We start from the raw sequence: 114,537 nt of genomic DNA, 5'->3' as shown, positions 1-114,537 counted from the left end.
GTACGTGCTCTACAACGACGTCAGCTGGCAACTGCTGCCGCTGGAGCTCGGGTTCGGCTCCGGACAGACCTGCTGGCGCCGGCTGGGCCGATGGCAGAAGGCCGGCGTCTTCGAGAAACTGCACCAGATCCTGCTCGCCGAGCTGCACGCGGCCGACGCCCTGGACTGGACCCGGGCCTGTGTGGATGCTTCCCACATCCGAGCGAAAAAGGGGGCGAGGCCACCGGCCCGTCACCGGTCGACCGCGGGAAGACGGGCAGTAAACACCACCTGATCTGCGACGGCAACGGCACCCCGTTCAAGGTCATCACCACCGCGGCCAACGTCAACGACGTCACCCCGACCCTGGCCCTGGTCGACGGCATCCCGCCCGTCGCGGGTAAGCCGGGCCGTCCGCGCCGGCGCCCCGATGCCCTTCTGGCCGACAAGGGCTACGACAGCAACCCCAACCGTGGCGAGTTGCGCAGGCGCCGCATCCTGCCGGTGATCTCCCGCAAGGGCGCCCCGAACATCAAGGGCCTGGGCAAGCTCCGCTACGTCGTCGAGCAGACCTTCTCGCTCCTGCATCACTTCAAGCGCCTGGCCGTCCGATGGGAAAGACGCCTCGACCTGCATGACGCCCTCGTCTCACTTGCCTGCGGCCTCATCTGCTGGAGACGCCTTAAGAAGGTAACGTGACCATTCTTCGACTCAGACGGGAGGGGGAGTCGTTGCCAGAACATATGGTGCGGGCGAGCGCGCTGTTGACCGAGCACGAGGTCGAACTACTTCGGCGTTCCCTCCTTGAATGGGGCGGGCCTGCCCGGTGCAGTGACCCCCTCGCCGTCGGCATGGGGTTCGCGGACGCTCAGGATCTACTCGACCAGTGCCGCGTGCTGAATCGTGCACTCGGTGAAGATGCCCCGCTCAAGGCAGTGGACTGGGCACGGACTCTCCTGGCAACAGAGATTGTCTTTGTCAGCGATCTTGCTGGCTCAGGCGTCGAATGGTCAACGACCACGGGGTTCACCGACGAGGCCACGATCAGGACGCTGCGGTCAATCCAGCGCAAGCTTGCCGTGAGGCCCTACTACGGACGACGTCCGAGCCCTCCGCGCTGACCTCCCACCAACGGATGGATCGCCTAGACCGCCGCGCAAACAAGATCCTGTTACGAGCTCTAAGGTGAACGGTCTTTCCTGGGAATCTCGGATTCGTGGCCGATCGGCCGCCGACTGGCCATCCGCGGTGAGATTCGGCCACGAAATCTCAGACTCGACATGGGATAACGGCGGCCAAGTTCGCCGGGGGCAGACAGGAAAGATCCCGAAGGGAATGGTGGTCCGGGGGCAGGGCATGTCAACGTAAAACACCCTGCTGGAAAGCCCATCCCCGAGCCCACGGAGGCGCCCCTGCACCCGGACCACCCCAGCGGCCTATCTCATCCCGACTCTCCAGACCCGGTGTACTGGGTCACTCCGCGGCACCTGGCCGGTGACGACGGCGTACTCGCCGAGCGGATCGGCGACACCCTTGCCAGCCTCGGCTGGAGCATGTGGCCGACAGCGCGCCACACCCTGCTGTATGTGAGCCCGGACGGGCTGCGTGGCGCCGAATGGGATCCTCGCCAGCTACCCATTCGAGCTGGGTGGCCTGCCCGTTGCCTGGCAGCTGAGCGCCCGCCCGCACGGGGCTTCCGCAATGGTGGAGTGGAACGCGTACTTCACTGCCGGCGTTCCGTACGAGGCGCTCGCCGACCTTCTTGTCGCTCTCGACGCCCGTGACGCGCCAGACGCTAGCTTCGCGGGCCCCGACACGGTGCTCCACGCGCTGAGTGACCGGGGCTGGATCCGCGACGTGGACCGCCCCCGCACGACTGCCATGGACCCCGGATGTGCCTCCTGCGTCTCCCTGGAGATGTTGCCGCCGTTCATCCAGGACGCCGATCCGCGCCCTGATCTGGTGGGATGGCAGGCGTGGGCGGAGCCTGTGCTGGGCGCCCCGTATCTGTGGTGTGCCAGCTTCAGCGCCAGTGTCCCGCATGATCTGGTCGCCGCGTTCGCTGGCCTCGCCTGCCCCGGTGTCCCGTCGCACCCTTCCCCAGAGCGCCGAGAGGCGGCTCAACATCGTCCGCCGCAGCTGACGCTGCGCCCAGTTGCGGACTGCTGTGCTGGGCATCGGGGTTTCCCTGCGTTTTGGCAGTTCAGATGGGTGAGGCACGAATTCTGTGCCCGCCGCACGACAGTGAGGAAGTGTCCTTGTTCTTTCGCCGTGCCCGAGCGGACCGCGCGTTTCGTGAAGCCCAGCGCGCGGGTTACGCGCTCCTACAGCAGATGCACGCTGAGTGGCCTTGCCGGACCACATCGCGGGTGCGGTGGCACCGGCCGCATCGCAGGCGCCTGACGTCCTTCCGTCAGACTTGCGGGCTCCCTCGCGCCAGGAGCTGGCCGGGCTGATGATGCGCTGGGAGCAGCCGCTTGTCATCTAGGGCGAGATCCGTGCCTGCCACGAGTGCGGCGTGTACCGGGACTGGATCGTGTTCTGCATGCGCGACGCCTCGGTGTGGCTGCGCTGCAGGGCCGGTCACCAGGTGCGAGAGCCCCGTTTGGACGCTGCTTGGTACAACCGCAATTCCGGTCCGGTAGACCAGTGGCACCCGACCCTTGAGGACGGGCTGCGTCACCTCGGCCACTGACCTCGAAACCCCACGCCTCTGCCCCTGGATATCGCCGGCGCCGGAGGGCCGGCCTGGTCAGACCGTCAGCTCCGCAGCCAATTAGGGGTTCCGCATGCGCCTTCACACCACGACCGCCCTCATCCTGAGCGCCCTCACCGTCCTGGCCATGGCGGGCTGCTCCACCGGCAGCACGTCTACCGAGGGTCCGGTCTTCTCCGCCTCCGCGTCCAAACAGCAGGAGGGCAAGCACGCTCCGGCGCCCGCGCCTCTGTCGTCGGTTGAGCTGCGAAAGCGCCTCCTGGACGAGCGAGACCTCGGCGAGGGCTATGTCCGCAAGCCGCAGCAGCACCAGGGGAATGACGACGTCACAGTGTCCGGTTGCCCGGCCCTGGACGAGCTCGGCGGCGAGGCCGTTGTCGGTGGCGGCCTCGACTTCCCGCGCAGGGCGAAGACGTCCTTCACCTATGCGCCCGTCAGCAACTCGGAGGTGGCCGAGGAGTTGTACAGCGACACGGAGGAGAGGCTCTCGAATGGCGTGGGACGGATCTCCGAAGCGATGACCTCCTGCCCCACGTACCAGGTCTTCTTCGGCAGCACCCCCGTCAAGGTGTCGACTCAGAAGGTGACCGCGGCCCGGCTGGGCGATGAGCGGTGGAGCCAACTGCTCACCTTCACCGCCAGTGGACGCAGCCACCTCGTCAAGCAGACAGCCGTCCGCACCGGGACGGTGGTCGTCGTGGTCTCCGGCAGCCCCGGCCTTGTTGATGCCCACTTGGCGAAGGCGGTCGACAAGGCTCACAGCGCGGGCTGAGCCCACCACCCCTGGAACTACAGAGTGCCTTCGGCGCACGCGGCGACTGCCTTCTGCAGGCCAGTGAAGTCGCTCTCCAGCGGGTTGAGGCGCTTGAGACTGGATGGCCTGATGCTCTTCTGGCCAGGACATCGCTCGTCCAGGACCCGGGTGGGCAGGACGTAGAAGGTCCACTGGTCGAGGTCCAGGGGATCGAGGGTCTGTTTGTCCTGGTGATGCAGCAGGCAGAAGACGTACACGTCCGAGCGGCGCAGTACTTCAGCCGAGGTGGTGCCAGTCCTCGCGTCCCAGCCGGCAGCCGGCACGATGCCGAACTGGACGTTCGACGCCCCGGACTGCGCCCACGACTGGAGGTAGGCCGTCGACTTCACCTCGACGCGCCACCCTTCGGGCGTGCGGATGTCGACGGTGTCCCATTCGGTGCGGGTACCTGCGGCCGCGCCCAGGGCCGTGGCCACGAGATACTCGGCCAGGACACCCCGCATAGTGTTGTTGGCCAGGTCGGAGCAGGCCCAGCTCCAGAACTCGCCGAGTCTGCCTACTGCTTCGCCGTTGGCCCGTATCGGCTCGCTGCCGCTGCGGCGCGTGATGACCAGCGGGCCAAGATCGGCGTTGCTCATGCTTTCCTCCTGACGACGGCCTGCGGCGAATGGTGCTAAGCCTGACAGCAGTCACTGACAACGGAGTTGGGTCCTTCCCGCAGCGGGGGCCTCAGCCGCCGGAAGCCGTTGAGCGACGACAACTGACGGGCCCGACCAGGCGTGGTCGGGCCCGTCAGTCGTTTGCCGACCTGGAACCGGTTCCTCCGATCGACGTGTCAGGGTCTCCACTAGTCAATGCAGAAGACTCTGCTTGTCTGGCCGGGTGATCACCGTGACCGGTGCGGACGGGACGTCAGCGGTGTGACCGCAGGATGGGTCTGCTCAGCGTCCTTCGGGGCGGATCGGGCGCGGGCAGTGGCGCTGCGGGCTTGCGCGGCCCGAGCGCGGGGGCTGGATGCGTGGCGTTCACCGAGGCGCTGGACGCGCCAGGTGAGGACTTCCGCCGCCGAGCAGGCATCGTCCAGCGGGCGTTGCCCGGCTGCTTGTTGGAGCAAAGTGGCGGGGTCGTGGCCCGCGCGTTCGGCGTCCGCGAGCACGGCCGCCAGTGCGTCCCAGGCGGTCTCGTCGAGGACCTGTTCGGCGTAGGCGGGCACGGCCTTGCGCAGGTGTTCGGCGTATTGGCGCGTGACGTCGGCCGGCGGCTTTCGTTCGGCGAGCCGTCACAGCGGGGCCGGTGCGGCTTGCCCGTACGCGGCTTGGAGGTGGTGCAGGGTCTGCTGGGCTGCGGCTACCTGCTGGTCGTGGTGGAGCAGGGCGCTTCTGCGGCGCAAGGCGATGACCGTGAGGATGGCGGCGTCCACGAGCATGGCCACGAGGCCGTCGTCGGCGGGGTGCGAGCCCATGGTCTTCAGGGCGCCGCGCATTGCGCGGGCATGCTGATGGTTCACACGGGCGCGGGTGTTGACCGCGTACTCGAACGCGAAGGCCGCTTGGCGCAGCTCGGAGCGGAGGCGGGCGGGGGCAAGGGCGGGAAGGGCGTAGAGGATCTCCCCGAACGCCACCAGATGCGCCGAGACAGCGGCCGGGTTGTCGTGGGCGAGGTGGTGAGGGATGCGAGCGATTGTGGCGGTGGCCTGGTGCCACGGGTTCGGCCGAGGTCGGCCTGTTGGCTGTGGGGCGGCGGGTTCGGTGGCGGCGAGGCGTTCTTGGATCTTTGGCAGGGATAGATCGGTGGCGAGACTGGAGCCGGAGTACCAGATGGGCTCGAAGTCGGTGTTGGTGTCGTCGGGCAGGGCGACCTTGTAGCCCTTGAGGTCGCCGGAGGGCAGGGTGCGGGTTTCGACCTGCAGGCCCGCATCGGCGAGCAGGTTGAGGAACTCCTCCACGCTGTGGGCGTGCGAGAGCGTGGTGCGCACCATGACGCGCAGCTGCTCGCGCACGGCCCGGTCGCGTCCGTTGCGGGCGGCCTTCTCGTTCTCCGCCCGGGTCGGGCGCTTGGCGGCGGGCCAGGTGTCTTTGTCGCGGTTGACCTGATGGAGTCCGAAGTCGGTCTCGATCCGGGTGAGTTCTGTCATGGCGCGGTGGTAGTCGTTCCAGTTGCGCGGCGGGCGCAGGTCCCCGCGCATCTTGGTGGCGACGATGTGGATGTGGTCGTCCGCGTGGCGCACGGCGATCCAGCGGCAGCCGTCCGGATCACCGTCCGGGGCGATGCCGGTGGCGTGCAGGACACGGCGGGCGATGGTGGCCCACTCGGTGTCGGTCAGGGTGCGGTCCTCTGGCGCGGCACGCAGCGAGCAGTGCCACACGTGTCCCTCCGGGGCCTGGCCGCCGGCCTGCTTGACCCGCAGGTCGAGGGCCTTGGCGAGCTGGTCCATCCGCTCCCTGTGGCCAGGGCTGTCTTCGGGGCCCGGGTCCGGGGCGAAACCGTCCCAGGAGGCAACGATGTGCTGGTCGATGTGCACGGTCGCCGTGCCCGGCCCGAAGAGGTAGATCAGCACGCCCCGGGTCTTGCTGCCTGGCTTGACGATGTTCGCGATCATGCCCGGTCCGCCTTCTGCCCGGCGGCCCGGAAGGCAGCCTCGTCCACAGCCCTCACCGCGTCCCGGGCGGTAGCCAGGACGCGTTCGGCCCGCTCCAGAACGGCGGCGTCGACAGGATGCGGATCGCCGCTGGAGTTGAGGCGGCGGGCGATCTGGTTGACGTTCGTACCGATACGGGCGATCTGGGTGCGCAGGGCGGCGAACTCATCGATCACGTCGTCGTAGACCGTGCGCTGGTCGGGCAGGTGCGCCTCGCCGTTGACGAAGGCCACGACGGCCGCCCCGACCAGGTGCGCGCCAGTGATCTCCAACGCTCTGGCCTTAGCGAGGATCCTCGCTTTCTCATCGACGCTGTAGCGGGCATCAACACGCTCCTTGCGCTGCCCGTCGCCGCTGGCTTCGCGGCGACGGGCGACACGGTAGAGCGCGGCTTCGTCGGCAGCGCGCACAACAGCGGGCTGCTGCTCGGCGATGACGTCTTCGCCCACCCCCTCCTGCTCCGGCACGCCCTCGTGCTGGAGCTCCCCCTCCGCCGCCCCCGGGGCGGAGGGGTTAGCGATGTACCGGCCCATGGACGGTCCATCGCCATTGCTTGCTCCGCCTGGGGCAGGGGTACTCGTCAGTGCAGTCCCGTGGATGGCGGGGTCTTCGTGGTGCGGTTCGTGCACCGGGTCTCCGTTTCAGAGGATGGTCGAGGGAGTGCCGTGCTCCGTCGGGCGAGTCGTGGGGTTCGCCGCTCATGACCTGGAGGGGTGGCCTACTGCGCGGAGGGCTTGTTCCATGCCGGCGCAGGTGACGCCATAGCCGTTCGGGCTGACGGTCACTTTCGGCTGGTTGGCTGAGGGCGAGTGGGCGTACCCGAATTGATTCCGGTACGCCCACTGGGCGTTGGTGCCCGTGCCGTTACCCGCCGTTGGTGTCGCCGAGGTCTGGTGCGCCGCGATTGCGCTCGGCCTCCAGGGCGTCGAGTGCCTGCGTGATCCGTTTGTTGGAGGCTTTGCGGTCGAGCTTGTCGAGCTCGGTGCGCATGGCCGTGTGGGGTGCGGATCCGGTGCGGGCTTCGAGTTCGCGGGCGATGGTGATCAGCTCGTCGATGGAGGTGTCGGGTGGGCGACCTGTACGGCGAGGCCGGGGGTTCGGCGTGCCGCGTTCCGGAACAGGGTGAGGTGGCTCCGGCTCCTCTGGGGGTTCCCGCTTCGTTTGCGGTGTGTCCCTCTTCCGCCGGCGCTTGGGTGTGGGGACTTCCGGTACCCGCTCGCGCGCGGGGTGCGGGCGGTCATGGGGACGCAGAGCAATACCGGAAGTGGAGTCACCGGAAGTCGGCACCCCCGATGGCACAGTTGCGGCATGTCGGCGGGTGCCCGGCTCCCAGGAGAAAGCCAGGTCGGCATCGAGCAGTTCCGCGGCATTCCGGCGGGCCGCGAACCGGGCCAGGAGGCGCTCGCGCTGTTGCGGATCGGTGGCCACCTGGGCCCGGTCCAGCGCATCGGACAGGCGGCGCATGGCGAGCTGACCTCGCCGGGTCGTGCGGTATGCCGTGGGTTTCGCGTGCAGGCGCGCGGCCAGAGCGGCGGCCTTGGTACAGGCGCGTTCGCGGGCGATCTCCTGGGCGCCGCGGCTGCGGTCGGCGATGCCGAGACGAGACAGGAGGCGCTCGCGGACCTCGCGCCCGATGCGGGCGGCCAGGCTGTCGGAGGCGGCCTTGGCAATACGCTGGCGCAGCTCGATGCCCAAGGCGAGGTGCCACAGTACGGCGGCCAGGACCGGACCGAGGACGGCCCTCACCGTGCCGCCGAGCAGACCCGATTCGGCGTACGCCGGGAGGATCTGAACGGCTGTGATGGCCCAGACTATGACCCCGGGCATACCGGGTGCCCGCTTGTCGCTGTGGAGGTTCGCCCTCGCCATTAGGGCGGTGGAGAGCAGTGCGAGCTCGCCGGCGGCGAACATCACGATCCGCTCCGCCGTGCCGTACATGCCGAGGTGGTGGGCGGCGAACCGCCAGCTGGTGTCAGCGCTGTAGATGGTGCACACGGTCGCGGCGACGGCGGCGAACCGGAGCGCGAATGCTCCTCGCTGCTCTTGCCAACGGCCGCTGCTGCCGTTCCGGCCGCGCAGGGCCAGATATGTGGCCAGTGCCCCGGTGGCGACGAGGGCCAGGGCGGTGAGTATTAGGGGAGCGGTCTCCCAGGTAGGCCAGGGCACTGTCAGGCGTCACCGCCCCGATCCCGTTCCTGGCATGAGTTCGTTCCCCGACGCGGGGCCATGGTTGTGGCGCGTTCGCAGGCCAGGACGTAGAGGTGGACGGCGCCCAAGGGGAGGAGGGGCGCGACGGCCGACATGGCCAGGACGGTGATGTCAGCCAGAGTCCAGCCGCCACCCGGGGCCTGCCGATCGGCGAGGGAGTCGAGTACCGCGACCGTGACGGCGCGGGCAGCCATCGCGGCGCCTGCGACGTTCCACGCGTACTTCTCGGTGTAGGGACCAGCCGAGCGCAGCCGGACTATGGCGGCGATCGTCAGGGCGATGAACCCGTCGAGCACGCCGAGGAACACGTAGGGCAGCGGCGCGGAGGTGTACGTCGTGGCGGAGAGTTGATACACGAGGTCGAGGGCGAGCAGGAAGGCCACTGAGGCCAGTACGACAGTGGCGATGCACGCCCTCGTAGCGGCCCAGGGAGCAGAGGAGGGACGCGTCGGGTCAGGGGGAACTGCAGTAGCGGGAAAAGCCGGGGTGGGTTACGCGGAGGCGAGCTCAGCTGCGGCGAGGTCCAAGCGGGTCGGGTGAGGCGTCGCGCGGGGCGCGTTGCCCCGGGCACGACCGTCGAGGCCGACACGGCGAATGCGGCAGGGCTCTCCCTGGGCGGCGTGGCACCACCGGCAGGGGACGCTGAGGGCGTCGGGTTGTCCTGCGGCGACGGCGGCTTCACGTGCGGCTCGGGCCGGCCGGTAGGGGGCGAGCTCGACGCGGACGGCCGCTGGGATGCACGACCCGATGGCGGCGAGGCGGGCCTCCACGGCGGGATGCGGGCCACCAGCGGTGATCTGCCGGTGTGTCGAGGGCTCAGCCATACCTGCTGCGACCGCGTGCCGGGTGGCGAGGAGTTCGGCACGCCACGCACCTGGGTCGTCCGGGTCGGCGGACGGGGTGGGGTCGGTGTGCCTGTCCAGGCGGTCGCGGCAGTAGCCACGCCACGTGCGGGCGACGTCCACAGTCAGGATCGGGTACGGGGAGGCGAGCACATGTGCCCGTATCGCCTCGCGGGCATCCCAGCCGTGACCAGTGGTCAGGGGCACGTCGCGCAGCAGCTCGTACCACTGGGCGATTTGGTCACGGGCCTCGCCCGCGTCCGTGCGGATGGTGCGGGGGTCGAGGCGGTCGATGTAGGCGAGGATGGCGGCAACTTCACGGCGATCCAAGGGCAGTTACTCCGTTTCGGTCGGTTCTTCGAGGGCGGCGAGCAGGGCTGCCATGTGTGCGTCGGCGCGGGTCATGCCCGCCTGCGGCGCGGGGTCGCCGCGGGGGAGGGCGTGGAGGTTCGGACGCTGGGGTGTGGGGCTCCGCTCGCGGGCGATCCAGGATCGCCAGTCGTCAGCCCAGGTCGAGGCGGGGCGAGCGCTCCAGGTGCCACGGTGTTGGCGCCACTTCGTGTCGGCGGCCTGCAGGCGGTGCTCGCCGAGGCGGTCGAGATGGCCCTGCTGCTGGGCCCAGGACAGGCTCGCGTCGTCGACCTGCCAGTCCGCGGCGGAGGTGAGGTCGGCAGCACCACTGCTGCTGTACCTACGGTTCACCTTCGGTTCACTACGGTTCTGGGGGTCAGAATCAGACCCGGGCAGGGGTCGGAATCTGACCCGGGGAGGGGTCAGGTTCTGACGAGGGGGTGCAGATTCTGACCCGGTCAGATTCTGGCGGTGGGCGTCGGATTCCGAACCGGTCTTGGGCCAGAGGCCGTGCATGCGCAGCTGCTCGACCTCCAGCTCGGGCACCGGATCGGCCTCGACCAGGGACTCGACGTACGCCTCGGGGTCGTCCTTCCGCGCCGCCGCCATCTTGGCCAGCCACGCAGCGGCGCGCGGCAGCCGGTAGACCGTGGCGTGCTGCGGGCCGTCGAGGTCGTCGAGCACCTCCAGTTCGCCGCTGTCGGCCAGTGCGACCAAGGCGCCGCGCACAAAAGGTGTTCCGGCGCCTGGACAAGGCAGCCACATCAATGCCGCGCAAGTCCAGCATTCCGCCGATGAAGCAAATCCGCCTTCTGCTCAACGCCCGAACTCCACTCCAGTCCCGGACACCGCCCCCCGCAGTGCGCCAGGCGTTTCTGAGCGTTAAACAAGCCGCCGAGTACCTCGGTCTCTCGCCGCATACTCTCTATGTCTGGCGGCATCGCCGAAACGGTCCGCCCAGTTTCCGGATGGGACCGCGTGGCCGAGTCACGTACCGGCTTGAGGCCCTGGACGCGTGGATTCACGAGCAGGAGCAAGCCGACTCGCGCTCCAACACGACCCTGAGTCCGTTGGGCGCGGCACCACAGAGCCGCTCGGATTACGCCGCGAGCGCCTGACTCCCTGTTGCTCCCGCTTTCGCCCCATGCCCGCTGCCATTGAAGGAAGTATTTGGCCGGCTACATAGAAGACCGCTGGATCAAGAAGAAGAAGGACCCCGCCACCGGCAAACGGGAACGCACCGCCCGCTACGGCAAGGGCTCCCGGTACCGCGTTGCAGGTATCCCAGGTGTCCGGGACAAGTCGTTCGACAAGCTCGAAGACGCCAAGGCGTGGCTGCGCAGGGCCGGCACCGACAGTGAACGAGGCGAGTTCGTCGACCCCCGCGACGGCTCCATCACGCTGGACGACTACGTGACACGCTTCTGGCAGACGGGAGTTCGCGGAGCGCCCGGCACGATCAAGCGCATCGACGAACGCGTCCGTCTCCACATCCGGCCTCAGCTGGGCACCATCGCCCTGCGGGACATCAGTCCGGCGGTGCTGCGCGGCTACATCGCTGCACTGGAGAAGGAGTGCTCGCCGCGTTACGCCCGGCAGATCCTCACCTCGCTCTCGAACATCTTCGAGACCGCTATCGACGACAAGCGGCTGGCACGCAACCCAATGCGAGCCAAATCCGTGCGCTGGCCGAAGGTGCCGGAGGACCAGCGGGAAGCCTGGCCGCTGGAGACCGCGCAGCGCGTGCGGGATGCGATTAACGCGCGCTACCGCATTGCGGTGGTCGTCGCGCTGGGCTGCGGACTGCGGCAGGGCGAAGTGTTCGGTCTGTCCCCGGAGGACGTCGACTTCGCGCGCGGAGTTCTGCGCATCCGCCGGCAGGTGCAACTCCTCCACGGTCGCTTGTACTTCACCCTGCCGAAGGGCGGCAAGACGCGCGTCGTCGACATGCCTCCGTCGGTCGCAGCGGCCCTGGCCCAGTACTTCATGGAATACCCCGCAGTCGAGGTCGAGCTGCCGTGGGGCGGCCCTGACCCCGACCTGGAGACGAAGAAGGTCCCGCTCGATATCACCACGACGTACGGCAACGCCATTCGCGCGAACATCTTCAACGTCGAGGTGTGGAAGCCGGCCCTGGCCGCCGCCGGTGTCATCCCCATGCGGAAGAAGGACGAGCGGTGGAAGGCATCTCGCAAGGACGGCTTCCACGTGCTCCGACACACGTACGCCTCGGTCATCCTCGAAGCGGGTGAGTCCGTCGTCACCCTGGCCCGCTGGCTCGGCCATTCCAGCCCGACCATCACCCTGGACTACTACGCTCACTTCATGCCCGAGGCTGGCGGGAAGGGGCGAGGGGCCATCGACGCCTTGCTCGGCCAGACTGGCGCCGTCGCCACGGCCGCGTAGAGGGACGCCCTCCACAACCCACGAAACGGATGGGCACAGCACCTCGCTGTGCCCATCCGTTCGGCGTTTTCAGCCCCGAAGGCAATCACGCTCCGTGATCGTCGGCGCTCCCAGGGGCCATCGCAGCAGCGAGGCTCTCACATGCCAACGGCCACGATCGTAGGAGATCGCCCCGAACGGAGCGCGGCTCATTCTCCCCAGATTCTCCCCAGCGGCCTCAACCGCGTCTTCCACGCCTGCGATCGGAGCGGCACAAGCCCCGGACGGCAGTCCTCCACGGTGATTACTCAGAGCCAGTCCCGCCGCTTGAAGATGACGTACAAACTGGTACAAACAATCCCCATTAGGGCGATAGCGAAGGGGTATCCGAGCACCCAGTGCAACTCCGGCATGTGCTTGAAGTTCATCCCATAGATCGTCCCGACCAGCGTCGGAGCAAACAAAATGGCCGCCCACGACGAGATCTTCTTGATCTCCTCGTTCTGCTCGAACCCCGCCTCCGCCAACGCCCGCATCTCCGCGTTCTGCTGCTGTGTGACCAGCGTCGTGTTCACGGTGAGGATCTCGGTGAGGGCCTGGCGGAAGCCGTCGACGCGCTCGCTGGTGTGGGTGACGTGGTCGGCCACGTCGCGCAGGTAGCGCTGGAGTTCCTCGTCCGTGCCGTATTTGGAGAAGCCGGCCATCAGGCCGTGCAGCATGCCGACCAGTGGGCGGGTGGCGCGCTGGAACTCGACCATTTCGCGGGAGAGTTCGTAGATCCTGCGGGAGACCTCGGGGTCGCCCCGGAAGACTTCGGTCTCGATCTCGTCGATGTCGTTCTGAACGCCTACCACCACCGGCTCGTAGCCGTCGACCACCGCGTCCAGGATCGCGTAGAGCACCGCCTCCGGACCGAGTTTGAGCAGCTCAGGGGTCTCCTCCATGCGGTGGCGCACCGCGGAGAGGTCGGGGGCCGCGCCATGGCGGACCGTGATCACGAAGTCGGGGCCGACGAAGACATGCAGTTCGCCGAAGTCGACCTCCTCGGGTGCGTCCAGGTAGCGGGCCGCACGAAGGACCACGAAGAGCGTCTCGCCGTAGCGTTCCAGCTTGGGGCGCTGGTGCGCCTCCAAGGCGTCCTCGACGGCGAGCGGATGCAGGTCGAACTCGGCGGCCAGGGAGAGCAGTTCGGCCTCCGTGGGGCGAGCCAGGCCGATCCAGGCCATGCCGGAGGGCTGGTCGCGCAGCTCGCGGTAGGTCTCGGCGAGCGTGGCGGGAGCGGACACCCGCACACCGTCCCGGTAGAGCACCGCCTGCACGACGCTCGCCACCTCGGAGGAGTCGGAGGCCGTGGTGCCCGCCGCGGGCGCCGGCTCCGGTGGCTCCGGTTGCGGCGGGGGAGTGACGGCTCGGCGCCAGGCGGACTTCACGGGGTTCTTCGAGGCGGGGCGTGCGCGTCGCTCGGACATCGCGGCTGCCTCCCGGTCTGGACGACGACTCGGTGATCTCCGATGCAGGATATACGGGGTGAATGGCGTGGGAGGGGTGAGGCGATCCGGGATTCCGTGAGAGTTGCGGACCGAAGGTGTCCGCAAGCGTCGCTAGCGTGCGGAGCATGACGAAGCGCAGCACCAAGAAGACGACGGCCGCGGCCGGCCCCGTGCTCAGTACCCGCGCCCTCAACCGCGCGACCCTCGACCGGCAGCTGCTGCTGCGTCGCTCGCCGCTGTCGGCCCTGGCGGCCGTGGAGCATCTGGTCGGCCTCCAGGCCCAGGAGGTCAAGCCGCCCTACTACGCGCTCGCCGCCCGCCTCGACGGCTTCACGCCCGGTGAACTGTCCGGCCTGCTGGACGACCGTGCCGCCGTGCGGATCGTCACCATGCGCTCGACGATCCACCTGCACACCGCCGACGACAGTCTCACCCTGCGACCGCTGGTCCAGCCCGCCAGGGACCGCGAGATCAACTACTTCCGCAAGGGCCTCGTCGGCGTCGATCTGGACCGGCTCGCGGCGCTCGCCCGCGACCTCGTCGAAACCGAGCCCCGCACCATGAAGCAGCTGCGCGAAGCCCTGATCGTCGAGTGGCCGGACGCCGACCCGCAGTCCCTGGCCGTCGCCGCCCGCTGCAAGCTCCCCCTCGTCCAGGTCACCCCGCGCGGACTGTGGGGCCGCAGTGGCCAGGTCACTCTCACCACCGCGGAGAACTGGCTGGACCGTCCCGCTGAGCCCGCAGCCTCACCCGATGCGACGGTGCTGCGCTATCTGGCCGCCTTCGGGCCCGCCTCCGTGAAGGACATGCAGACCTGGTGCGGCCTGACCCGGATGCGCGACGCCTTCGAACGGCTCCGCCCCGACCTGCTCGCCTTCCGCGACGAGAACGGCGTCGAGCTCTTCGACCTCCCCGAGGCCCCGCGCCCCGATCCGGACACCCCGGCCCCGCCCCGCTTCCTGCCCGAGTTCGACAATCTCCTCCTCTCCCATGCCGACCGCACCCGTGTGATCCCGCCCGCGAACCGTGGCCGTACCTGGCAGGTGAACACGGTCTACTGCCCGCTCCTCGTCGACGGCTTCCTCGTGGGCGTGTGGCGGATCCTCGGCGACGAGCTCGTCATCGAGGAGTTCACCGAGCTGACCAAGGCTCAGCGTGCGGAGGTGACGGAGGAAGGGGAGCGCATGCTGAAGGTGATGCACCCGGACGCGTCGTACGACATCCGCTTCGGGACCGTGATCCCCTAGTCGGCACCATGCCGGCGCCGTGCGGGTGTCACTCCGCCCGTCCCGTCACCGCAACCGTCACCCCGAGCCCGATCATCGTGCACCCGCCGGCCCCGCCTATCAGGGACAGCCGGCGGTCGGAGCGGGCGAACCAGCTGCGGGCCGCCGACGCGGTCAGGCCCCACAGCGTGTCCGTGACCAGGCCGATGGTGATCGGGACCAGGCCCAGCAGGAGCATCTGCAGCGGGACATGGCCTGCCGAGTGGTCCACGAACTGGGGGAGCACAGCGGCGAAGAACACCACGCCCTTGGGGTTGGTGACGCCGACGAGGGCGCCGTCGAGGACCGTACGGAGGTCACCTCGCGCCGGTTCCGTCGGCTGCCGCGTCCGTATCGCCGAGGCCGTCAGCTCGCCTCGGTGCCGGAACGCCTGCACGCCCAGGTAGACCAGATAGGCAGCGCCGACCAGCTTCACCGTCAGATAGATCGTCACGGACCGCTCGACCAGCGAGCCGATGCCCACCGCGACGGCGACCACCAGCAGGTACGAGCCGAATACATTGCCCAGCGCGGTCGCCACGGCGGTGCGGCGGCCGTGCGCCAGGGCGCGGCCGATGACGAACAGGACACTCGGCCCCGGAATCACGATCACCAGCAGCGACATCGCCGCGAAGGCCAGCACACGATCTGTGGACACCATGCCCACCACCCCCATCCGGAGCCCATTCAAACAGGCACCACTGACAACGCGACAGGACCGTGGACATGGATGTGGAGAGGGCCCCAGAGGTGGAGGCGGACATGGATAGGGAGCGTTGCGGGCCGCTCGTGGAGGCCCGCAACGCCCCCTGGTCTTTCACCTGAGGTGTGCTCAGGAGACCTGTTCGGTGACCTCGTCCGAGAACGTGGTCAGCCGGGTGTAGATGCCCGGGTACTTGGCTTGGGCACAGCCCTCGCCCCAGGAAGTGATGCCTGCCAGGACGCCCCCGATGAGCAGGGGACCGCCGCTGTCGCCCTGGCAGGTGTCGACGCCGCCGGAGGTGTATCCGGCGCAGACCATGTCGGACGAGATGAAGTCCGAGCCGTAGGAGCTCGCGCAGCTGGAGTTGGACACGATCGGCACGGTCGCCGTGCGCAGCTGGTTGGAGGAGCTGCCGCCCGAGGAGGTGGTGCCCCAGCCGATGATGCGGGCGGTGGCGCCGGTCGCGTACACGCCGGTGTCCGAGGAGTCGACGTACGAGGCCGGCGTGTACGGCATCGACGTGGACAGGGTCAGCACGGCCACGTCGTTGCCCTCGGTGACGTCCGAGTAGTCCGGGTGGATCCAGATGTCGCTGACCTGGCTGACGGTGCCGTTCGTGCCGTTGAGATAGGTGCGCCCGCCGACGACGCGGACGCTGCTGTTGCTCTCGCCGACCATGCAGTGGGCCGCGGTGACCACCTTGGTCGCGGAGACGAGCGTGCCGCCGCAGAACTGGTTCTGCGAGGCGTCGGTGATCTGCATCATGAAGGGGTACGAGGTCGTCGTGGTCGTCGTACCGCCCACGATGCGGGAGGACGCCGCCTCAGCGGTGGGGGCGCTGAGCAGTGCGGCCGCGGCGGCGGCAGCGGTCGCCGCGACGGCGGCGGTCTTTCTGGCACGGGTGAGCCCGAACATGAGACTCCTCATTGGGTGTTGCCGGTGGGGGGTCGCGCGGGTGTGGGGGGTGTGCACGGGAGTCGAGGGACCGGCCCCCGTGTGCCCGAGCGAGCGGCACGAACTCAAGGTAGGTCCCGGCAGTTTCCCTTCCCAATGAGGGAACCCCCTAAGGGAGTTGGGCAGGGAAAACCCTCGGTCCGCCTCGATAAACCCACGCGGACCGACAAAGACGGGTGAACTCACCTCGTACGGCGCCCGGATCTCACGTAGTACGGCGCCCCGACCTCAGGTCTTGCGGCGCCCCGCCGCCAGTCTGACGATGTCGACCCGCGATCGGATCCCCAGCTTGCGATAGACGCGGGTGAGCGTCGCTTCGACCGTTTTGACGCTGATGAAAAGGCGCGCGGCGATCTCGCGGTTGGTGGCGCCCTCCATGACGAGCGCGGCGACCTGACGCTCCATCGAAGCGAGCCCGTCCAGGCCGTCGAGCCCGTCCGGGGCGGCGGCGGGGGCAGGGGCCGCCTCCGCGGGCCGCGCTGCTGCGGCCACCTCGACCTGCCGCAGCCAGGGCAGGGCCCGGCACCGGCGAAACAGCCGGGCCGCCTCGTCGTACGACGTCGGGCCGGTGGTGTCGGAGCGCAGCTGGGCCAGGGCGAAGGCGGCCCGGGCCTCCTCCAGGCTGTAGCCCAGCTTGCCCAGCCGGTCCTGGGCCGACGTCAACTGGGCCGTGGCGGCGTCGTGTTCGCCCCGCACCGCGCGGATCAGCGCCTCGGCCCGGTCCAGTACGGCCAGTACGCTCTCGCGGTCCAGCCGCAAGGCGACCTCGCGCGTGCCGTCGATGACGTCCTGCGCCTCCGCGATCTCACCGCTGCGCACCAGGGCCTCGGCCAGGTCGCCGTGCCACCGGCCGCGCGCCGGGTCGGTGATGCCGAGGCCCTGCTCCACCTCCCGCACCCGGCGCAGCGACCGCACCGCCGCCGCCACGTCCCCGGCCACCAACTGGGCGTGCCCCAGGGCGGCCAGGGCACGCGACACGTACATCTGGTCGCCGTCCTCCTCGGCGTGCGCCACCGCTTCGCGCGCCAGCTCCAGCGCCCGGTCCACCTCCCCGCCCGCGGCCTCCGCGAGCGAGGTCAGCACGGCGGAGGCCACCTCGCCGATCCCGGTGTCCCGGGCCATGCGCAGGCTCTCGCGGGCCAGGTCGAGGGCGCGTGAGCAGTGCCCGGAGTGCAGTTCGGTCTCGGCCACCCCGCGCAGGAAGTGCACCTCGCTCTCGACCGAACCGCGCCGCCGCACCTCCCGCAGCAGGGCGGTGACGGTGGCCCGCGCCTCGGCCAGTTGGTCGCTCATGATCAGCCAGCGGAAGCGGGAGTAGCCGGCGCCGTTGTGATGGCACGCCACCCTCGGGTCCTGGGGCTCCTCGAGCGCCCGCCTGATGGTGGCGGGGGCGTCCGGGTTGCCCATGAGGGTCTCGATCTGGGCCTGGAAGGCGAGCGCCATCAGCTCGGTGTACCGGTCGCCGGCCCGTGCGGCCAGCTCCGCCGCGTACGCCGCCTCGCCGCGGGCCTCGTCGAAGTCGCCCTCCACGAGCAGGGCGCGCCAGGTGAGCTGGTAGTGGACCAGGGCGAGCAGCCGCGGGTCGTCGCCGGCGTCGGCCAGGGCCTGCGGGAAGATCGCGTCGACCTCCGTCATGGCGTGGCCCGCCGTGTCGATCACGATGATCCAGGCCCGCACGCGGTCCTCGGGCACGGTCGTGCGGCTGAGCACCTCTCGGGCGATGTCCCGGGCGAGGTCGAGTTCCCCGGCGGTGATCGCGTCCTCGGCGGCGGCCAGGCGCATCAGTTCCGGGCTCGGTGCGCCGTCCGCCGGGGTGTGCCGGGCGGCGAGCAGCCCCAACTGCGCGGCCACCGAGGGCGCTCCGCGGTCCCGGGCCAGGGCGGCGGCCTCGGCGAGCCGGGCGGCGACCTCCGGGTCGGTGCCATGGGTCGCCAGGGCAAGGTGCCGCGCACGCTCGATGGGGTCGGACGCGGCCGTGGACAGCGCGGCGTGCGCGGCCCGGCGGTCCTGCGCGGGCGCCTCCGCGTACAGCGCGGCGGAGATCATCGGGTGCGCGAACCGTACGGCGGGACCCTCGGGTTCGGTGGCCAGCAGCCCTAGTTCGGCGGCCTGGGCGGTCTCGGCCTCGGCGTTGTCACGGCCGGCCGCGTGCAGCAGCGCCAGCGTGGGGCGGGCGCCGGCGCTCGCCACGAGCAGGGTGCGGCGGGCTTCCTCCGACAGCATCTCCAGGCGGTTCAGCACCAGGGCGCGCAGCGAGGTGGGCACCGGCAGGGGCTCGCCGGGGCGCGGCGGCGTGGGGTTCTCGGCCAGGGCGCGGCCCAGTTCGAGGGCGAACAGGGCGTTGCCGCCGCTGGTGCGGTGGATGTCGCGGACGGTGGAGCGGGGCAGGCCGGTATAACCGCGGTGGTCCAGCAGGGCGGACAGCTGGGCCCGGGAGAGCGGGCCCAGCCGGACGGCAAGGGTGTCCGGCGGAGACGCGCGTAGGTGGCGGTCGTACTCCTCACCCTCGGTCCGCACCGCGCACAGCATTCGCACCGGGGTGTCGCCGAGGCGCCGGGCTGCGAAACCGAGGAGTTCGGCGCTGGCCGGGTCGAGCCACTGGAGGTCGTCGGCGACGACGAGGACGGGCCCGGTGTCGGCGAGGGCGCGCAGGGCGGACAGCACGGCCAGGCGCAGCGCGAGGCCGTCCCGCTGGAGGGTGGACTCGCCGCGGCCGGTGAGGGCCGACTCCAGGGCGGTGCGCTGCGCGGCGGGCAGCCGCTCGGACACCTCGTCCAGGACCAGGCCCAGGAGGTCGGCCAGGGCGAGGAAGGGAAGATGGGATTCCGACTCCGTGGGCGAGCAGCGCAACACGGTGCGTGCCGCGCCGCCGTATTCCCCGGCCAAAGCCCTCAGGACCGTCGACTTCCCAATTCCGGCAGGTCCGTGAAGCAGCACGCTGCCGCCCCGCGCGAGCTGCTCACGCGCCGCCGTGAACAGTTCCTCCCTGCCGATGACCTGGTCGGGGCGGCAGCCGGCAGGCTCCTTGAAGTCCCGTGGCACGGTCACCGCTCCCCTCCGTGTGTCGTGTCCGGGCCAATATTAGGCAACAGGTCTTTGAATTTCGGACCGACGACATGGTGAGGCAAATAACAGCGACGGGCATAGGGAAATTCAAAGCGTGGATGAATGAATGGAGGGTCGTCGGGGTGGGCCGGCCCACGAAGGGCAACTCGCGGCCCATGTCAGGCAACCGCGGGCCCACGACAGGCAGCCCGCGGGCCTACGGCAGCAACCCCGCCCGGCGTGCCGCGACCACCGCCTCCCCGCGTGTGTGGGTGCCCAGCTTCCGCATGGCCGACCGCAGATAGCTCCTGACCGTCTCCACCCGCAGTCCCAGCCGCTCGCCGGCCACCGCGTTCGTCGAGCCGGCGGCCACGCACGCCAGCACGTCCAACTCGCGCGGGGCCAGCCGCACGCCGCTCGGCGGGTGCGCCGGGCCCTCCGCCAGCAGGCCGCAGGCGTCCAGCAGTTCCGCGCGCAGGGCGGCGTCGCCGATGCGCGGGGCCAGAGCCCGCAGCGCCGCGTGGGCATCGCGGACCCGCTCCCAGTCGGCGCCCCGGTCCGACGGCGGCGTCTCCACCGGCGGCGTCTCCACCCGCGCCGCCTTCAGCAGCCCCCGCACCTCGTCGCGCACCACCAGCGCCTGCTCGACGTCCCGTGCAGCCTCCACCGCCGCCGTCAGCGTGCGGTCGCCCAGGGGCTGGGCCGTACGCAGAGCGCCGTACAGGACACCACGCACCCGGCGTCGTACGACGACCGGGACCGCCAGCACCGAACGCAGTCCCTCCACGGCTACGGCGGCGTCGTACTCGTGGGTGATCTGCCGTGAGGCGGAGTAGTCCGTGACCGCGCACGGGCGGGCGAGGGCCACCGCCTTGCCGCCCAGGCCGTTGCCGGCGGTCACCGCGAGCCTGCTCAGGGACCCGGTGGCGGTGCCGTTCAGTTCGCTGATGCGCACGCGCGCACGCCCGGGCTCCACCAGGCCGCCGAAGGCGACCGGCAGCCCTGTCGAGCGTCGCAGGCGCAGCAGCGCGCCCCTTATCTCCACCGATGCGGCCGCGTCCACTGCCACCTGCTCGCCCTTTCCTGCGGCTTTCCCGAGCGCACACCCCCGTTCGGGGGTAGTGAGACCCACGTCACGGATTACACGATGGCAGAGGGCCGCCCGGCAAGGTTCCGGTAACCAGGAGGACAGATGACGACGGGGACGGAGGAGTTCCGCAGAGCGCGGGACTTCCTGCTCGAGCACCGCGAGGACTACACGACCGCCTACGAGGGCTTCACCTGGCCCCGGCCCGAGCGGTTCAACTGGGCGCTCGACTGGTTCGACGTCATCGCGGACGGGAACGACCGCACCGCGCTGCACATCGTCGAGGAGGACGGCAGTGAGGTCCGCCTGTCCTTCGCCGAGATGGCCGAGCGCTCCGACCGCGTCGCGGGATGGCTGCGGGCGCGCGGCGTCCGTGCCGAGGACCGCGTCCTGGTGATGCTCGGCAATCAGGCCGAGCTGTGGGAGACCGCCCTCGCCGCCATGAAGCTGCGCGCCGTCGTCATCCCGGCCACGCCGCTGCTCGGCCCCGCCGACCTGCGCGACCGGGTGGAGCGCGGACGTGTGCGGCATGTGCTCGTGCGGGCCGAGGACACCGGCAAGTTCGACGAGGTGCCCGGCCGCTACACGCGCATCAGCGTCGGCGGCGCACGCGAGGGCTGGCAGACGTACGAGGACGCGTACGCCTTCTCCGCCGACTTCACCCCCGACGGGCCGACGGCGGCCGACGATCCGCTGATGCTCTACTTCACCTCCGGCACCACCGCCCGCCCCAAGCTGGTCGAGCACACCCACACCTCGTATCCGATCGGGCACCTGGCCACCATGTACTGGATCGGCCTCGAGCCCGGCGACGTGCACCTGAACATCTCCTCGCCCGGCTGGGCCAAGCACGCCTGGTCCAACCTCTTCGCGCCGTGGAACGCGGAGGCGACCGTCTTCATCCACAACTACACACGCTTCGACCCGGCCCGCCTGATGGCCGAGATGGACCGCGCCGGCGTCACCACCTTCTGCGCCCCGCCGACCGTCTGGCGCATGCTCATCCAGGCCGACCTGAGCGTCCTGCGCAGCCGCCCGCGCGAGGTCGTCGCCGCTGGTGAGCCGCTCAACCCCGAGGTCATCGAGCGGGTCCGCGAGGCATGGGGCGTGACCATCCGGGACGGGTTCGGGCAGACCGAGACCGCGGTCCAGGTCTCCAACAGCCCCGGCCAGCCCCTGAAGACCGGTTCCATGGGCCGCCCCAGCCCCGGCTTCCGCGTGGAACTCCTCGACCCGGTCTCCGGCGCGCCCGGCGCCGACGAGGGCGAGATCGCCCTCGACCTGTCCGCCCGCCCCGTCGGCGTGATGACCGGCTACCACGGCGACGCGGACCGCACCTCGGAGGCGATGGCCGGCGGCTACTACCGCACCGGCGACATCGGCTCCCGGGACGCCGACGGCTACATCACCTACGTCGGCCGCGCGGACGACGTCTTCAAGGCGTCCGACTACAAGATCTCCCCGTTCGAGCTGGAGAGCGCCCTGCTGGAGCACGAGGCGGTGGCCGAGGCGGCCGTCGTGCCCGCGCCGGACGAGCTGCGGCTCGCGGTGCCGAAGGCGTACGTCGTCCTGGCGGAGGGCTGGGAGCCCGGCTCCGAAACGGCCAAGGTGCTCTTCGAGCACTCACGGGAGGTGCTGGCGCCGTACAAGCGCATCCGCCGCCTGGAGTTCGCGCCCCTGCCCAAAACCGTCTCCGGCAAGATCCGCCGCATCGAGCTGCGCGAGGCCACGGCAGCCGGTTCGGACGCCGAGTACCGCGAGGAGGACTTCCGGTGAGCTCAGAGCTGTCCTACACCCACGGGACGAGCCACACCGTCCTGCTGGGGGACACGATCGGGGCCAACCTGGACCGGGCCGTCGCCGCATGGCCCGACCGGGAGGCGCTGGTCGACGTGGAGTCCGGACGGCGCTGGACGTACGCCCGGTTCGCCGCCGACGTCGACGAGTTGGCGTACGCGCTGCTTGCGAGCGGTATCGCCAAGGGCGACCGGGTGGGCATCTGGGCGATCAACTGCCCCGAATGGATTCTGGTCCAGTACGCCACGGCCCGCATCGGCGCGATCATGGTGAACATCAACCCCGCCTACCGCACCCACGAGGTCGAGTACGTCCTCAACCAGGCGGGCATCTCGCTCCTCTTCGCCTCCCTGAGTCACAAGACGAGCGACTACCGGGCGATGGTCGAGCAGGTGCGCGGAAAGTGCCCGCAGCTGCGGGAGACCGTCTACATCGGGGACCCGAGCTGGGAGGCGCTGATCGCGCGGGCCACGCCCGCCCCGTTCGAGGAGCTGTCCTGCGACGACCCGATCAACATCCAGTACACGTCGGGCACGACGGGCTTCCCCAAGGGGGCCACCCTCTCCCACCACAACATCCTCAACAACGGCTACTTCGTGGGGGAGCTGATCGCGTACACGGAGCAGGACCGGGTCTGCATCCCGGTGCCCTTCTACCACTGCTTCGGCATGGTCATGGGCAACCTGGCGGCCACGTCGCACGGCGCCTGCATGGTGATCCCGGCCGCGTCCTTCGACCCGAAGGCCACGCTGGAGGCCGTCCAGCAGGAGCGCTGCACGTCCCTGTACGGCGTCCCGACCATGTTCATCGCGGAGCTGAACCTCCCCGACTTCGCGTCGTACGACCTCTCCTCCCTGCGCACCGGCATCATGGCGGGCTCGCCCTGCCCGGTGGAGGTGATGAAGCGGGTCGTCGCCGAGATGCACATGGAGGAGGTCTCCATCTGCTACGGCATGACCGAGACGTCCCCGGTGTCCCTGCAGACGCGGCGGGACGACGACCTCGAACACCGCACGTCCACGGTCGGCCGCGTCCTGCCGCACATCGAGGTGAAGATCGTCGACCCGGCGACCGGTGTGACCCAGCCGCGCGGCACGGCGGGCGAGCTGTGCACCCGCGGCTACAGCGTGATGCTCGGCTACTGGAACGAGCCCGAGAAGACCGCCGAGACCGTCGACGCGGGCCGCTGGATGCACACCGGTGACCTCGCGACGATGCGCGAGAACGGCTACGTCGAGATCGTCGGCCGCATCAAGGACATGATCATCAGGGGCGGCGAGAACATCTATCCGCGCGAGATCGAGGAGTTCCTCTACGGCCACCCCAAGATCGCCGACGTCCAGGTCGTCGGAGTGCCCCATGAACGGTACGGCGAGGAGGTACTGGCCTGCGTCATCCCGCGCGACCCGGCCGCCCCGCTGACCCTGGAGGAGCTGCGGGACTTCTGCGACGGCCAACTGGCGCACTACAAGGTTCCGAGCCGGTTGCAGATCCTCGACGCCTTTCCGATGACCGTGTCCGGGAAGGTGCGCAAGGTGGAGCTGCGCGAGAGGTTCGCGCCCGGTTAGGTCCGGCGCATGCACACGCGCGACCACCGCTCGAGGCCGAGTTCCGCCTCATGGGCACGGATCTTCCGCAGCCCTGGGGTGAGCTCGGCCTCGTCCAGGACGCGGAAGCCGAGGCGTTCGTAGTACGGCGCGTTCCACGGGACCTCGGTGAAGGTGGTCAGGGTGAGACCGGACAGGCCATCCTCGCGGGCGATACGGGCGGCGTAGGCGAGCAGGGCCCGGCCGATGCCCCTGCGAGCCGCGTCAGGGTGAACCGAGACCTGCTCGATGTGCAGGGAGCCGTCGACGGGCTCGCAGATCAGATAGCCGACCGGGGCGTCCCCCGCGCCGCAGGCGACCCAGGCGCGGCCCGCGCTGCGGTAGTGCTCCAGGACGTCCAGGGCGGGCGGCTCGTCGTCGGCGATCGCCGCCATGCCGAGGTCGCGGAAGGCGGCTCCTGCGGCGCGTTCGATGTCCTGGAGGACGGGGAGGTCGTCGGACGTCGCGGGTCGGATGCGCATGGGCCGAGTGTCCGTCGTCGTCGGCGCCGGACGCGAGCGGATTACCGGGCGCCCGTCGCGTCCAGTTCGTCGGCGAGGCTGTTGACCGGCTGGGGCGTCCCCGTCAGGTCGAGGACGAACAGGGGGGCGCCCAGGCCGTCGGCGCGGACGCGGGCGGCGGGGGCGTACCCGGCGAGAGAGAAGTAGACGCAGGCCGTGGACTCGGACATGGCGGTCAGCCACAGGCACTCCACGTCCCGCAGCGAAGCCGGAGTGACCGTCGGATCGACCTGCGCGAGGAGCCCCTGGGCGGCGATGCCGACCCCGGACGTGGGCCGCTGGTCGGCGCGGCGGATGTCCCGGTAGCCGAGCCACCGCAGATAGACGGCGGCGGCGGTGACCGCGTCACGGGCGGTGCGGATCGTGACGGGCTGGAAGGCCCGGCGGGCCGTGGGCGGCACCTCCCGCCGCGTCGCCCCCGTGTCGGCTCCCGCCTGCGCCACCGGCACCCGCACCGTCGTCCCGCAGGGGCACCCCACCTCCGGACGGGGCCAATGGCTCTCCCGGCCGCACGCCGCGCAGAGCACGCCGATCCATTCGTCGTCCCAGGCCCGGTGGGCGACGGCCGTCGCGGTCCCGTGCGGATCGAGCTCCGGGGCGACGGGCGCCCCGCACGCGCACGGATAGGCGGGTGCCTCGTAGAGATGCTCGCGCCGGCAGGCCGGGCAGCGCACCGACACGCTCTCGGACATGGCCCACTCCTGGACGACCTCGCATCGGGACAGCGCTCCCATCGTCCTCCACGTGGTGCCCGGTTGTCCGCCCGTTGACCGTCTTCGCCTCTTGACGCTCCTCAGCTACCCACTTACATTGCTTCCAGATAGTAGAAAACAGTTTCCGCAATGTGGAAAACGCAGCGCGGAACGACATCGTCACGGAATTGCTCACCGCGGGGCGCGACGGGAGTGCGAATCCGACAGCCGAAGCAGGAGTACTCAATGGCTCGTATGACCGCTGCCCGAGCGGCAGTCGAGATCCTCAAGCGCGAGGGCGTCAGCAACGCGTTCGGCGTGCCGGGCGCGGCGATCAACCCCTTCTACGCGGCGCTCAAGGCCTCCGGCGGGATCAATCACACCCTTGCCCGCCATGTGGAGGGCGCCTCGCACATGGCGGAGGGCTACACCCGCACGCACGCCGGCAACATCGGCGTCTGCATCGGCACGTCCGGCCCCGCCGGCACCGACATGATCACCGGCCTGTACTCCGCGATCGGTGACTCCATCCCGATCCTGTGCATCACGGGCCAGGCGCCGACCGCTGTGATCCACAAAGAGGACTTCCAGGCCGTCGACATCGCCTCGATCGCCAAGCCGGTCACGAAAATGTCGGTGACCGTCCTGGAGGCCGCCCAGGTCCCCGGCGTCTTCCAGCAGGCCTTCCACCTGATGCGCTCCGGCCGTCCCGGCCCGGTCCTCATCGACCTGCCGATCGACGTCCAGCTGACGGAGATCGAGTTCGACCCGGAGACCTACGAGCCCCTCCCGGTCTACAAGCCGGCCGCGACCCGTGCCCAGATCGAGAAGGCGATCGGGATGCTGAACGCGTCCGAGCGGCCGCTGATCGTCGCGGGCGGCGGTGTCATCAACGCCGACGCCGCCGAACTCCTCGTCGAGTTCGCCGAGCTGACCGGTATCCCGGTCGTCCCGACCCTGATGGGCTGGGGCCTGCTGCCCGACGACCACGAGCTGAACGCCGGCATGGTGGGCCTGCAGACCTCGCACCGCTACGGCAACGCGACCTTCCTGGAGTCCGACTTCGTCCTCGGCATCGGCAACCGCTGGGCCAACCGCCACACCGGCAAACTGGACGTCTACACGGCCGGACGCAAGTTCGTCCACGTCGACGTCGAGCCCACCCAGATCGGCAAGATCTTCGCGCCGGACTACGGCATCGCGTCGGACGCGAAGGCCGCGCTGGAGCTGTTCGTCGAGGTGGCCAAGGAGTTGAAGGCCGCAGGCAAGCTGCCGGACCGCTCCGACTGGGCCGCGTCCGCGCAGGAGAAGAAGGCGACCCTCCAGCGCCGTACGCACTTCGACAACATCCCGATCAAGCCGCAGCGCGTCTACGAGGAGATGAACAAGGCCTTCGGCCCGGAGACCCGGTACGTCTCCACCATCGGCCTCTCGCAGATCGCGGGCGCCCAGATGCTGCACGTGTTCAAGCCGCGGCACTGGATCAACTGCGGCCAGGCGGGCCCGCTGGGCTGGACGATCCCGGCGGCGCTGGGCGTGGCGAAGGCCGACCCCGAGGCGCAGGTCGTCGCCCTGTCCGGCGACTACGACTTCCAGTTCATGATCGAGGAGCTGGCGGTCGGGGCGCAGCACAAGATCCCGTATGTCCACGTCCTGGTGAACAACTCCTACCTGGGCCTGATCCGCCAGGCGCAGCGGGCGTTCGAGATCGACTTCCAGGTCAACCTGGAGTTCGAGAACATCAACTCGCCCGAGCTCGGCGTCTACGGCGTCGACCACGTCAAGGTCGCCGAGGGCCTCGGCTGCAAGGCGATCCGCGTGACCGACCCGAGCGAACTGGGCGCCGCTCTCGAGCAGGCCAAGAAGCTCGCGCAGGAGCACCAGGTCCCGGTGGTCGTCGAGGCGATCCTGGAACGCGTCACCAACATCTCCATGTCGACCACGAACGACATCAGCAACGTCGTCGAGTTCGAGGAGATCGCGACGGAGCCGGGTCACTCGCCGACGTCGATCAGGACGCTGAAGGTCTGACGCGTCCGGTACGCCCAGGGGCGGTCCAACCGAAGGGTTGGGCCGCCCCTTTTCGCGTTCCCCCGTCCGGGGCCCACCGCCCCCGTGCCGGCGGGCCCCGTGTGAGAGGAATGTGCCCGCGACAGCGGGCGGTTGAAGCCTCCCGGAGCTTGTTCAGAGGTTGATCTGAGGGTTTCGTAGCCGGCGTACGTCCGATGGCGTACGGGACCGTCTACGGCTCGTGGTGTTCCGACAGCCCGGGCCAGTCGTCGGGGCCGCCGCCCTGCCAGTCGATGAAGTCGCTCTGCGAGATGTCCGTGACATAGAGGTCGGCGAGCCGCAGGATCTCGCTGACGTCGTCCACGTGCGTGGCGATGCCCAGCGTCTCGTCGCCCTCGGTGACCCGCCGGGAGCCGTCCAGGGCCGGCGGATGGACCACGACGTGCGGATGTTCGGTCGGGTGTGCTGCCATGCCTTCAGACTCCTGCGGCCGGGCCGGATCCGCACCCCGGAATGCGCCGGGGAACGCAGAGGAGCGCCGGGCACGGGACCGTCCGTGCCCGGCGCTCTTCGGCCGGTGAGATATCCGGTTGTGGCCGTCCGACGGTGCGAGGCTGGGCGCGACAGGACGTTCGCGCCGCCGGACGGGGTCTGGAGGGGGTTCGGGACCGCGGCGGTTGCGACGGAACCGGGTGCTCCTCCCCTCAGGTCGAAGAAGGAGACCGGAACCTTTACCACCGCACTGGCTCGCACGCCGCCGCGGTCCTCGTGTTGCCCGCGCCGCGCCGAGCGACCACCCCTCATCCGGGTCGCTCGGCGTCGATGCGGGCGTTGCGTCCGTCTCATGACCTCCCGTCAGGAGACGGACGCAGCCTTGGGGTTCAGTCCTCGCGCAGGGCGCGGACCGCCTCCTCCACGCGCTTGCCGTACTCCGGGTCGGCGGCGTGGAAGTGGGCCAGGTTCTTCTCGATCACATCGTCGCGGGAGACCTGGGACAGGCCACCGGCGATGTTCGCGATCAGGCGGGACTTCTCCTCGGCGGACATCAGGCGGTACAGCTCGCCGGCCTGGAAGAAGTGGTCGTCCTTGGTGTGCAGAGGCGCCTCGTGGGTGCCCGTGTGGCCGGTCACCGCGAGCGGGGCCGACAGCGGGCGGCCGGTCTCGACCGGGCCGTCGTACGAGTTCGGCTCGTAGTTCTTCGCCCCGCGGCCCTGGGAGTTGGTCGCCATGAGGCCGTCGCGGCCGTAGTTCTGCGCGGTGGTCGCCTTCGGGGCGTTCACGGCCAGCAGGGTGTGGTTGACGCCCAGGCGGTAGCGGTGGGCGTCCGCGTAGGCGAACAGGCGGCCCTGGAGCATCTTGTCGGGGGAGGGGCCGATGCCCGGGACGAAGTTGTTCGGGGAGAACGCGGCCTGCTCGACCTCGGCGAAGACGTTGTCCGGGTTGCGGTCCAGGACCAGCCGGCCCACGCGCTGCAGCGGGTAGTCCTTGTGCGGCCACACCTTGGTGAGGTCGAACGGGTTGAAACGGTAGTCGGCCGCCTCGGCCGCCGGCATGAGCTGGACGTAGAGCGTCCACGAGGGGTGCACGCCCCGCTCGATGGCCTGGAGCAGGTCCGTCTGGTGGGAGTTGGCGTCCTTGCCGGCAAGCTCGGCGCCCTGCTCGGCGCTCAGGCAGCGGATGCCCTGGTTGGTCTTGAAGTGGTACTTGACGAAGAAGGCCTCGCCCTCGGCGTTCGTCCACTGGTAGGTGTGCGAGCCGTAGCCGTTCATGTGGCGGTACGACGCCGGGATGCCGCGGTCGCCCATCAGCCAGGTCACCTGGTGCGTGGCCTCGGGGGCGTGCGCCCAGAAGTCCCAGACGTTGTCCGGCTCCTGGCGGCCGGTGAACGGGTCGCGCTTCTGCGAGTGGATGAAGTCGGGGAACTTGATCGGGTCCTTGATGAAGAACACCGGGGTGTTGTTCCCGACGAGGTCGTAATTGCCCTCGGCCGTGTAGAACTTGACCGCGAAACCGCGCGGGTCGCGCACCGCGTCCGCCCCGCCGAGGCTGTCGGCCACGGTCGAGAAGCGCAGGAACACCTCGGTCCGCTTGCCCACCGCGCTCAGGAAGTCGGCGTGGGTGAAGCCGGTGACGTCGTCGGTCACCTCGAAGTGGCCGTAGGCGCCGGAGCCACGGGCGTGCACCACGCGCTCCGGAATGCGCTCGCGGTTGAAGCGCGCCAGCTTCTCCAGCAGGTGCTGGTCCTGGAGCAGGAGCGGGCCGCCGACGCCGGCGGAGGCTGAGTTCTGGTTGTCGGCGACCGGGGCGCCGGACTCGGTGGTGAGCACGCGCTTCGACATCGTGGACCTTCCGTGCGGGTGTCAGCGGAAACCTGTTTCCGCTTTGTGGAGCCTAGAAGTGGGGCGAACGGGCGTCAACAGTTTGTTGAATAGAATCAACGGTTTGTTGAAGGCGATTCCGGGCCGCGGCGACGCCTGGGCGCGACAGGACAGGTGTCAGCGGCGCCGCGGCCCGGAAGTATGGGGGTGGCCCGGGATCAGACCTGGGCGCCGGACAGGCGCTCCACGGCCCGCAGGAGGGCCGAGTGGTCCAGCCCACCGTCGCCCTGCGCACGCAGGGACGCGACCAGCTGGGCGACCATGCCGCCGACCGGCAGGGCGGCGCCGACGTTGCGGGCGGCGTCCGTCACGATGCCCATGTCCTTGTGGTGCAGGTCGATACGGAAGCCGGGCTTGAAGTCCCGGTTCAGGAAGTTGTCCTTCTTCCGCGTCAGCACGGTCGAGCCCGCGAGACCGCCGTTGAGGACGTCCAGCGCCGCCTGCAGGTCCACGCCGGACTTCTCCAGGAAGACCACGGCCTCGGCGCACGCCTGGATGTTCACGGCGACGATCAGCTGGTTGGCCGCCTTCACGGTCTGACCGGAGCCGTGCGGACCGCACAGCACGATGGTCTTGCCGAGGGCGTCGAAGATCGGCTTCGCCTGGTCGAAGTCGGCCTGCTCGCCACCGACCATGATGGACAGCACGGCCTCGATGGCGCCGGCCTCGCCGCCGGACACGGGGGCGTCCAGAACGCGGATGCCCTTGTCCTTGGCGGCCTTCGCCAGGTCCACCGAGGTCTGCGGGGTGATCGAGGACATGTCGATCAGCAGCGCGCCGGACTTCGCGTTCTCCAGGATGCCTGCGGGGCCGTAGGAGATGGCCTCGACCTGCGGGGAGGCCGGCACCATCGTGATGACGACGTCGGCGTCCTTCACGGCCTCGGCGATCGAACCGGCGGCGGTGCCGCCCGCGGCGGTGAGCCGGTCCAGCTTGTCCTGCTCCAGGGTGAAGCCGGTGACCTGGTAACCCGCCTTGATCAGGTTCTCGGACATGGGGGAGCCCATGATGCCGAGGCCGATCCAGGCGATCTTGGGGAGGTTGCTCATGATGGGGTGCCTCTCGAATACGGGGGTGTGTTCAGCGGGCGGCGCGCGCCTCGCGGGGCAGCCAGCCGAAGGCCTCCGCGCTGGGGCGGTCGCCCGGCTTGTACTCCAGGCCGACCCAGCCCTCGTAGCCGGCCTTCTTCAGCTGGTCGAGCAGCTCCTCCAGCGGGAGCGTGCCCGTGCCCGGGGCGCCGCGGCCCGGGTTGTCGGCGATCTGTACGTGGCCGGTCTTGTCGGCGTACCGGGCGATCACCTGCGGCAGGTCCTCGCCGTTCATGGACAGGTGGTAGAGGTCCATGAGGAACTTCGCGTTGCCCAGGCCCGTCGCCTCGTTGACCCGGTCCACGATCCCGACCGCGGCCGGCGCGCTGACCAACGGGTACAGCGGCGACTCCGGCTGGTTCAGCGCCTCGATCAGCAGGATCGCGCCGATCCGGTCGGCCGCCCGCGCCGCGAGGGTCAGGTTCTCCAGCGCGAGCGCGTCCTGCTCGGCCGGGTCCACGCCCTCGACGCGGTTGCCGTACAGGGCGTTGAGCGCCCGGCAGCCGAGGGAGGCCGCGAAGTCCGCCGCCACGTCGATGTTCGCGCGGAACCTCTCCGACTCCTCGCCCGGGATCGACAGGGCGCCACGGTCGGGGCCGGGCAGCTGGCCGGCGTAGAAGTTCAGCCCGGTGAGCTGGACGCCAGCGTCCTCGATCGCCTTCTTCAGGGCGTCGAGCTCGGACTGCTCGGGGGTGGGGGAGTCGACCCAGGGCCACCACAGCTCGACCGCGGTGAAGCCGGCCGCCGCGGCGGCCGCGGGGCGCTCCAGGAGCGGGAGTTCCGTGAAGAGGATCGACAGGTTGACGTTGAAGCGCTGCTCTGCGGCCGTGTCCGATGCAAAACCTGGCATGTCGCCGGCGCTCCCTTCCGTTCTCGAGATTCCGTATTGCGGAAGATGTTTTCTGCTTACTGGAAGATTGCCGTCGTGTGTCGAAGCTTGTCAAGAGGGGTCGGCGGAAAGCGTCACCGCGCGTTAGGTTGACCGCGTGCGATTGAGAGTGGAGTTCACGACCGAGCCCTTCGACCTCGACGAGGCGCCCGCGCATGCGCTGGCGGCCCGCGAGGTCATCGAGGCGGCCGAGCTCGACGAGGTGGACGTCGGCCCGTTCGGGAACACGGCGGAGGGCGGTGCGGACGCCGTGCTCACCGCCGTGGACGCCCTGCTGCGCAAGAGCCTGGAGGCCGGCGCGACCCGGATCTCGCTCCAGGTCAATGTGGTCGGGGAGGGTGACGCGTGACCGGCACCGGGGACGAGCCCTTCATCGCGGCCGTGAAGCCGCTGGTCGACGCCATGGGCGGCGAGATTCTCCCGCCCGACGAGGCGGGCCCCGAGGATGTCGTGCTCTCCTGGGAGGGCGCCGACGTCGTCGCCGTACGCCTGCCTCAGCTGGCCGACTCGCTGGATCACATCCTGGTCGCCATGGAGCGCAGGAAGGGCAAGCCGCTGGCCGACCTGGACCGCAAGGCCAAGCAGGAGGTCGTACGGATACTCGAGGCGCGCGGCGCCTTCTCCGTGCGGCATGGAGTGGAGACCGTGGCGAGTGCGCTCGGGGTGAGCCGCTTCACGGTCTACAACTACCTGAACCGGGAGAAGAACCCCTGAGCGGCCCGAATCGGGAGAAGTGCCCCTGAGGTCACTCGCTCGGTTTCGTTACCGCGAATTTTCAACAAAGTGTTGACGTCTCGTCGTCGTAGGGCGTTAGCTAACGGCACGCCCGTTCAGTACGAAGGCCCTTCGCGGCCACGGAGGCTCCCGTGACGTCGAATTCCACGCCCCCGGGCCTGGCCCGGTTCAACGCCCTGGAGGAGCACGCGGCCCACGCCGCTCTCCACGAGGCGTGCGCCTCCACGGCCTGGGCGAACCGGCTGCTGGGCGCCCGTCCCTACGCCACCGCCGACGATCTCTACGCTGCCAGTGACGCCGCCATGGCCGAGCTGAGTGCGCAGGACCTGGCCGAGGCGATGGCCGGGCACCCGCCCATCGGCCGCCCCAAGCCCGGCGACCCGACCTCGTCCCGGGAACAGCGCGGCATGGCCGGCGCCTCCGAGGAACTCAAGGCGGAGATGCTGGAACTGAACCTCGCCTACCAGGAGAAGTTCGGCCACGTCTTCCTGATCTGCGCCACCGGCCGGACCGGCGAGCAGATGCGCGACGCGGTCAAGGAACGGATCGGCAACTCGCCGGAGCAGGAGCGGGAGATCGTCCGCACCGAGCTGGGCAAGATCAACCGTATCCGGCTCGCCCGGCTCGTCGACGAAGACTGATCTTCGAGGAAGACCGAAGAGGACGCCTGACCATGAGCACCAGCACCACCGCCTCCGTGTCCACCCACATCCTGGACACCAGCGTCGGCCGCCCCGCCGAGGCCGTCGCCGTCCAGCTCGCGGCCCGCACCGGCCGCGGCGCGGACTGGCAGACGCTCGGCGGCTCCGCGACCGACGCGGACGGGCGGTGCAAGGACCTGCCGGCGCTGCCGGAGGGCACCACACACGTACGGCTCGACTTCGCCGTGGAGCCGTATTTCGAGAAGAAGCAAGCCGATGCGCAGCAGGACGCCCCCGCGAATCGGGACAGCGGTGCCGTGTTCTTCCCCGAGGTGGCGATCACCTTCGCCGTGAACCCCGGGGAGCATTACCACGTGCCGCTGCTGCTCAACCCGTTCGGCTACTCCGTTTACCGAGGGAGCTAGCAGACATGCCCACGATCCTGGGACAGAACCAGTACGGCAAGGCCGAGAACCGAGTCGTAAAGATCACGCGGGACGGCGCCACCCACCACATCAAGGACCTGAACGTCTCCGTCGCTCTCTCCGGCGACATGGACGAGGTCCACTACTCCGGCTCGAACGCCAACGTCCTGCCGACCGACACCACCAAGAACACGGTGTACGCGTTCGCCAAGGAGTACGGCATCGAGTCGGCCGAGCAGTTCGGTATCCACCTCGCCCGCCACTTCGTCACCTCGCAGGAGCCGATCCAGCAGGCCCGGATCCGCATCGAGGAGTACGCCTGGGAGCGGATCGACGCCTCCGACGCCAACTCCCAGTTCATCGGCGCGGACGAGGTCAAGCACTCCTTCGTCCGCAAGGGCCAGGAGACGCGGGTCACGCAGATCACCTACGACGGTGAGAAGTGGGAGGTCGTCTCCGGCCTCAAGGACCTCGTCGTGATGAACTCGACCAACTCCGAGTTCTGGGGCTACGTCAAGGACAAGTACACGACGCTCAAGGAGGCCTACGACCGCATCCTGGCCACCCAGGTCTCCGGCCGCTGGCGGTTCAACTGGACCGACGACGAGCAGCGGATGCCCAACTGGGAGAAGTCCTACGAGCAGACCAAGAAGCACATGCTCCAGGCCTTCGCCGAGACCTACTCGCTCTCGCTGCAGCAGACCCTGTACCAAATGGGTTCGCGGATCATCAACAACCGCAGCGAGATCGACGAGGTCCGCTTCTCCCTCCCGAACAAGCACCACTTCCTGGTGGACCTGGAGCCGTTCGGGCTGAAGAACGACAACGAGGTGTACTTCGCCGCCGACCGCCCCTACGGCCTGATCGAGGCCACCATCCTGCGGGACGGCTGCGAGCCGAAGATACCGGTGGACCTCACCAACCTGTAAGCAAGCAACTCCATTTCGGCACCCGCGGCCGGAGGAGCGAGCCTGAGAGGCTCCCCGGCCGCGGTACTCAAATCCCCCAGGGTCCTGCCGTGCCCTCTCCGCTCAGCACACCTCGTCGAAAAGGGACGAATCATGGCAGCAGCCCAGCGCATCGTCATCGAGAACTGTTCGATCGCGACGGTGGACGCGAACGACACCGAGTACGCCACGGGCCACCTCGTCATCGCGGACAACCGCATCGAGTCGCTCGGCGCGGGCAAGGCCCCCGAGGGCCTGGAGAACGTCGTACGCCGCATCGACGCCACCGGCCATCTGGTCACTCCCGGCCTGGTCAACACCCACCACCACTTCTACCAGTGGATCACGCGGGGCCTGGCCACGGACCACAACCTCTTCAACTGGCTCGTCGCCCTCTACCCGACGTGGGCGCGCATCGACGAGCAGATGGTGCGCTCCGCCGCGCAGGGCTCCCTGGCGATGATGGCCCGCGGCGGCGTGACCACCGCCATGGACCACCACTACGTCTACCCGCAGGGCTCCGGCGACCTCTCCGGCGCCATCATCGGCGCCGCCCGCGACATGGGTGTCCGCTTCACCCTGGCCCGCGGCTCCATGGACCGCAGCGAGAAGGACGGCGGGCTGCCGCCGGACTTCGCCGTCGAGACCCTCGAAGGTGCGCTGGCCGCGACCGAGGAGACCGTCAAGCAGCACCACGACTCCTCCTTCGACGCGATGACCCAGGTCGCCGTCGCCCCCTGCTCCCCGTTCTCCATCTCCACCGAGCTGCTCAAGCAGGGCGGCGAGCTGGCCCGCCGTCTCGGCGTGCGCATGCACACCCACGGCTCGGAGACCGTGGAGGAGGAGAAGTTCTGCCACGAGCTGTTCGGCATGGGCCCGACCGACTACTTCGAGTCCACCGGCTGGCTCGGCGAGGACGTGTGGATGGCGCACTGCGTCCACATGAACGACTCCGACATCGCCGCCTTCGCCCGGACGAAGACCGGTGTCGCCCACTGCCCGTCCTCCAACGCCCGCCTCGCCGCCGGTATCGCCCGCGTCCCCGACATGCTGGCGGCCGGCGTCCCGGTCGGCCTCGGCGTCGACGGCACCGCGTCCAACGAGTCCGGCGAGCTGCACACCGAACTGCGCAACGCCCTGCTCATCAACCGTCTCGGCGCCCACCGCGAGGCCGCCCTGAACGCCCGGCAGGCCCTGCGGCTCGGCACCTACGGCGGTGCCCAGGTCCTCGGCCGCGCCGCCGAGATCGGCTCGCTGGAGCCGGGCAAGCTGGCCGACCTCGTGCTGTGGAAGCTGGACACGCTCGCCCACGCCTCCATCGCCGACCCGGTGACCGCGCTGGTCTTCGGCGCGGCGGCCCCGGTCACGGCGTCGTTCGTGAACGGCCGCCAGATCGTGGAGGACGGACGTCTGCGCACGGCCGACGAGGACGCGATCGCCCGCTCGACCCGCGAAGAGGCACAGCGCCTGGCGAGGATCGCCGCGCAGGCCTGATCAGTTGAAGATCTCCGGTCGGGAGGGACGGCTCCCGACCGGTAGCCGTGGACCCGAGCGGGGTCCATGGCGGCCGTCTCCGGGGCGCGCGCCCATGCGTGCGCCCCGGAACGGTCACCGTTTCCCCCGGAACGGGCCCGTCCCCGGTCCCGCACGACCGCGCACCACCTCCCTGAAACCCACGTCAGAGCCGCCGTGTAACCGACCGGAGGAGAGCCGCAGTGTCCGCCAAGTCCGTTCATCCAGTCGACGAGAAACTCCCCGCCCTGAAAATGGCGACGACCGGCCTGCAGCATGTGGCCGCCATGTACGCGGGAGTGGTCGCCCCACCCTTGATCGTCGGCGCGGCCATAGGCCTGTCCGCGACCGAGCTGACCTTCCTCACCGGCGCCTGCCTGTTCACCGCGGGCCTCGCCACCTTCCTGCAGACCCTCGGGATATGGAAGATCGGCGCCCGGCTGCCGTTCGTCAACGGCGTCACCTTCGCCGGCGTCGCCCCCATGACCGCGATCGTCGCCTCCACCGAGGACAAGTCGGACGCCCTGCCGATCATCTTCGGCGCGGTGATCGTCGCCGGCCTCCTCGGCTTTCTCGCCGCCCCCTTCTTCAGCAAGGCGGTGCGCTTCTTCCCGCCGGTGGTGACGGGTACGGTCATCACCCTGATCGGCATCTCGCTGCTCCCCGTCGCCTTCGGCTGGGCGCAGGGTCCCAACCCGGCCGCGGACGAATACGGTTCGGCGACGAACCTGGGCCTGGCGGGCGGGACGCTGCTGATCGTCCTGCTCCTGCGCCGGTTCACCACGGGCTTCGTCAAGCAGATCGCGGTACTGCTCGGCCTGGTGGTGGGCACGCTGATCGCGATCCCGTTCGGCGTCACCGACTTCGGGCCGGTCGCCGACGCCGACGTCATCGGCTTCCCGACGCCGTTTTACTTCGGCGCCCCGCAGTTCCAGCTCGCCGCGATCATCTCGCTGTGCGTGGTGATGGTGGTGTCGATGACCGAATCGACCGCCGACATGCTGGCGCTGGGTGAGATCGTCGACCGCCCGGCCGACGAGAAGACCATCGCGGCGGGCCTGCGCGCCGACACCCTCGGCTCGGCGATCAGCCCCCTGTTCAACGGCTTCATGTGCAGCGCCTTCGCCCAGAACATCGGCCTGGTGGCGATGACGAAGATCCGCAGCCGGTACGTCGTCGCCGCGGGCGGCGGCTTCCTGGTCCTGATGGGCCTGTGCCCGATGGCCGCGTCGCTCATCGCGGTCGTACCGCGCCCGGTGCTGGGCGGCGCGGGCGTGGTCCTGTTCGGCTCGGTGGCGGCCAGCGGCATCCAGACCCTGGTCCGGGCCGGCCTGGACCGGGACAACAACGTCCTGATCGTCGCCGTCTCCCTGGCCGTCGGCATCGTCCCGATCACGGCGCCGGAGTTCTACCACGCCTTCCCGGAGACGGCGCGGATCGTCCTCGACTCCGGCATCTCGACGGGCTGTGTGGCGGCGGTGGCGCTCAACCTCGTCTTCAACCACCTCGGCAGGGGCCGGGACGCGCAGGACGTCACCCACCCCATGGAGGCAGGGGAGGAGATCACCGGGGCGACCCGGGCCCCGGCCACGCCATGAGGTTGGCGAACAACTCGGCCTGCTCGACGGCGTCGTCCAACGCGATGGGGGTCCCCCCGAGCTCGAGCGAATTCGAGAGCTCGGGGGAGCGTATGGCGGCGCCGCGAGAGCAGCTCACGCGGCATCGTGCCCTTGGCCACCGCCCGCAGCGGCAGCCCGGCCTTGGTCTCGTACAGCGTCTTCATGTCCAGGCGACCCGAGTGCCCGAAGGGGCTCGCTCCGGTGAACCGGATCAAGTACCAGTACAGGAACGTCCAGTCGTACGACGCCGGGTAGCCGCACATCACCGGCTGCGCGTCGCCGCTGACCTCACGCACCCAGCGCGCGAACTGAGCGAGCGCGAGAGCTGGGTCGAGACCCTCCTTGCGGAGGCGCTCCCGATCGAGCCCGCTCACGGCGAGCACCTCGAGCACGAACTCCTCGCCGATCGGCCGTAGTTCACGGTAGAAGGTGTCCTTCTCCGGGTCGGCCGCCGTGAATCCGCCGGTGTCCTGCACTCGGCCATGGAGTGGGAGCTTTCCAGGTGGCCGGCGCCTTCCGCATCCGAACTCCGCTTAGGCTTCTGCCTCGGTCAACTCATGATTGACCAGGGGTTCAGGGGATGAGGGGGAAGCGGGCCGATGAGCAACGCGACTGAGGTGTTCCAGCCACTCCAGGCGGACGATCCGCCCGCCGTGGCCGGATACCGCCTCGCCGCCCGGCTCGGCGCCGGTGGCATGGGCCGGGTCTTTCTGTCGCACACGCAGGGCGGCCGACCGGTGGCGATCAAGGTGGTACGCCCGGAGCTGGCTGACGATCCCGGCTTCCGACGGCGATTCCGCCGGGAGGTCGAGGCGGCCCGGCGGGTCCGTGGCGCGTACACCGCCGAGCTGATCGACGCCGACGCGGACGGCGTACCGCCCTGGCTGGCCACGCTGTACGTGCCCGGGCCCTCCCTGACGGAGGCCGTCGCCCGGCGTGGCCCGTTGCCGGTGCCCGCGGTGCTGTGGCTGATGGCGGGGGTGGCCGAAGCGCTCCAGGCCATCCACGGAGCGGGAATCGTGCACCGCGACCTGAAGCCGTCGAACGTGCTGCTGGCCGCCGACGGACCGCGCGTGATCGACTTCGGCATCTCGCTGGCCGCTGACCTCAGCTCCCACACGGCCGCGGGTTCCACCGTCGGCACGCCCCACTTCATGGCTCCCGAGCAGGCGTCCGGGGGCGAGGTCACGACGGCGACCGATGTCTTCGCGCTGGGTCAGACGGCGGCGTTCGCGGCGCTGGGCCGGCCGCTCTACGGGGAGGGTTCCGCGCCCGGCGTGCTGTACCGGATCGTGCACGACGAACCCGACCTGTCCGCGCTGCCCGAGCAACTGCGTCCCCTGTTCGCCCGGTGCCTGGCCGCGGCCCCGGAGGAGCGTGCGACCCCGGCGGAGATCATCGAGTGGTGCCGGAGGCGGCTCGGGGCCGACGCCGACGCGGGCGCGGGGCCGACCGTCTGGCGGGACGTCATGGGGCTGGAGGTGACGGTTCCGTCCCCGGTGCCCGACCCCACCCGGGTACTGCACACACGGCCGTTGGTCGTCACGCAGCCACTGCCGCAGCCGGCGGAGCCCCACGAGCGGCGGGCGCGCAGGCGGCGTACCGCGCTGATCACGACCGCGGCGGTGACGGCCGGGGCCGTGGTGCTGACGGGTTTTGCGTGGCTGGTCGCGGACGCGGGGGAGAGGTTCGGCGACTCGGTCGCCGGCGCACGTTCGGCGTCCGGCCCCGAGGACTCCGCACGGTCGTCGGGGTCGGAGTCGGGAGTATCGTCGTCGGCATCCGCGCCGACGTCGGAGGGCGAAGTCGAGGCGTCGGGAACCGGCGACCGGACACCGGAGGCGTCGAAGGTCTCCCCGACCACATCCGCGTCCCCGCGAGTCCTCACTCAAGCCCCCGTGCTGCTGACGGCCGAGACGTCACTGAGCTTCAAGGAGCCGCTCTGGCGCGAGGACCGCAAAGGCGACATCCGCCTCGACTGCAAGGACGTCGGCTGTGCGATCGAGAGCGATACCAGCGTGTTCGTCCAGATGTTCGGCAGTACAGGGACGACCCTCGACGAGTGCCGCCTCCTGCTCGGTGGTGCCGATCGCAAGCGCTGGACGCTGGCCTCGGTGGCGGCCGGCAGTGAGATCTGCGTCAGGCACTCCTCCGGGGACATCGCGCTGCTCGTGATCCAGACCAAGTCGACAGCGCTGCCGGAACTCGCCGCGCTGAGCCTGGACATGACGGTCTGGACGAACGCTGCCTAGCCCCCGGGGCCGACATGCGCCCGCCCCGGCAGGACTCCGGGAGTCCTGCCGGGGCGAGCTGTGTCCCCGTAGGGCCGGATCAGCGGGTGAAGGTCACCCGGTTCTCCTTCAGGGAACCGCAGTTGGAGCCGGTCACCTGCACGTACACGTTCTTGATGTGCCCGCCCCAGTCGACGCAGTGGCCCTTGCCGGTGACGTAGGTCGGTCCGGCGTACGACGTGAAGCTGCCGCTGTCCTCGTGGAACTCCTCGGTGTCGGGGACGTAGATCCAAGCGGACATGTCCTGGGCGGTGCCCGGGTTGTTGCGGATGGTCACGACGCAGTTCTCGCCGTTGGAGGCGTTGTACGTCAGATAGACGGTGCCCAGCGAGCCGACGGGCGCCGAGTTCACGGTCTTGTAGGCGCTGCCGCAGACCCTCTGCGGGGTGGTGTTGGGCGCCGCGGAGGCGGGCGAGGCCAGAGCGGCCGTGCTCCCCACCATCAGGGCCGCCACTGCGGCGCCGGACAGCACAGAACGGGTGTATCGCATATTTCCCCCTGGTAACCATTGGAGTTGGTTGCTCCTGCATGATGTGACCCACGGGGTATCCGAATGGTTGTGCTCAGTTCTGCCGCGATCGCAGCGCGACCGCCGCCAGTACCAGTGCGCCCGCGGCGATCAACGTCCCTACCTGGAAGGCCAGTTGATAACCCGCTGCCGTCGCAGTCACCAGTTGCGTACCGTGCTCGCGCAGGCCGTCGGTGCGGCCCGCGGCCAGGACCGAGAGCACCGCCAGGCCCAGCGAACCGCCCACCACCTGCGTGGTGTTGAACAGTCCGGACGCCAGCCCCGCGTCCTCCTCGCGGGCCCCCGACATCGCGAGCCCGGTCAGTGCGGGCATCGCCGCGGCGAAGCCGGTGGCGAGCAGAAGCAGCGGCGGGAGTACGTCGGTGAGGTACGAGCCGTCGACCGGCGCCCGGCTCAGCAGTGCCATGCCCGCGACGATGAGGGCCAGCCCCGCCAGCAGGACCCGGTACGCCCCGTAGCGGTCGACGGTCCGCGCCGACAGGCCCAGCATCAGCACGCCGATGGCGATCGGCGCCGGCAGGAACGCCGTGCCGGTGAGCAACTCGCCGTAACCGAGGACGCGTTGGAGGTACAGCGCGCCGATGAACTGGAAGCCGTACATCGTCGCGATCATCAGGATCTGCACGGCGTTCGCGCCGCTCAGCAGCCGGGAGCCGAACAGGCGCAGCCGCAGCAGCGGACGCACCGCCCGCGCCTGGCGGAGCGTGAACGCCACGAACAGGGTGAGGGCCAGGGCGGCCAGGAGCACAGTGGCGGTCAGACCACGCTCTCCGGCGCCGACGATGACGTACACCGTGAGCATCAGCGCGCCGGTGACCAGCGCCGCGCCTGGGTAGTCGGCGCCCTTGCCGAGCCCGGCGCCGCGGTCCGGCTCCAGCACCCGTAGCGCCGCGAGCCATGCCACGATTCCGATGGGCAGGTTGATCAGGAAGATCCAGTGCCAGTTCAGGGCCTCGGTCAGCGCGCCGCCGAGGAAGGTGCCGAGGGCGCCGCCCGCCGCGCCGACCGCGCTGAACACCGCGATGGCGCGGGCCTGTTCGCGCGGCTCGGGGAACAGCGCCACCAGCATGCCGAGCACCACGGCCGAGGTCATCGCCCCGCCCACGCCCTGCAGGGCGCGCGCCGCGATCAGCATGCCCTGCTCGCTCGCCACTCCGCACAGCACGGAGGCCGCGGTGAACACGGCGAGCCCCGCGGTGAACATCCGCTTGCGGCCGATCAGATCGCCGAGCCGGCCCACCAGCAGCAGCAGTCCGCCGAAGGGGATCAGATAGGCGTTGACGACCCAGGCCAGGCCCGGCCCTGAGAAGCCGAGGTCGCTCTGGATGGCCGGCATGGCGACCGTGACGATGTTGCCGTCCAGGATCGTCATCAGCGTCCCCGCGCACAGGACGACGAGGGCTGCCCAGCGGGAGTACGTTCGGTGTGATGTCGGCGTCGGGGACTCGATGATGGCCGTCATGACGGTCCTGCCTCCGGCTTTCTCCAATGGTGCACGACTTGTAACGGGGTTCATCGTGAGTGACCATGGGAGAGCGGCATAAGGAGGCAGTTCGATGTCCCAGAGGAACACCGGTGTAACCGTCCAGGCAGTGAACGCGCACGCGTGCCCGGTCCGCGAAGTTCTTGACAGGGTCTCCGGGAAGTGGAGCGTCCAGATCCTCGTCGCCGCCGCGCACGGGCCCATCCGCTTCACCGAGTTGGAGCGCAGCATCGAGGGCATCAGCCGCCGGATGCTGACCCTCACGCTGCGCAATCTGGAGCGCGACGGCCTTGTCACCCGCACCGTCCATCCGACGGTGCCGCCGAAGGTGGAGTACGAACTGACGCCGGTGGCACGGGAGTTGCACGAGACCCTGCAGCGCCTGACCGACTGGGCCGAGCGGAACAGGGTGTACATCGCCGAGTCGCGCGCCACCTACGACGAGGAGCACGCCCCGGAGCCGGCGTGAGCGGAGCCCGAAGGCGTGACGGGAGCCCGGGAGAGACTGGAGCCCGGAGGAGAGACTGGAGCCCGGAGCGGTGACTAGAGCCCGAACAGGCTCGGGTCCGACGCCAGCTCCTTGAAGACCTCGTCGGGACGCGCGACCAGCCTGCGCTCCTGGAGGTCCAGGATGCCGCCGACCGCCGTGATCTCGGCCGCCACCGTGCCGTCGGCCTTGCGGATGGTCTGCTCGATGGTGAACGTCTTGCCGCCGCCCCAGGTGAAGGCGCACGTCACCTCGACCTCGTCGCCCGCGAGCAGCTCGCGCTTGTAGCGGATGGTCGTCTCCAGGGCCACCGGTCCCACGCCCTTGGAGGTGAGGCCGGTCTGGCTGATGCCGGCCGCATGCAGCAGCGCCCAGCGGGCGTGTTCCGCATAGTTCAGGTACACCGCCTGATTGAGGTGTCCCTGCACATCCGTCTCGTACCCTCGGACGGTCACCGGAACGGAAAACGGCTCGGTCACGACTTCCCTTTCGCCTGCGATCGCTGATCGCCCCGATCCTGGCATGTGCCCTCTACATCCGTCTTGGGGATGCCAGTAGATATCGCGCTCTTGTGCGAGGCTCGGTGTACTCGCCGACCTGCCACCCCGCATCGTCCAGTGTGGCCGTGTACTCCCGCAGACGCGCGGCGTCGGGCTCGCGCACGGCGACGGCCTCGGGTTGCGGCGTCGCCCGCACCCGGTAACCCGGCCCCGAGTCCCCCTCGGCAGGACGGTGCCCGGCGGCCTCCAGGGCGAGCGCGGCGGCCTGCACCAGATGCGTACGCTCCCACGCGCACGGCCGGTCCACGGCCCCGTCCGGATTGGTCATCCGCCGCAGCTCCAACAGGCCCTGCCAGACGCCCCGCACCTCACGCAGCCGCGCCGGACCCGTCCTCCCGGCGTCCTCCTCGCCCCCGATCCGCGCGGCGAACACACCGTCGGCCGCGGCAGCCGCGGGCTGCGCGGGTGCCGTCTGCTCGGAGGGCTCCGCCTCCTTTGCCCGATGCCCCGCCGGCGTCAGAAAGTGATCGTGCGGCGGCCGCGGGTGCCGGAAGGCGAGCCCCCGCTTCACCAGCGCCGCGAGCTGGGCCTCCGTGCCCCGCAGCCGCCCGGTGACGGGATCGGCGGCATCGATGACACGCCGCTGGGCGGCCGTCGGCGGTCGAGTCACGGAGTGCTCCTTCCCGGGCGCTGGGGCACCGGCCCGATCTCCGGGCACGGTGTCGGTCCACCTCCAGGCGGGACCGGCCCATCTGCTGGAAGGCTACGACCCGGGTCTGACATTCCACCCGGCGATCACGGGCCGACCGTGCTCCGTACCCAGTCGGCACAGGGTCCCAGTCGCCAGCTGGAACAGCGCCCCGTCCGCCGCCGGCAGCCCGAGCCGCCGGGCAGTGAGCACCCGCAGGAAGTGACCGTGCGCCACGAGCACCACGCACCCCTCGGTGTTGGCGAAGGCAGCGTCCACCTTGGCCAGCATCCGGTCGGCGCGCTGCCCGACCTGCTCCGGACTCTCCCCGGGACGGTCGGGCGGCCCCGGTGCGACCCCGTCCGTGAACAGGAACCACCCCGGACGCTCGCGCTGGATCTCGACGGTCGTGATTCCCTCGTACCCGCCGTAGTCCCACTCCCGCAGATCGGCGTCGACCCGCATGTCGTGCAGTCCGATCAGCTCGGCGGTCTCCCGCGCGCGTTGTGACGGGCTGACGAACGCCGCCCCGATCCGGTGCGAGCGGATCATCGGCACCAGCCGCCGCGCCTCCTCACGCCCGTGCTCGGTGAGCGGTACGTCCGTCCGGCCCGTGTGCCGCCCGGACCGCGACCAAGCGGTCTCGCCGTGCCGGACGAGGAAAAGATCACTCATGTGTCACAGGCTAAGAGCCCAGCGTTCCAACTCCGCGAAGTCACGCGCGCGCAGCCCCTTGCGTGCGTCGACCGGCACAAGCAGTGCGGGCGCGTCATGGTGGGCTGCGACATGCCGTACGTCCAGGTCGGTGATCATGTCGTCGACCCAGACGAAGGACCGGCCCGCCGCCCAGGCGACCACGTGCCGGGTCTTCCAGTACAGCCCGTCCGGATCCGTCCCGAACAGCTCGGGCCACTCGATGACCGGCAGATCACCCGGCAGCCCGATCACCGGCCCGATCATCTCGTTGGCCTGGTGCTGCCAGGTGGTGGCCCACGCCAGCTCGTACGGCAGCGCCAGCAGCCGCTCCCCGTGGCCCGGATGCAGGCGCACCTTCAGGCCCCGGCGCAGCCGCCGGGACCCCGGCGGCTGCCGGGCGGACCAGTTGGCGGGGTGCAGCCGGCACGTCACGTAGCCGCGATGGCGGAGGTACGGGGCGCGGAACGGGTTGAGAGGACCGTCCACGTCGAGGAGCAGCAGAGGGCGGGTACTCATGCTCCGGTTCTACCCACCCTGGACGCTCAGGTCTGCCGATACCCGCTCAGGAACCGTCCGATCCGCCCGATCGCCGCCTCCAGGTCGTCCGCGTACGGCAGGGTCAGGATCCGGAAGTGATCGGGGGTCGGCCAGTTGAAGCCGGTGCCCTGCACGACCTGGATCTTCTCCCGCAGCAGCAGGTCCAGGACGAACTTCTCGTCGTCATGGATCTTGTACACCTTGGGGTCGAGGCGCGGGAACGCGTACAGCGAGCCCTTCGGCTTCACACACGACACACCGGGGATCTCGTTGAGCTTCTCCCAGGTCACGTTGCGCTGTTCGTACAGCCGCCCGCCCGGCACCGTCAGCTCGCGAATGGACTGGCGGCCACCGAGCGCGGCCTGGATGGCGTACTGCGCGGGCGCGTTGGCGCACAGCCGCATGGAGGCCAGCATCGTCAGGCCCTCCAGATAGTCCTTCGCGTGCTGCTTCGGGCCGGTGACGACGAGCCAGCCGGAGCGGAAGCCCGCCACCCGGTACGTCTTGGACAGCCCGCAGAAGGTGAGGACCACCAGGTCGGGGGCGAGGGTCGCGACCGAGTGGTGCACGGCGTCGTCGTACAGGATCTGGTCGTAGATCTCGTCGGCGAAGACCATCAGGCCGTGGCGGCGGGCGAGGTCGAGGATGCCCTCCAGGATCTCCTTGGGGTACACCGCGCCGGTCGGGTTGTTCGGGTTGATGATGACCACGGCCCGCGTGCGGTCCGTGATCTTCGACGCCATGTCGTCCAGGTCCGGGTACCACTCGGCCTGCTCGTCGCACAGGTAGTGCACGGCCTTGCCGCCGGCGAGGGTCGTCACCGCCGTCCAGAGGGGGAAGTCCGGGGCGGGGACGAGGATCTCGTCGCCGTCCTCGACCAGTGCCTGTACGGCCATCGAGACCAGCTCGGACACGCCGTTGCCCAGGAAGACGTCGTCGACGTCGACCTCAAGGCCGAGCGTCTGGTAGCGCTGGGCGACGGCGCGGCGGGCGGAGAGGATGCCGCGCGAGTCGGTGTAGCCGTGCGCCTGGGGGAGCATCCGGATCATGTCCTGGAGGATCTCCTCCGGCGCCTCGAAGCCGAAGAGCGCGGGGTTGCCGGTGTTCAGGCGCAGCACGCTGTGGCCCGCCTCCTCCAGCGCGTTCGCGTGCTCGATCACCGGGCCGCGGATCTCGTAACAGACCTCGCTCAGCTTGCTCGACTGCCGGAACTCCATGCGCGCTCGCCCCTCCGGTTTCGTGTGTTGCTTGGTTTTACCAAGTTCGAGCTTGGAAAGTCCAACAACATGTCTAGACTGCGTCGCATGTCACCTCGCCGAAGCTACGACCAGTACTGTTCCGCCGCCCGCGCGCTCGACGTCGTCGGCGACCGCTGGACCCTGCTGATCGTCCGGGAGCTGCTGGCCGGTCCGCGGCGCTACACCGACCTGCACGCCGACCTGCCCGGCGTCAGCACGGACGTCCTCGCGTCCCGGCTGAAGGACATGGAGCGGGACGGCATCAGCACGCGACGCAAGCTGCCCCCGCCGGGCGCGGCATACGTGTACGAACTCACCCGGCGCGGGCGGGATTTGCTGCCCGTGCTGCAGGCACTGGGGGAGTGGGGCGAGGCCGAACTCGGCGAGCGGCGGCCCACCGACGCGGTGCGCGCGCACTGGTTCGCGCTGCCGCTGCTGCGTGCGCTGGAGGGGGACGGTGTCGTCGAAGTCCGCCTGGAGGAGGGCGACTTCCATCTGCACGTCGGCGCCGAGGACGGGCCGGTCTACGGCGACGGACCCGCCCCTGGGGAGCCCGACGCACGGCTGGTCCTGGACCCCGGGACGTGCGAGGCCGTCGCCCGCGGCGAGTTGAGCCTGGCCGACGCCGTACTTGGCGGCCGCATCGAGGTGACCGGCGAGGGAACGCTCGCCAAGGCGCTCAGGGAGACGTGAACGGCCAAGGGGCCCACCGCCCGTGCGGTGAGCCCCTTGTGACGAGTTGTCAGGCGCCCGGCGGCACCCGGGTCGGCCGCCCCGCCCCGCGTGTCAGCGCGTACCCGCCGATCCCCGCGAGCGCGGCCAGCGCGCCGCCGATCGCCGTCCACACCCAGCGGTCGGACCACCAGCCGGACGCCCAGCCGCCGCTGGGTTCGAGGCTCGCGAGCAGGGCCTCCTTGGTCGACTCCTCCTCGCCGCCCTGCGAGATGGCCCCGGCCCCAGGCACCAGCGGATGTGCCAGCCGGCCGTCCACCGCGGCCGCGCCGCCGATGTCCTTGGAGTCGACCCGCAGCGACGCGTCGACCGGCAGGCCCAGGTCGGCGGTGGGCACGTCCACGGCCGTCAGCCGGATGTAGTAGGTGCCCGGCAGCGGGTCATTGGCCCACTGCTCCGACCAGGCGCGGACCGTGCGCAGCACGCAGGTCAGCTCGACCGAGGCCGCGTCGGCCGCGGCGGTGCGCGTCTGTGCCCCGTACTGGCACGCCTGACGGCGGCGCAGGCCGTCGTACACGTCGATCTGCCAGGTCTCGGCGGCGTGCGTGTCCGGCAGCTTCACCGTCGCCTTCACGGTGGGGCGCTGTCCGGCGTCCGCCGGGAACGACCAGTACAGGTAGTCACCCGTGGAGGCGCTCGCCGTGGCCGTCTGCCCCTGCTCGACCTCGGCAGCCGTGCGGAAGGAGGTGCCCGCCGTGGTCGGCGCGCCGCCCTCCTCCGACGCGCTCGGCGACGGCGAGGAGTCGGCAGCCGCGGGACCCGCCGCCAGCCCCAGCGCCAGCAGGGCGCCGCTCAGCACTCGTGTGATCCGCATCAGTTGGTCCTCCAGACCGCGACCCGCCAGCGCGACAGCCAGCCCCAGACGAGACCGGCGAGGAAGCCGGTGAGGATCAGCGCGCCCAGCAGCCACCAGCCGCGCCCGAGGCCGAAGGAGGCCACATCGCCCGCCGCCGACGGCCCGTCCACGACGTCGACCGTCAGCTCGAGCGGCAGACCGGGCGTGGCCTGCACGCCTGAGCCCGCCGAGAAGGACTGGGTGACCTGGAGGCACACGGTCTCGGCGGGCGCGCTGTCCTCGTCGTCACCGTCGGCCTGCGCTTTCGGATAGCGCAGACCGGTGGACACGACATCCGTACGGCCGTTGCCCGCGGCCTCGCCGCGCACGATCTCCCGGCCCCGCTCGGTCACCGCACGCAGCATCACCCCGTAGGAGGGGTTCACCGCCCGGTCGGCCGACACGCTCACCGAGGCGCGCAGCTCCTTGCCGGGCTCGACGTCCACCCGGTACCAGCGCTGCTGCCCGAACTCCTCGCGGTCGGTGTACAGGCCGGACTTCAGCGTGGGCGCCTTCGCGCACTGGTCCGCACCCGTCGTCGCGACCGGTGTCGCCACCGGATCGGCCGCGCGGTCCACCAACTGGTTGACCTTGTCGGCGAGTTCCTCGGTGTGCTCGACCGAGGTGAACGTGCCGCCGGTCGCCTCGGCGATGCAGCTGAGCTGCTGCCGCATCTTGGTGTTCGGCACCAGACCGAGCGTGTCGATGGTCAGACCGATGCCCTTGGCGGCGATCTCCCGGGCCACCTCGCACGGGTCGAGCGGGGCGCAGGTGTCCTCGCCGTCGCTGATCAGCACGATCCGCTTGGAGCCCTCGCCGCCGTCGAGGTCGTCGGCCGCCTTGAGCAGTGCGGGACCGATGGGCGTCCAGCCGGTCGGCGTGAGGGTCGCCACCGCCGTCTTGGCCTCGGTGCGGTCCAGCGGACCGACCGGGTAGAGCTGCGCGGTGTCCTTGCAGCCCGTCTTGCGGTCGTCGCCCGGGTAGTTGGCGCCGAGCGTGCGGATGCCGAGCTGAACCTCTTCGGGCGTCGCGTCCAGCACCTCGTTGAAGGCCTGTTTCGCGGCGGCCATCCGGGACTGGCCGTCGATGTCCCTGGCCCGCATCGAGCCGCTCACGTCGAGGACGAGATCGACCCTGGGCGCCATCGCGCTGGTCTCATCGGCAACCGCCCCGGCCGGGAACGCCATCCCGGCCGCGAGCGCGGCGAGCAGGGCGCAAACCCCGGTCACCAGCCGTGTTCTTGTGATCATCGGCGGATCTTATTGATCAGAGGTGTCCCGCTTCAAACGAGGTCGGAACGGGGGTCAGAACACCTCGGTGACCAGCGGATTGGGCAGCTCCGCCCACTGGTCCCCGGGCGTCCCCGGCGACAGCCGCATCAGCGTCAGCGCCTTCGTCGGCAACGGCTCCTCGCACAGCGCGGCAAGATCCCCGGTGCCCGGCAGCTCCCCTACGACCGCCTCCAGCGCCCCGCGCAACGCCGCGCCCGAGCCCGCCGTGCCCGCCAGCGCCCCGGCCACCAGCGAGCCGAACAGCTTGCGGCGCAGGGTCGGGACGTCATCGGTGACGATCCGGCCGGTCAGCTCCGGCAGCGTGATGCCGTGCCGGGCCAGTCGGGCCGGGCTGATGCGGATGTCGGCGAGGTCGCGGTAGACGAGGCGCACCGGGGAACCGCTCGCGGACAGCACCACCAGCAGGTTCTGGCCGTGCGCCTCCAGCGCGACTCCCAGCTCCAGCAACCGCAGCCCCACGGTGAGGGTGAGACGTGTGAACTCGGCCAGCCAGGCCGGGGATCGGGGCAGTTCGGTGGTGGGGAGCGCGGCCACCGGCACGACTCGTTCGCCGGGCCCGGCGTATTCCTGCGGCGACTCGCGCAACACCGCGGCCAGGTCGGGGGAGTCGGCCGTGACGGCCCCCAGCGTGCGCGTGACGTGGAGCAGCCCGTCCATGCGTGCCGCCGGCTCCGCCGCGAAGTCCGACAGCGTGGCCGACATGCCGACGGAGTACACCGAGATGTCCCGCACCGAGGACGTCAGGCGTGCGCTGAGCGCGGTCTTCACGTGCGGTCCGCCGGGCAGGGCGAGGGTGCGCAGGGACATCAGCGGGTGCGCGGCGATCCCGTCGCCATGGGCGTCGTAGGGGCGCTTGAGTACATGCTCGGCCTGCCACGGATGCACCGGGATCAGCACTCGCTCCCCGTCCCGCATCCCCGTGGGCCACCGGCCCGACACGAGGCATTGCGCCGCCCGCACCGGCACCAGCCCCAGCCTCACCACCGGCCGGTGCTCGGGCCCGTACGCCAGCTGCTCGGCGACCGAGAAGCCGGGCCGGGAACGGCAGTTGGGATGGAACGGATGCCCGTCGACCACCCGCTGCTCCCACTCCCAGTCGGATACCGGCCACTCTTCGGGGTGACCGTCCTGCCCCGCCCGCGACAGCGCCAACGAGGCGACGCTGTGGCCGAGTTCGGCGGCGAGGGACGTACCGTGCGGTACGGAGAGGTCGGTCAGCAGCCTGGCCGGATCGTCGTACGGCGTCTCGTCGAGGTGTACGGCGTTGACGTACGCGGCGGTGCCGTACGGGTCGGCATGCGGGCCGAGCAGCCGGCGGCCGTCCGAGAGGCGCAGGGTGAGGCCCTCGCCGCCGCGCTCACGGCGCACCACCCAGGGCAGCGGCTCGTACGCCAGCGCACGCCACAGCCGGGTCAGCACGGCCGCGCGGGCCCCGGGCAGCTCGGCGGCGTACCGCGGTGCGAGTTCGGGGCGTACGTCGGCCAGATCGGCGCGGACCTCGGCCTCTGCGCTGGGGAGACGGTGCACGGGCGGGCTCCTCGGGTACGAGTAGGACGTCGGGTCGGGTGCCGACGACAGACATACTGATCGTCTTCCCACCGGAACGGACCGTAGAGACAGACCTGAACGGACCGTGGATTGCGTCCTGAACGGACCGTAGAGAACGAGTGGAGCGAGTGCACCTCAACCCCCTGTCCGCCGCTGCCGGCGTCGCCTTGGCCGAGGACGTCGCGGCCCGCGCCGACGCCCACGCGGTCGCGCCCCTGCTGAACTGCTTCCTCCGGGAGCTGGCCGAGCCCGTTGTGAGCCCGGGCGGGCGGCGGGTGTACCGGCTGCGCGGTACGGGCCGCCTGCTGCGCGTCCTCGGCGAGCGGCGGCCCGCCGAGCCCGAGGTGCATGCGGACGGGACCTGGCATCGCATCGGGCACACCGAGCTCGTCAAGCTGGTCGCCGACGAGCTGCGCCGCCACACCGGTCTGCCCAACCACGAACTGCCCGCCGAGATGATCGACAGCCGGGACACGGTTGCCGCGCTGCTCACCGCACGCGCGCGTGCGACGCCGCCGGAGGACCCCTACCTCCGCTCCGAGCAGTGCCTCCTCACCGGCCACCCCTACCACCCCGCCCCCAAGGCGCGCGGCGGCGGCCCCGTCGCGGCCTGGCTGCCGTACGCCCCCGAGGCGCACGCCCGCTTCCCGCTGACGCTGCTCGGCCTGCGCGAGGACACCGTCGTCGAGGAGGGCGACACCTCCGCCCTGGACGCCTTCGGCGAGGCCCCGCCCGGTTACCGGCTGCTGCCCGCGCATCCGTGGCAGCTCGACCTGGTCGGGCGGGAGCTCGCGGACGCGTTCGCGGACGGCAGGCTCGTGAGATTGGGCACGACCGGCTTCGACGCATGGCCGACGGCCGCGATCCGCACGCTGTACGTCCCTGAGGGCGCCCCTGCCGGCGACCTCTTCCTCAAGTTCAGCCTCGACGTCCGCATCACCAACGACATCCGTCGGCTGTGGCGCCACGACCTGCTGAAACTCCGCAGGACCGATGCGGCGGCGTCCCGCGCGTTCGCGACCGGCCCCGCGGCCTGGCTCTCCGACCGCGCCTACCGCACCGCCGACTTCGCGTTCGAGGAGCTCGCGGTCCTCGTGCGCGACGGCTTCCAGGGCCACCTGCTGCCCGGTGCCGCGCCGATCCTCGCCGCAGGCCTGCTGGAGGGCTTCGAAGGCAGCACGCTCGGCGACACGGCCTGGTGGGAGGCATACCTGCGGGCAGTCGTCCCGCCCGCCCTCGCCGCCTTCGCCGACCACGGCGTCGTCCTGGAGGCCCACCTGCAGAACACGCTCGTCGCCGTCGACAGCGACGGCATCCCGGTGCAGGCCCTGTTCCGGGACGCCGAGGGCGTGAAGCTGCTGCCGGACGTGCCCCGTGAGGCAGGCTGGGAGCGGCTGGTCTACACGCTCGTCGTGAATCACCTGTGCGAGCTCGCCGCCGCCCTCGCCGAGCGTCATCCCGGCCTCGACCCCTGGCCCGCCGTACGCCGCGAACTGGCCCGCCACGACCTGCCCGAGATCGCCGGCCTGCTCACCGCACCCACGCTCCCCGGCAAGACGAACCTGCTGCTGCGCTGGACGGGCGCGGACGGCGCCGACGCCCGCTATCTGCCCCTGCCGAACCCGCTGGCCGGGTGAGCGCTGATTTACCCTGGCGGGTGTGCTGCGCGACGTGACTGCTGTTCGATACGTGACCCCTCTGCGGTCCGGCGGCTCCGTGCCCGGAGTCGTCGAGGCCGACGACCTCGGCACGTACGTCGTGAAGTTCACCGGTTCCGCGCAGGGCCGCAAGGCGCTGGTCGCCGAGGTGATCGTCGGTGAACTGGCCCGTGCGCTGGGGCTGCGGTTCCCCGAGCTGGTCCTGGTCCACTTCGACCCCGCCGTCGCGGACAGCGAGCCGCACCAGGAGGTGCGGGACCTGCACGCCGCCAGCGCGGGGGTCAACCTCGGCATGGACTTTCTGCCGGGCGCCCGGGACTTCACCCCGGAGGTCGCGAAGACCTTCCCCGTCGACCCGCTGGAGGCGGGCCGGATCGTCTGGCTGGACGCCCTGACCACGAACGTCGACCGCACGGTGCACAGCTCGAACCTGATGATCTGGCCCACGCTCGGCACGGTTGCGCCGCGCCTGTGGCTGATCGACCACGGGGCGGCCCTGGTCTTTCACCACCGCTGGGACGGCTCGGACCCGGGGAAGTCCTACGACTTCCGCCACCACGCCCTCGGTCACTACGCCCCCGACGTGCGCGCCGCGGACGCGGAGCTGGCGCCGAGGGTGAGCGAGGAACTGCTGCGCGAAATCGTGGCCGAGGTGCCGGACGCCTGGCTGGCGGACGAGCCCGGCTTCGAGACGCCCGACGCGCTCCGCGAGGCCTACGTCGGCTACCTCCACGCACGCGTGCGTGCGTCCTCCGCCTGGCTCCCCACCGACTTCCCCACCCGGGAGGAACTCGCCGCCGAGCAGGCCCGACGCGCGGCGAAGTCACAGGAAGGCCGGCCGAAGTGGCTGAAGCAGGTGCCCGACCTGCACGGCAAGCCGGCCGCGGAACAGGATTGGTCGGTGCACCTCGGATGAGTGGCCGTGTCGAGATCGAGTACTGCACCCAGTGCAGGTGGCTGCCCCGGGCGGCCTGGCTGGCGCAGGAACTGCTCACCACCTTCGAGGCGGAGCTGGACGAACTGGCGCTGAAGCCGGGCAAGGGCGGGATCTTCGTCGTCCGCGTCGGCGACGAGGTGGTCTGGGACCGCCGGGAGCAGGGGTTCCCCGAGCCGACGGCGGTCAAGCAGGCCGTACGCGACCGAGTGGCCCCGGGGAAGTCCCTGGGCCACTCGGACAAACCGGCTTCCTGAGGGCTCAGCCCTTCAGCTGCTCGTACGCCGGCAGCGTCAGGAAGTCCGCGTAGTCCTCGTCGAGGGAGACCTCCAGCAGCAGGTCGTGGGCCTGCTGCCAGTGGCCGGCCGCGAAGGCCTCCTCGCCGATCTCGGCGCGGATGTTCGCCAGTTCCTCGGCGGCGACCTTGCGGGCCAGCTCGGGGGTGGCGTGCTCGCCGTTCTCGAACTCGACGCCCGCGTTGATCCACTGCCAGATCTGGGAGCGGGAGATCTCGGCGGTGGCCGCGTCCTCCATCAGGTTGAAGATGGCGACCGCGCCGAGGCCGCGCAGCCAGGCCTCGATGTAGCGGATGCCGACCTGGACGGCGTTGACCAGGCCCGGGTACGTCGGCTTGGCGTCCAGGGAGTCGATGGCGATCAGGTCGGCCGCCTGGACGGAGACGTCCTCGCGCAGGCGGTCCTTCTGGTTGGGCTTGTCGCCGAGGACCTTGTCGAAGGACTCCATGGCGATCGGGACCAGGTCGGGGTGGGCGACCCAGGAGCCGTCGAAGCCGTCGCCGGCCTCGCGGTCCTTGTCGGCGCGGACCTTCTCGAAGGCCACCTTGTTGACCTCGGCGTCCCGGCGGGACGGGATGAAGGCGGCCATGCCGCCGATCGCGTGCGCGCCGCGCTTGTGGCAGGTGCGGACGAGGAGTTCGGTGTACGCGCGCATGAACGGGGCCGTCATCGTGACCGCGTTGCGGTCCGGGAGGACGAACTTGGCGCCGCCGTCACGGAAGTTCTTGACGATGGAGAACAGGTAGTCCCAGCGGCCGGCATTCAACCCGGAGGCGTGGTCGCGCAGTTCGTAGAGGATCTCCTCCATCTCGTACGCCGCCGTGATCGTCTCGATCAGGACGGTCGCGCGGACGGTGCCCTGCGGGATGCCGACGTAGTCCTGCGCGAAGACGAACACGTCGTTCCAGAGGCGGGCCTCCAGGTGGGACTCCGTCTTCGGGAGGTAGAAGTACGGGCCCTTGCCGAGGTCGATCAGGCGCTGGGCGTTGTGGAAGAAGTACAGGCCGAAGTCGACGAGGGCGCCGGGGACCGGCTCACCGTCGATCTGGAGGTGACGCTCGTTCAGGTGCCAGCCGCGCGGGCGCATGACGACGGTCGCGAGCTCGTCGTTCGCGCGCAGGGCGTACGACTTGCCGGACTTCGGGTCGGTGAAGTCGATGTTCCGGGTGTACGCGTCGATCAGGTTGACCTGGCCGAGGACGACGTTCTCCCAGGTCGGGGCGGAGGCGTCCTCGAAGTCGGCGAGCCAGACCTTGGCGCCCGAGTTGAGGGCGTTGATGGTCATCTTGCGGTCGGTGGGGCCGGTGATCTCGACCCGGCGGTCCTGCAGCGCGGGCGGGCACGGGCCCACGCTCCAGGAGTCGTCCGCACGGATGGCGGCGGTCTGAGGGAGGAAGTCGAGGGTGGAGGTGCGGGCGATCTCGGCGCGGCGCTGCGCACGGCGGGCGAGGAGTTCGTCACGGCGGGGCGTGAACCGGCGGTGCAGCTCGGCCACGAAGGCGAGGGCCGCTTCGTTAAGGACCTCCTCCTGCCGCGGCAGGGGCTCGGCGTCGACGATGGCCAGCGGGGACGGCGCTGGTGCGGACATGAGCTGTCACTTCCTTCAGCGAACTACGGAGACGAGCGGTCGAGCTTTGGCACCGGGTGCCAGTCTTCCCGGATACGGCTGGGAGCGCCCGTGGAGCAGTCGGGCGCTTCTGAACAGTGGATACTAGTTTCCTCATGGTGGAAGTTCAATGGTTTGTTGATGTCGAGATTCTCTGAGTCGAGGCAAGGTGGCTCTGGGTGCCACCGTCTTTACTCAAGGTGGGCGAGATCGGCCTCCGTGTCGATGTCGTACGGCCGGGCCACGTCCCCGCACTCGACGAGCACGATCGCGTCCTCATGCGCCTTCAGATAGGCGCGTGCCCCTCGATCGCCGGTCGCAGTCGCCGCGATGCCCGCCCAGTGGGCGGCGCCGAAGAGCACGGGATGCCCGCGTACGCCGTCGTAGGCGGCCGAGGCGAGCGACGCCTCGTCCTCGTAGGCGGCGAGCACGCGCGCGACCGCTTCCGGACCGATGCCGGGCTGGTCGACGAGCGCCGCCAGCGCCGCCCGCGCACCCGTGCCCGCGAGCGAGTCGAGCCCGGTCCGCAGGGAGGAGCCCATCCCGTCGGCCCAGTCCGGGTTCTCCACCAGGACGCAGTCACCGAGCTCCGCCTGCTCCCGTACGGCGGTGGCCTGCGCGCCCAGCACCACGTGCACGCGGGCGCAGCCGGCCGCGCGCAGCACGCCGACCGCGTACTCGACGAGCGGTCGGCCACGGTGCCGGAGCAGGGCCTTGGGGCGTCCGCCGAGCCGCCGTCCGCCCCCGGCGGCGAGCAGCAGACCTGTGACCGGTGGGGGTTGTTTCTCATTCATGCGTCCTGCATACCTGACGTCCGCAGGCGCGGCCGGTGCCGTTGGGCTGAATTTCGGTCCGGATGGTGGCGCGCCCGGCAGCGGTGGCGTTTACTGGCCCGCGTCCCCGGCGCCCGACCGCCGTCCGGGGTGCTCGACGGGGGACGCGTGACTACTGGCGCACAACGGCGTGCGAGGGGGAGCTTTGTTGCGGAGCTTGGGGCAGAGGCCGGTGACGGGCAGCGACGAGGACCTGAGGGTGGCGGGACTGCGGACGGCTGTGTCCCGTCTGCGCCGCGAACTCGCCGCGCACCCCGGCGAGTTCCCCGACCGGGGAATCGCCGAGGACGAACTTGCCACGCTGGCCGCGATGACGATCGAGGGCGCCCCCGAAATCCCGCGTCTGCGCCGGTCGTTGCTGCTGATCGCCGGCGCGATCGGCTCAGTGAGCGCCTTGTCCCGGGGGCTGTCGGCCGTACGGGACGCGGTGGAGTTGTTCGGGGACCCGCCGCGTCGTTGAGTCCCCGGACCTGATCGGATCAGGCGGTCGGTGCCGAGCTGGCCAGGGCCTGCGACAGCTCGACGGCCACCTGCTGCAGCATCGGCACGATCTTGTCCGTCGCCGCCTCGGTGACCCGTCCTGCCGGGCCGGAGATCGAGATGGCCGCCGCGGTGGGGGAGTCGGGGACGGGCACGGCGAGGCAGCGGACGCCGACCTCCTGTTCGTTGTCGTCGATCGCGTAGCCGGTGCGCCGCACCTCCTCCAGGGCTGCGAGGAAGCCGTCCGGCGTGGTGATCGTCTTCTCCGTGGCGGCCGGCATGCCCGTGCGGGACAGCAGTGCCCGCACCTCCTCCGGAGGGAAGGAGGCGAGCAGCGCCTTGCCGACACCGGTGGAGTGCGGCAGCACGCGCCGGCCGACCTCGGTGAACATCCGCATCGAGTGCTTGGACGGCACCTGGGCGACGTACACGATCTCGTCGCCGTCGAGCAGCGCCATGTTCGCCGTCTCGCCGGTCTCCTCGACCAGCCGGGCGAGGTACGGGCGGGCCCAGGTGCCCAGCAGCCGGGACGCGGACTCGCCGAGGCGGATCAGGCGCGGGCCGAGGGCGTAGCGGCGGTTGGGCTGCTGGCGTACGTAACCGCACGCCACGAGCGTCCGCATGAGGCGGTGGATGGTGGGCAGCGGCAGCCCGCTGCTCGCGGACAGCTCACTCAGGCCGACCTCGCCGCCCGCGTCCGCCATCCGTTCCAGCAGGTCGAAGGCGCGCTCGAGGGACTGGACGCCACCATTGGAGCTGGACCTGGCGGAGTCGGTGGTGCTGGCGCTGGACGTCGGCACGGCGTTCCTTTCGGGACCGGTGGGAGGTCAGAAGCCTACCCGTCGGTCGGTTGACCCCCCGCTTGTACGTAGCTACGTTCTGCTTGCCGGAATTATAATTCCGCTTTGTGGAAACGTCCAGAGAGTGGCGGGCGGGTGCACTGTGGAGAAGTGTGCCCTTGACGGCGCGGGAACGGGAGCGGAGACTCCTTCAACAGAACGTTGAATTCCGTTACGCGGAAGTGAACGGCGGCAGAGAGGGGTTCGGGTGTCCGACGCTGAACTGGTGCTGCGCTCGACGCGCGTCATCACCCCGGAGGGGACACGGGCCGCCTCGGTCCTGGTCTCCGCCGGCAAGATCACGGCCGTACTCGGGTACGACGCCGAAGTCCCGTCCGGTGCCCGTCTGGAGGATCTCGGCGACAACGTCCTGCTGCCCGGCCTCGTCGACACGCACGTGCACGTCAACGACCCGGGCCGCACCGAGTGGGAGGGCTTCTGGACCGCCACGCGCGCCGCGGCGGCCGGTGGCATCACCACCCTCGTCGACATGCCGCTCAACTCCCTCCCGCCGACCACGACGGTCGGCAACCTCCGCGTCAAGCAGGAGGTCGCCGCCGACAAGGCGCACATCGACGTCGGCTTCTGGGGCGGCGCCCTGCCCGACAACGTCAAGGACCTGCGACCGCTGCACGAGGCAGGCGTCTTCGGCTTCAAGGCCTTCCTGTCGCCGTCCGGCGTGGACGAGTTCCCGCACCTTGAGCGGGACCCGCTGGCCCGTTCCATGGCCGAGATCGCCGCGTTCGACGGCCTGCTCATCGTGCACGCCGAGGACCCGCACCTGCTGGCCTCCGCCCCGCAGCAGCCGGGACCCAAGTACGCCGACTTCCTGGCCTCCCGACCCCGGGACGCCGAGGACACGGCCATCGCCCAGCTCATCCGTGAGGCGAAGGCCCTGCGCGCACGCGTGCACGTCCTGCACCTGTCCTCCAGCGACGCGCTGCCGCTGATCACCGAGGCGAGGGCGGACGGGGTCCGGATCACCGTCGAGACCTGCCCCCACTACCTGACCCTCACCGCCGAGGAAGTCCCGGACGGCGCCAGCGAGTTCAAGTGCTGCCCGCCGATCCGCGAGTCCGCCAACCAGGACCTGCTGTGGCAGGCGCTGGCCGACGGCACGATCGACTGCATCGTGACCGACCACTCCCCGTCCACGGCCGACCTGAAGACCGACGACTTCGCGACGGCCTGGGGCGGCATCTCCGGGCTCCAGCTGAGCCTGGCGGCGGTATGGACCGAGGCCCGTAAGCGCGGGCACGGCCTGGAGGACGTGGTCCGCTGGATGTCCGCGCGGACGGCGGAGCTCGTCGGACTCGACGACCGCAAGGGCGCCATCGTGGCGGGCCGTGACGCCGACTTCGCCGTCCTCGCGCCCGACGAGACGTTCACCGTCGACCCGGCCGCCCTCCAGCACCGCAACCGCGTGACGGCGTACGCGGGCAAGACCCTGTACGGCGTCGTGAAGTCCACCTGGCTGCGCGGCGAACGCATCGTCGCGGACGGCGAGTTCACCGACCCGAAGGGGCGACTCCTCACCCGGACCAGCTGAATCCCACCCATCGAATGCGAAAGGCAGACCTGATCACCGTGACGGCGATACCCAGCTTCACCGGCGACGCGAACCCCTACGACGGCGGCGACCCCTACGCCGACCACCGCACCGCCGACTTCCCGTTCACCCAGTACGCCAACCTCGCCGACCGAGGGCTGGGCGCCGGTGTCATCGCCGCCAACGACGAGTTCTTCGCCCAGCGCGAGAACCTTCTGCTGCCCGAGCGGGCCGAGTTCGACCCCGAGCACTTCGGGCACAAGGGCAAGATCATGGACGGCTGGGAGACCCGGCGGCGGCGCGGTGCCTCCGCCGAGCACCCGTGGCCGACGGCCGAGGACCACGACTGGGCGCTGGTGCGTCTCGGCGCGCCCGGGGTGATCCGCGGGATCGTCGTCGACACGGCCCACTTCCGCGGCAACTACCCGCAGGCGGTGTCCATCGAGGCCACGTCGGTACCGGGTTCGCCGTCGCCGCAGGAGCTGCTGGCGGACGACGTGAAGTGGACGACGCTGGTGCCGCGCACGCCGGTGGGCGGGCATGCGGAGAATGGTTTCGCCATCGCCGTGGAGCAGCGCTTCACCCACCTGCGTGTCAACCAGCACCCCGACGGCGGCATCGCCCGCCTGCGCGTGTACGGCGAGGTCGCGCCGGACCCGCAGTGGCTGGACGTGCTCGGCACCTTCGACGTCGTCGCCCTGGAGAACGGCGGCCAGGTCGAGGACGCCTCCAACCTCTTCTACTCGCCCGCCACGAACACCATCCAGCCGGGCCGCTCCCGCAAGATGGACGACGGCTGGGAGACGCGCCGACGCCGCGACCAGGGCAACGACTGGATCCGCTACCGCCTCGTCGCCCAGTCCCAGATCCGGGCGATCGAGATCGACACGGCATACCTGAAGGGCAACAGCGCCGGCTGGGCCTCGGTCTCGGTGAAGGACGGCGAGGACGGTGAGTGGACGGAGATCCTGCCGCGCACCCGCCTCCAGCCCGACACGAACCACCGGTTCGTCCTGCCCGACCCCGCCGTGGGCACGCACGCGCGCGTGGACATCTTCCCGGACGGCGGCATCTCCCGCCTGCGGCTGCACGGCTCGCTGACGGAGCAGGGCACGGCGGGCCTGGCGGCGCGCCACCAGGAGCTGGGCGGCTGACGCCGCCGGCGCACCGGAGCCCGACACCGGTGCGCCTGTGCCGAAACAGGGTTGTGGGTCCGGCCCAGGGGAGGCCGGACCCACCGCAGGTGCTAGGCCGCGTGGCCGCCGTCCACCGCGAACTCCGTACCCGTCACGTAATCCGCCCCCGCCAGGTACGCGACCATCGACGCCACCTCGTCGGCCGTGCCGAAGCGGCCCAGGGCGGTCAGGGCCGCCTGGTCTGCCGCGTAGGGGCCGTCGGCCGGGTTCATGTCGGTGTCGATGGGGCCGGGGTGGATGACGTTCGCCGTGATGCCGCGCGGGCCCAGCTCGCGTGCCAGGGCCTTCGTCAGACCGGTCAGGGCCGACTTGCTGGTCGCGTAGAGCGTTCCGCCGGGGCCCGGCACCCGCTGGACCATGCAGGAGCCGATCGTGATGATCCGGCCCCCGGCACTCATCCGGGCGGCCGCCGCCTGGGAGGTCAGGAAGACCCCTCGGACGTTCACCGCGAGGACCCGGTCCACGTCCGCGAGCGACAGACCCTCCAGCGGACCCAGGACCCCGACGCCGGCGTTGTTCACCAGCACGTCCAGGCCGCCGAGCTCCTCGACCGTGCGCTCCACGGCGCCCGCCGCCTCGTCCGCGTCCGCGGAGTCGGCCCGCAGGGCCACGGCCCGCCGCCCCAGCGCCTCGGCGGCCCGTACGACCTCCTGGGCGGCCTCCTTGCCGTTCACATAGGTCACGGCGACGTCGGCGCCCTCCCGGGCGAGCCGCAGCGCCGTGGCGGCGCCGATGCCACGGCTGGCGCCGGTGACCAGGGCGATCTTGCCGTGCAGGGCTGCGGAAGTGGTTGTCAGGGGTGCATGCGTGGTTGTCATGGGTCCATCCCAGCGCCGCACGGGCCGAGGTGCTGGCGGCGAACGGACACCGAGGTGCCGGGGGGAAGGCGCCGCGGAACACGGTCCAGCGATGAGTTGCGGGTGCCGGCGGGGTCTGAGGTGATGACAGCAGATCTCACCCCGGAAAACCGGAAACAGATCGCGCCCCGAAAACCGGAAAAGAGGCACTCCTCATGGGCAAGCTCGTCTCCACCCTCTTCGTCACGCTCGACGGCGTCTACCAGGCTCCCGGTGGCCCGGAGGAGGACACCCGCGGCGGCTTCGAGCACGGCGGCTGGAGCTTTCCGTACGCCGACGACGACTTCGGCCAGTTCATGAACGGGGTCTTCGCCCGCCCGGCCGCCTTCCTCCTCGGACGCCGTACGTACGACATCTTCGCCGCGTTCTGGCCGAAGGTGACCGATCCGGCCGACCCCGTCTCCTCCAAGCTGAACGCCCTGCCGAAGTACGTCCCGTCCGCCACGCTGACGGACCCCGCCTGGGCCGGCACCACCGTGCTGAGCGGCGACCTCGCCAAGGAGGTCACCGCCGTCAAGGAGCGCGTCGACGGCGAGCTCCAGGTGCACGGCAGCGGTGCCCTCGTCAGGTCGCTGCTTGCCCTCGGCCTCGTCGACACCCTCCACCTGCTGACCTTCCCGGTCGTGCTCGGCACGGGCCACCGCCTGTTCACGGAGGGCGCCGTGCCCACCGCGTTCAAGCACAGCGGCGGCAGCGTCACGAGCACCGGTGTCGCCATCAACTCCTACGACCTGGCTGGTCGCCCCGAGTACGGCACGTTCGGACTCCCCGAGGAGGCCTGATCAGCCGTCTGCGGCGTTCTCGCACGACCTCTCATGGAGATCGGGTGAGGACGCCGGGGCGCACGTTAACTTCCCGAAAATTCATCGGACTTGCCGGGAAAATCTCCGCCGTTGACATTGACATGCCACTGTCTACGCGCGTCATCATGAAGCCATGAGATTCCCCCCACGAATCACTCGCATCGGTGCCGCGGCCGCCGTCCTGTCCGCCCTTCTCGTCGGCGGCACCGTCACTGCCACGCCGGCGGCCGCCGCGGTCGGCAGCATCTGCTACAGCAACCTGCCGTCGCAGGCGCACGACACGCTCGACCTGATCGAGCAGGGTGGCCCCTTCCCCTACGACCAGGACGGCACCGTCTTCCAGAACCGGGAAGGCATCCTGCCGAGCCAGTCGACCGGCTACTACCACGAGTACACGGTCATCACGCCTGGGTCCTCCGACCGCGGAGCTCGCCGGATCGTCACCGGTGAGGAGAACCAGGAGGACTACTACACGGCCGACCACTACGAGTCGTTCGACCTGGTCAACTACGGCTGCTGATCCCCCACGGTCACAGCCGGCGCCGAGGAACGGTGCCACCGGCCGGAGGTCCGGTCCGCGTTCATCCGGACCTCCGGCTCCCGGCAGCTGCGAACAGTGCGACCGCCAGCACGAGCAGGGCGACGCTCGCGTAGATCTCGTAGCCGTCGAGGAAGTCGAGCCCCTGAACGAGGCCCCAGTCCCAGTCGGTGAACTCGTTCAGCAGGCCCACGACGCCCTGCGCCAGGGCGATGACTCCCAGGATCTCCAGCAACTGCTTCATGCCATGACTCTCGCCCCGCGGACCCCCCACGCCAATCGGCCGCGGGGCGAGCCACGGCAGCCGGAAGTCCCCGTTCCGGGTGATCCGTCGCGACCAAGGTCGCCGATGCCGCGACTTTGGTCGCCGCTCCCGCCCGCAGAGGCGCGCCGGGACCCGGCACTGCGTAGATTTGTCGACCGTGAGTGGTGACAAGCAGGTGCCCGCACCCCAGGCGTTCGCGGGGCGGCGCTGGCTGCTGCCCTCGGCCCTGATCAAGGAGTTCGACCCCGACCCCGAGCGCCCCGGACGGCCCCGGCGCACCGCGCGCGACTGGGTGGTCGACTTCTCCTGCTTCCTGCTGGCCGTCATCATCGGTCTGCTGGCCGCGGACACGATTCGGGACGAGGACCTTCCCGCCGGATACGCCGTCTTCGACCAGCTGGTCGGCGCGCTCTCCTGCGCCGCGGTGTGGCTGCGCCGCCGCTGGCCGGTCGGGCTCGCCGCAGTGATGGTCCCGGTCGCCCTCGTGTCCAGCACCGCGGGCGGCGCGAGCCTGGTCGCCCTGTTCACCCTCGCCGTGCACCGGCCCTTCCGGTACGTGGCCTGGGTCGCCGGGACGTATGCGCTGCTGAACCCGCTGTACTTCCTGGTGCGTCCCGAGCCCGACATGCCGTACGGCTGGTCGGTCGTCCTGGCTTCGCTGCTGACCGCCGCGGTGGTCGGCTGGGGCATGCTCGCACGGTCCAAGCGCCAGCTCCTGCTGAGCCTGCGCGACCGGGCCCGGCGCGCCGAGAACGAGGCGCGGCTGCGGGCCGAGCAGGCGCAGCGGCTCGCCCGTGAGGCCATCGCCCGGGAGATGCACGACGTCCTCGCGCACCGGCTGACGCTGCTCAGCGTGCACGCGGGGGCCCTGGAGTTCCGGCCCGACGCACCCCGCGAGGAGATCGCGCGAGCGGCCGGCGTCATCCGGGAGAGCGCCCACGAGGCCCTTCAGGACCTGCGGGAGATCATCGGCGTGCTGCGGGCGGCCGAGCCCGACGACTCCGGCCGCCCGCAGCCGACTCTCGCGGCGCTGGAGGCGCTGGCCACCGAGTCCCGCGAGGCCGGCATGAAGGTCACCCTCGACCAGCGCGTCACCGACCCCGCCGCCGTGCCCGCCTCCGTCGGCCGCACCGCCTACCGCATCGCCCAGGAGGGCCTGACCAACGCCCGCAAGCACGCGCCCGGCACCGAGGTCACGGTGACGGTGACCGGCGCACCGGGTGAGGGCCTGTCCGTTTCGGTACGCAATCCGGCGCCCGAGGGCGAGGTGCCGCACGTACCCGGCTCCGGACAGGGCCTGATCGGACTGACGGAACGGGCCACGCTGACGGGTGGCCGACTGGAGCACGGGCCCACCGCGGACGGCGGGTTCGAGGTGCGGGCCTGGCTGCCGTGGGGGTGAGGGCCGTCGGTCCCGGAGCGGAGCGCTCAACGGCCGCCTGGGTGCGCGCCGTTGTGAGCGGGGCGGCAGCCCGCGGGGCAGGCGCGCCTGAGGTGCCCCGCACGTCACGCACGTGTGCCGTGCTCCTGGCGGGAACTGCACGCGGTCCGGCCCATCCGCGCCGTGCAACCGTGATTACGTAAGGCACATGACTGCGATCAGACTTCTCCTCGTCGACGACGACCCGTTGGTCAGGGCCGGACTGTCCTTCATGCTGGGCGGCGCCGACGACATCGAGATCGTCGGTGAGGCGGCCGACGGCTCCGAGGTCGAGGCGCTGGTCGACCGCTCCCGTCCGGACGTGGTCCTGATGGACATCCGGATGCCGTCGGTCGACGGACTCACCGCCACGGAGCGGCTGCGCAGCAGGAAGGACGCACCGCAGGTCGTGCTGCTGACCACCTTCCACGCCGACGATCAGGTGCTGCGCGCCCTGCGCGCGGGCGCCGCCGGTTTCGTGCTCAAGGACACGCCGCCCGACGAGATCGTCGACGCGGTACGCCGGGTCGCGGCCGGCGATCCGGTCCTGTCGCCCACCGTGACACGCCAGTTGATGGCCCACGCGGCCGGCACCGCAGCCGACACCCGCCGCTCACGCGCGCGTGAGCGGCTCACCGCCCTCAACGAGCGCGAGCGCGAGGTCGCCGTCGCGGTGGGCCGGGGACTGCCCAACGCCGAGATCGCCGCGGAGCTCTTCATGAGCGTCGCCACCGTCAAGACCCATGTCTCCCGTGTCCTGGCCAAGCTGGACCTCAACAACCGTGTGCAGATCGCCCTGTTGGCGTACGACGCGGGACTTCTGGAGGAAGTGGAGGACGACGGGCACTAGAGCGGGCTCCCACGCGTTGGCGAAGTGTGGGAGGGGGAGTGTCATGACAGAAGTGATCGATCTGGGGGAGTTCGGACCGGCGTTTCGCGAGAACCCGCATCCGGTGTACGCCCGCTTGCGTGAGCGGGGCCCGGTCCACCGGGTCCGGCTGCCCGACTGGCAGTCCGAGGTGTGGCTCGTCGTCGGACACAAGGAGGCGCGGGCGGCGCTCGCCGACGAGCGGCTGTCCAAGGACGGCGCCAAGATCGGCATGAAGTCGCTCGACGAGGAGCAGATCGGGAAGAACCTGCTGGACGCCGATCCGCCCCAGCACACCAGGCTGCGCAGCCTCATCTCGCGCGCGTTCACCATGCGCCGCGTGGAGGAGCTGCGGCCGAGGATCCAGCAGATCACCGACGACCTGCTCGACGCCATGCTGCCCTCGGGCCGCGCCGACCTCGTGGAATTGCTGGCCTACCCGCTGCCGCTCACCGTCATCTGCGAACTGCTCGGCGTGCCCGAGATGGACCGTGTTGCCTTCCGCAAGATGTCGACCGAGGCAGTCGCACCCACCAGCCCCGGCAAGGAGGTCGAGGCCTTCGGCCGCCTGGGCGAGTACTTCACCGACCTGATCGAGGACAAGAGGTGTGCCGGCCCCAGCGGTGATCTGCTGAGCGACCTGATCCGCACCACGGCCGAGGACGGCGACCGGCTCTCCCCGGACGAACTGCGGGGGATGGCCTTCATCCTGCTGATCGCCGGCCATGAGACGACGGTCAACCTCATCACCAGCGGCGTGCACGCGCTGCTCACCCACCCCGATCAACTCGCTGCCCTGCGCGCTGACATGACCCTCCTCGACGGTGCGGTCGAGGAGATGCTGCGCCACGAGGGGCCGGTGGAGACGGCGACGTTCCGGTATGCCGCCGAGCCGCTGGAGATCGGCGGCACCCGCATCGAGACGGGCGAGCCGGTGATGGTCGGCCTGACCGCGGCCAACCGGGACGCGGGCCGCTATGCCGCTCCCGACACCTTCGACATCCGCCGCGACTCCCGCGGCCATGTCGCCTTCGGCCATGGCATCCACTACTGCCTTGGCGCACCCCTGGCCCGACTGGAGGCCCGTACGGCGATCCGGTCGCTGCTGGAGCGCGCTCCCGGCCTGGCACTCGACGGCCCGCCCGGGGAGTGGCTGCCGGGGATGCTGATGCGGGGGATGCGCAGCCTGCCGGTGCGCTGGTAGAGGGGTGGTCGGCGAGGGTGTTGCGGGCCCGGGACCGTCACATGGCCGTCGCCGCGGTCCCGCCCGGAATCTCCCCGAGCGCGACCGGTCTTCGCTCGCGTCTCGACAGCTCGCACGCCTCGGCGATCCGCAGTGCCTGCAAGGCCTCCCGGCCGTCGCAAGGGTTGGCCCGCTCCCCGCGCACCACCTCCACGAACGCGTTCAGCTCCGCCTCGTACGCGGGTCCGAACCGCTCCAGGAACCCGGACCACGGCTTGTCCGCGGCGGGCGGCCCGGTCGGCTCGGTGGACGCGATCGGCGTACGGTCGTCCAGGCCGACCACGATCTGGTCCAGCTCCCCGGCCAGCTCCATGCGCACGTCGTATCCGGCGCCGTTCAGCCGCGTCGCCGTGGCGGTGGCGAGCGTGCCGTCGTCGAGCGTGAGCACCACCGCGGCCGTGTCGACGTCACCGGCCTCACGGAACATCACCGGCCCGGCGTCCGAGCCGGCCGCGTACACGTCGACGATCTCGCGCCCGGTCACCCAGCGCAGCACGTCGAAGTCGTGGATCAGCGTGTCCCGGTACAGCCCGCCGGACAGCGGCAGCCACGCGACCGGCGGCGGCGCCTGGTCGCTGGTCAGCGCCCGTACGGTGTGCAGGCGCCCGAGCCGCCCGGACCGTACCGCCTCGCGTGCGCCGGCGTACCCCGCGTCGAAGCGGCGCTGGAAGCCCATGTGCAGCACCGTCCCGGCCGTCTCGACCTCCTCGATCGCGGTCAAGGTGCCCGGCAGATCCAGCGCGATGGGCTTCTCGCAGAAGACCGGAAGCCCCGCCCGGGCTGCCCGGCCGATCAGTTCGGCGTGGGCCGATGTCGCGGTCGTGATCACCACCGCGTCCACGCCCCACCTGAAGATCTCGTCCACGCCAGGCGCCGCCGTCTCGCCGAGCCGGCGCGCCAGCTCCTGCGCCCGCGCGCCGTCCGCGTCCGTGAGGATCAGGGAGCCGACGTCGCGGTGACGACTGAGCGTGTTGGCGTGAATGGTGCCGATGCGGCCCGTACCGATGACCCCGATGCGCATGGAAACAAAGTGGGGGTTCGGTGCGTAGGCTGTCAATGCGTATGTCCGGACAATCGAACTACACGACTTCCCGTCAACAACGCGTAGAGCTACGCTCGGCCCGTGCCGAAACCAGAAGTGGACCCGACCGTGGAACTCGAGCTCAGTGTGGACCGGAGCAGTCCGGTGCCTTTGTACTTCCAGCTGTCCCAGCAGCTCGAGGCCGCGATCGAGCACGGAGCGCTCACGCCCGGCAGCCTGCTGGGCAACGAGATCGAACTCGCCGCACGCCTCGGCCTGTCCCGGCCGACCGTCCGCCAGGCCATCCAGTCGCTGGTCGACAAGGGGTTGCTGGTGCGCCGCCGGGGCGTCGGCACACAGGTCGTGCACAGCCAGGTCAAGCGGCCACTGGAACTCAGCAGCCTCTACGACGACCTGGAGTCGGCCGGCCAGCGTCCGGCGACCAAGGTGATCGTCAACACCGTCGTCCCGGCGTCCGCCGAGGTCGCGGCCGCGCTCGGGGTGGCCGAGGACAGCGACGTGCACCGCATCGAGCGGCTGCGGCTGGCACACGGCGAGCCGATGGCGTACCTGTGCAACTTCCTGCCGCCGGCCCTGATCGACCTGGACACGGCGCAGCTGGAGTCCACCGGCCTGTACCGGCTGATGAGGGCCGCCGGCATCACCCTGCACAGCGCCCGCCAGACCATCGGCGCGCGCGCCGCCACCGGCGCCGAAGCCGAACGGCTCGCCGAGGAGGAGGGCGCCCCGCTGCTCACCATGCAGCGCGTGACCTTCGACGACACGGGCCGAGCCGTCGAGTACGGCACCCACACCTACCGCCCGAGCCGGTACTCCTTCGAGTTCCAGTTGCTCGTCCGGCCGTGAGCTCCGCAGTCGTACGGTCCTGAGGGGTGGCGGAGGGCCGGGCTGGTCGCAATGTCCGGACAATTTACTGTGACGCGTGCCCCCTTTGTCGCCCCGTTCGGCACCCAGGGTGAGCGTGCGGCAGAATCGGGCCTGATGAGCACCTACCGCGACTTCACCGCCCCCATCGGCTCCCGGCGAGCCCCCGTGCTCCGCACGGTCGGCCCGCGGGAGCGCCGTTCGCACCTGACCGCGCCCCGCGTGCCCACTGTCGGGATCGACATCGGCGGCACCAAGGTGATGGCGGGCGTCGTGGACGCCGACGGGAACATCCTGGAGAAGCTCCGCGCGGAGACCCCGGACAAGTCCAAGAGCCCCAAGGTCGTCGAGGACACCATCGTCGAACTGGTCCTGGACCTGTCCGACCGGCACGACGTGCACGCCGTCGGCATCGGCGCGGCCGGCTGGGTCGACGCCGAACGCAACCGCGTCCTTTTCGCGCCCCACCTGTCCTGGCGCAACGAGCCGCTGCGCGACCGCATCGCGGGCCGCCTCGCCGTGCCCGTCCTGGTCGACAACGACGCCAACACCGCCGCCTGGGCCGAGTGGCGCTTCGGCGCCGGCCGGGGCGAGGACCACCTCGTCATGATCACGCTGGGCACCGGCATCGGCGGCGCGATCCTGGAGGACGGTCAGGTCAAGCGCGGCAAGTACGGCGTCGCCGGCGAGTTCGGCCATATGCAGGTCGTGCCCGGCGGCCACCGCTGCCCGTGCGGTAACCGCGGCTGCTGGGAGCAGTACAGCTCCGGCAACGCGCTGGTCAGGGAGGCGCGCGAGCTGGCCGCCGCCGACTCGCCGGTGGCGTACGGGATCATCGAGCACGTCAAGGGCAACATCGGCGACATCACCGGCCCGATGATCACCGAGCTGGCCCGCGAGGGCGACGCCATGTGCATCGAGCTGCTGCAGGACATCGGCCAGTGGCTCGGCGTCGGCATCGCCAACCTCGCGGCCGCCCTGGACCCCTCCTGCTTCGTCATCGGCGGCGGTGTGTCGGCCGCGGACGACCTGCTGATCGGCCCCGCGCGGGACGCCTTCAAGCGCCACCTCACCGGCCGCGGCTACCGCCCCGAGGCCCGGGTCACCCGCGCCCAGCTCGGCCCCGAGGCAGGCATGGTCGGCGCCGCCGACCTGGCCCGTCTGGTCGCCCGCCGTTTCCGACGCGCCAACCGGCGCCGGGTCGAGCGGTACGAGCGCTATGCGCGGTTCGCCGAGGCCCGCCGAGCATCGCAGGGGTCGGCGTGACCATGTCACTACCCCGCCAGGCCGACTCCCCGGACGAGCAGCAGCCGACCGAGGACCGTCGCCACAAGATCCGGCGCAGGGCGCTCACGCTGCTCATCATCGTGCTGCTCATCGGCGTGCCGGCCGGTTACCTCGTGATCTCCGCCAACCAGAGCCGCGACAGCGGCAAGGACAAGGAGGAGAAGTACTCGGCGACCGGCCTCACCGAGGGCTGGCCGTCGAAGGTCCAGCGCCGGCTCTACCAGATCCCGGTCCCGGATCCGTCGGGCAAGGTCGCCTACTACGAGACGAACAACTGGCGGACCAGCCGTCTCTACGTCCAGTTCCAGACGCCCAAGGGGAACCTGGACTGGTTCCTGAAGAAGATGGGCGTCAGCTTCGGTGAGCTGAAGCCGGACGCCATCACCATCAGCGCCCGCGACCAGAAGGTCACCGGCTGGGACTTCAAGCGCCCCGGCCCGTGGTACGGCCTCGTCCACAAGCAGAAGGACCCGGCACCGACCCAGGACGTCGTCGTGAACATGTCCGACCCGGACAATCCGTTCGTGTACGTCGTCTCGCGCACCATCCCTTGATGATGCCGTCGACGACTCGGTGAAGACCCGCCCCGGACCGGCCGCCTGGACCGATCGCCCAGACCGATCGCCCGGACCGGTCGCCTGGACCGATCGTCGGGGTCGATCGCCGGGATTGATCGTCGGGGCCGATTGTCAGACCCCGCCCGTAGAGTCGAAGACGGTTGATCCGACTCATGGGCGGGAGGTGACAGGACGTATGAGCGACCGGGTTGCGCGCGGCGGCGCCGCTGTGGCCGAGCGGTCGGGCGACGCCGTCCCCGTCCGCCTCGCGGCCGTCTTCCTGCCCGCGTCCCTGCCGCGCGAGGGGCGGATCGCCTTCTGGGACCCGGAGGGCGGCCCGCTGCCCACCGAGGACACCGAGCTCACCGTCGTAGTGCGCCATGGCACCGGAGTCCGCCGCAGGACCGCACCGGCCCTGTCGTTGCCGCTGGGCGAGGCGCTGCCGCTGCTCGTGCAAGCCCGGCGCGATCCGGCCGCCCACCCCGCCACGGCCTGCTGGGGCGCGGCAGCGCTGCATGCGCTGCGGCTCACCGCGCGCGGCCGGTTGCTGCCCGGCCTGACGCCCACCGGCCACGACGCCTGGCGGGCCGGCCCCCTCGACCCGGACGACATCGCACACCTGCGAGCGGTCGCCGCCGCCCTGCCGTCCGAAGGCCATGCGGTCCCCTTGCCCGGCCCGGGTCCGCTGCGGCTGCCCGAGCCCGAGGCGCTGATGCGCTCCTTCCTGGACGCCGTCGCGGACACCCTGCCCCGCACCCCCGCCGCACCGCACGCCTCGGGCAGGCCCTTCGCCGCGCGCGAGGCCCAGCGCCTGCCCGCCGCGCACGACTGGGCGGCCGAGGTCGCCGCCGGCATGGACGCGGGCGTGCGGGTCTCGCTCCGGCTGGACCTCTCGGCGTACGACCTCTTCGACGACCGCGACGACGGCGTACGCAGCGCGGGCGCGGCGATCGTCCAGGTGCACAGTCTCGCCGACCCCACCCTGGTGGCCGACGCGGCCGCCCTGTGGTCGGGGGAGGCGGACGCTGCCTTCGGGCCACGCGCGCGCGTGGACGCGGCGCTGGCGGTGCGGCGGGCGGCCCGGGTGTGGGCCCCGCTCGACCGGCTGTCCGAGCAGGACGTGCCCGACGTGCTGGCCCTGTCCGACGAGGAGTTGGGCGACCTGCTCGGCGTGGCGACGACCCGCCTCGCGGCGGCCGGAGTGGCGGTGCACTGGCCCCGGGACCTGGCCCAGGACCTGAGCGCAGCCGCGGTCGTACGACCCGCGCCCGGCTCGGCGACCGACGGCACCGGCTTCTTCGAGAGCGAGGAACTCCTCCAGTTCCGCTGGCAGTTGGCGATCGGCGGCGACCCGCTCAGCGAGGCCGAGATGGACGCGCTCGCCGAGGCGCACCGCCCGGTCGTCCGGCTGCGGGACAGCTGGGTGCTGGTCGACCCGGCCCTGGTCCGCAAGGCCCGCAAGCGCGAACTGGGCCTGCTCGACCCGGTCGACGCGCTGTCCGTCGCCCTCACCGGCAGCGCGGAGGTCGACGGCGAGACGGTCGAGGCGGTTCCGGTCGGCGCGCTGGCAGCCCTGCGCGACCGGCTGACGTCGGGGGTCCGCCCGGCCGAACCGCCGCCGGGGCTGCGGGCGACGCTGCGGGACTACCAACTCCGGGGCCTGGCATGGCTGGACCTCATGACGTCCCTCGGTCTCGGCGGCTGCCTGGCCGACGACATGGGACTCGGCAAGACGATCACGGTCATCGCCCTGCATCTGAAACGCGCGCGGACGGCCCCCACCCTCGTCGTCTGCCCGGCCTCGCTGCTGAGCAACTGGCAACGGGAGATCACCCGTTTCGCGCCCGGCGTCCCCGTGCGCCGCTTCCACGGTCCGGACCGCACCCTGGAGGACCTGGACGGCGGCTTCGTCCTCACGACGTACGGCACGATGCGGTCGGCGGCGCCGACGCTGGCCCAGCGCACCTGGGGCATGGTCGTCGCCGACGAGGCACAGCACGTGAAGAACCCCTACTCGGCCACGGCGAAGGCCCTGCGCACCATCGAGACGCCCGCGCGCGTGGCGCTGACCGGCACGCCGGTCGAGAACAACCTCTCCGAGCTCTGGGCGCTGCTCGACTGGACGACGCCCGGCCTGCTCGGTCCCCTGAAGTCCTTCCGCGCCCGGCATGCCCGCGCGGTGGAGAACGGCGAGGACGAGGAGGCGGTGGACCGGCTGGCCCGTCTGGTCCGGCCCTTCCTGCTGCGCCGAAAGAAGTCCGACCCCGGGATCGTCCCGGAACTGCCGCCCAAGACGGAGACGGACCACCCGGTCCCGCTCACCCGTGAACAGGCGGCGCTCTACGAGGCGGTGGTCCGAGAGTCGATGTACGTCATCGAGACGGCGGAGGGCATGGCGCGCAAGGGCCTGGTCCTGAAGCTGCTGACGTCCCTGAAGCAGATCTGCGACCACCCGGCCCTGTACCTCAAGGAGGCCGAGGCGGCGTCGGACCGCCTGGCCGCCCGTTCCGGCAAGCTGACGCTGCTCGACGAACTGCTGGACACCTTGCTGGCCGAGGACGGCTCGGCCCTGGTGTTCACGCAGTACGTGGGGATGGCCCGTCTGATCGCCTCCCACCTCGCCGCCCGGGCCGTCCCCGTGGACCTGCTCCACGGCGGCACGCCGGTCCCGGACCGCGAACGCATGGTGGACCGCTTCCAGAGCGGCGAGACGCCGGTCCTGGTCCTCTCCCTGAAGGCGGCGGGCACCGGCCTCAACCTGACCCGCGCGGGCCACGTCGTCCACTTCGACCGCTGGTGGAACCCGGCCGTCGAGGAACAGGCCACCGACCGCGCCTATCGCATCGGCCAGACCCAGCCCGTGCAGGTCCACCGCCTCATCACCGAGGGCACGGTCGAGGACCGCATCGCCGAGATGCTCGAGTCCAAGCGCGCCCTGGCCGACGCAATCCTCGGCACCGGTGAATCCGCCCTCACGGAACTGACGGCCCGCGAGCTGTCCGACCTCGTGTCCTTGCGGAGGGAGTCATGACGGGGGTGGGCGGCGGGGGCGACGAGAAGGCCCGGCAGGACGAGTTGAGCCGGAAGACGAAGCCGGGTCGACCGGATGAGCCGCCTCGCGACGAGGAGGCGGCGCCCCGGCCGGCCGACCTTGCGCGCCGAGCGTTGCGGGCTGCGCGGGAACGGCGGGAGGGGGCATCAGGGGCGAACGCGAGCCAGGTGGGGGCCTCTTCCGAGGGCCCGGACGCGCCGGACGCCTCCGCGGACGTTCCCGAGGCGTCGGACGGCGACGGTCCCAAGGCGCGACCTGCCACGCCCCTCGCCTCCGGCGAGGACGGGGACCGCTCGCGCACCGCGTCGGAGTCCGCATCGGGCGTGCTCGGCATCGAGACCGGGCCAGGGGGGTCGCGTCCGGCGGATGCCGCCCGGGCAGCGCTGCGCGCCGCGCTGGGGGAGAGGCGGCGGGCTCAGTCGGAGGAAGCCGACCGGGCAGCCCAGGGCCCGCGTCGATCGCGACGAACCGCACCCTCCGGCGCCGAGGGCCGACGCAGCCCGGCCGGCGGGACGGAGAACCAGCGTGCCCTTGAGGTACGGCGCTGGCTCGCAGGTGCCTTCCAGATGCCGCCCGCGGACTCGCCCGACGAGGACGTCTCGGGCATCGGTGCGATGCCGGATCCGACTGCACAGCGGCGGAAGATGCCAACGGCCCCCTCCTCGCGCTCCCGTTCGACCCCGTCAAGCCCCGTTCTCCCGGACAAGGACTCACCCGAACCGCCCGTGGCCCGCTCCGGCGTCGATCCCTCACCGGCCGATCCCGCCGACCCCGCCCCCGATCCCGCCGATCCCGCCCCTGACCCCGCCGACCCCGCCCCCGACCCCGCCGATCCCGCCCCTGACCCCGCCGACCCCGACCCCGCGCCTGGACCCGCCGCCGTCGCCACCCCCGCGGCCCCGGCCACCCCTCAAGTCCCCCGTTCCATGGCCGCCCCCGCCCGGGACGGTGAACTCCGGCGTACGTTCCCCGCCTTCGGGCCCCGCCCGGCGGACGACGCCCGCTTTGCCGAGACCTGGTGGGGCAACGCCTGGGTGACTGCCCTGGAAGAAGGCGCGCTAGATCCCAAGCGGCTGGCCCGCGGGCGCGGTTACGCGCAGGAGGGCCACGTCGATGCCATCACCGTGACGCCGGGACTCGTGCTGGCGTATGTGCGGGGCAGCCGTCCGCGGCCGTACCGCGTGCAGGTGAGGCTGCGGACGCTGGAGGACGCCGACTGGGCACGATTCCTGGACGCCGTGGCCGAACGGCCGGGGCACATCGCGGCGTTGCTGGACAAGGAGATGCCCCAGTCCCTCGCCGACTGCGGGGTGCCGCTGTTGCCGGGGCCCGGTGAACTCGACCCCCATTGCAGTTGCCCCGACCGCGGCCACCCCTGCAAACACGCCGCCGCCCTCTGCTACCAGACCGCACGCCTGCTGGACGCCGACCCCTTCGTACTGCTCCTGCTGCGCGGCCGGGGAGAGCGCGCCCTGCTCGACGCCCTGTCCCGCCGCAACGCCGCACGGGCTGCCCGCGCCGCACAGGAGAAGGCACCGGCCCCACCGGCGGGCGTACGGGCCACCGACGCCCTGGCCCCGGACCGCCGACTCCCCCCGCTGCCCGCTCCGTTGCCCGTGCCCCCGCACCCCGAGCAACCGCCCGTCTATCCGGCGGCCCCGGGCGGCCCGGACCCGTTCGCGCTGGACCAGCTGGCGACCGACGCGGCCGCCCGGGCGCACGCCCTCCTCGGCACCGGCCGCGATCCGGTGGCCGAACTGACCCTGTGGCAGGACGCGGTCCGGCTCGCCGCCGCGCGTCCCGGTTCCGGCCTCACCGCCGGCACCCGCGCCCTGTACTCCTCCCTGTCCGCCGCCGCCGACCGCACCCCGGCCGAGCTGGCCCGCGCGGTCGCCGCCTGGCGGCAGGGCGGCCTCGAAGGGCTCGCCGTGCTCGAAGAATCCTGGGATCCGCCGGCCGGCCGTTTCGACCGCGCCCGCCCGCTCCTGCTCGCCGCCGACCTCCCCGCCTTCCGCCCGTGGCGCAACCACCTCACCCACCCCCGTGGTCATGTCCAGATCCGCCTCGGCCGGGACGGCCTGTGGTACCCGTACGAATCGGAGCCGGGCCACGACGACTGGTGGCCCCGTGGCACGCCCGACCTGGACCCGGTCGGCGCCCTGACGGGTCTAGGTGCCTCGCCGGAAGGCTGACCCGGCTCGGACCCACATCCCGTCAAGGCGGTGTGCCAGGTCCTCGCTGATATGAGGGAGCCAGGTGTGAGGACCTGGGGCCCAGGGGTCCGACGCTCGCCAAGGCGGTCAGCGTGGAGCAGTGAGTGAGACGAAGACCCCAGCCCTCCCGGCACCGCCTCGACGGCCCGGAAGACGCCCCGGTCCTCATCCTCGGCCCCTCGCTCGGCACCACCTGGCACAACTGGTCGGAACCGTCTTCTGACGTCCACGTGGTCCGAAATGATGCCGTTGGGAAGACGATGTCCTTGTGGTTCGAGTGCGTCGGTGGTGTTCCTGACTCGCGTGTGACAGAACAGGCGATGCAGAAGGCCCCAGACGATTACCGCGCTCGCGTACGGTCAGTCGGCCGGCGTCCACGGTGGGGCCGGCACGGTGCTGTTGCCATCACGGTCCAGGTTTCGTGCCGGCCGCCACCCCGCGCGGCGCGGCAGGCGTTGTCGACTCAAGCAACGGCCGGTTCCTCGGCAGCGCGATGGGACAGTGTCTGGTTGTAGCGGCGCAGCAGGAGCACGGCGGTGGCGGCGAGGCCGGTGAGGAGGCCGAGCCAGACACCGGCGGTCTCCAGGTCGGCGAGGCTGCCGAGCAGCCAGGCGGCGGGCAGGCCGATCAGCCAGTAGCCGACGAGGGTGATGCGGAAGCCGCTCTTGGTGTCGTCCAGGCCGCGCAACAGGCCCACTCCGATGTTCTGGGCGCAGTCGAAGAACTGCAGCACCGCCGCGACCAAGAGGAGGTTCGTGGCGATGTCCGTCGCGCTGGAACCGTCCTGGGTTGACGGGTCCAGGAAAGGACGCAGCACCAGGCCGGGGACGATCAGGTACACGACGCCGACCACCGCCATCACTGCCGCCGCACACGCCAGCGCCGTGTTCTTGATGCGCCGGGCCGCCGTGATCCGGTCCAGGGCGAGTTCCCTGCTGACGTTGAGGGACGCGGCGTGGGACAGGCCGACGGCTATCTGGAAGACGATGTAGATGAGTTGGTTGACGGCGGTGTGCGCGGCAAGGGCGGCGCTGCCGAAGGTGCCGATGATCAGGGCGACGACGGAGAAGAAGCCGGCCTCGGAGCCGTAGGTGGCGGCGATGGGTACGCCCAGGCCGGTCAGGCGGCGCAGGGTGGCCGGGCGGGCCTTCCAGATGCGGATGTCCAGTAGAGGGGCGAGTTTCGGGTCGCGGCGTGCCGACGCGTACAGGGCCAGACAGGTCAGGGCGTACACGAGCGAGGTAGAGACGCCGACGCCGGCCAGGCCCAGTTCCGGCAGGATCCAGGTGCCGTGGATCAGGCCCCAGTTGAGGGCCGCGTTGACGGCCACGGACGCGATGGTGATCTGGAGAAGGGCCTGCGGTCGACGCATGCCGACCGTGAACTGCCGGATCGCCTGGAACCAGAGGCAGGGGATCAGGCCGGGGGCGAGCGCGAGCAGCACCGGCCAGGCGGTGTCGACGACCTCGGGGTCCTGGCCGAGGAAGGCGACGGCCTGTCCGATCAGCAGGATGACGAGCGCGCCGACGATGCCGGACAAGGTGGCCAGCGCCAGTGCGGCGCGGACGATGTCCCGGACCTCCTCGCGCGCCTCATCGGTGAGTTCGTCCTCCTCGTCGGCGCGGGCGGAGGCGGCCGAGACCTGGTTGCCGACGGCCGTGACCATGCCGACGCCCATGGTGCGCAGCTGGTTGAAGATGACCAGCGCCAGGCCGCCGCCGGCCAGCGCCTCCGCGCCCATCAGGCCCATCATCACCGTGTCGGTGGTGGTGAGGGCTACCTGGGCGAGCTGGGTCAGGGCGAGCGGGACGGCCAGGGTGGCAAGGGCGCGGCTGTCGTGGAGCAGGGTGGTGAGCGGTGTCGGCATCGGGGTTCAGTTCTCGCGGAGTTTGGTCAGCAGTTCGTCGATCTCACGCTCGACGGCCGGGTCGATCAGGTCGCGGGCGTTCATCCAGTCGTCGTCGAAGACGGTGTCCATGTACTTCTCGCCTCCGTCGTTGATCAGCGCGACCATAGTCGTGCCCGGTGCGAGGCCGGACATCCGGGTCAGCGCCTCGTACACCACCCCGCCCGCGGAGCCGCCGATGAGGAGGCCGAGACGGCGGGCCAGCACACGCGCGGTGGCGAACGCCTCGACGTCGCCGACCTTGACGCCCTCGTCCAGCAGGCCGTAGTCGACCATGGCGCCGATGGTCGCGCCCTCGGGCGTGCCCGTGCCGGACTGGTAGTAGTCGTGGGCGGGCGGCCCGAAGGCGATCGACCCCTTCGGCTCGATCCCGACGATCTGTACGTCCGGCACGGTCTTGCGCAGTTCCCCGCCGGTTCCGAAGAGCCCACCGCCGGTCCCTACGGCGCCGATCAGGATGTCGATACGGCCGTCCAGAGCGGCGTCGAGTTCATGCGCCACCGGCCGGTAGCCGTCCCCGTTCGCCATGTTGTTGTGCTGCTCGGTGAAGTAGGCGTTGTCGCTCTCGGCCGCCAGCTTCTCGGCGAACTCCTCGCGGGCGGCGGTGGCCAGTTCCTCGTCGCCCTCGTCGGCGACGTAGATGAGTTCGGCGCCGAGCGCCTTCATGCCGCGCAGTTTGTCGGCGGCGGCGTGGTGGTCGACGACAGCGGTGAAGGTGTAGCCGCGCTCGGCCGCGATGACGGCGAGGCCAAGTCCGGTGTTGCCGGAGGTGGACTCGACGACTCGGCCGCCGGGGCGCAGCAGTCCGCGTTCCTCGGCGTCGAGGACCATCTGCCGGGCCATGCGGATCTTCGCGGTGCCGGTCGGGTTGAACTGCTCCAGTTTGAGCAGTAGTCGGCTGCCGGTGTCGGTGCGGCACAGTTCGAACAGCGGGGTGTGGCCTATCAGGTCGGAGACACGGTTGACCACGGCGGGACGCGAAAGCGCCTTGTCCATCGGATGGCTCCAGGTTGGGGAGGGGGGAGAGTCAGGCGAGTGGATGGCGGTCGAGCCGCCAGCGGGTCGTACCGCCGGCGGTGTCGAGGACGATCTTCGGGGGGAGCGGCAGCTCGTGGAAGGGGGACTCGTTGGAGTCCATCTGGTATCCGGCGGTGTTGGGGTAGACGAGCAGGTCGCCGACGGCCGGGCGGGTGGGGAACCGCACCTTGCGCCAGGTGACCATGTCGGATTCCAGGCAGGTCGCACCGCCGACGCAGGCCGCGTACGGCTCGCCTTGCCGCTCGTGGGCGGGCAGCAGCACGGGGTCCGGCAGGTACTCGCTGTTGAACCACTGCTCGGACAGGCTCAGGCTGCTGCCGTCCACGGTGACGATGCCGTAGCCACTGCGGTTCTTCACGCCCTGCACGCGGAAGACCGTGCACCCGGCACGGTCCAGCAGCGCCCGGCCGGGCTCCAACAAGAGCTGCACGCCCGCCTCTCGCAGTCGCCCGGCGAGACCGTCGGCGGCGAGGACCGTGCGCAGGGCATCGGGGCCTGCCACCGGCGAGTGGTACGGGTAGAAGTCGCCCGAGGCGAAGGACTTGCCCGCGTGGTAGTGCTCGGGCCGCTGCTCGCGCAGGAAGCGTTCCCAGTGCTCGGCGTCGGTGTAGTCGACGGCGAAGCCGCCGCCGATGCTGATCCGGTCCGCGCGCAGTCCCATGACCCGGGCCTTGAGGCACAGCTCGACGAGTTCGCCCGCCGACTCGGCGCGCAGCAACGGGTCGTAGCCGGACAGATGGAAGGAAAAGCCCTCCATGACGATGGCGTCCTTGGCCTGCGCGCACCGAGCGAGGGCGGCCTCCAGCTCCCCGTCGTCGAACCCGAAACGGCTGTGCGGCTGGGCCGGCGGCAGTCGCCGCAGCAGCACGCGCGCCGGGCGGGCGACGGCTCGCGCCTGCGCGAGGACGCTCTCCAGCTCGTCGGGTGCGTCGACGGCGATCAGGCAGCCCTGCAGGACGGCGACCCGCAGCAGGCCCTCGGCCTTGGTCGGCCCGGTGACCACCACATCCTCGCCACGCACCCCGTGCCCGAGCGCGTCCCGCAGCTCCCCGGCGCTGGCCACATCCACGCCCCTGCCGGACAGCGCGCAGCGGTCCATCCACACGGCCGCCTTGTTGGCCTTCTTCGCGTAGTACACGCGGCCCTCGACACCGGCCTCGCGCAACACGTCCTCGAACGCGGCCGCGTTGGCGTCGAAGCGCTCGGGCAGCAGCAGGTGGAAGGGGCCACCGAGCGCGTGCGACAGCTCGTGCGGCAGCCCGCTGTCCAGGACCGCGTCGAGCTGCGGATCCGGGTGGGCGGGCAGCGGCGGGGCGCCGGCCAAGCCGCCCGCCTCCGCGGAGGTGGGGGTCACTGCCACAGCGAGACCCGCGTTCCCAGACCCTGTTCGACCGCCAACTGCGCGAACCGGTGGCCGAGTGCGATGTCGGTGACGACGAGGCCGCTGTTGTAGGCGAAGATCCGCTCGTCGGCGGAGCGTCGGCCCTCGGCCCGTCCCACCACGACCTCGGGGAACTCCGCGTCCACGGGCGGGAAGTTGCCGTCGGCGTCGGCCATGTCGGTGCCGGTGACCTTCATCTGCGCCTCGCTGGTGGCGATCACCCGGTCCGCCTCGTGCAGCGTGGAGGGCGTGATGCCGTGACCGACCAGGATGGACAGCGCGCCCGGCTTCAGATCGGCCGCCTCGACCGCGGCGGGGGTGTGCTGGCCGGCGGTGGCGACCACCACGTCAGCCTCCGCAGCGGCAGCCCGCACGTCGTCCACGACCTCCACCTCCCGGTCGGGGAAGTAGTGGTGGAGCCGCTCGCGGACCGCCGCGAGGCCGTCGGGGTGGGTGCCGTAGACCATGAGCCGGTCCAGGTCCGGCAGGGTGGTGAGCAGGAACGGCAGGGCGAGCCGGCCCTGGGTCCCGGTGCCGATGACCAGCGCGTTGCGGCTGCCGGGCGCGGCCAGCTCGCGGGCGAGAAGCGCCGATACGGCCGGGGTGCGCAGCGAGCCGACGCGAGAGCAGTCCATCATCGCGACCGGCAGGCCGGTGACGTCGTCGTAGATGGTGAGGGTCGTGTAATAGTGCTGCTCGTCGCGGCCCTTGTCGAGGCCGTGCTTGTACGACGTCTTGATCGCGACGACCTCGCGGACACCGTCACGGCCGAGCATCGCGTACGAGACGGAGTGACCGTCCTCGGGCTTCACGGTGAGTTTGCGCGGGTTGGCCGACTTGCCGTCGGCCAGGGTGCGGTACGCCTGCTCGACCACGTCGACCACGTCGGCGAGGGAGACATCGAGGCCGGCGACATCGCTCGTGCTGAGGATGCGCAGGGTCCTGTCGTCCGCGGGTATGTGAGCCGCGGGTATGCCGTCCGCGGGTATGTCGGACGGGTCGTTGTCCGTGCGTGCGGGGGTGCCGGTCACGGCTGGTCCCTTCGTATGAGGGGGGATGGCTGGGGATCAGAGGTGGGCCACGAGGGCGGTCTGGCCGTAGCCGTGTTCGTCCGCCTCGGCCAGCGGGCGGCTGCGGCGGCCGGGGACGCGCACCGAGGCGCGCTTGAGCCAGCGGTCGGTGCCGTCGTAGCGGGCCTTGAACGGCACCCGGCCGTGGACGACCAGGTCGTTGTCGACGACCAGGACGTCTCCGGGCTCCAGGGCGACGGCGACCGACACGCGTTCCAGCTCGGCGGTCAGCCGGTCGTAGGCGGCGCGGTAGTCGGCGGGGGCCTCGTCGAGCGGCGTGTAGGCGGGGTCGTAGCGCAGGGTGGGCCCGTTCTCGGTCTGCCACAGGACGGGTACCTTCGGCGGCTCACCCGCGAAGCCCTGCGCCTCGGCGTAGGCGTCGTCCGGGAGGATCGGCAGCACGGGGCGGGACAGCAGTGCCACGTCGTCCGCGTCGAGCCGGACCTTGCGGATGCCGGCGGCGGTGGTGGCGATGGCGTCGTGGTTGCGCATGCAGGCGAGCAGCAGCAGGTGGGCGCGGCCGGGGTGGAAGGCGTCCTCGGTGTGCGGGCTGAGCAGCACGGTGCTGCTCGCGCCGGTCTGCGCCTGCTCGTGGCCGGGCGAGGGCACGATGTTGTGCACGAACCGGCCTTCCTGCTGTCCCTCCCAGGCGATCGGGTGCCCCATGGCGGTGGCGAGCAGCAGCAGGATCACGTCCCACTCGGCCGCGCAGTCCCCCGCCGTGGCCCAACTGGCGGGCGTGGGGCCGATTCCGCCGTCGTCGACGGGCAGGCCGCGCAGGACGAACAGGCCGTCGTCGGTTTCGACCGGGCGGCAGTGACGACGAATCGTTGTGCCGAGGCGGGCGGCAGACGCCGCCACCCGGCGGAGCAGTTCGGGCCGCGCGGCCGAACTGCCTGAGTCGGCAAGGATCTTCTGGGCGGTCTCGGTCAGCTCGGCGACGGCGTGCGCGTCGAGCTGCCGTATGGGTGCGGCTCCCGTGGGCATGGCGGGGTCATCCGTTCGGGTGCGGGTGCGGGGTGCGACGGATACGCGTTCCTGTGGACTTGCTGTGCCTCGGCGGCCGAAAACGTATCAGTGGTGATTAGGTAAGGCAATCCTTACTAGAGCCTGTGCTCCGGTTGGATCCGTGTACATCCACTGCGCCTACTTGTGCTTCCATGCGCCCATTTGACGCACCGGCAGAAACACCGACAAGCCGCCTCACAGCTTGCACAACGGATCTTCTTAGGGTAGGCACACCTAAGCAATCTGCCCCGTGTGAGTGGAACGAGGTCGTACGTGAACTGGAACAGACGACAACTGCTGTGGGCCGGCGGCGGGATAGGCGCGGCCGCACTCCTGGCCGCCTGCGGCGGCGGTGATGAGACCTCGTCCGAATCGCCGGCGAAGGGGAGCGAGAAGCCGCGGCCCGGGGGCACCCTCCGGGTCGGTGCGCTGGGCCGCGCCTCGGCCATCACCCGTGACCCCCACGGCACCCAGGCCAACGAGAGCGACTACCTGATCATCTCGCTGGTCCACGACACCCTCACCGTCCCCGGCACCAAGCCCAACACCGTCCCCCGCCTCGCCGCCTCCTGGAAGGCGTCGGACGACCTCAAGACCTGGAGCTTCACCCTTGCCAAGGGTGCGAAGTTCCACGACGGCACCCCGGTCACCGCCGAGGACGTCGTCTGGTCCCTGAAGCGGCTGCGCAACACCCCCTCCGGCGCGTCCCGTCTGCCGGGCATCAAGCCGGAGAACATCAAGGCCGAGGGGGACGACACGGTCGTCCTGGTGTCCGACTACGCCAACGCCGAACTGCCGCAGCTGACCCGCCTGACGACGTTCGTGCTGAAGAAGGACACGGCGGAGAAGGACCTCGGCAAGGCCCCCGGCACGGGCCCCTTCAAGCTGGACTGGTTCCGCTCCGGCAACGCCCGGCTGGTCCGCAACGACGACTGGTACGGCGGAGAGGTCCTCCTCGACGCCATCGAGGTCAAGATCTTCGAGAGCCCGCAGGCGATGGCCAACGCACTGCTCGCCGGGCAGATCGACGTGGCCTCCAATGTCGGTGCGGTGGCGGCCCGTACGGCCGAGAAGCGCGAGGACATCCAGATCGTGCGCCGCCCCAACGACATGGCGATGCCGATCGTCATGCGCACGGCCGACGGTCCGTTCGCGGACGCGAAGGTGCGGGAGGCGCTGCGGCTGGCCGTGGACCGCGAGGCCATGGTCAAGCAGGTGCTGTCCGGATACGGCACGGTCGCCAACGACATTCTCGGCACCGGCGACCCGGCGTACGCCAAGGACATCCCGCAGCGCAAGCGGGATCTGGCCAGGGCCAAGTCGCTGCTGAAGGAAGCCAAGTTCGACCTGTCGAAGACGTACAAGCTTCTGACCACCGAGGACATCGCCGGCCTCGCCGAGGCGGCCACCCTGTTCGCCTCCCAGGTCCGCGAGGCCGGGGTGAAGGTCGAGGTGGTCAAGCAGGAGTCGGCGACCTTCTGGGAGAAGACCTGGCTCAAGGGCGACCTGTACACCACCTACTGGGGCACCAACGACTCGGTGGTGTTCTTCGCCAGCAAGACCATGGTGTCCGACTCCGGCCAGAACGAGGCCGGTTGGAAGAACACCGAGTTCGACGCCGCGTACAAGAAGGCGATGGCGACCAAGGACGCGGCGGAACGCGCCAAGGTGCTGCACGAGCTCCAGCAGATCGAGTACGACGAGTCCGGCTATGTGCTGTGGGGCATGGCCGACGGCATCGACCTCGCCGCTGCGGCGGTGCGTGACCTGCCGACCCTGCCCGGCTACGGGCGCGTCCAGCTCGAGACGGCATGGCTGGCTCGCTGATCGAGGCCGTACGACGTGGGCCGGCCGGGGGCAACGAGCCCCGGCCGGCCCCGGCCGTCGTACGTCTCGTGCTGCGCGTGGCCGGAGTGCTCGCGCGCCGGGCCCTGCTGCTCTCCGTACTGCTCGCGTTCGTCTTCGCTTCCGTGGAGCTGTTGCCGGGCGACGCGGCCAACGCCACGTCCGAACGCGGGGAGAGCGCGGCGGACCTCGCTGAGCGGCGTCGTCTGCTGGGCCTGGACCGGCCGGTCCTCGAACGCTTCTGGGAGTGGATGACCGGCCTGCCCACCGGCGACCTCGGCACCTCCGCACGCGGCGAATCCGTCGCCGATCTGCTCGCCCGTCCCTTCCCCAACACCCTGCTGCTCGGCGGGCTCGCGCTGCTGGTGACGCTGGTCGCCTCGGTCGCGCTCGGCTGCTGGGCGGCGGCCCGGCCCGGCGGGAAGACCGACCGTGCCGTGTCGGCGAGTGCCACCGGGGTGCTCGCGCTGCCCGAGTTCGTCGTCGCGGTGGCCCTGGTGCTGGTCTTCGCCCTGTGGACCGACTGGCTGCCCGCCGTCACGCTCACCGACGCGGACGGCTCGCCCGCCTCCTGGGAGATGCTGCTGCTGCCGGTGCTCGCCCTGGCGATCCCGCAGATCGGCTGGAACGTCCGGATCGTACGGGCCGCGCTCGCCGACGAGGCCAAGGCGCCGCACATCGAGACCGCCGTGCTCGACGGGCTGCCCCGGCACCGGATCTTCACCCACCATCTGCTGCCCGGCGCCCTGCCGACCATCGCCGCCGGCCTGGCCACCTCCACGGGCATGCTGCTGGGCGGCGCGGTCGTGGTGGAGACCATCTTCAACTACCCCGGGATCGGCTCGGTCCTCGCCGGAGCGGTCACCGACCGGGACAGCCCCGTCATCGCCGGCGTCGTCGCCGTCACCGGAGCCGTCATCACCGGGGTCCTGCTGCTCGCCGACCTCGTACGCGCCTGGGCCTCCGGAGGCCGGACATGACCGTACCCATATCCACCGCACATCCCGTCTCTCCCGCACGCCGCTTTCCCGGGCGTCGCCGACTGGCCCTGCGAGTGCTCCCGGCCCTGCTGCTCATCGCCCTCGCCCTGGCCGGACCCTGGCTGACCCCGCACGCCATCGACGTCCCCGTCACCGCCCCCTACGCCGAACCCGGCGGCGACGCCCCCTTCGGCGGCGACCAGCTGGGCCGGGACGTGCTCAGCCGGGTGCTGGCCGGAGGACGCGAACTCGTCGTGACCTCCCTGCTCGTCGCCGTCCTGGTCACCGCCGTGGCCGCCGTGCTCGGCGCGGTCAGCGCCCTGCGCCCGGCCGTCGGACGGATCGTCGAACGCACCGCAGACGTCCTCATGCTGCTGCCCGCCGTCCTCGGCATCCTCCTCGTCACCCTGTCCTGGCCGGACGGCGGACGCCTCGCCGTCGTCACCGCGGCCGTCGTCCTCGGCGTGCCGTACGCGGTGCGCCTGGTCGCAGGCGCGGCCGCGCCCGTAGCGGCCTCCGGCTACGTGGAGGCGGCGGCCGTAGGCGGCGAACGGCTGTGGCACCTCGTCGTACGCGAGGTACTGCCCAACCTGCGAGCCACCCTGCTCGCCCTCTTCGGACTGCGCTTCGTCGCCGCCGTATACCTCGTGGCCACCGCCGGCTTCCTCCAGGTCGGCCCTCAACCGCCCGCCGCCGACTGGGCGTTGATGATCCGCGAGAACTCCGCCGGCATCGTCCTCAACCCCTGGGCCGTCCTCGCCCCCAGCATCGCCATCGGTCTGCTCGCCATGAGCGTCAACCTGGCGGCAGCCGCCCTGGTCCCCGCAACCGGCCGTAAGGCGGTACCCGCACTGTGAACCACATGCCCGACTGGTACCCCGACAGCCAGGCGGCGGAAGGGGAGAACGCGGTCCAGGTCTCGGGCCTGACCGTCGCCGCCCGCAGCGGCCGCCTCCTGCTGGACCGAGCCGACCTGGAGCTGGCCCCCGGCCGCGTCACCGCCGTCGTCGGCCCCTCCGGCTGCGGCAAGACCACCCTGCTGCGTGCCGTGACGGGCACCCTGCCACCGGACACCGAACGCACCACCGGCACCGTCACCGTCCTCGGCCAGGACCCCCTCACCCTGCCTGCCCCCGCCCTGCGCACCCTGCGCCGACACCGCCTCGCCTACGTCGGCCAGGACCCCGGCTCCGGCCTCAACCCGCGCATGAGCGTGCGCCGCCTGCTCGCCGAAGTCGCCGTGGACGGGAGCCGCGAGGCGATCCGGGCACAGCTCGCCGAGGTCCGGCTGCCCGTCGACGGCGGCCTGCCGGACCGCCGGATCGGCGGGCTGTCGGGCGGCCAGCAGCGCCGGGTCGCACTCGCCCGGGCCCTGGCACGCCGCCCCGCCGTCCTGCTCCTCGACGAGCCCACGGCCGGACTCGACCCGGCGCTGCGCGACGAGATAGCCGAGCTCCTGCGGCACCTCGCCGAGAACCACCGCATCGCCATCGCCCTGTCCTGCCACGACACCGACCTGGTCGCCCGCCTCGCCGACGACGTCGTGGACCTGACCGGACCAGGCCCCAAGGCGGCCATGGCCGGCCCGCGCGCCGCGGACGAGCCCGTCCGCACCCCGGCCGACGGCACGACCACCATCACGGCAACCGGCCTGAACGCCGCCCACACCCACCGGGGCCGACGCGTCCCCGTGCTCCACGGCATCGACCTCGCCCTCGCCGCCGGAAGCAGCCTCGGCATAGTCGGCGCCTCGGGCTCCGGCAAGACGACCCTGCTGCGCACTCTCGTCGGACTGCACCGCCCCACCGCCGGCACCGTCAGCCTCGACGGCGCCGGCCTCGCCCCGACAGCGCACCGCCGATCCCGCGAGCAGCGCCGACGCCTCCAACTCGTGCCGCAGGACCCGCTCGGCACCCTCAACCCCAGCCGCACCGTCGGCACCGCCCTGCGCCGCCCCCTCCTGCTGCACCGCCGGACCGGCCGCGCCGAGGCCCCCGCCTGTGTCCTGGAACTCCTGGAACAGGTCGGCCTGCCCGCCGCGACCGCCGACCGCTACCCGCACGAGCTGTCCGGCGGGCAGCGCCAACGCGTAGCGATCGCCCGCGCGCTGGCGGCCAAGCCCGACGTGCTGTTCTGCGACGAGGTCACCTCCGCGCTCGACGCGGAAACCGCCGTAGCGGTCATGGACCTGCTCACCGAGCTCCGCGACCGGCGGGGCCTGTCCCTGGTCCTCGTCAGCCACGACCTGCGCCTCGTCGCCGACCGGACGGACTCGCTGGTCGTCATGTCCGAGGGCCGCGTGGTCGAGTCGGGCCCCACCGCACGGCTGTTCAGCTCACCGGCGCATCCGGTGACGGCCGCGCTGGCGACGGGGGTCGCGCTGGGTGGCTGAGCTCGGTGCAGCCGGTTGGTCAGCTGCAGCAGTCGCATCCGGGGTGGCAACCGCACGCGTCCTCCTTGGCGTTGCCCGACGGCCCCGCTGAAGTGACGGTCGGGGCGCAGCAGCCTTCGCCCCGCCAGGCGTCGCGGCCTTCCCTGACGGCGATGGCGGCGATGACGAGGCCGGCGACGGGGTCGGCCCAGGACCAGCCGAGGGTGGCGTTGAGCACCAGGCCGACGAGGAGTACGGCGGACAGGTAGGTGCACAGCAGGGTCTGCATGGAGTCGGCCACCACGGAGGCGGAGCCGAGTTCGCGGCCGGCGCGGCGCTGGGCCGCGGACAGGAACGGCATCACGGCCAGTGACATGGCGGCGAGGACGATGCCGGGGATGGAGCGTTCGGCCCCTCCGGTGCCGGTGAGGGCGCGGATGGCGTCGACGGTGACGTATGCGGCCAGGGTGAAGAACGAGAAGGCGATGATCCGTAGAGCGGTCTTCTCGCGCGCCTCGCGTACGGCGTGCTCGCGGGCGGAGAACTGCCAGGCGACCGCGGCGGCGGAGGAGACCTCGATGACGGAGTCCAGCCCGAAGCCGATCAGCGCGGTGGAGGAGGCGAGGGTCCCGGCGGTGATCGCGACGATCGCCTCGACGACGTTGTAGGTGATGGTCGCGGCGACCAGCAGGCGTATCCGGCGAGCGAGTGCGTCGCGTCGGACAGGGGACGGTTCGAGGGCCAGGGTTGTGGATACCTCGGCGGCCATCAACAGCAGCCCTTCTCCGTGGCGTCTGCGCAGGTCTTGTCCGCCTCGACCGCGATGACGGCGGTGCGTAGGTCGTCCAGGGCATGGCCGAGGCGTTCGTCGGCCAGCTCGTACCGGGTGCGCCGTCCCTCGGGCACGGTGAGGACGAGGCCGCAGTCCCGAAGGCACGCTAGGTGGTTCGACAGTCTCGTACGGGAGACGCCGAGCGCGTGGGCGAGGTCCGCGGGGTAGGCGGGGGCCTCACGGAGTACGAGCAGGATGCGGCAGCGGATGGGGTCGGCGAGTGCGCGGCCGAACCGGACCAGGACGTCGATGTCGGGGGCGAGAGTCAGCACACCCTCAAAGTACAGGGAATCCTGAATTCAGGAAAGTGTGGATTATTGCCGCCCGCGAGGTCTTCAATGGGTCCGGACGGTCTGCACCGACCCCCCGTTATAGGGGCGCCCGTGAGAGATGAGAGGGTCAGGCGGGTGAGTGAGACACCGATGAGCACCCTGCAATACCGCTTTGACGGGCCGGAAGACGCCCCAGTCCTGATCCTCGGTCCCTCACTGGGCACCACCTGGCACATGTGGGACCGGCAGGTCCCCGAGCTGACCCAGCAATGGCGTGTGTTCCGGTTCGACCTGCCGGGACACGGTGGCGCGCCCGCGTACCCGGCGGGCTCCGTGGCCGAGCTCACCGACCGGCTGCTCGCCACCCTCGACGGCCTGGGCGTGCAGCGCTTCGGCTACGCGGGCTGCGCACTCGGCGGCGCACTCGGCATCGAGCTCGCCCTGCGCCACCCGGAGCGCCTCGCCTCGCTCGCGCTCATCGCCGCCTCCCCCCGGTTCGGCACGGCGGACGAGTTCCGCCAGCGGGGCGTGATCGTGCGCACGAACGGCCTCGACCCCATCGCCCGCACCTCGCCCGACCGCTGGTTCACCTCCGGTTTCGCCGCAGCCCAGCCCGCCATCACCGAGTGGGCCGTGCAGATGGTGCGCACCACCGACCCCGGCTGCTACATCGCCGCCTGCGAGGCGCTCGCCTCCTTCGACGTACGGCCGCAGCTCGGCGGCGTCGCGGTGCCCACGCTCGTCCTCGTCGGCTCGGACGACCAGGTCACCGGCCCCGCCGAGGCCCGCACGCTGGTCGCCGGGATACCGGACGCCCGTCTCGCCGTCGTGCCCGGCGCCTCCCACCTCGTGCCGGTCGAGCAGCCCGCCGCCGTGACCGACCTGCTGGTCCGGCACTTCTCCACCGCCTGGCAGCCCGCCTACGACTCCACGACCGGCCAGATGGCCATCGTCGCCGCCCCCGTGAAGCCGGTCCTGGCCGCACCGCCCTCGCAACCCGCGCCCGTGGCCGAGATAGCCCCGGCCGTCGTGGCACCGCAGACGACGCAACGGCCGGACCCGTACGACGCCGGGATCAGGGTCCGTCGTGAGGTGCTCGGTGACGCGCATGTCGACCGGGCGCTGGCTCAGGCGGACGAGTTCTCGGGGGACTTCCAGGAGTTCATCACCCGATACGCCTGGGGTGAGATCTGGGACAGACCCGGGCTCGACCGGCGCTCCCGCAGCTGTGTCACCCTCACCGCCCTGGTCGCGGGCGGCCACATGGACGAACTCGCCTTCCACACCCGCGCCGCCCTGCGCAACGGCCTCACGCCGGACGAGATCAAGGAAGTGCTGCTGCAGGCGGCCGTCTACTGCGGCGTGCCGGCGGCGAACACCGCCTTCAAGGTCGCCCAGCAGGTCATAAGGGAAGAGACCACTCCGCAGGAGTGAGGACCCGCAGCGGTCGGCATCCGCAGGAGTGAGGACCCGCAGCGTCGGCATCCGCAGGAGCGGGCATCCGCAACCGCCGCGCGTCAGGATGGAGCCATGAAGCTCACGAAGAAGTCGCACGCCTGCGTCCGGCTCGAGAAGAACGGGCAGACGCTGGTTCTCGACCCCGGCGGATTCAGCGAGGAGGACGCCGCGCTCGGCGCGGATGCGATCCTCGTCACGCACGAGCACCCCGACCACTTCGACGAGGGGCGGCTGCGGGCGGCCATGGAGGCCAACCCGGCCGCCGGGATCTGGACGCTCGGCTCCGTCGCGGAGCAGATCGCGGCGGCCTTCCCGGGCCGTGTGCACACGGTCGGCCACGGCGACACCTTCACCGCCGCCGGCTTCGACGTCCAGGTCCACGGCGAGCTGCACGCCGTCATCCACCCGGACATCCCGCGCATCACCAACGTCGGCTACCTCGTCGACGGGGGCAAGGTCTTCCACCCCGGCGATGCCCTCACCGTCCCCGACCGCCCGGTGGAGACGCTGATGCTGCCGGTCATGGCCCCCTGGAACAAGATCGCGGAGGTCATCGACTACGTCCGTGAGGTCAAGCCGCAGCGCGCCTACGACATCCACGACGCCCTGCTCACCGACCTGGCCCGGCCGATCTACGACCGCCAGATCGGCGGCCTCGGCGGCGCGGAGCACCTGCGCCTGACGCCGGGGGACTCGGCGGAGGTGTGAGCGGCCCCACCCCGGGCGGGACCGGGTTGTCAGTCCCGCCCGGTAGGTTGTCAGGCATGCGCATCGCCACCTGGAACGTGAACTCGATCACCGCCCGCCTGCCGAGGCTCCTGGCCTGGCTGGAGAGCAGCGGCACCGACGTGCTGTGCCTCCAGGAGGCCAAGGTCGCCGAGGACCAGTTCCCGTTCGACCCGCTGCGCGACCTCGGCTACGAGGCGGCGGTCAACGCGACCGGCCGGTGGAACGGCGTGGCGGTGCTCTCCCGCGTCGGCCTCAAGGACGTCGTCAAGGGCCTGCCCGGCGACCCCGGCTTCGACGACGTCGTCGAGCCCCGCGCCATCTCCGCGACCTGCGGCCCGATCCGCGTCTGGTCGGTGTACGTGCCGAACGGCCGTGAGGTGGACCACCCCCACTACGCCTACAAGCTCCAGTGGTTCGAGGCCCTCAAGGCGGCCGTCGCCGGCGACGCGGGCGGCAGCCGCCCCTTCGCGGTGATGGGCGATTACAACGTGGCGCCGACGGACGACGACGTCTACGACGTCGCCGCCTTCGACGGCCTCACCCACGTCACCCCTGCCGAGCGCGCCGCCCTCGCCTCCCTGCGCGAGTCCGGCCTGTCCGACGTGGTCCCGCGCCCCCTCAAGTACGACCGCCCGTACACGTACTGGGACTACCGGCAGCTCTGCTTCCCCAAGAACCGCGGCATGCGCATCGACCTGGTGTACGGCAACGAGCCGTTCGCCAAGGCGGTCACCGACTCGTACGTGGACCGCGAGGAGCGCAAGGGCAAGGGCGCCTCGGACCACGCGCCGGTGGTCGTGGACCTGGACGTGTAGGGCACGCCCTCCAGCCCGTCCGGCGCTTGAGGACGCGGCCGTTCAGGCCGATACGGGGGTCCGGGGGCAGAGCCCCCGGACGGCCACCTCGGACGCCCGCACAGCCTCACCGCATCAGCACACGCAGATCCACCGACCGAGCCAGCGCAGCGAGCCCCGCGTCCCCGGGGTGCAGATGGTCCCCGCTGTCGTACGCGGGCAGCAGCCGGGACGGCCGTGCAGGGTCCCGCGCCACCGCGTCGAAGTCGAGCACGCCGTCGAAGGCGGCGCCGGAGCGGATCCACTGGTTCACCTCGGCCCGCTCGGCGTCGACGGCGGCCGTGCACCGCGCCTCTCCCTCGCAGGGCAGGATCGTCGCCGCCAGCATTCGCAGGCCCCGCGCGTGGCCCCGGTCCGCGATCGCGCGCAGCCCGGCGATGACCTGCTCCGCGGTGGTGCCCCAGCGCACGTCGTTGATGCCCTCGAACACCACCGCCGTACGCGCCGACGTCTGGGACAGGACATCCCGGTCGAACCGGTACAAGGCGCTCACTCCGGCCGTGTCCGTGGAGATCCCGTCACCGGGATACCGGTCGGAGACCACACGGTTGCCGGAGATCCCCTGGTTGAGCACCCCATAGCGCGGGACCGCGCTCTGGTTCAACAGCCGTGTGGCCAGCACATTGGGCCACCGCCGGTTGGTGTCCGTCGTGGACTTCTCGCCGTCGGTGATCGAGTCTCCCAGCAGCACCACCGACCCCGGCCCGCCGCTCACGTCGACACCGGTCAGCAGCGGCCAGCTGGTCAGGACGGCGGGGTAGGCCGATGCGGAGACGTCCGCCGTGTGGTCGCCCGGCGCGCTCACGTACGACCGCTGCTGCGCGAGCCGGTGCACCGGCGCGGCCGGCACGGTTTTGGGCAGATGGAAGCTCACCAGCAGATTGCTGTCCGCCGGCACCTGGAACCCGAGCGGATCGGTGTACGCCTGTGCCCCGGCCGGGATCTCGACGCCCGCCGACCCCCGGAAGAGCACCCGGACCGGCGTCGCCTTCGCCGTCGCGCCCGCCGCCTGCACCGCCACCGTGGCCCTGCCGATCCGCACCGGCGCCGCCGCGAAGGTGTTGTCGAACCGCAGCCGCACCCGCGGCCCGCCCGCCGAGGTGTGCACCACCAGGCGCAGCGTCCGGTCGGTCCACGGCCCCACGGTCGGATAGCCGCCCGTCGCGGCCGCCCAACTCCCCGTCCAGCCGGTGGCCGGGGCCCGGACCGTCAGCGCGAACACATGCAGCCCCGACGCCTTCGGCAGCCGTACGGACGCGACCTCGCGCCCCGCCAGGATCGGCACGGTGACGACGTACAGCCGCGCCCGCTCGTCGAGTTGGCCGTTCGGCGTGTTGATGTGCGGCAGGGCCACCGCCTTGGTGGCGAGCGGGCCGGTGCGCCAGTCGGGGGCGGTCAGGTGATAGGTCGACCGGTTGCCGCCGGCGTACGACACCGTCCCCGTGCCGCCGACATCGAAACCGTCCGTGCCCGCCACGAGGAACGCGAGGGCGTCACCGCGCCCTTGCACCTTTACGTCCTGTCCGGCGGCCAGGACGTTGTCCGCCTCGCCCGGCTGCCGCTTCGGCCAGGTCAGGCGGGCTCCCTGCACGGTCAGCGCCCGGCCGGGTGTCCAGCCGGCGGCCGCCAGGGCCTGCGCGGACAGTGAGCCGCCCACCCCGTCGAAGTCCGCCTGCGCGGGCCGGGCGTCGTCGCTGACGGCCGTGTTGTCGAAGAGCCGCTCCAGCGGGAGCGGCCCGGCTCTGCGCTCGGGGGCCGCCTGCGCGGAGACCCCCGGCACCAGGACCGCGAAGACAGCGAGGACGACCGCGGAAATCCACACACGTCGGCGCAACTCCGACTCCTCCCGTTCACGACCGCTCAGGACTGCGTATGACTGCGCATGACAGGTTCAAGCGAGACGTTCAGGCGCGACACTCGGACGACAGGCTCGGTTGAGACGTTCGGACGAGACGCAAGACGCACCGAGAAGTTAGAGAGGCACCCGTGACCCGTCAACGCGCCATGCCCGAACTCGGCGTGAACTCGACCGGAATCGGCGGCCAGCGCGCCTGTGGCGCGTTCCGCAGGACGAATGACACGCTGGGCGTATGAAGATCCCTTTTCTGGGCCACCGGCGCGAGAAGCGCGGGGCCCCCGACCCCGAGGGCATCGCCGAACTCCTTGCCGAATGTGAACTCCTGCGCTCCCACGCATCCCGGGCAGGCGTCGAACTCGACGACTCCACCGCCTCGTTGGAGGCCGTCGACCAGTTGGTGCCGCGCTGGCGGGAGGACGAGGAGATCCTGCCCTGGCTGGGCAACGACGCAGGTCTGTATCTCGGCACCGTCATCGTGCGCACCGTGCCCGGAGCGGCCTGGAAGATCCGGCCGGACGGGCAGCCGGTCGTACGACTCGCGTCCGGCCGTGAGTTCGATGTCGTAGCCTCGGGGCAGGAGTGGGCCGCGAGCGGTGTGCCTGAGCTGTCGCAGCTGTACGCGGAAGTCGCGGAAGCGTAAGGCTCTGGCCTGTTGTTCGACATAAGTTCGGCGTAAATACGGCTTATGCCCGAAAAGTGCGTGTCGTGCTTTAAGTCCACTCTTGCCCGGATAGTTTGCGGAGACCGCTACACAGCTGAGAGTGACTGGGGCTGGGCATGGCTGGCGATCCACTGATCGAGCTGCGTGACGTCAACAAGTACTTCGGGGACCTGCATGTCCTGCAGGACATCAGCCTCACCGTCGGCAAGGGGGAGGTGGTCGTCGTCATCGGCCCCTCGGGATCGGGGAAGTCGACGCTCTGCCGGGCCATCAACCGACTCGAGACCGTTCAATCAGGCACGATCAAGCTCGACGGACAGTCGCTGCCCGCCGAGGGGAAGGCTCTCGCCCGGTTGCGCGCCGAAGTCGGCATGGTCTTCCAGTCCTTCAACCTCTTCGCCCACAAGACGGTCCTGCAGAACGTCTCGCTGGGGCAGGTCAGGGTCCGCGGGCGCAAGAAGGACGAGGCCGACAAGCGCTCCCGCGAACTCCTGGAGCGCGTCGGCGTGGCCGACCAGGCGGACAAGTACCCCGCGCAGCTCTCCGGCGGCCAGCAGCAGCGCGTGGCCATCGCCCGGGCCCTCGCGATGGAACCCAAGGCGATGCTGTTCGACGAGCCGACCTCCGCGCTCGACCCCGAGATGATCAACGAGGTCCTCGAGGTCATGCGCCAACTCGCCCGTGACGGCATGACGATGATCGTCGTGACCCATGAGATGGGCTTCGCCCGCTCGGCCGCCAACCGCGTCGTGTTCATGGCCGACGGCCGCATCGTCGAGGACCGCAGCCCCGAGGAGTTCTTCACCGACCCCAGAAGCGAGCGCGCCCGGGACTTCCTGTCGAAGATCCTCCATCACTGAGCGGGGAGTATGTACGACCCATGCCGAGACGAACGGCGTTTGTGGACACCGCAATCCCCTCCGCGTCCGACCTCGACTACGATGTTCCGTCCGTCCCCAAAGCCGTGGTGATGACCTCGGCCGCGACCAGGGACGCTGCTGCCGGGTGGGGATCCCCCCACGGCCCCTAGCAACAGGGGCAGCAGGGGGCAGCAGTTACAGAGCCATACCCGCCCGGCGCCGGCCGGAGATCACTGCTCGCGCAGTGGAATCGACACGTACGACGGGTCGTTCGCCGGTGAGGAGAAGGTCAGCCGCGCGCCGGACGGGTTGTGCTCGATGTAGAGCGGGTCGACCGTGTCGACGACCAGGGCCAGCCGGTGCCCTGCCGGGACGTCGTAGGCCGTGGAGTACAGCTCCAGGTCGACGCCGAACGGCTTTCCGGGTGTACGTCCGTGGAAGGTGTACGGCGCGTTGCTGACCAGCTTGCCGAGGCCGAGCGGGCCCACGTCGTACAGGTAGGCGACGAGGGTGCCGCTCTCCTTGGTCGGTGTGACGGTGGTGTGCAACTTCGCCGTGCCACGCACACGTTGGGTCGTGGCGTACTTCTCGGACTGCCACACGCCCGCCCAGAGCCGGGGGAGCAGCGGGATCGAGGCCATCGGGGGCAGCTGGGCCACCTGGTCGAGGATGCTGGACAGGAAGACGACTCCGCCGTCCGCGCCCGAGTTGACGTTCGCGCGGATCGTGGTGCTGCCGCCCAGGGCGATCTTCCTGTTCGTCGCGCCGACCGACTTCCAGTCCGGGTAGCCCTCGTAGCCCCCCGCGGAACGGGACTTGAGCTGGACCGGCAGCTCGCGGTTGATGCCGTTGTCCTCGCCCTTGAGGTAATGGTCGAACCAGCGCTCGGTGTCCGTCCACACGTCGTTGGGCAGGCCGAACAGGCCGGTCAGCTCGGCGGTCGCATGGTCGCCCGGGCGGAACTCCAGGCGCTTGGGGCCGGTCAGCTTCTCGTAGAAGTCCGCGTACTGGTTGGGCTGGAAGACCGTGTCGCCCCAGGAGTTGGCCATCATGACCGCGGCGCCGCTCTCGTTGAGTTGATCCACGTATGTCGCGGCCGAACGTTTCTTCCCCCAGTTGATGATGTCCTGTTCCCTGGACAGGTCGGAGGCGTAGAAGTCGTCGAAGATCTGCCTCAGTTCGGCGCTCTGACGGCCGGTGACCAGGCTCGCGCCGTCCAGCAGTCCGGCGGCCTGGAGGTGCTGGGTGCGGCCGGCGTAGATCGAGCCGATGAGGTCGGCCCAGCCGCTGAGGGCGGCGACCGCCCTGACCCGCTTGTCGTGCGCGGCGGCCAGCAGGCTGATGCCGGCGCCGTACGAGACGCCCGCCATGCCGATGTGCTTCGCGTCGGAGGGGGTGTTGGCGAGCGCCCAGTCGATCACCTTGGACGCGTCGGCTATGTCGGGCGGGCCCGCCACTTCTATCTCGCCGCCCGACTGCCAGAAGCCGCGGACGTTGTAACTGACCACGATGTAGCCCGAGTTCGCGAGCTTCTGGGCCTGGGCGAAGTACTCGACCTGGGGCAGGCCCCAGCTCGTGGGCATGACGAGCAGCGGGTAGGTGCGCGTGCCGTCGGCGCCGGCCGGCGTGACGACGTTCGCCTTGAGCGTGGTGCCGCCGTCGCCGGTGATGTCGACGAAGCGGACGCTGTTCGGGGCGGCTTGGGCCGCGGGGGCGAGCCCGAGGGCGCTACCGGCGATCAGAGTCGCGGAGACGGCGCCCACGGCGGTCGTACGCAGGGCCTTGCGATGGTGTCCCACGGGTCACTCCTCACTCGTGTCAGTGCAAAGTGACCCGACGGTAACCGTGGCCCCTTACCGCAAGTAACCCGTCGGTAAGTTACGTGCGAGTAACGATTACCGGAATGTGTTGGACCTCAGGAGGACCGATGGGTATTTCGCGCGGGCGCCGGTGTCGGCAACGGAGCCTGCGCCGCCCGCGTGACATCCGCGACCAGTTCCACCACATCCGGGCCGTACGCCTGCGAGTTGACCACCTTCAGCAGCAGGACGAAGGAGCCGGTGCCGTGCTTGCGGGTCAGCCGCTCGTGGTTGCGCGCGAGGTAGCGGGTGGCGGCCTGGTTGGTGATCGCGGTCTGCCCGCAGAAGAGGAAGACGGGACGGGGGCCCTGGCTCTCGCCGACGGTCAGCCGGGCGAGGAGGGCGTACTCCTCCTTGCCGACCTCCACCCGGTAGCGCTCGGAGCCGATCTGCAGCGCGCCCCGGTCCGGGCCGGGTTCGGCGTCGACGTTCACCCGCACCCCGGGCAGCAGGGAGGCCAGGTGCGCCGTCATGCGGCGGTTCGACGCCGGGCCGCCGACGCAGAACTCGGTGCGCTCGCCGAAGCCCTGGCGTGCCGCGTCGTGCGGGATGATCTGGGCGTGGGCGTTGCAGTCCTTGATCAGCGCCGCGAGTTCGAGCAGCGCGAACACGTCGTAACGCATCACCGTGAGCTCGGGTCCGCCGGCCCCGCGGTTCACCACCAGCAGGGACTCGGCATTGTCGGGCAGCCCGAAAAACGCCTGCTTGCGGCGCAGCTTGCGCTTGTACAGGTACGTACGGGCCAGCCAGCCGAGGGCGGCACTTATGGCCGCCGCGACCACGCCCAGGACGATGTTGCGTACGTCGTCGTTCATGGGCGCGCATGGTAGCGGGCCAACGCAAACCGTTGTTCGACACACGGGGTCACGCGCTCCTGACGGGGGCATGTCGATCGATTAGGCTGCGCCAACAGCCCCTGCCTGGAGGTGCGGATGCGTCGCCCTGTCGCGCGGAAACTGTCGGTCCTGGCGGTCTCGGCCGCCGTGGTGTCGGTCGGAGCGGCGGCGCCCCCCGCCGCGCAGAGCAGCCCGGAGAAGGTCCCTGTGGCGGTCGGCTACGGCGGCGCCGTGTCGAGCGTCGACCCGGACGCCTCCGCGGCCGGCATCGAGGTCCTGCGCAAGGGCGGCAACGCCGTCGACGCCGCCGTGGCCACGGCCGCCGCGCTCGGCGTCACCGAGCCCTACTCCGCCGGCGTCGGCGGAGGCGGCTACTTCGTCTACTACGACGCCAAGTCCCGTACGGTGCGGACCATCGACGGCCGCGAGACCGCGCCGCTGAGCGCGGACTCCGACCTGTTCGTGGAGAACGGCAAGGCGATCCCCTTCGCCGAGGCCGTCACCAGCGGCCTGAGCGTCGGCACCCCGGGCACACCCGCCACCTGGCAGAAGGCGCTCGACAAGTGGGGGAGCAAGCCGCTCGGCACCCTGCTGAAGCCCGCCGAGCGGCTGGCCCGGGACGGCTTCACCGTCGACGACACCTTCCGCTCGCAGACCGCCGCGAACGAGACCCGGTTCCGCTACTTCCCGGACACCGCCGAGCTGTTCCTGCCGAACGGCGCCCTCCCGGTCGTCGGCTCCACCTTCAAGAACCCCGACCTCGCCCGCACCTACGCGGAATTGGCGAAGAAGGGCGTCGGCGCGCTCTACCGGGGCGACATCGCCGAGGACATCGTCGACACGGTCAACGACCCGCCCGTGGACCCGGGCTCCGGCTGGAAGGCCCGCCCCGGCGACCTCACCGCCAAGGACCTGGCCGGCTACCGCACCAAGTCGCAGGCGCCCACCAGGACCTCGTACCGCGGACTCGGCGTCTACTCCATGGCGCCCTCCTCCTCCGGCGGCACGACGGTTGGCGAGGCGCTGAACATCCTGGAGAACACGGACCTGTCGAAGGCGAGCAAGGTCCAGTACCTGCACCGCTACATCGAGGCCGGCCGGATCGCCTTCGCCGATCGCGGGCGCTGGGTCGGCGACCCCGCCTTCGAGGACGTACCGACGAAGGAGCTGCTGTCGCAGCGGTACGCCGACTCGCGCGAGTGCCTGATCAAGGACGACGCGGTGCTGAGCAGCCCCCTTGCGCCGGGCGACCCGCGCAACCCGGCGGCCTGCGACGCCGGCGGCACGGCGGCCCCGACCACCTACGAGGGCGACAGCACCACCCACCTCACGGTGGCCGACAAGTGGGGCAACGTCGTCTCCTACACGCTCACCATCGAGCAGACCGGCGGCAGCGGCATCACCGTCCCGGGCCGTGGCTTCATCCTCAACAACGAGCTGACGGACTTCTCCTTCACCCCGGCCAACCCGGCCGTCCACGACCCGAACCTGCCGGGTCCGGGCAAGCGTCCACGCTCCTCCATGTCCCCGACCATCGTCCTCGACCGGCACGACAAGCCCGTCGTGGCGCTCGGCTCGCCCGGTGGCGCGACCATCATCACGACCGTGCTGCAGACCCTGACCGGCTTCGTCGACCGCGGGCTGCCGCTGGTCGACGCGATCGCCGCGCCCCGCGCCAGCCAGCGCAACGCGGCCCAGACCGAGCTGGAACCGGGCCTCGACAGTCAGACGAAGGCCCGGCTGGAGGCCATCGGGCACTCCTTCAAGCCCAACCCCGAGATCGGTGCAGCCACCGCTGTGCAGCGGCTGCCGGACGGGAAGTGGCTGGCCGCCGCCGAGACGGTACGGCGCGGCGGCGGCTCGGCGATGGTGGTGCGGTCGGCGTCGTAGCGTCCGCGCGGGACGTCACAACTCGGGGGCGGGCGGCAGTTCCTCCGCACGGAAGGTGAGCTGTCCGTCCGCCACATCCACCGTCACCCGGCCGCCCTCGCCGATCCGGCCGTCCAGGAGCAGCCGGGAGAGCTGGTTGTCGACCTCCCGCTGGATCGTGCGGCGCAGCGGGCGGGCGCCGTACTCGGGCTGGTAGCCGCGCTCGGAGAGCCAGTCGACGGCCGCGCCGGTGAAGTCGACCGAGACGCCCTGGGCGTGCAGCAGGCGACGGGTCTTGTCCAGCAGCAGGTTGGTGATCCGCTCCAACTGCTCCGGGGTCAGGCGGCGGAAGACCACGACCTCGTCGATGCGGTTGAGGAACTCGGGCCGGAAGTGCTCGCGCAGCGGCCGCAGGACCCGCTCGCTGCGCGCCTGTTCGTCGGCCTCCTCGTCACCCGCGCCGAACCCGATCCCGGCGCCGCCGCGGCCGATCGCCTCCGAACCCAGGTTGCTGGTCATCACGATGACGGTGTTGGTGAAGTCGACCGTGCGGCCCTGGGAGTCGGTCAGCCGGCCGTCGTCCAGGACCTGCAGCAGGATGTTGAAGACGTCCGGGTGGGCCTTCTCGACCTCGTCGAGCAGAAGCAGCGAGTACGGATGCCGGCGCACCACCTCGGTGAGCTGTCCGGCCTCCTCGTGGCCGACGTATCCGGGCGGGGCGCCCACCAGGCGGCTGACGGTGTGCCGTTCCTGGTACTCGCTCATGTCCAGGCGGACCATCCGCTCCTCGCTGCCGAACAGCGCCTCGGCGAGGGCGCGGGCCAGCTCGGTCTTGCCGACGCCGGTCGGGCCGAGGAAGAGGAAGCTGCCGATCGGCCGGTCGGGGCTGGCGAGTCCGGCCCGGGAGCGCAGCACCGCGTCGGAGACCACGCGCACCGCGTCGTTCTGGCCGACGACCCGTTCGTGCAGGTGATCCTCCAGGCCGAGCAGCCGGTCCTTCTCCTCCTCGGTGAGGCTGCTCACCGGGATGCCGGTCTGCCGGGACACGACCTCCGCGATGGCCTCGGCGGTGACCTCCAGGTGCTGCCCCTCGTCGGCCTCCTCGTTGTCGGAGGCCTGCGCGATGCGCTGCTTCAACTCGACGATACGGTCGCGCAGTTGCGTGGCCTGCTCGTACTGTTCGTCGGCGACGGCCTGGTCCTTGTCCCGGTAGAGCTGCTCGACCTCGCGCTCCATGGTCCGTACGTCCGTGCCCTTGGTCCGCGCGCGCAGCCGGACCCGGGCGCCCGCCTGGTCGATCAGGTCGATCGCCTTGTCCGGCAGGCGGCGGTCGGTGAGATAGCGGTCGGACAGTTCCACGGCGGCGACGAGCGCCTCGTCGCTGTAGCGGACCTGGTGGTGGGCCTCGTAGCGGTCGCGCAGGCCGCGCAGGATCTCGATCGCGTCGGCGGTGGTCGGTTCGGGGACGAGGATCGGCTGGAAGCGGCGGGAGAGGGCCGCGTCCTTCTCGATCCGTCGGTACTCCTCCAGCGTGGTCGCGCCCACGACGTGCAACTCGCCGCGGGCCAAGGCCGGCTTGAGGATGTTCCCGGCGTCCATGGAGCCGCCCTCGCCGCCGCCTCCGGCGCCCACGACGGTGTGCAACTCGTCGATGAAGACGATCAGCTGGTCGGAGTGCGAGCGGATCTCGGTGACGATGTTGTTGAGCCGCTCCTCGAAGTCGCCCCGGTAGCGGGTGCCCGCGACCACGCCCGTCAGGTCCAGCGCGACCACCCGGCGGCCGCCGAGCACGTCGGGCACGTCGCCGTCCGCGATGCGCTGGGCCAGGCCCTCCACGATCGCGGTCTTGCCGACGCCCGCGTCGCCGATCAGCACCGGGTTGTTCTTGCCGCGCCGCGAGAGCACCTCGACGGTCTGCTCGATCTCCTCGTCCCGGCCGATCACCGGGTCGATACGGCCCCGGCGGGCGAGGTCGGTGAGGTCGCGGCCGTACTTGTCGAGGGTGGGCGTACCGGAGTCGACGCGCGGTCGCTGATCGACGCGGGGACGGGACTGGGAGCTGTCCGAGGCCTCGGGCGGCAGGCCGGGGCCGGAGGGGGCGAAACGGGCCGCGTTCAGGATGTGGCCCGCCGCGGAGTCGGGGTTCGCGGCCAGGGCGCTGAGCACGTGCTCCGGGCCGATGTAGCCGGTGCCCCGCGCCCGGGCCAGGTCGTGGGCGTCGAGCAGGGCGCGCTTGGCGGCCGGGGTGAGGGACAGCGACGTCGGCGGCGGGGCCTCGCCCGGCGGGTGCTGGACCGGGCCCGACCGCTCGTCGATCTCCGTCGCCAGCGAGTCGGGGTCCGCGCCGGCACGGGTGAGCAGGCTCCGGGTCGGCTCGGCGGACAGGGCGGCGCGCAGCAGGTGCTGGGTGTCCAGGTCGCGGCTGCCGTGCTCGGCGGCGTACTGGGCTGCGCCCTGCACCAGCTCCCGGGCCGGCTGACTGAGCAGGCGGCCGATGTCGATCTGCCGGGGGCCGGGGCGCGGGCCGCCGAAGAAGCGGGCGAGGAATTCTCCGAAGGGGTCGTAGTCTTCCGGACCACCAGTGAAGCCGCTGGTCATGGCGTTCCCATCCGGCGTCCCTGCGCGGGCAGGGTCGCCCTCGCTCATCGACGTGCCGGAGTCGGGTAACCCGGGCGCAAGCCGGTTACACCTGGCCGCGTTCGTAGAACACCTTCGCACGAACGATGGCCGGGGGCACCTTCAGGGAAACGGCACCCGAGGGCGCCGGAGTCCTTCGGCGATCGACGGCCGCCCCAGGCCGCGACCGCCGACTTCACCCACCGGCCTGCGGCCGCCCGGACCTCCGCCGAACCTCACCGGCGGGGGTGCGTCTCAGCGTGCCGTCAGGATCCGCGGCCCCGCCTGCGTGATCGCCACAGTGTGCTCCGCGTGGGCCGCGCGCGAGCCGTCGTTCGTGCACAGGGTCCAGCCGTCCGGCGCCGCGTGGTAGCCGTCCTGGCCGCCGGCGATGAGCATCGGCTCGATGGCGAGGACCAGGCCGTGGCGCAGCGGCATGCCCCGGCCGGGACGGCCCTCGTTCGGCACCGAGGGGTCCTCGTGCATCTTGCGGCCGATACCGTGCCCGCCGAAGCCGTCCGGGACGCCGTATCCGGCCGCCCGGCACACCGAGCCGATCGCGTGGGCGATGTCGCCGATACGGTTGCCGACGACGGCCGCCTCGATGCCCGCCGCCAAGGCCCTCTCCGCGGTTTCGATAAGGCGTACGTCGGCCGGGCGCGCGCTGCCGACCGTGAAGCTGATCGCCGAGTCTCCCGCCCAGCCGCCCAGTTCCGCGCCGCAGTCGATGGAGACCAGGTCGCCGTCGCGCAGGCGGTAGCCGGTCGGGATGCCGTGCACGATCGCGTCGTTCACCGAGGCGCAGATGACCGCGGGGAAGGGGACGGGGGCGAAGGAGGGGCGGTAGCCGAGGAAGGGTGACGTCGCCCCCGCGTCCCGCAGCACCTCGCGCGCCACCTCGTCCAGCTCCAGCAGGGAAACCCCCACGTCGGCGGCCTTGCGCACGGCGGTGAGGGCCTGGCCCACCACCTGCCCCGCCTCGTACATCGCATCGATCGACTGGTTCGTCTTCAGCTCCACCATGCCAATTACTATACCGGTATTAGAATGGTGGCATGGTGCGCACCCCTCTCACCCCCGAAGAGCGTGAACGCGGCGAGCGGCTCGGCCGGCTGCTGCGCGAGGCTCGCGGCGGCCGCAGCATGACGGACGTCGCCGCGAGTGCCGGTATCTCCGCGGAGACGCTCCGCAAGATCGAGACCGGGCGGGCGCCGACGCCGGCCTTCTTCACGGTGGCGGCGGTGGCGCATGCCCTCGGCCTGTCGATGGACGAACTGGTCGGGCGCTGCGCAGCGGTTGCCGAAGCGGCCGCGTGAGACTGCTGCCTAGGTCGCTGTCCGAGAGGGTGCGCACGTCACGCTCCGGGAGCCGCGGCGTACTCTGCGTTCAGCCGGAAAACTCCCCGTAGCACGCTCGTAACATCACTGGTGTTGCCTAACGGACCGGAGTGCTCCGGTCTGGCGGGAGTTGGGCGATGTCAGTGGATCAACTCCCGGCTCGGATGCGGGAGTTCGTGAACTACCTGGACGGCCTTGTGGCGCGCCTGGACCAGGGCGGCGGCTGGTGCGGGGTGTTCTGGCAGCGCGACCCGGAGGGCATGCAGGCCTGCCTCGACGGGCGCGAAGTGCCGCCCTGGGACGTGGTGGAGTCCCTCCTGTACGACCTCGCCGGCCAGTACGGCCCCGGCGGCGCCGCCCCCGAGACGGAACGCGCCCGCGCCCTGCACGCCGGCGCCCTCGCCGCGTACGACGCCCGGCCCGGTGGCCGTGACGCCCTCGGGGACCGCCTCGACGTCATGCTCCGCGAACAGCGCTACGCCGCCGAACGGCAGGCTGATCTGGGCCGATTGCTCGCCTCCGCCACCGAGCGCCAGGACGCCGACGCCATCCGCCTGGACCTCGCCTGGGCCCGCGACGACCACGAACGCGCGACCGCCCGATGCGCCGAACTCCGTTCGCGGATGGCCGGTTTGGATCACCGGGAGGCCGACGCGCGGAGTCAGGCGATACGGCGGGAGCGAGCGGGGGAGGAGAGATTCTTCCGGGCCGGTGGTTCTGAGGGTGGAGGCTCTGGAGGCGGCTCATTCGGACATGAGGGTGGCGCGGGCGACGTCCGGGAAGGCGGGCCTGGACGCGATCGCCATGCGGATGACGGCATCGGCAGCGCGGGCTTCGGTGACGCCGCAGGGCCCGCTGCCGTCGCCGGTACGCGGTTGAGTGAGGCCGATGAGCCCGAGCCGGTGGCCGAGCCGGCGCGCCCGGTCCAGGAGCCGGGGAACACCGCCGTCCGCGAAACCGCTCGGCCCGACGAGCGACCGGCGCCGCGCAAACGCCGCCGAGGCAGCGCCCGCTTCGCCGGGATCGTAGAGGAGGAGGCCGTCCCCGTGACCGTACCGCCGACCGACCTGCCCAGCCTCCCCGCCCAGCCCGCCACCACCCGCCGCACCCCGCGCGGAGCCCGATTCGCCGGTGCCGCCGAGGAGGTGCCCGCGGCCCCGGACCCGCAGTCGCAGGCCGAGCCCGCCGATGCCGAGGAGCGGCGTGAGGTCGTCGGGGTCGTGGAGAGGCTGGTGCGGCTGCGCGGTGCGGGGCGTAGTGGCGAGGCGCACGCGCTGCTCGTCGAGGCCGCGTACTGGCCCGCCCGCCGCATCCCGCTGCTGGCCGCCGAGATGCAGCGTGCCGGGCTCGGAGCCGACTGGGCGACCCTGCTGTGGGAGGCCGCCTCGCTGCCGGCCGAACGGCTCGTCGCGGCGGCTGACGCGCTGACCGCGGCGGGCCGGGCCGACGACGGGGAGCAGATCCTGCGCCAGGGCGTGGCGCGGCCCGCGAACGAGATCGGGCAGGCCGTCGTGGGGCTGGCCGGCGCGGGACGGCACCGTGAGGTCCGGACCCTGCTCGACGCGTACGTCCGCGTCCGGACCCCGGAGGAGGCCGCCCGCAGCGCCGCCGCCGACCCGAAGTCGCTCGTACCGCTGCTGCTGGCAGCGGCCCAGGGCGTCTCGGACGAGTGCCATTGGGACCTTGTCCACGCCCTTCGGGTCGCCGGCTTCACGGCGTGACACCCCCGGCACGGACCCTGGCGCCGCTCCCGCCACATCCGCCCCACCGGCCCCATCCATCACCCACAGGAGTGTGAAACGTGATCGACTCAGCGGGTTAACGACGATGGTCTTGGCAAGGCTGTTCCAGGGGCTTACTTTCGAGCCTCTACGGCCCCCCTCTACGGGCGTAGAGGCTCTGACGTCCCGTCGAAGGAGCAGCTCATGGCCAACGTCGTACGCGCCGCTCTGGTCCAGGCCACCTGGACCGGCGACACCGAGTCCATGGTGGCGAAACACGAGGAGCACGCCCGCGAGGCCGCCCGGCAGGGCGCCGGGATCATCGGCTTCCAGGAAGTCTTCAACGCTCCCTACTTCTGCCAGGTCCAGGATCCGCAGCACTACTCCTGGGCCGAGCCGGTCCCCGACGGGCCGACCGTGCGGCGTATGCAGGAGCTCGCCCGCGAGACGGGCATGGTGGTCGTCGTCCCCGTCTTCGAGGTCGAGCAGTCGGGCTTCTACTACAACACCGCGGCCGTGATCGACGCCGACGGCACCTTCCTCGGCAAGTACCGCAAGCACCACATCCCGCAGGTCAAGGGATTCTGGGAGAAGTACTACTTCAAGCCCGGCAACATCGGCTGGCCCGTCTTCGACACCGCCGTCGGGAAGGTGGGCGTGTACATCTGCTACGACCGCCACTTCCCGGAGGGCTGGCGCCAACTCGGACTCAACGGAGCCCAGTTGGTCTACAACCCCTCCGCCACCCACCGCGGCCTGTCCTCCTATCTCTGGCGCCTGGAGCAGCCGGCCGCCGCCGTCGCCAACGAGTACTTCATCGCCGCGATCAACAGGGTCGGCGTCGAGGAGTACGGCGACAACGACTTCTACGGGACGTCCTACTTCGTCGACCCCCGCGGCCAGTTCGTCGGTGAGACCGCCAGTGACAAGAGCGAGGAACTCATCGTCCGCGACCTCGACTTCGACCTCATCGAGGAAGTGCGGCAGCAGTGGGCCTTCTACCGTGACCGCCGCCCCGACGCCTACGAAGGGCTGGTGCAGCCGTGACCAAGGACCTTCTGGGCCGCCACCGCGCCGTCATGCCGGACTGGCTCGCCCTGTACTACGAGGAGCCGCTGGAGATCACCCACGGCGAGGGCCGTCACGTGTGGGACGCCGCCGGCAACCGGTACCTCGACTTCTTCGGCGGCATCCTGACGACGATGACCGCGCACGCCCTGCCCGAGGTGACGAAGGCGGTCAGCGAACAGGCCGGGCGGATCATCCACTCCTCGACCCTGTACCTCAACCGGCCGATGGTCGAACTGGCCGAGCGCATCGCCCAGTTGAGCGGCATCCCGGACGCCCGTGTCTTCTTCACGACCTCCGGCACCGAGGCCAACGACACCGCCCTGCTGCTCGCCACGACCTACCGGCGCAGCAACACGATCCTCGCGATGCGCAACAGCTACCACGGCCGCTCCTTCAGCGCCGTCGGCATCACCGGCAACCGCGGCTGGTCCCCGACCTCGCTGTCGCCGCTGCAGACGCTCTACGTTCACGGCGGGGTGCGCACCCGTGGCCCGTACGCCTCGCTCAGTGACGAGGACTTCATCGCCGCCTGCGTCGACGACCTGAACGACGTCCTCGGCCACACCCGCCCGCCCGCGGCCCTGATCGCCGAGCCCATCCAGGGCGTCGGCGGCTTCACATCCGGGCCCGACGGGCTGTACGCCGCCTTCCGCGAGGTGCTCGCCGAGCGCGGCATCCTGTGGATCGCCGACGAGGTGCAGACCGGCTGGGGCCGCACCGGGGACCACTTCTGGGGCTGGCAGGCGCACGGCCGGTCCGGTCCGCCGGACATCCTGACCTTCGCCAAGGGCATCGGCAACGGCATGTCCATCGGCGGTGTCGTCGCCCGCGGCGAGATCATGAACTGCCTGGACGCCAACAGCATCTCGACCTTCGGCGGCACGCAGATCACCATGGCGGCCGGCCTCGCCAACCTGTCGTACCTGCTGGAACACGACCTCCAGGGCAACGCCCGGCGCGTCGGCGGACTGCTCCTCGAACGGCTCAGGGCCGTCGCGGCGCAGGTGCCGCACGTACGGGAGGTACGCGGCCGGGGCCTGATGCTGGGCATCGAACTCACCCGGCCCGGCACCGACGAGGCCGACCCGGCCGCCGCGTCGGCGGTCCTGGAAGCGGCCCGCGACGGCGGCCTCCTCATCGGCAAGGGCGGCGGCCACAACACCACGTCCCTGCGCGTCGCCCCGCCCCTGTCCCTCACCGTCGCGGAGGCCGAGGAAGGCGCCGCGATCCTCGAGAACGCTCTGAGGAGCCTCTAGCAGGAGCCGGCTGAACATCTGTGAGTACCTGAAGCAAGGGAACGCCGCCATGACCATCACCTCGGAGCTTCGGGAGCCCTTGGAGCCTTCACAACCTCTGGAACCCGCCCTGTCGGTCCGGCAGGTCCTCACCCTGGAGCGGGTGCTCGCCGGGGAGCCAGAGGTGGTGGCCGGCGCCGGTCAGCTGGACCGGCCGGTGCGCTGGGTGCATGTCGCCGAGGCGCCGGACGTCGGGGTGATGCTCAGCGGCGGCGAGATGGTCCTCACCACCGGAGTGCTGCTCGCCGGGGACGAGGACAAGCAGGCCGAGTACATCCGCTCCCTGCACCGGGCCGAGGCGGCGGCCGTCGTGCTGGGCCTCGGCCGGGCGTTCCCCAAACCGCCGGACGTGATGCGCCGGGCTGCCGAGCGGTGCGGGCTGCCCATGGTCGTCCTGCACCGGCCGTTCCCCTTCGCCGAGCTCACCGAGGAGGTCCAGTCGCGTCTCGTGCGGCGCAAGTTCGCCGCGGTCAGCCTCTCGGAGGCCGTACGGACGGCGCTCACCGGACTCATCACCGCGGGCGCCCCGCTGCAACGGCTGCTCGACGAGGTCGCCTCGCACAGCGCCTGCCCCGTCGTCGTCACCAACCTCGCGCACCGCGTCCTCGCCACGGCGGGGGAGCGCTCGGCCGTGGACGACGTGCTGCGCGACTGGGAGCGCATCGCCCGCCAGGCCGGCGGCAACGAAGGCGACGGCTGGATCCGCGCCGAGCTCGGCGGTCGCGGGGAGCGGTGGGGCCAGATCATGCTGTGCGGGCATCGCGGCGACACCGCGACAGGGCGGCTGCTCGCCGAGCGCGCTGCCGAGGCCCTCGTCCTGCACCGCATGCTCGGCGGCAACTCCGCGCACAGCTGGGAGGAGCAGTCCGCGCAGAGCCTGCTCACCGACCTCGTCAGCGGGGTCGTGCCGGCCCGGCAGCTGCTGCCACGCGCGCGTGCCGCCGGGCTGCCGGTCAACCGGCGCACCTTCGTGCCGCTGGTCGTGCGTGACGGTGAGGCGGCCCAACTGGAGCGTGTGCTGCGGATGCTGGGGCTGTCCGGGATCGCCGCCGAACTCGCCGACGGGGCGACCGCCGTGCTGCTCAGCCTCGCCCGGGACCAGGACGCCGCCGTACTCGCGGCCAACTTCGCCGCCCGGGTGCGCTCCGGGTCCGGGGCCGAACACACCGTCGTGGCCGCCGCCGACGCACGCACCGCCTGGGACGACGTGCCCGCCGGACTGCGCGAGGCCCAGCATGTCGCCGATGCCGTCGCCGACTCCTCCACCGCCCTCGACCTCCCGGCCGTAGTACGCCTCAAGGACGTGCATCTGCGCGGCCTGATCCGGCTGCTGCGGGACGATCCGCAGGTGCAGTCGTTCGCGGAGCGGGAGTTGGACGGGCTGCTGTGCGTGGCCGACGACGACATGCTGGCCGTGCTGCGGACGTACCTCGCGACCGGCCGGAACAAGTCCCGCACCGCCCAGCTCCACCATGTCTCGCGGCCCGCGCTCTATCGCCGCCTGGAGGCGATACAGACGCGGCTCGGCGTCGACCTCGACGACTTCGAGCAGGCCGCATCCGTGCACATCGCACTCCTCGCGCACGACGCGCAACAAGCCTGAAACCTGCCACGAACTGGGAAAACGGCGGTGAAACATGGGATCACGACAGGGTGACACCGTGGCACGCCGCATGCCTCCAGACGTGACACCGTGCAACTCAAACCGGCGCCCGGGACTTCCTAGCCTTCTCGCACACCGAGCGACCGGAGGTCCCGATGAGCCGAGTGATCCGTGCCGCCCTCTTCCAGACCGCGTGGACGGGCGACAAGGAATCGATGATCCAGGTACACGAGCAGGCGGCCCGCGACGCGGCCGCGCAAGGCGCTCAAGTGCTGTGCTTCCAGGAGCTCTTCTACGGGCCGTACTTCTGCCAGGTGCAGGACAAGGCGTTCTACGAGTACGCCGAGCAGATCCCCGAAGGCCCGACCGTGCGCCGCTTCCAGGCGCTGGCGAAGGAGCTCGGCATCGTCCTCGTACTGCCGATGTACGAGGAGGAGCAGCCCGGGGTCCTCTACAACAGCGCCGCCGTGATCGACGCGGACGGCTCCTACCTCGGCAAGTACCGCAAGACCCACATCCCCCAAGTGCAGGGATTCTGGGAGAAGTTCTACTTCCGCCCGGGGAACAGCGGCTGGCCGATCTTCGAGACGGCCGTCGGGAAGATCGGCGTGTACATCTGCTACGACCGTCACTTCCCGGAGGGCTGGCGAGCGCTCGGCCTGGGTGGCGCCGAGATCGTGTTCAACCCCTCGGCCACCTCCCGCGGGCTCTCCCGCTACCTGTGGCAGCTGGAACAGCCGGCGGCGGCCGTCGCCAACGAGTACTTCGTGGGCGCGATCAACCGGGTCGGCGTGGAGGACCTCGGCGACAACGACTTCTACGGCACCACGTACTTCGTCGACCCGGAGGCCCAGTTCGTCGGGGAGGTGGCGAGCGACAAGGAGACCGAACTCGTCGTACGCGACCTGGACCTGGCCAAGCTCCGCGAGGTCCGCGACCGCTGGCAGTTCTACAGGGACCGCGCGCCGGGAGCGTACGGCCCGCTGACGGCGCCGTAATAGCACCGGCCGCGTCAGCGCCCCGTAAGGGGCACGGGGCTGTATCAGTTTGCGGCTCCGCCGCGCGAGCGCGACCAGCCACAACCGAGCTGCACGTGACCAACGAGGAGAGGACCCATGACCGGCCGAACAGTAATCCGCGGCGGCCTCGTCATCACCGCGTCCGACGAGATGCACGCCGACGTCCTGATCGAGGACGGCCGTATCGCCGCCCTCGCCGCCGCCGGAACGTCCGCCGCCGAGGCCTGGACGGCCGAGCGGACCATCGACGCCACCGGGAGGTACGTCATCCCGGGCGGCGTCGACGTCCACACCCACATGGAGCTGCCGTTCGGCGGCACCTTCGCCTCCGACACCTTCGAGACCGGCACCCGGGCCGCCGCCTGGGGAGGTACGACCACGATCGTCGACTTCGCCGTGCAGAGCCAGGGCCACTCGCTGCGCGAGGGCCTCGACGCCTGGCACGCCAAGGCGGAGGGCAACTGCGCGATCGACTACGGCTTCCACATGATCGTCTCCGATGTGAACCAGGAGACGCTGAAGGAGATGGACCTGCTGGTGGAGGAGGGGGTGACCTCCTTCAAGCAGTTCATGGCCTACCCGGGTGTCTTCTACTCCGACGACGGTCAGATCCTGCGCGCCATGCAGCGCTCCGCCGAGAACGGCGGCCTGATCATGATGCACGCCGAGAACGGCATCGCGATCGACGTGCTGGTCGAACAGGCGTTGGCGAGGGGCGAGACCGATCCCCGCTATCACGGCGAGGTCCGCAAGGCGCTCCTCGAGGCCGAGGCGACCCACCGGGCCATCAGGCTCGCGCAGGTCGCCGGCGCTCCCCTGTACGTCGTGCACGTCTCGGCCACGGAGGCAGTGGCCGAGCTGACGCGGGCGCGCGACGAGGGGCTGAACGTCTTCGGGGAGACCTGCCCGCAGTATCTGTTCCTGTCCACCGACAACCTCGCCGAGCCCAACTTCGAGGGCTCGAAGTACGTGTGCTCGACGCCGCTTCGGCCCAAGGAACACCAGGCCCAGCTGTGGAAGGGCCTCAGGACGAACGACCTCCAGGTCGTCTCCACCGACCACTGCCCGTTCTGCTTCGTCGGTCAGAAGGAGCTGGGCCGCGGCGACTTCTCCAAGATCCCCAACGGTCTGCCGGGCGTCGAGAACCGGATGGACCTGCTCCACCAGGCCGTCGTCGACGGTCACATCTCGCGCCGCCGCTGGATCGAGATCGCCTGCGCGACCCCGGCCCGGATGTTCGGCATGTACCCGAAGAAGGGCACCATCGCGCCGGGCGCGGACGCCGACGTCGTGATCTACGACCCGCAGGCCGAGCAGGTCATGTCCGCCGTGACGCACCACATGAACGTCGACTACTCGGCCTACGAGGGCAAGCAGACCACCGGCCGGGTCGAGACGGTCCTCTCGCGCGGCGAACTCGTCATCACCGAGCGGGAGTACACCGGGCACGCCGGGCACGGCGTCTACACCCCCCGCTCCACCTGTCAGTACCTCAACTAGGAGCGGAGCACATGGACTTCGGACTCGTCCTGCAGACCGACCCGCCGGCCTCGCGGGTCGTCAGCCTGATGAAACGCGCCGAGCGCAGCGGCTTCAGCTACGGCTGGACCTTCGACTCGGCCGTGCTGTGGCAGGAGCCGTTCGTCATCTACAGCCAGATCCTCGCCAACACCCAGAAGCTGACGGTCGGCCCCATGGTGACCAACCCGGGCACCCGCACCTGGGAGGTCACCGCCTCCACGTTCGCCACCCTCAACGACATGTTCGGCAACCGCACGGTCTGCGGCATCGGCCGCGGCGACTCGGCCATGCGCGTCGCCGGACGCAAGCCCAACACCCTGGCCCGGATCAGCGAGGCCATGAAGGTCATCCGCGCGCTCGGCAGCGGCCAGGAGGCCGACCTCGGTGGCGGCACGGTCGTCAGGTTCCCGTGGATCAAGCCGGGTGCCCAACTCCCCGTCTGGATGGCGGCGTACGGCCCGAAGGCCCTGAAGATGACCGGCGAGGAGGCCGACGGGTTCATCCTGCAGCTCTCCGACCTCTATCTGACCGAGTACATGGTCAAGGCGGTGAAGCAGGCCGCGGTCGACGCCGGCCGTGACCCGTCCGCGGTGAAGATCTGCGTCGCCGCCCCGGCGTACGTCACCGAGGACGACTCTCCCGAGAAGCTCGCCCATGCCCGCGAGCAGTGCCGCTGGTTCGGCGGGATGGTCGGCAACCACGTGGCCGACCTGGTGTCCAAGTACGGTGAGCACTCCGCCGCCGTGCCCGACGAACTCACCGAGTACATCAAGGCCCGCGAGGGGTACGACTACTCCCACCACGGACGCGCCGACAACCCCGACACCGCGTTCGTGCCCGACGAGATCGTCGACCGGTTCTGTGTCATCGGCCCGGTCGAGAGGCACATCGAGAAGCTGAACGCGCTACGCGACCTGGGTGTCGACCAGTTCGCCGTGTACGACATGCACGACGCGCAGGAAGCCGTGATCGACGCATACGGTGCGTCGGTCATCCCGGCCATCAACTCCTGATCCCGGCCCGCGACCCGGCGCCACCCGACCCCCCACCCCTTGTCTCCCTCCCCGCGGTCCAGGCCTCCCCGCCGCCGTCCCCGGGGAGGGGCCCAAGGCCCGCCCGCACGGCCTTTCCCGTCCCGTTCTGATCGATTGGCCTGCCCATGACCGAAACAGTCCCCACGGGGTCACCGATATCGCAGTCCGCCGACGCCGGCGGACGGATCGAGCTCGCCCCCGAGGCATTCCCCGCCAACAGCCCCTTCGCCAACGAGGACCTGCGTCCCGTCCCGGTCGCCGAGCGCAAGTGGACGACGTACAACTTCGCGGCCCTGTGGATCTCCATGGCCCACTGCATCCCCAGCTGGACGCTCGCCTCGGGCCTGGTCGCCCTCGGCATGGACTGGAAGCAGGCCGTCTTCACCATCGCCCTGGCCAACGTCATCGTGCTGCTGCCGATGCTGGCCACCGGGCACGCCGGGCCCAAGTACGGCATCCCGTTCCCGGTGCTGGCGCGGGCCTCCTTCGGCCTCCGAGGCGCCAACATCCCGGCGCTGATCCGGGCGGCCGTGGCCTGTGGCTGGTTCGGCATCCAGACCTGGATCGGCGGCAGCGGCATCTTCGCGCTGGGGTCCAAGCTCACCGGCGGCGGATGGGAGAACGCCGGGAAGATCGCGGGCAATCCATGGCCCCTGTGGCTGTGCTTCCTCCTCTTCTGGGCGCTGCAGATCGCGATCATCTACCGCGGCATGGACTTCCTGCGGCACTTCGAGAACTGGGCCGCGCCCTTCGTGATCGTCGGCGCGCTCGTGCTGCTGGTCTGGATCGCGGTCAAGGCGGACGGGTTCGGCGCGCTGCTCGACCAGCCGTCGAAGCTGGGCTGGGGCCCCGACTTCTGGCCGGTCTTCTTCCCGTCCCTGATGGGGATGATCGGTTTCTGGGCCACCCTGTCCCTCAACATCCCCGACTTCACCCGCTTCGGCGCGAGTCAGAAGGCGCAGACGTGGGGACAGTCGCTGGGCCTGCCCACCACCATGACGCTGTTCGCGATCCTCGCCGTGCTCGTCACCTCAGGCTCCGAAGTCGTCTACGGCGAGGCGATCTGGGATCCGGTCACCCTCGCCGCCAAGACCGACAACGCCTTCGGTCTGCTCTTCGCGCTCATCGTCGTCCTCGTCGCCACCGTCTCCGTGAACATCGCGGCGAACGTCGTCTCCCCGGCGTACGACCTGGCGAACCTGGCGCCGAAGCTCATCAACTTCCGTACCGGCGCGCTGATCACCGGTGTCGTCGGCATCCTGATCTTCCCGTGGAAGCTCATCTCCACGCCGGAGTTCTACATCTTCACCTGGCTCGGCGTGGTCGGCGGCCTGCTCGGCACGGTCGCGGGCATCCTGATCGCCGACTACTGGATCGTCCGCCGCACGGTCCTGCACCTCGCGGACCTGTACACGCCCGGCGGGCGCTACTGGTACACGTCCGGCTGGAACTGGCGCGCGATCCTCGCGTTCCTGGTCGGCGGTGTCCTCGCGGTCGGCGGCTCGTACTCGGGCGTCGGCGCCGACGGCTCGAAGACCGGACCGTTCCCGGCCGACGGACTGATCCCGTTCCTCAAGCCGCTGGCCGACTACGGCTGGGCGGTGGGCCTGGGCGCCTCGCTGGTGCTGTACGTGGTGCTGATGGCCGGCCACAGGGAACGCGTCGAGGCCTGAGCCCCGGGAGGACGGTCAGCCCTTCTGACCGTCCTCCAAGGCGGCCACCGCCTCCCTGGCCGCCTTGATCGCGCCCTTGTTGATCTCGGCCGTGGCCGGCGCCTTGTTCGACTCGAAGTCACTGCCGCTGTAGGTGACGGAGACGAGCGCGTTCGCCGCGCGGACCAGCACCACGCCCTCGCGGGTCTGCTGCTTGTCCTCGGTGGTGAGGTTCACGACGGAGTACCCCGCGTCGCCGACACCGGGGACCTCGCCGCCGCCGCTCTTGTCCGCGACGCGCTCCTTGTAGGACTTCTCCGCCGCCTCGTCGGACTCGGTGACCTCGTAGGACACGTCCAGCCACCGGTAGTCGAAGCCCTCGAGCGCGTTCCACGAGCAGGTGCGGCGCACCTTCGCGTCGGTCGACGGGATCTCCTTGCCGGCCGGCTTGGCGCCCGGCACGAGATCCTTGACCGACTTCGAGCTCAGGCTGTCGCAGGGTGCGGGTGCCGCGGCGTACGTCTTCGACACGGCGGCCGTGGCCGGGGCAGTGGGCGACTCGTCGCCGCTCTTCTGCGTCGCCGTGTCCTCGGCGGCCGGTGTCGCGGGTCCGGACGACAGCGCCCAGCCCGCCGCGGCGAGCACGACGACGGGCGACAGGCGTGCGGTGAGGGCGAGCGGCAAGGGAAGAGAACGCACGGCGCACATTTCGTGGGGGACGGTGCGGAGGGAGTCCGCACTGCGGACGGGACGCCAGTGTCACATGACTCCCTGTGGGGCGGAAGTGCCAACTCGCTCCGTGCTGACGTGGTTACCGCCGGGTCGCCGGTCGGCCGTAATTACGTGGTGCCCTGGGCCACTTGCTCGGCATCCCGGACGATTTGCGAGGAAAGCGAGCTTTCGATGCGGTCCACGGCCGTGAAGGCGCCGTACGCCACGAGGTGCACCAGGCAGTGATCGGTGTGCTCCGGGCGGCGCCACGCCTTCACGTCCTCGTCCGTGATGCGGTACGGCGCGAGAGCGGCAAGCAGCGCCAGCCGCGCCCCCGGTCGCTCCCTGCGGTCCGGAAACCCGTCCAGGGTGAGCGGCGGATGGGAGCCGTCCCAGTCCTGCAGGGTCGCCTCCACGAGGTCGTGGTCGTCGGCGTCGAGGAGGCCGGCCCCCGACATGGCCGCCCTGAGCAGGGCCGCGTACGCGAGACCGACGGGCGTGCCGTCCGCCCAAGCGGGGGCCTCGCCGGGGTCGATCGGTTCGAGCAGGGGCAGGGACACGCCGGGCCGGGCGGGGCGGCGTACGGTCCGGGCGAGCGTGCGGCCCGCAAGGCTGCGTACGGCCCGGAACCGCTGGGCTCCGGCCGGGAGCAGGTTCTCGGTCAGCAGGGCCGACGCGATGCGGTTGATGAAGTGGAAGGTGAGCGCCGTACCGAGGTAGGCCGGCGCATGCTCGCGCGGGAAGGGGTACGGCGTGA

100 protein-coding genes and 2 pseudogenes (2 of these 102 cut by a window edge) are annotated in these 114,537 nt (G+C 70.9%); 54 read left to right on the top strand and 48 right to left on the bottom strand.

The genetic code is table 11. The features are described from left to right. From ACFY5C_RS05020 to ACFY5C_RS05010, 3 genes and pseudogenes are all read left to right on the top strand, one after another. Positions 1 to 678 (top strand): IS5 family transposase gene (locus ACFY5C_RS05020; RefSeq protein ID WP_389440456.1). Its coding sequence is split into 2 segments (ribosomal slippage): positions 1 to 190 and positions 193 to 678, totalling 804 coding nucleotides (it extends 128 nt beyond the left edge of the window); the frame shifts between segments, so codons are not numbered across the junction. A 764-nt stretch (positions 679 to 1,442) separates the two neighbouring features. Beyond that, positions 1,443 to 2,122 (top strand): annotated as a pseudogene (locus ACFY5C_RS05015) (DUF317 domain-containing protein). Between the two features lie 646 nt (positions 2,123 to 2,768). Further along, positions 2,769 to 3,467, top strand: coding sequence for a hypothetical protein (locus ACFY5C_RS05010; protein WP_389440454.1), 699 nt, complete (start codon positions 2,769 to 2,771; stop codon positions 3,465 to 3,467). 17 nt (positions 3,468 to 3,484) lie between these two features. Here the strand turns inward: ACFY5C_RS05010 and ACFY5C_RS05005 are convergent, their stop codons facing one another. The 7 genes and pseudogenes from ACFY5C_RS05005 to ACFY5C_RS04975 all read right to left on the bottom strand — a co-directional run bounded on the left by ACFY5C_RS05005 (position 3,485) and on the right by ACFY5C_RS04975 (position 10,217). Beyond that, a complete protein-coding gene (locus tag ACFY5C_RS05005) occupies positions 3,485 to 4,087 on the bottom strand; it encodes a hypothetical protein (RefSeq protein ID WP_389440452.1) in 603 nt (200 codons plus the stop codon). A 248-nt stretch (positions 4,088 to 4,335) separates the two neighbouring features. Next, a pseudogene (locus ACFY5C_RS05000) lies at positions 4,336 to 6,048 on the bottom strand (relaxase/mobilization nuclease domain-containing protein). Next, entirely contained in the window at positions 6,045 to 6,716 is a 672-nt protein-coding gene (locus ACFY5C_RS04995) for a MobC family plasmid mobilization relaxosome protein (protein ID WP_389440450.1), read from the bottom strand. The pseudogene ACFY5C_RS05000 and the gene ACFY5C_RS04995 overlap by 4 nt, the downstream one beginning before the upstream one ends. 235 nt (positions 6,717 to 6,951) lie before the next feature. After that, a complete protein-coding gene (locus tag ACFY5C_RS04990) occupies positions 6,952 to 8,253 on the bottom strand; it encodes a hypothetical protein (protein ID WP_389440447.1) in 1,302 nt (433 codons plus the stop codon). Between the two features lie 2 nt (positions 8,254 to 8,255). Beyond that, positions 8,256 to 8,678, bottom strand: a complete 423-nt coding sequence (locus ACFY5C_RS04985) for a hypothetical protein (protein WP_389440444.1) — start codon at positions 8,676 to 8,678, stop codon at positions 8,256 to 8,258. Between the two features lie 108 nt (positions 8,679 to 8,786). Next, positions 8,787 to 9,467 (bottom strand): hypothetical protein, encoded by a 681-nt coding sequence (locus tag ACFY5C_RS04980; protein ID WP_389440442.1) that lies wholly within the window; start codon positions 9,465 to 9,467, stop codon positions 8,787 to 8,789. Between the two features lie 6 nt (positions 9,468 to 9,473). After that, positions 9,474 to 10,217 (bottom strand): helix-turn-helix domain-containing protein, encoded by a 744-nt coding sequence (locus tag ACFY5C_RS04975; RefSeq protein WP_389440440.1) that lies wholly within the window; start codon positions 10,215 to 10,217, stop codon positions 9,474 to 9,476. A gap of 38 nt (positions 10,218 to 10,255) precedes the next feature. Between ACFY5C_RS04975 and ACFY5C_RS04970 the strand changes: the two genes are divergently transcribed. Next, on the top strand, positions 10,256 to 10,606 hold the full coding sequence (locus tag ACFY5C_RS04970; RefSeq protein WP_389440438.1) for a helix-turn-helix transcriptional regulator: 351 nt from the start codon (positions 10,256 to 10,258) through the stop codon (positions 10,604 to 10,606). A 52-nt stretch (positions 10,607 to 10,658) separates the two neighbouring features. Beyond that, a complete protein-coding gene (locus ACFY5C_RS04965; RefSeq protein ID WP_389440435.1) occupies positions 10,659 to 11,894 on the top strand; it encodes a tyrosine-type recombinase/integrase in 1,236 nt (411 codons plus the stop codon). A gap of 287 nt (positions 11,895 to 12,181) precedes the next feature. Here the strand turns inward: ACFY5C_RS04965 and ACFY5C_RS04960 are convergent, their stop codons facing one another. After that, complete coding sequence (locus ACFY5C_RS04960) at positions 12,182 to 13,342, bottom strand: magnesium and cobalt transport protein CorA (protein ID WP_389440433.1); 1,161 nt, start codon at positions 13,340 to 13,342, stop codon at positions 12,182 to 12,184. 146 nt (positions 13,343 to 13,488) lie between these two features. Between ACFY5C_RS04960 and ACFY5C_RS04955 the strand changes: the two genes are divergently transcribed. Further along, a complete protein-coding gene (locus ACFY5C_RS04955) occupies positions 13,489 to 14,610 on the top strand; it encodes a winged helix DNA-binding domain-containing protein (protein ID WP_389440430.1) in 1,122 nt (373 codons plus the stop codon). A 28-nt stretch (positions 14,611 to 14,638) separates the two neighbouring features. On the opposite strand, the gene ACFY5C_RS04950 is transcribed toward ACFY5C_RS04955, so the two are convergent. The 4 genes from ACFY5C_RS04950 to ACFY5C_RS04935 form a co-directional block, all read right to left on the bottom strand. Then, positions 14,639 to 15,289 carry a LysE family translocator gene (locus ACFY5C_RS04950; RefSeq protein ID WP_389440428.1) on the bottom strand — a complete coding sequence of 217 codons (651 nt, stop codon included), beginning with the start codon at positions 15,287 to 15,289 and terminating at the stop codon, positions 14,639 to 14,641. A gap of 171 nt (positions 15,290 to 15,460) precedes the next feature. Further along, positions 15,461 to 16,246, bottom strand: a complete 786-nt coding sequence (locus ACFY5C_RS04945) for a S1 family peptidase (RefSeq protein WP_389440426.1) — start codon at positions 16,244 to 16,246, stop codon at positions 15,461 to 15,463. Between the two features lie 267 nt (positions 16,247 to 16,513). Further along, positions 16,514 to 19,333: an AAA family ATPase gene (locus ACFY5C_RS04940; protein WP_389440424.1), complete on the bottom strand. Its 2,820-nt coding sequence runs from the start codon at positions 19,331 to 19,333 to the stop codon at positions 16,514 to 16,516. Positions 19,334 to 19,547: 214 nt separating this feature from the next. Next, entirely contained in the window at positions 19,548 to 20,393 is an 846-nt protein-coding gene (locus tag ACFY5C_RS04935; protein WP_389440724.1) for a response regulator transcription factor, read from the bottom strand. A 129-nt stretch (positions 20,394 to 20,522) separates the two neighbouring features. On the opposite strand from ACFY5C_RS04935, the gene ACFY5C_RS04930 reads away from it, so the two are divergent. After that, on the top strand, positions 20,523 to 22,193 hold the full coding sequence (locus ACFY5C_RS04930; protein WP_389440421.1) for an AMP-binding protein: 1,671 nt from the start codon (positions 20,523 to 20,525) through the stop codon (positions 22,191 to 22,193). Beyond that, positions 22,190 to 23,782: an AMP-binding protein gene (locus ACFY5C_RS04925; protein WP_389440418.1), complete on the top strand. Its 1,593-nt coding sequence runs from the start codon at positions 22,190 to 22,192 to the stop codon at positions 23,780 to 23,782. The genes ACFY5C_RS04930 and ACFY5C_RS04925 overlap by 4 nt, the downstream gene beginning before the upstream one ends. Here the strand turns inward: ACFY5C_RS04925 and ACFY5C_RS04920 are convergent. Continuing rightward, a complete protein-coding gene (locus tag ACFY5C_RS04920) occupies positions 23,779 to 24,282 on the bottom strand; it encodes a GNAT family N-acetyltransferase (protein ID WP_389440415.1) in 504 nt (167 codons plus the stop codon). The two genes, ACFY5C_RS04925 and ACFY5C_RS04920, sit on opposite strands and share 4 nt — an antisense overlap. A gap of 41 nt (positions 24,283 to 24,323) precedes the next feature. Next, positions 24,324 to 25,013 (bottom strand): hypothetical protein, encoded by a 690-nt coding sequence (locus tag ACFY5C_RS04915; protein WP_389440413.1) that lies wholly within the window; start codon positions 25,011 to 25,013, stop codon positions 24,324 to 24,326. Between the two features lie 246 nt (positions 25,014 to 25,259). Here ACFY5C_RS04915 and gcl point away from each other — a divergent pair, with 246 nt between their 5' ends. Further along, entirely contained in the window at positions 25,260 to 27,044 is a 1,785-nt protein-coding gene (gcl, locus tag ACFY5C_RS04910; protein WP_389440411.1) for a glyoxylate carboligase, read from the top strand. Positions 27,045 to 27,255: 211 nt separating this feature from the next. Here gcl and ACFY5C_RS04905 read toward each other — a convergent pair whose 3' ends face one another. The 4 genes from ACFY5C_RS04905 to ACFY5C_RS04890 all read right to left on the bottom strand — a co-directional run bounded on the left by ACFY5C_RS04905 (position 27,256) and on the right by ACFY5C_RS04890 (position 31,339). Next, the gene (locus ACFY5C_RS04905; RefSeq protein WP_389440409.1) at positions 27,256 to 27,495 is read right to left on the bottom strand and encodes a hypothetical protein; all 240 of its coding nucleotides are present in this window, start codon (positions 27,493 to 27,495) and stop codon (positions 27,256 to 27,258) included. A gap of 409 nt (positions 27,496 to 27,904) precedes the next feature. Continuing rightward, positions 27,905 to 29,362, bottom strand: coding sequence for a catalase (locus tag ACFY5C_RS04900; protein WP_389440407.1), 1,458 nt, complete (start codon positions 29,360 to 29,362; stop codon positions 27,905 to 27,907). Positions 29,363 to 29,559: 197 nt separating this feature from the next. Beyond that, the gene (locus ACFY5C_RS04895; RefSeq protein WP_389440405.1) at positions 29,560 to 30,450 is read right to left on the bottom strand and encodes a 2-hydroxy-3-oxopropionate reductase; all 891 of its coding nucleotides are present in this window, start codon (positions 30,448 to 30,450) and stop codon (positions 29,560 to 29,562) included. Between the two features lie 31 nt (positions 30,451 to 30,481). After that, on the bottom strand, positions 30,482 to 31,339 hold the full coding sequence (locus ACFY5C_RS04890) for a TIM barrel protein (protein ID WP_389440402.1): 858 nt from the start codon (positions 31,337 to 31,339) through the stop codon (positions 30,482 to 30,484). Between the two features lie 136 nt (positions 31,340 to 31,475). On the opposite strand from ACFY5C_RS04890, the gene ACFY5C_RS04885 reads away from it, so the two are divergent. From ACFY5C_RS04885 to ACFY5C_RS04850, 8 genes are all read left to right on the top strand, one after another. After that, entirely contained in the window at positions 31,476 to 31,727 is a 252-nt protein-coding gene (locus ACFY5C_RS04885) for a hypothetical protein (RefSeq protein WP_389440400.1), read from the top strand. Beyond that, positions 31,724 to 32,092, top strand: coding sequence for a helix-turn-helix domain-containing protein (locus ACFY5C_RS04880; RefSeq protein ID WP_328421640.1), 369 nt, complete (start codon positions 31,724 to 31,726; stop codon positions 32,090 to 32,092). The genes ACFY5C_RS04885 and ACFY5C_RS04880 overlap by 4 nt, the downstream gene beginning before the upstream one ends. A 152-nt stretch (positions 32,093 to 32,244) precedes the next feature. Next, positions 32,245 to 32,754 carry a 2-oxo-4-hydroxy-4-carboxy-5-ureidoimidazoline decarboxylase gene (gene uraD / locus ACFY5C_RS04875; RefSeq protein WP_389440398.1) on the top strand — a complete coding sequence of 170 codons (510 nt, stop codon included), beginning with the start codon at positions 32,245 to 32,247 and terminating at the stop codon, positions 32,752 to 32,754. A gap of 32 nt (positions 32,755 to 32,786) precedes the next feature. Next, a complete protein-coding gene (gene uraH, locus ACFY5C_RS04870; RefSeq protein ID WP_383248635.1) occupies positions 32,787 to 33,179 on the top strand; it encodes a hydroxyisourate hydrolase in 393 nt (130 codons plus the stop codon). A 5-nt stretch (positions 33,180 to 33,184) separates the two neighbouring features. Next, positions 33,185 to 34,108, top strand: coding sequence for a factor-independent urate hydroxylase (pucL, locus tag ACFY5C_RS04865; RefSeq protein WP_389440395.1), 924 nt, complete (start codon positions 33,185 to 33,187; stop codon positions 34,106 to 34,108). A gap of 132 nt (positions 34,109 to 34,240) precedes the next feature. Continuing rightward, positions 34,241 to 35,620: an 8-oxoguanine deaminase gene (locus ACFY5C_RS04860; RefSeq protein WP_383622778.1), complete on the top strand. Its 1,380-nt coding sequence runs from the start codon at positions 34,241 to 34,243 to the stop codon at positions 35,618 to 35,620. Between the two features lie 221 nt (positions 35,621 to 35,841). Next, positions 35,842 to 37,236 (top strand): nucleobase:cation symporter-2 family protein, encoded by a 1,395-nt coding sequence (locus tag ACFY5C_RS04855; RefSeq protein ID WP_389440391.1) that lies wholly within the window; start codon positions 35,842 to 35,844, stop codon positions 37,234 to 37,236. 620 nt (positions 37,237 to 37,856) lie between these two features. Continuing rightward, entirely contained in the window at positions 37,857 to 39,509 is a 1,653-nt protein-coding gene (locus ACFY5C_RS04850; protein WP_389440389.1) for a serine/threonine-protein kinase, read from the top strand. Positions 39,510 to 39,588: 79 nt separating this feature from the next. Here ACFY5C_RS04850 and ACFY5C_RS04845 read toward each other — a convergent pair whose 3' ends face one another. Both ACFY5C_RS04845 and ACFY5C_RS04840 read right to left on the bottom strand, forming a co-directional pair. Beyond that, entirely contained in the window at positions 39,589 to 40,038 is a 450-nt protein-coding gene (locus ACFY5C_RS04845; protein ID WP_389440386.1) for a spore-associated protein, read from the bottom strand. Positions 40,039 to 40,111: 73 nt separating this feature from the next. Then, the gene (locus ACFY5C_RS04840; protein ID WP_389440384.1) at positions 40,112 to 41,539 is read right to left on the bottom strand and encodes an MFS transporter; all 1,428 of its coding nucleotides are present in this window, start codon (positions 41,537 to 41,539) and stop codon (positions 40,112 to 40,114) included. A 94-nt stretch (positions 41,540 to 41,633) separates the two neighbouring features. Here ACFY5C_RS04840 and ACFY5C_RS04835 point away from each other — a divergent pair, with 94 nt between their 5' ends. After that, positions 41,634 to 42,029 (top strand): winged helix-turn-helix transcriptional regulator, encoded by a 396-nt coding sequence (locus ACFY5C_RS04835; RefSeq protein ID WP_389440380.1) that lies wholly within the window; start codon positions 41,634 to 41,636, stop codon positions 42,027 to 42,029. Between the two features lie 74 nt (positions 42,030 to 42,103). On the opposite strand, the gene ACFY5C_RS04830 is transcribed toward ACFY5C_RS04835, so the two are convergent. From ACFY5C_RS04830 to ACFY5C_RS04810, 5 genes are all read right to left on the bottom strand, one after another. Further along, entirely contained in the window at positions 42,104 to 42,526 is a 423-nt protein-coding gene (locus ACFY5C_RS04830) for an acyl-CoA thioesterase (RefSeq protein ID WP_389440377.1), read from the bottom strand. A gap of 52 nt (positions 42,527 to 42,578) precedes the next feature. Further along, the gene (locus ACFY5C_RS04825) at positions 42,579 to 43,217 is read right to left on the bottom strand and encodes a hypothetical protein (protein ID WP_389440374.1); all 639 of its coding nucleotides are present in this window, start codon (positions 43,215 to 43,217) and stop codon (positions 42,579 to 42,581) included. Positions 43,218 to 43,310: 93 nt separating this feature from the next. After that, complete coding sequence (locus tag ACFY5C_RS04820; protein WP_389440371.1) at positions 43,311 to 43,910, bottom strand: histidine phosphatase family protein; 600 nt, start codon at positions 43,908 to 43,910, stop codon at positions 43,311 to 43,313. Positions 43,911 to 43,913: 3 nt separating this feature from the next. Next, the gene (locus ACFY5C_RS04815) at positions 43,914 to 44,447 is read right to left on the bottom strand and encodes a hypothetical protein (RefSeq protein WP_389440369.1); all 534 of its coding nucleotides are present in this window, start codon (positions 44,445 to 44,447) and stop codon (positions 43,914 to 43,916) included. A 26-nt stretch (positions 44,448 to 44,473) separates the two neighbouring features. Next, positions 44,474 to 45,685 (bottom strand): pyridoxal phosphate-dependent aminotransferase, encoded by a 1,212-nt coding sequence (locus tag ACFY5C_RS04810; RefSeq protein WP_389440367.1) that lies wholly within the window; start codon positions 45,683 to 45,685, stop codon positions 44,474 to 44,476. 87 nt (positions 45,686 to 45,772) lie between these two features. Here ACFY5C_RS04810 and ACFY5C_RS04805 point away from each other — a divergent pair, with 87 nt between their 5' ends. After that, a complete protein-coding gene (locus tag ACFY5C_RS04805) occupies positions 45,773 to 46,399 on the top strand; it encodes a winged helix-turn-helix transcriptional regulator (RefSeq protein WP_389440365.1) in 627 nt (208 codons plus the stop codon). 49 nt (positions 46,400 to 46,448) lie between these two features. Here the strand turns inward: ACFY5C_RS04805 and ACFY5C_RS04800 are convergent, their stop codons facing one another. From ACFY5C_RS04800 to ACFY5C_RS04790, 3 genes are read right to left on the bottom strand one after another with little or no spacing between them, the layout of a single operon-like run. After that, positions 46,449 to 47,252 (bottom strand): hypothetical protein, encoded by an 804-nt coding sequence (locus ACFY5C_RS04800; protein WP_389440362.1) that lies wholly within the window; start codon positions 47,250 to 47,252, stop codon positions 46,449 to 46,451. Beyond that, positions 47,252 to 48,523, bottom strand: coding sequence for a VWA domain-containing protein (locus ACFY5C_RS04795; protein WP_389440359.1), 1,272 nt, complete (start codon positions 48,521 to 48,523; stop codon positions 47,252 to 47,254). The genes ACFY5C_RS04800 and ACFY5C_RS04795 overlap by 1 nt, the downstream gene beginning before the upstream one ends. A gap of 54 nt (positions 48,524 to 48,577) precedes the next feature. After that, the gene (locus tag ACFY5C_RS04790) at positions 48,578 to 50,092 is read right to left on the bottom strand and encodes an IucA/IucC family protein (RefSeq protein WP_389440356.1); all 1,515 of its coding nucleotides are present in this window, start codon (positions 50,090 to 50,092) and stop codon (positions 48,578 to 48,580) included. A 140-nt stretch (positions 50,093 to 50,232) separates the two neighbouring features. Between ACFY5C_RS04790 and ACFY5C_RS04785 the strand changes: the two genes are divergently transcribed. From ACFY5C_RS04785 to ACFY5C_RS04775, 3 genes are read left to right on the top strand one after another with little or no spacing between them, the layout of a single operon-like run. Next, on the top strand, positions 50,233 to 51,750 hold the full coding sequence (locus tag ACFY5C_RS04785) for an IucA/IucC family protein (protein ID WP_389440354.1): 1,518 nt from the start codon (positions 50,233 to 50,235) through the stop codon (positions 51,748 to 51,750). Between the two features lie 22 nt (positions 51,751 to 51,772). Further along, complete coding sequence (locus tag ACFY5C_RS04780) at positions 51,773 to 52,687, top strand: HipA family kinase (protein WP_389440351.1); 915 nt, start codon at positions 51,773 to 51,775, stop codon at positions 52,685 to 52,687. Next, complete coding sequence (locus ACFY5C_RS04775; protein WP_389440349.1) at positions 52,684 to 52,962, top strand: SelT/SelW/SelH family protein; 279 nt, start codon at positions 52,684 to 52,686, stop codon at positions 52,960 to 52,962. The genes ACFY5C_RS04780 and ACFY5C_RS04775 overlap by 4 nt, the downstream gene beginning before the upstream one ends. A gap of 4 nt (positions 52,963 to 52,966) precedes the next feature. Here ACFY5C_RS04775 and aceB read toward each other — a convergent pair whose 3' ends face one another. Both aceB and ACFY5C_RS04765 read right to left on the bottom strand, forming a co-directional pair. After that, the gene (gene aceB, locus ACFY5C_RS04770) at positions 52,967 to 54,589 is read right to left on the bottom strand and encodes a malate synthase A (protein ID WP_389440346.1); all 1,623 of its coding nucleotides are present in this window, start codon (positions 54,587 to 54,589) and stop codon (positions 52,967 to 52,969) included. A gap of 209 nt (positions 54,590 to 54,798) precedes the next feature. Continuing rightward, positions 54,799 to 55,401 carry an NTP transferase domain-containing protein gene (locus ACFY5C_RS04765; protein WP_389440343.1) on the bottom strand — a complete coding sequence of 201 codons (603 nt, stop codon included), beginning with the start codon at positions 55,399 to 55,401 and terminating at the stop codon, positions 54,799 to 54,801. Positions 55,402 to 55,612: 211 nt separating this feature from the next. Here ACFY5C_RS04765 and ACFY5C_RS04760 point away from each other — a divergent pair, with 211 nt between their 5' ends. After that, on the top strand, positions 55,613 to 55,900 hold the full coding sequence (locus ACFY5C_RS04760) for a DUF5955 family protein (RefSeq protein ID WP_389440340.1): 288 nt from the start codon (positions 55,613 to 55,615) through the stop codon (positions 55,898 to 55,900). Between the two features lie 19 nt (positions 55,901 to 55,919). On the opposite strand, the gene ACFY5C_RS04755 is transcribed toward ACFY5C_RS04760, so the two are convergent. Next, on the bottom strand, positions 55,920 to 56,720 hold the full coding sequence (locus tag ACFY5C_RS04755; RefSeq protein WP_389440337.1) for an IclR family transcriptional regulator: 801 nt from the start codon (positions 56,718 to 56,720) through the stop codon (positions 55,920 to 55,922). A 247-nt stretch (positions 56,721 to 56,967) separates the two neighbouring features. Between ACFY5C_RS04755 and allB the strand changes: the two genes are divergently transcribed. Both allB and alc read left to right on the top strand, forming a co-directional pair. Then, positions 56,968 to 58,308 carry an allantoinase AllB gene (allB, locus tag ACFY5C_RS04750; protein ID WP_389440335.1) on the top strand — a complete coding sequence of 447 codons (1,341 nt, stop codon included), beginning with the start codon at positions 56,968 to 56,970 and terminating at the stop codon, positions 58,306 to 58,308. A 38-nt stretch (positions 58,309 to 58,346) separates the two neighbouring features. Further along, a complete protein-coding gene (alc, locus tag ACFY5C_RS04745) occupies positions 58,347 to 59,462 on the top strand; it encodes an allantoicase (RefSeq protein WP_389440722.1) in 1,116 nt (371 codons plus the stop codon). Positions 59,463 to 59,554: 92 nt separating this feature from the next. Here the strand turns inward: alc and ACFY5C_RS04740 are convergent, their stop codons facing one another. Continuing rightward, positions 59,555 to 60,322, bottom strand: coding sequence for an SDR family oxidoreductase (locus tag ACFY5C_RS04740; RefSeq protein WP_389440333.1), 768 nt, complete (start codon positions 60,320 to 60,322; stop codon positions 59,555 to 59,557). Between the two features lie 194 nt (positions 60,323 to 60,516). Between ACFY5C_RS04740 and ACFY5C_RS04735 the strand changes: the two genes are divergently transcribed. Both ACFY5C_RS04735 and ACFY5C_RS04730 read left to right on the top strand, forming a co-directional pair. Further along, a complete protein-coding gene (locus tag ACFY5C_RS04735) occupies positions 60,517 to 61,143 on the top strand; it encodes a dihydrofolate reductase family protein (RefSeq protein ID WP_389440331.1) in 627 nt (208 codons plus the stop codon). A 154-nt stretch (positions 61,144 to 61,297) separates the two neighbouring features. Then, entirely contained in the window at positions 61,298 to 61,684 is a 387-nt protein-coding gene (locus ACFY5C_RS04730; RefSeq protein WP_389440329.1) for a ribonuclease domain-containing protein, read from the top strand. A gap of 61 nt (positions 61,685 to 61,745) precedes the next feature. Here the strand turns inward: ACFY5C_RS04730 and ACFY5C_RS04725 are convergent, their stop codons facing one another. Beyond that, on the bottom strand, positions 61,746 to 61,946 hold the full coding sequence (locus ACFY5C_RS04725) for a hypothetical protein (protein WP_389440327.1): 201 nt from the start codon (positions 61,944 to 61,946) through the stop codon (positions 61,746 to 61,748). Between the two features lie 169 nt (positions 61,947 to 62,115). Between ACFY5C_RS04725 and ACFY5C_RS04720 the strand changes: the two genes are divergently transcribed. From ACFY5C_RS04720 to ACFY5C_RS04710, 3 genes are all read left to right on the top strand, one after another. Further along, a complete protein-coding gene (locus ACFY5C_RS04720) occupies positions 62,116 to 63,369 on the top strand; it encodes a sensor histidine kinase (protein WP_389440325.1) in 1,254 nt (417 codons plus the stop codon). A 187-nt stretch (positions 63,370 to 63,556) separates the two neighbouring features. After that, positions 63,557 to 64,237: a response regulator gene (locus ACFY5C_RS04715; protein ID WP_389440323.1), complete on the top strand. Its 681-nt coding sequence runs from the start codon at positions 63,557 to 63,559 to the stop codon at positions 64,235 to 64,237. 43 nt (positions 64,238 to 64,280) lie between these two features. Then, positions 64,281 to 65,459 carry a cytochrome P450 gene (locus tag ACFY5C_RS04710; protein ID WP_389440321.1) on the top strand — a complete coding sequence of 393 codons (1,179 nt, stop codon included), beginning with the start codon at positions 64,281 to 64,283 and terminating at the stop codon, positions 65,457 to 65,459. Positions 65,460 to 65,496: 37 nt separating this feature from the next. On the opposite strand, the gene ACFY5C_RS04705 is transcribed toward ACFY5C_RS04710, so the two are convergent. Beyond that, on the bottom strand, positions 65,497 to 66,519 hold the full coding sequence (locus ACFY5C_RS04705) for a Gfo/Idh/MocA family oxidoreductase (protein ID WP_389440318.1): 1,023 nt from the start codon (positions 66,517 to 66,519) through the stop codon (positions 65,497 to 65,499). A gap of 129 nt (positions 66,520 to 66,648) precedes the next feature. On the opposite strand from ACFY5C_RS04705, the gene ACFY5C_RS04700 reads away from it, so the two are divergent. The 5 genes from ACFY5C_RS04700 (at position 66,649) to ACFY5C_RS04680 (ending at position 74,492) form a co-directional block, all read left to right on the top strand. Continuing rightward, complete coding sequence (locus tag ACFY5C_RS04700; RefSeq protein ID WP_362381993.1) at positions 66,649 to 67,386, top strand: GntR family transcriptional regulator; 738 nt, start codon at positions 66,649 to 66,651, stop codon at positions 67,384 to 67,386. A gap of 135 nt (positions 67,387 to 67,521) precedes the next feature. Further along, positions 67,522 to 68,670 (top strand): ROK family glucokinase, encoded by a 1,149-nt coding sequence (locus tag ACFY5C_RS04695; protein WP_389440316.1) that lies wholly within the window; start codon positions 67,522 to 67,524, stop codon positions 68,668 to 68,670. Then, on the top strand, positions 68,667 to 69,245 hold the full coding sequence (locus ACFY5C_RS04690) for a sugar kinase (protein WP_389440313.1): 579 nt from the start codon (positions 68,667 to 68,669) through the stop codon (positions 69,243 to 69,245). Before ACFY5C_RS04695 ends, ACFY5C_RS04690 begins: the two co-directional genes overlap by 4 nt. A 199-nt stretch (positions 69,246 to 69,444) precedes the next feature. Beyond that, positions 69,445 to 72,279, top strand: a complete 2,835-nt coding sequence (locus tag ACFY5C_RS04685; RefSeq protein WP_389440311.1) for an SNF2-related protein — start codon at positions 69,445 to 69,447, stop codon at positions 72,277 to 72,279. Then, the gene (locus ACFY5C_RS04680) at positions 72,276 to 74,492 is read left to right on the top strand and encodes an SWIM zinc finger family protein (RefSeq protein WP_389440308.1); all 2,217 of its coding nucleotides are present in this window, start codon (positions 72,276 to 72,278) and stop codon (positions 74,490 to 74,492) included. The genes ACFY5C_RS04685 and ACFY5C_RS04680 overlap by 4 nt, the downstream gene beginning before the upstream one ends. A 484-nt stretch (positions 74,493 to 74,976) precedes the next feature. On the opposite strand, the gene ACFY5C_RS04675 is transcribed toward ACFY5C_RS04680, so the two are convergent. From ACFY5C_RS04675 to ACFY5C_RS04655, 5 genes are all read right to left on the bottom strand, one after another. Next, a complete protein-coding gene (locus ACFY5C_RS04675; RefSeq protein WP_389440305.1) occupies positions 74,977 to 76,380 on the bottom strand; it encodes an MATE family efflux transporter in 1,404 nt (467 codons plus the stop codon). A gap of 6 nt (positions 76,381 to 76,386) precedes the next feature. Continuing rightward, positions 76,387 to 77,415: a cysteine synthase family protein gene (locus ACFY5C_RS04670; protein ID WP_389440302.1), complete on the bottom strand. Its 1,029-nt coding sequence runs from the start codon at positions 77,413 to 77,415 to the stop codon at positions 76,387 to 76,389. A gap of 31 nt (positions 77,416 to 77,446) precedes the next feature. After that, positions 77,447 to 78,811, bottom strand: a complete 1,365-nt coding sequence (locus ACFY5C_RS04665; protein WP_389440300.1) for a Y4yA family PLP-dependent enzyme — start codon at positions 78,809 to 78,811, stop codon at positions 77,447 to 77,449. Further along, positions 78,808 to 79,827 (bottom strand): ornithine cyclodeaminase family protein, encoded by a 1,020-nt coding sequence (locus ACFY5C_RS04660; protein ID WP_389440720.1) that lies wholly within the window; start codon positions 79,825 to 79,827, stop codon positions 78,808 to 78,810. The genes ACFY5C_RS04665 and ACFY5C_RS04660 overlap by 4 nt, the downstream gene beginning before the upstream one ends. Before the next feature lie 78 nt (positions 79,828 to 79,905). Further along, positions 79,906 to 80,895, bottom strand: a complete 990-nt coding sequence (locus ACFY5C_RS04655) for a TauD/TfdA family dioxygenase (protein WP_389440298.1) — start codon at positions 80,893 to 80,895, stop codon at positions 79,906 to 79,908. Positions 80,896 to 81,189: 294 nt separating this feature from the next. On the opposite strand from ACFY5C_RS04655, the gene ACFY5C_RS04650 reads away from it, so the two are divergent. Genes ACFY5C_RS04650 through ACFY5C_RS04635 form a run of 4 tightly spaced genes read left to right on the top strand, consistent with a single transcriptional unit; the run spans position 81,190 to position 86,133 of the window. After that, positions 81,190 to 82,743, top strand: coding sequence for an ABC transporter substrate-binding protein (locus ACFY5C_RS04650; protein ID WP_389440295.1), 1,554 nt, complete (start codon positions 81,190 to 81,192; stop codon positions 82,741 to 82,743). Beyond that, positions 82,728 to 83,741: an ABC transporter permease gene (locus ACFY5C_RS04645; RefSeq protein WP_389440292.1), complete on the top strand. Its 1,014-nt coding sequence runs from the start codon at positions 82,728 to 82,730 to the stop codon at positions 83,739 to 83,741. The genes ACFY5C_RS04650 and ACFY5C_RS04645 overlap by 16 nt, the downstream gene beginning before the upstream one ends. Continuing rightward, positions 83,738 to 84,598: an ABC transporter permease gene (locus tag ACFY5C_RS04640; RefSeq protein WP_389440290.1), complete on the top strand. Its 861-nt coding sequence runs from the start codon at positions 83,738 to 83,740 to the stop codon at positions 84,596 to 84,598. The genes ACFY5C_RS04645 and ACFY5C_RS04640 overlap by 4 nt, the downstream gene beginning before the upstream one ends. Beyond that, a complete protein-coding gene (locus ACFY5C_RS04635) occupies positions 84,595 to 86,133 on the top strand; it encodes an ABC transporter ATP-binding protein (RefSeq protein ID WP_389440287.1) in 1,539 nt (512 codons plus the stop codon). The genes ACFY5C_RS04640 and ACFY5C_RS04635 overlap by 4 nt, the downstream gene beginning before the upstream one ends. A 19-nt stretch (positions 86,134 to 86,152) precedes the next feature. Here ACFY5C_RS04635 and ACFY5C_RS04630 read toward each other — a convergent pair whose 3' ends face one another. Both ACFY5C_RS04630 and ACFY5C_RS04625 read right to left on the bottom strand, forming a co-directional pair. Then, positions 86,153 to 86,881, bottom strand: a complete 729-nt coding sequence (locus ACFY5C_RS04630; protein WP_389440285.1) for a cation transporter — start codon at positions 86,879 to 86,881, stop codon at positions 86,153 to 86,155. Then, positions 86,881 to 87,216, bottom strand: coding sequence for an ArsR/SmtB family transcription factor (locus ACFY5C_RS04625; protein ID WP_389440282.1), 336 nt, complete (start codon positions 87,214 to 87,216; stop codon positions 86,881 to 86,883). The genes ACFY5C_RS04630 and ACFY5C_RS04625 overlap by 1 nt, the downstream gene beginning before the upstream one ends. A 135-nt stretch (positions 87,217 to 87,351) precedes the next feature. Between ACFY5C_RS04625 and pcaC the strand changes: the two genes are divergently transcribed. The 3 genes from pcaC to ACFY5C_RS04610 all read left to right on the top strand — a co-directional run bounded on the left by pcaC (position 87,352) and on the right by ACFY5C_RS04610 (position 90,218). After that, a complete protein-coding gene (gene pcaC / locus ACFY5C_RS04620) occupies positions 87,352 to 88,650 on the top strand; it encodes a 4-carboxymuconolactone decarboxylase (RefSeq protein WP_389440280.1) in 1,299 nt (432 codons plus the stop codon). A gap of 96 nt (positions 88,651 to 88,746) precedes the next feature. Further along, entirely contained in the window at positions 88,747 to 89,382 is a 636-nt protein-coding gene (locus ACFY5C_RS04615) for an MBL fold metallo-hydrolase (RefSeq protein ID WP_389440278.1), read from the top strand. 56 nt (positions 89,383 to 89,438) lie between these two features. Beyond that, positions 89,439 to 90,218 (top strand): exodeoxyribonuclease III, encoded by a 780-nt coding sequence (locus ACFY5C_RS04610; RefSeq protein WP_389440276.1) that lies wholly within the window; start codon positions 89,439 to 89,441, stop codon positions 90,216 to 90,218. A gap of 106 nt (positions 90,219 to 90,324) precedes the next feature. Here ACFY5C_RS04610 and ACFY5C_RS04605 read toward each other — a convergent pair whose 3' ends face one another. Next, positions 90,325 to 92,091 carry an SGNH/GDSL hydrolase family protein gene (locus ACFY5C_RS04605; RefSeq protein WP_389440274.1) on the bottom strand — a complete coding sequence of 589 codons (1,767 nt, stop codon included), beginning with the start codon at positions 92,089 to 92,091 and terminating at the stop codon, positions 90,325 to 90,327. A gap of 256 nt (positions 92,092 to 92,347) precedes the next feature. On the opposite strand from ACFY5C_RS04605, the gene ACFY5C_RS04600 reads away from it, so the two are divergent. Together ACFY5C_RS04600 and ACFY5C_RS04595 are read left to right on the top strand one after the other, a co-directional pair. Further along, positions 92,348 to 92,755, top strand: a complete 408-nt coding sequence (locus ACFY5C_RS04600; RefSeq protein ID WP_389440272.1) for a DUF6278 family protein — start codon at positions 92,348 to 92,350, stop codon at positions 92,753 to 92,755. A gap of 137 nt (positions 92,756 to 92,892) precedes the next feature. Then, positions 92,893 to 93,636, top strand: a complete 744-nt coding sequence (locus ACFY5C_RS04595) for an amino acid ABC transporter ATP-binding protein (RefSeq protein ID WP_389440270.1) — start codon at positions 92,893 to 92,895, stop codon at positions 93,634 to 93,636. A 230-nt stretch (positions 93,637 to 93,866) separates the two neighbouring features. Here the strand turns inward: ACFY5C_RS04595 and ACFY5C_RS04590 are convergent, their stop codons facing one another. Both ACFY5C_RS04590 and ACFY5C_RS04585 read right to left on the bottom strand, forming a co-directional pair. Beyond that, complete coding sequence (locus ACFY5C_RS04590) at positions 93,867 to 95,435, bottom strand: CocE/NonD family hydrolase (RefSeq protein ID WP_389440268.1); 1,569 nt, start codon at positions 95,433 to 95,435, stop codon at positions 93,867 to 93,869. A 116-nt stretch (positions 95,436 to 95,551) separates the two neighbouring features. Beyond that, positions 95,552 to 96,310, bottom strand: a complete 759-nt coding sequence (locus tag ACFY5C_RS04585) for a hypothetical protein (protein WP_389440266.1) — start codon at positions 96,308 to 96,310, stop codon at positions 95,552 to 95,554. A gap of 117 nt (positions 96,311 to 96,427) precedes the next feature. On the opposite strand from ACFY5C_RS04585, the gene ggt reads away from it, so the two are divergent. Further along, a complete protein-coding gene (gene ggt / locus ACFY5C_RS04580) occupies positions 96,428 to 98,221 on the top strand; it encodes a gamma-glutamyltransferase (protein WP_389440264.1) in 1,794 nt (597 codons plus the stop codon). Positions 98,222 to 98,236: 15 nt separating this feature from the next. Here the strand turns inward: ggt and ACFY5C_RS04575 are convergent, their stop codons facing one another. Together ACFY5C_RS04575 and map are read right to left on the bottom strand one after the other, a co-directional pair. Then, entirely contained in the window at positions 98,237 to 100,798 is a 2,562-nt protein-coding gene (locus tag ACFY5C_RS04575) for an ATP-dependent Clp protease ATP-binding subunit (protein ID WP_389440262.1), read from the bottom strand. A 273-nt stretch (positions 100,799 to 101,071) separates the two neighbouring features. Beyond that, a complete protein-coding gene (gene map / locus ACFY5C_RS04570) occupies positions 101,072 to 101,839 on the bottom strand; it encodes a type I methionyl aminopeptidase (protein ID WP_389440260.1) in 768 nt (255 codons plus the stop codon). A gap of 32 nt (positions 101,840 to 101,871) precedes the next feature. On the opposite strand from map, the gene ACFY5C_RS04565 reads away from it, so the two are divergent. The 9 genes from ACFY5C_RS04565 (at position 101,872) to ACFY5C_RS04525 (ending at position 113,090) form a co-directional block, all read left to right on the top strand. Beyond that, positions 101,872 to 102,132, top strand: coding sequence for a helix-turn-helix domain-containing protein (locus ACFY5C_RS04565; RefSeq protein WP_389440258.1), 261 nt, complete (start codon positions 101,872 to 101,874; stop codon positions 102,130 to 102,132). Positions 102,133 to 102,290: 158 nt separating this feature from the next. Next, positions 102,291 to 103,874, top strand: coding sequence for a hypothetical protein (locus ACFY5C_RS04560; protein ID WP_389440256.1), 1,584 nt, complete (start codon positions 102,291 to 102,293; stop codon positions 103,872 to 103,874). Between the two features lie 204 nt (positions 103,875 to 104,078). Continuing rightward, positions 104,079 to 104,921, top strand: a complete 843-nt coding sequence (locus tag ACFY5C_RS04555) for a nitrilase-related carbon-nitrogen hydrolase (RefSeq protein ID WP_389440254.1) — start codon at positions 104,079 to 104,081, stop codon at positions 104,919 to 104,921. Then, positions 104,918 to 106,201 (top strand): aspartate aminotransferase family protein, encoded by a 1,284-nt coding sequence (locus tag ACFY5C_RS04550; protein WP_389440252.1) that lies wholly within the window; start codon positions 104,918 to 104,920, stop codon positions 106,199 to 106,201. The genes ACFY5C_RS04555 and ACFY5C_RS04550 overlap by 4 nt, the downstream gene beginning before the upstream one ends. A 49-nt stretch (positions 106,202 to 106,250) precedes the next feature. After that, positions 106,251 to 107,843, top strand: a complete 1,593-nt coding sequence (locus tag ACFY5C_RS04545) for a PucR family transcriptional regulator (RefSeq protein WP_389440250.1) — start codon at positions 106,251 to 106,253, stop codon at positions 107,841 to 107,843. Between the two features lie 155 nt (positions 107,844 to 107,998). Beyond that, on the top strand, positions 107,999 to 108,841 hold the full coding sequence (locus ACFY5C_RS04540; RefSeq protein ID WP_389440248.1) for a nitrilase-related carbon-nitrogen hydrolase: 843 nt from the start codon (positions 107,999 to 108,001) through the stop codon (positions 108,839 to 108,841). 117 nt (positions 108,842 to 108,958) lie between these two features. Continuing rightward, positions 108,959 to 110,362 (top strand): dihydropyrimidinase, encoded by a 1,404-nt coding sequence (gene hydA, locus ACFY5C_RS04535; RefSeq protein WP_389440246.1) that lies wholly within the window; start codon positions 108,959 to 108,961, stop codon positions 110,360 to 110,362. A gap of 11 nt (positions 110,363 to 110,373) precedes the next feature. Continuing rightward, on the top strand, positions 110,374 to 111,396 hold the full coding sequence (locus ACFY5C_RS04530; RefSeq protein ID WP_389440244.1) for a TIGR03842 family LLM class F420-dependent oxidoreductase: 1,023 nt from the start codon (positions 110,374 to 110,376) through the stop codon (positions 111,394 to 111,396). Positions 111,397 to 111,542: 146 nt separating this feature from the next. Beyond that, entirely contained in the window at positions 111,543 to 113,090 is a 1,548-nt protein-coding gene (locus ACFY5C_RS04525; protein ID WP_389440242.1) for an NCS1 family nucleobase:cation symporter-1, read from the top strand. 15 nt (positions 113,091 to 113,105) lie between these two features. On the opposite strand, the gene ACFY5C_RS04520 is transcribed toward ACFY5C_RS04525, so the two are convergent. After that, entirely contained in the window at positions 113,106 to 113,768 is a 663-nt protein-coding gene (locus tag ACFY5C_RS04520; RefSeq protein WP_389440240.1) for a hypothetical protein, read from the bottom strand. Between the two features lie 140 nt (positions 113,769 to 113,908). Beyond that, positions 113,909 to 114,537: the 3' portion of a carboxymuconolactone decarboxylase family protein gene (locus ACFY5C_RS04515; protein ID WP_389440238.1), read on the bottom strand. The gene runs 400 nt beyond the window's last position; 629 of the gene's 1,029 nt are visible here — the last part of the coding sequence; the start codon falls outside the window, past its right edge — the gene reads right to left on this strand; it ends in the stop codon at positions 113,909 to 113,911.

The organism is Streptomyces sp. NPDC012935 (assembly GCF_042900345.1).
Classification (GTDB): domain Bacteria; phylum Actinomycetota; class Actinomycetes; order Streptomycetales; family Streptomycetaceae; genus Streptomyces.
Note: the sequence above shows the minus strand (reverse complement) of the source record. Positions and strands in the feature narration are given on the sequence as shown.

Coding starts and splice junctions, on each gene's coding strand:
- ACFY5C_RS05010 (WP_389440454.1), top strand. CDS start 2,769: ATGCGCCTTCACACCACGACCGCCCTCATCCTGAGCGCCCTCACCGTC.
- ACFY5C_RS05005 (WP_389440452.1), bottom strand. CDS start 4,087: ATGAGCAACGCCGATCTTGGCCCGCTGGTCATCACGCGCCGCAGCGGC.
- ACFY5C_RS04970 (WP_389440438.1), top strand. CDS start 10,256: ATGCCGCGCAAGTCCAGCATTCCGCCGATGAAGCAAATCCGCCTTCTG.
- ACFY5C_RS04960 (WP_389440433.1), bottom strand. CDS start 13,342: ATGTCCGAGCGACGCGCACGCCCCGCCTCGAAGAACCCCGTGAAGTCC.
- ACFY5C_RS04955 (WP_389440430.1), top strand. CDS start 13,489: ATGACGAAGCGCAGCACCAAGAAGACGACGGCCGCGGCCGGCCCCGTG.
- ACFY5C_RS04950 (WP_389440428.1), bottom strand. CDS start 15,289: ATGGTGTCCACAGATCGTGTGCTGGCCTTCGCGGCGATGTCGCTGCTG.
- ACFY5C_RS04945 (WP_389440426.1), bottom strand. CDS start 16,246: ATGTTCGGGCTCACCCGTGCCAGAAAGACCGCCGCCGTCGCGGCGACC.
- ACFY5C_RS04930 (WP_389440421.1), top strand. CDS start 20,523: ATGACGACGGGGACGGAGGAGTTCCGCAGAGCGCGGGACTTCCTGCTC.
- ACFY5C_RS04920 (WP_389440415.1), bottom strand. CDS start 24,282: ATGCGCATCCGACCCGCGACGTCCGACGACCTCCCCGTCCTCCAGGAC.
- ACFY5C_RS04915 (WP_389440413.1), bottom strand. CDS start 25,013: ATGTCCGAGAGCGTGTCGGTGCGCTGCCCGGCCTGCCGGCGCGAGCAT.
- gcl (WP_389440411.1), top strand. CDS start 25,260: ATGGCTCGTATGACCGCTGCCCGAGCGGCAGTCGAGATCCTCAAGCGC.
- ACFY5C_RS04905 (WP_389440409.1), bottom strand. CDS start 27,495: ATGGCAGCACACCCGACCGAACATCCGCACGTCGTGGTCCATCCGCCG.
- ACFY5C_RS04900 (WP_389440407.1), bottom strand. CDS start 29,362: ATGTCGAAGCGCGTGCTCACCACCGAGTCCGGCGCCCCGGTCGCCGAC.
- ACFY5C_RS04895 (WP_389440405.1), bottom strand. CDS start 30,450: ATGAGCAACCTCCCCAAGATCGCCTGGATCGGCCTCGGCATCATGGGC.
- ACFY5C_RS04890 (WP_389440402.1), bottom strand. CDS start 31,339: ATGCCAGGTTTTGCATCGGACACGGCCGCAGAGCAGCGCTTCAACGTC.
- uraH (WP_383248635.1), top strand. CDS start 32,787: ATGAGCACCAGCACCACCGCCTCCGTGTCCACCCACATCCTGGACACC.
- pucL (WP_389440395.1), top strand. CDS start 33,185: ATGCCCACGATCCTGGGACAGAACCAGTACGGCAAGGCCGAGAACCGA.
- ACFY5C_RS04860 (WP_383622778.1), top strand. CDS start 34,241: ATGGCAGCAGCCCAGCGCATCGTCATCGAGAACTGTTCGATCGCGACG.
- ACFY5C_RS04850 (WP_389440389.1), top strand. CDS start 37,857: ATGAGCAACGCGACTGAGGTGTTCCAGCCACTCCAGGCGGACGATCCG.
- ACFY5C_RS04845 (WP_389440386.1), bottom strand. CDS start 40,038: ATGCGATACACCCGTTCTGTGCTGTCCGGCGCCGCAGTGGCGGCCCTG.
- ACFY5C_RS04840 (WP_389440384.1), bottom strand. CDS start 41,539: ATGACGGCCATCATCGAGTCCCCGACGCCGACATCACACCGAACGTAC.
- ACFY5C_RS04835 (WP_389440380.1), top strand. CDS start 41,634: ATGTCCCAGAGGAACACCGGTGTAACCGTCCAGGCAGTGAACGCGCAC.
- ACFY5C_RS04820 (WP_389440371.1), bottom strand. CDS start 43,910: ATGAGTGATCTTTTCCTCGTCCGGCACGGCGAGACCGCTTGGTCGCGG.
- ACFY5C_RS04815 (WP_389440369.1), bottom strand. CDS start 44,447: ATGAGTACCCGCCCTCTGCTGCTCCTCGACGTGGACGGTCCTCTCAAC.
- ACFY5C_RS04810 (WP_389440367.1), bottom strand. CDS start 45,685: ATGGAGTTCCGGCAGTCGAGCAAGCTGAGCGAGGTCTGTTACGAGATC.
- ACFY5C_RS04805 (WP_389440365.1), top strand. CDS start 45,773: ATGTCACCTCGCCGAAGCTACGACCAGTACTGTTCCGCCGCCCGCGCG.
- ACFY5C_RS04800 (WP_389440362.1), bottom strand. CDS start 47,252: ATGCGGATCACACGAGTGCTGAGCGGCGCCCTGCTGGCGCTGGGGCTG.
- ACFY5C_RS04795 (WP_389440359.1), bottom strand. CDS start 48,523: ATGATCACAAGAACACGGCTGGTGACCGGGGTTTGCGCCCTGCTCGCC.
- ACFY5C_RS04775 (WP_389440349.1), top strand. CDS start 52,684: ATGAGTGGCCGTGTCGAGATCGAGTACTGCACCCAGTGCAGGTGGCTG.
- aceB (WP_389440346.1), bottom strand. CDS start 54,589: ATGTCCGCACCAGCGCCGTCCCCGCTGGCCATCGTCGACGCCGAGCCC.
- ACFY5C_RS04765 (WP_389440343.1), bottom strand. CDS start 55,401: ATGAATGAGAAACAACCCCCACCGGTCACAGGTCTGCTGCTCGCCGCC.
- ACFY5C_RS04740 (WP_389440333.1), bottom strand. CDS start 60,322: ATGACAACCACGCATGCACCCCTGACAACCACTTCCGCAGCCCTGCAC.
- ACFY5C_RS04735 (WP_389440331.1), top strand. CDS start 60,517: ATGGGCAAGCTCGTCTCCACCCTCTTCGTCACGCTCGACGGCGTCTAC.
- ACFY5C_RS04730 (WP_389440329.1), top strand. CDS start 61,298: ATGAGATTCCCCCCACGAATCACTCGCATCGGTGCCGCGGCCGCCGTC.
- ACFY5C_RS04725 (WP_389440327.1), bottom strand. CDS start 61,946: ATGAAGCAGTTGCTGGAGATCCTGGGAGTCATCGCCCTGGCGCAGGGC.
- ACFY5C_RS04715 (WP_389440323.1), top strand. CDS start 63,557: ATGACTGCGATCAGACTTCTCCTCGTCGACGACGACCCGTTGGTCAGG.
- ACFY5C_RS04710 (WP_389440321.1), top strand. CDS start 64,281: ATGACAGAAGTGATCGATCTGGGGGAGTTCGGACCGGCGTTTCGCGAG.
- ACFY5C_RS04705 (WP_389440318.1), bottom strand. CDS start 66,519: ATGCGCATCGGGGTCATCGGTACGGGCCGCATCGGCACCATTCACGCC.
- ACFY5C_RS04695 (WP_389440316.1), top strand. CDS start 67,522: ATGAGCACCTACCGCGACTTCACCGCCCCCATCGGCTCCCGGCGAGCC.
- ACFY5C_RS04685 (WP_389440311.1), top strand. CDS start 69,445: ATGAGCGACCGGGTTGCGCGCGGCGGCGCCGCTGTGGCCGAGCGGTCG.
- ACFY5C_RS04680 (WP_389440308.1), top strand. CDS start 72,276: ATGACGGGGGTGGGCGGCGGGGGCGACGAGAAGGCCCGGCAGGACGAG.
- ACFY5C_RS04675 (WP_389440305.1), bottom strand. CDS start 76,380: ATGCCGACACCGCTCACCACCCTGCTCCACGACAGCCGCGCCCTTGCC.
- ACFY5C_RS04670 (WP_389440302.1), bottom strand. CDS start 77,415: ATGGACAAGGCGCTTTCGCGTCCCGCCGTGGTCAACCGTGTCTCCGAC.
- ACFY5C_RS04655 (WP_389440298.1), bottom strand. CDS start 80,895: ATGCCCACGGGAGCCGCACCCATACGGCAGCTCGACGCGCACGCCGTC.
- ACFY5C_RS04645 (WP_389440292.1), top strand. CDS start 82,728: ATGGCTGGCTCGCTGATCGAGGCCGTACGACGTGGGCCGGCCGGGGGC.
- ACFY5C_RS04640 (WP_389440290.1), top strand. CDS start 83,738: ATGACCGTACCCATATCCACCGCACATCCCGTCTCTCCCGCACGCCGC.
- ACFY5C_RS04630 (WP_389440285.1), bottom strand. CDS start 86,881: ATGGCCGCCGAGGTATCCACAACCCTGGCCCTCGAACCGTCCCCTGTC.
- ACFY5C_RS04615 (WP_389440278.1), top strand. CDS start 88,747: ATGAAGCTCACGAAGAAGTCGCACGCCTGCGTCCGGCTCGAGAAGAAC.
- ACFY5C_RS04610 (WP_389440276.1), top strand. CDS start 89,439: ATGCGCATCGCCACCTGGAACGTGAACTCGATCACCGCCCGCCTGCCG.
- ACFY5C_RS04600 (WP_389440272.1), top strand. CDS start 92,348: ATGAAGATCCCTTTTCTGGGCCACCGGCGCGAGAAGCGCGGGGCCCCC.
- ACFY5C_RS04595 (WP_389440270.1), top strand. CDS start 92,893: ATGGCTGGCGATCCACTGATCGAGCTGCGTGACGTCAACAAGTACTTC.
- ACFY5C_RS04585 (WP_389440266.1), bottom strand. CDS start 96,310: ATGAACGACGACGTACGCAACATCGTCCTGGGCGTGGTCGCGGCGGCC.
- ggt (WP_389440264.1), top strand. CDS start 96,428: ATGCGTCGCCCTGTCGCGCGGAAACTGTCGGTCCTGGCGGTCTCGGCC.
- ACFY5C_RS04575 (WP_389440262.1), bottom strand. CDS start 100,798: ATGACCAGCGGCTTCACTGGTGGTCCGGAAGACTACGACCCCTTCGGA.
- map (WP_389440260.1), bottom strand. CDS start 101,839: ATGGTGGAGCTGAAGACGAACCAGTCGATCGATGCGATGTACGAGGCG.
- ACFY5C_RS04565 (WP_389440258.1), top strand. CDS start 101,872: ATGGTGCGCACCCCTCTCACCCCCGAAGAGCGTGAACGCGGCGAGCGG.
- ACFY5C_RS04560 (WP_389440256.1), top strand. CDS start 102,291: ATGTCAGTGGATCAACTCCCGGCTCGGATGCGGGAGTTCGTGAACTAC.
- ACFY5C_RS04555 (WP_389440254.1), top strand. CDS start 104,079: ATGGCCAACGTCGTACGCGCCGCTCTGGTCCAGGCCACCTGGACCGGC.
- ACFY5C_RS04545 (WP_389440250.1), top strand. CDS start 106,251: ATGACCATCACCTCGGAGCTTCGGGAGCCCTTGGAGCCTTCACAACCT.
- ACFY5C_RS04540 (WP_389440248.1), top strand. CDS start 107,999: ATGAGCCGAGTGATCCGTGCCGCCCTCTTCCAGACCGCGTGGACGGGC.
- hydA (WP_389440246.1), top strand. CDS start 108,959: ATGACCGGCCGAACAGTAATCCGCGGCGGCCTCGTCATCACCGCGTCC.
- ACFY5C_RS04530 (WP_389440244.1), top strand. CDS start 110,374: ATGGACTTCGGACTCGTCCTGCAGACCGACCCGCCGGCCTCGCGGGTC.
- ACFY5C_RS04525 (WP_389440242.1), top strand. CDS start 111,543: ATGACCGAAACAGTCCCCACGGGGTCACCGATATCGCAGTCCGCCGAC.